Here is a 114,498-nt window from a genome sequence, read left to right as displayed (position 1 = left end):
ACCGAGGCGGTGACCCCCGTACCGCCGACGATCGAGCAGTGCACCGAGGCCAGCGCCCCGCTCTCCCAGGACAGCAGCGCGCCCGTCTGGAGGTCGACGCCCTCGTCGGACAGCACCGCCCGCGCCGCGACCTCGTCCGGCTCACCCAGCAGCAACTGGGCGAACGACACCGGATACACCCCGAGGTCCAGCAGTGCCCCGCCGCCCAGTGCCGGATTCCGCAGCCGGTGCGCCGGCGGGAAGGGACCCGCGAGACCGAAGTCGGCCTGCACCGTGCGCACCTCGCCGATCGCGCCGTCCGCCACCAGCGCCGTCAGCCGCCGGACCAGCGGATTGCAGTACATCCACATCGCCTCCATCAGGAAGCGGTCGTGCTCCTTCGCCAGCGCCACCAGTTCCTCGGCCTGGCGGAGGTTGAGCGTGAACGCCTTCTCGCACAGCACGTTCCGCCCGGCCGTCAGGCACAGCCCGGCCGCCGCCCGGTGCGCCGAGTGCGGGGTGGCGACGTACACCACGTCGATGTCCGGGTCCGCGGCCAGGGACTCCCAGTCGCCGTACGCCCGCGTGACCCCGAACCGCTCGGCGAACGCCCGGGCCGACTCCCGGCTGCGCGAGGCCACGGCCACGATCTCCGCGTCCGGCAGGTCCACCAGGTCCGCCGCGAACGAGGCCGCGATCCCGCCGGTCGCCAGGATCCCCCACCGCACGCTCTGCTCCGCCATCCCGCCCCGCCCTCGTTCATCTGTGCCACGGCAGTGTGTACGAGCTGCGAGCATAGAGGCCGATCCAGCAGGAGAGGGAGGGACACATGCCCGAGCACGCGGCGGCACCGACACCGGAAACGGAGCGCCAGTCCACCACCGCACCCGTACCGGCCGCCGCCACCCGCCGCACCGGTCTGCTCGTCACCTTCGTCCTCGGCGGCCTCACCGCCACACCCCCGCTGGCGATGGACATGTACCTCCCGGCCCTGCCCGCGGTCACCCGCTCCCTGCACGCCTCGGCCGCCACCGTCCAGCTCACCCTCACCGCGTGCCTGGCCGGCATGGCGCTCGGGCAGCTGGTCGTGGGCCCGATGAGCGACCGCTGGGGCCGCCGCCGTCCGCTGCTCACCGGCCTCGCCGTCTACCTCGTCGCCACCGCCCTGTGCGCCCTCGCGCCCACCGTCGAGGCGCTGGTCGCCTTCCGGCTCGCCCAGGGTCTCGCGGGCGCGGCCGGCATCGTCATCGCGCGGGCCGTCGTACGCGACCTCTACGACGGTGTGGCCATGGCCCGCTTCTTCTCCACCCTGATGCTGATCTCCGGGGCCGCGCCCATCGTGGCGCCCCTGATCGGCGGGCAGATCCTCCGGGTGACGGACTGGCGGGGCGTGTTCGTCGTCCTCACCGTGGTCGGAGCCGCGCTCGCCGCCCTCGTCTGGCTGCGGCTGCCCGAGACCCTGCCGCCCGCCACGGGGGTCCCCGCGCTCGAGCGGAGCCGGGAGCGGGGGAGGCCCGGCGGGGGAGTGCGGCAGGCGCTGCGCTCGATGCGCGGCCTGCTCGCCGACCTGCCCTTCACCGGCTACATGCTGGCCGGCGGCTTCGCCTTCGCCGCGCTGTTCGCCTACATATCCGCCTCCCCCTTCGTCGTCCAGGAGATCTACGGCGCCTCCCCGCAGACCTTCAGCCTGCTCTTCGGCGTCAACTCGGTCGGACTGATGATCGCCGGGCAGGTCAACGGCCGGATCCTGGTCGGCCGGGTCAGCCTGGACAAGGTGCTCGGCACCGGCCTCGCGATCATCGTGCTCGCCGCGACCGCCCTGCTGCTGATGACCGCGGGCACCTTCGGCGAGGTCGGCCTGGCGCCGATCGCCGCCGCCCTGTTCGTCCTCATGTCCGCGATGGGCATCACCCTGCCCAACGCCCAGACCCTCGCCCTGCTGCGCACCCGGCACGCCGCGGGCTCCGCCTCCGCCCTGCTCGGCGCCACCTCCTTCCTCGTCGGAGCGGTCGCCTCGCCGCTCGTCGGCGTCGCCGGGGAGCACACCGCCGTGCCCATGGCGATCGTCCAACTGGCGGGAGCACTGGTAGCGGCGGCCTGCTTCGTGGGAATGTGCCGTCCCTGGAACACCCGTGCGGGGTCGGAGGGAGAGGACAACTGAGCGCACCCAGACTGCGCGCCGGCACACCCGAACGCGCCGGGCTCGACCCCGGGCAACTCGGGCACCTGGCCGGCGAGGTGCTCGCCCTCACCACCGGAGCTCGCCCCTGGGCCGCCGGTGCCGTCCTCATGGCCGGACGCGGGCCCGTGATCGCCGTGGCCGAGGCCGCGGGCTGGGCGGTCCGCTACGCCTCCTACGACCCCGGGACCGGCACCGGCGTCGAACTGCCGCCCGCCGCCCGGGTCCCGATGACCGTCGACACCCCGTTCGACCTGGCCTCCCTCACCAAGCTCTTCACGTCCGTCGCCGCCGTGCAGCAGATCGAGCGCGGCACCCTCGGCATGGACGCCCGGATCGGCGCCTACCTGCCCGAGTTCACCGCGGCCGCCGCACACGGCGTCACCGTACGGCAGCTGCTCACCCACACCTCCGGGCTGCGCCCCGAACTCCCGCTGTACGACTGCCCGGACGCCACCGCCCGCCTCGCGATGCTCCGCGCGGAGGCCCCCACGTCCGAGCCCGGCCGCCACCTCTACTCGGACCTGAACATGATCCTGCTCCAGTTCGTCCTGGAGCGGATCACGGGCCGGCCCCTCGACGTCCTGATCGAGGACGGCATCACCCGCCCGCTCGGGATGACGGCGACCGCCTTCGGCCCCTGCCCCGGCGCGGCGGCCACCGAGGACCAACGGCGGCCCTGGGCCAAGGCCGACCGTGGAATGCTGCGCGGCGAGGTCCACGACGAGAACGCCTGGGCGCTCGGCGGGGTGGCGGGCCACGCCGGCCTCTTCTCCACCGCCCACGACCTGGCGGTCTTCTGCCGCGCCCTGCTCGCGGGCGGCGGGTACGGTCCCGCGCGCGTCCTCGGCCCCGACTTCGTGGAACTCCTGTTCACCCCGCCGGGCCTGGGCTTCGGCCTGGACCAGCCGTGGTTCATGGGCGAGCTGGCAGGCAGGGGAGCGGCGGGGCACACGGGGTTCACGGGGACCTCGCTGGTCCTCGACCCGGCGACGGACACGTTCCTGGTGCTGCTGGCGAACACCGTGCATCCCGTACGCAGGCCGCCGGACAGCCGGCCCAGGGCGGCTGTGGCCACGCGTCTGGCGAGAGCGGTGGTCTGAAGCGCACCTCCCGGCGGCCCGAGCCGGACCCCGTGGCGGTGCCTTTCCAGCCGACCGGGACGGGTGGCGGGTGGGCATGGGCCGGGGTCCGGGGGGCGGAACCCCCAGCAAGGCCGGCACCGGCACCGGGCGCCGTAGAATCGCCGGGTGAACGACCCCGTACGCCCGGCCGAGCAACTCCGCGCCACCCTTGCCGACCTGCTCGCGGGGCTACCGCCATCGCAAGCCGCCGGCGCCGTGGAACGGCTGATCGCCAACTACCGCGGGGCCACCCCGACCGACGCCCCGATCCTGCGCGACCGCGCCGACGTCGCCGCGTACGCCGCCTACCGCATGCCGGCCACCTTCGAGGCGGTCCGCTCGGCGCTGGAGGCGTTCGCGGACGCCGTGCCCGACTGGACGCCCGGCAGCCATGTCGACGTCGGCGGTGGCACCGGCGCCGCCACCTGGGCCGTCACCGCGACCTGGCCCGGCGAGCGCCGCGTCACCGTGCTGGACTGGGCCGAGCCCGCACTCGCCCTCGGCCGGGAGATCGCCCAAGCCAACCCCGCGCTGCGGGACGCCCGCTGGCAGCGGGCCCGGATCGGCACGGCGCTCACCCTCGACAGCGCCGACCTCGTCACGGTCTCGTACGTCCTCAACGAACTCGCCGAGGCCGACCGCGCCGCCCTCGTCGACGCGGCCGCGGCCGCCGCGCAGTCCGTCGTGATCGTGGAAGCCGGCACCCCCGCCGGCTACGCCCGGGTCATCGAGGCCCGCGACCGCCTCGTCCGCGCCGGGTTCCGCATCGCCGCGCCCTGCCCGCACAGCGCCGCCTGCCCCATCGTGCCCGGCACGGACTGGTGCCACTTCTCCGCCCGGGTCAGCCGCTCCTCCCTGCACCGCCAGGTCAAGGGCGGCTCCCTGGCGTACGAGGACGAGAAGTTCAGCTACGTCGCCGCCACCCGGCTGCCCGCCGCGCCCGCCCCCGCCCGGGTGGTCCGGCGACCGCAGATCCGCAAGGGCCAGGTGCTCCTCGACCTGTGCGAGGCCGACGAGCAACTGCGCCGCACCACGGTCACCAAGCGCCACGGCGACCTCTACAAGGCGGCTCGGGACGCCGACTGGGGCGACGCGTGGCCGCCGGAGGACCCGACCGCCCGGCCGGCCGGGGCTTGTTAACGTCACCCCATGGTCAAGAAGCCCGCCCCCGACGCCACCCGCCGCAGTGAGAAGTCCCGCAGAGCGATCTACGAGGCCGCCCTCGCACTGGTCGCCGAGGTCGGATACCCGAAGACCACGGTCGAGGGGATCGCCGCCCGTGCCGGGGTCGGCAAGCAGACGATCTACCGCTGGTGGGCGTCCAAGGCGGACGTGCTGATGGAGGCCTTCGTGGACCTCGGCGAGCAGGCGGCCCGGGCGGCGGGACAGGAGCCCTACGTCATCCCGGACACCGGCGATCTCGCCGCCGACCTCAGGGCGGTGCTGCGGCTCACCGTCGACCAGCTGTACGACCCCCGCTTCGAGGCACCCAGCCGCGCGCTGGCCGCCGAGGGCGTGGTCAACGAACAGCTCGGCCGCGAGTTCGTCACCAAGCTCCTCGAACCCCAGCTCCAGCTGTACGTCGACCGGCTGCGCTCCGCGCAGGACAGCGGCGCGGTGCGCCCCGACGTCGACCCGCGCATCGCGCTGGAGCTGTTCGTCTCACCGCTCGCCCAGCGCTGGCTGCAGCACACCGGGCCGATCTCGTACGCCTACACGGACGCCCTGGTCGACTACGCCCTGTACGGACTCACCCCCCGCTGAGGTGCTGTGAGGCGCGTCTCGTCCGGTTCCTCCGGATCGCCGCTCCGGCCCCCCGAAGCATTGGAAGATGGGACGATAGGGCATGCTGTCCGCACATCAGCGAGGCGACCACGAGTTTGAGGAGCTAGATGAGCGGGACGTTCGGCGGCCGGACCGGCCGGCAGGGCAGACTCTCCCAGTGGCTGCGCGGACGCCGTCCGAAGGAGACCGCCGCCGTCGGCGACGACGGCCGTGAGGCCCTGCTGCTCGCCGCCGCCGCGGCGGGACTGCCCCTGGCGCCCGCCGCGTACCCCGCCCCCGACTACCGCTGCTCCTGCGACCGCGTCGGCTGTCCCACCCCGGCCCGGCACCCGGTGTCGTTCGCCTGGCAGACGCAGTCCACGACGGACCGCGCGCAGATCGAGCGCTGGGCCCGGCACCAGCCGCAGGCCAACTTCATCACCGCCACCGGCATGGTGCACGACGTCCTCGACGTGCCCCTGGAAGCCGGCCGGGAGGCGCTGGACCGCCTCCTCGGCGACGGTGTGGAGGTCGGCCCGGTCGCCGAGAGCGACGACGGCCGCATGCTGTTCTTCACCCTCACCCGGGGCACCCCCGAGGACGAGGACGAGTGGTGGCCCTGCGCGCTTGACTGCCACCCCGAGACCATGGACGAGCACCCGGGGCTGCGCTGGCACTGCCGCGGCTCCTACGTCCTCGTACCGCCCGCGCGGCTGCCCGGCGACGACCAGCAGGTGCGCTGGGTCCGTGGCCCGGAGCACGCGCTGACCGACCCGCTGAGCCTGCTGGAAGCGCTCACGGACGCCTGCGCCCGCCACGCCGGCACCGAGGCCGACCACGCGGGCACCGCCTGGCCGCTGCGGCACTGAGCGCTCCGCGGGGGCGAGGCGGGCGCTCGCGGGGTGCCGCGGCAGACCGTCGGGCGGCTGCGGGTCCGTTGTGGCTGGTCGTGCCCACGCGGCGGAGCCGCATGATCGATACAGCCCCGCGCCCCTTTGGGGCGTTCTACTCGCCCTGTGCCGCCGTCAGGCCCTGCACCCGTCCCAGGACGGACACGGGGCCGCTGCCCGCCGGGTCGAGGGCGGCCTCGTTGGAGATGATCTCCAGGGTCAGCGACTGCTTGATCTCGCCCTTGGTCAGGGCCTGCACGTCCTTGTTCGGGGTCGGCACGGAGGTGCCCGCGGCGGCGGTCTGCTTCTCGTAGTGGTGCGTGGTGAAGAAGACCAGCGCCCCGCCGTCTGCCGTGCGCAGCGCGAGCGGCGCGTAGTCGCCGTGGGTCAGCGGCTCGTCGATGTACTGCCGGACCAGGCCGGGCTTCGTCGTCTGCTTCTTGCGGTCCGCGCGCAGGCCGCTGGTGTACCGGCCGTCCGCGAACACCGGGCCGGCGTTCTTCAGATAGGCCGCGTAGCCCTTGCTCAGATCGGCGGGCGGCACGGCCAGTTGCGTGGAGTCGGCGGGCACGGCCTCGGCCCAGCCGTCCTCGTCCTTCTTGAACTGCGGTACGTCACCGGCCGCGACCAGCGTCAGATAGGCCACCCGCCACGGATCGCCGAGGCCGTCGCGGGTGAACACCAGCAGCCAACGGGCGTTGCTGCTCCCCAGGTTGCCCTTGGCGTCCGCGACGAACCAGCGCGGCCAGCCCGCCTTCTTCGGGATCGTGAAACGGGCGTCCGTCAGCGTGAGCTGCACATGATGTGCGTTGCCCGACGGGCTGTTGGCGTGCCCGGCCTTCAGCCGGGCGCCGTCGATGTCGGCGAGGGCGCCGGTGACGTGGTCCTCGTCCAGGGAGCGGTCATAGGCCTTGTCGGCCCTGTTGTACGCGTCCGTGAACTGGGTGAGCGCCTTGGCGGCCTCGGCGCGGGTGGTGGCGGGAAGCATCTCGCGCTCCCCGTGCACCACCACACATCCGCTCGCCGTCAGTGACATGACGGACAGTGAGACCGCTATGAGCGCGTTCCGGTCACGCCTGCGGAGCCTTCGACGGCTGCGTTCCCTGGTCATGAGGTGCCTTCACCTTCCCCTTCCCGGAGGCGAACCCTACCGGGGCGAGGAAGATCGCGAGTGTCGGGACCAAGTACAGCAGCCACACCGTGACCTGGACCACGGTCGGGTCGGGCTGGAAGTTGAACACGCCCTTCAGCAGCGTGCCGTACCAGCTGTCCGGCTCGATCGTGTCGCTGATGTCGAAGGCCAGGTCCCGGATGCCCGGGATCCAGTTGGCCTCCTGCAGGTCGTGGAAGCCGTACGCGAGCACGCCCGCCGCGACCACGACCAGCATGCCGCCGGTCCAGGTGAAGAACTTCGCCAGGTTGATCTTCAGCGCGCCCCGGTAGAACAGCCAGCCGAGGACGACCGCCGTGGCGAGGCCCAGGGCCACGCCGATCAGCGGGCGCGGGGTGCCGTCGCTCGCCGCGTGCACCGAGGCCCACACGAACAGGGCGGTCTCCAGGCCCTCCCGGCCGACGGCCAGGAACGCGGTGGCGACCAGCGCGCCCGTGCCCATGGCGAGGGCCGCGTCCAGCTTGCCGTGCAGCTCGGACTTCAGGTGCCGGGCGGTGCGCCGCATCCAGAACACCATCCAGGTCACCAGGACGACGGCGACGACGGACAGCGAGCCGCCCAGCGCCTCCTGTGCCTCGAACGTCAGCTCCTGCGAGCCGAATTCGAGGGCGCAGCCGAAGCCCATCGCGATGGCGACCGCGATGCCGATGCCGATCCAGATCGGCTTCAGGGCGTCCCTGCGGTCCGTCTTGACCAGGTAGGCGATGAGGATGCAGACGACGAGCGACGCCTCCAGGCCCTCGCGCAGGCCGATCAGGTAGTTGGAGAACACCGGTTACGCCTCCTCGGAGAACAGCGTGCGGCCCCACCAGTCGTCCTTGTCCCGGACGCCGGGCGGGACGGCGAAGACGGCCGAACCCACGTGCTGGATGTACTCGTTGAGCGCGTCCTTGGCCGACAGCTGCCGCTGCAGCGGGATGAACCCCTTGCGCACGTCACGCTGGTAGGCCAGGAAGAACAGGCCCGCGTCGAGACGGCCGAGGCCGTCCGTGCCGTCGGTGAAGGAGTAGCCGCGGCGCAGGATCGTGATCCCGTTGTTGGCGTCGGGGTGCGCGAGGCGCACGTGCGCGTCGGGCTTCATCGCCTTCAGGAACGGCTTGTCGTGCTCCTTGGCCTTGCCTACCGGGGCGCCCTCGCCCTTGTCGCGGCCGAAGACGTCCTCCTGCTCCTGCAGCGAGGTCCGGTCCCAGGTCTCGATGTTCATCCGGATGCGCCGGGCGACCAGGTACGAGCCGCCGGTCATCCACTTCGTGCCGTCGCCCTCGCCGACCCACACGAACTTCTTCAGCCGGTCCGTCTCGGTGCCCGCGATGTTGCGGGTGCCGTCCTTGAACCCCATGAGGTTGCGGGGCGTCTGGGCGTCCGGAGTCGTCGAGGAGGTCTTGCCGAAGCCGAGCTGGGACCAGCGGATGGCGACCTTGCCGAAGCCGATGCGGGCCAGGTTGCGGATGGCGTGCACGGCGACCTGCGGGTCGTCCGCGCAGGCCTGGACGCACAGGTCGCCGTCGGTGCGGGTCCGATCGAGGTTGTCGCCCGGGAACTTGGGCAGGTCGACCAGCGCCTCGGGCCGCTTGCCGGACAGCCCGAACCTGTCGAAGAACGAGGGGCCGAAGCCGATGGTGAGCGTCAGCCGCGAGGGCTTCAGGCCCAGGGCCTCACCGGTGTCGTCCGGCGGCGCCTCGGCGAGTCCGCCGTACGCGCCCTCACCGACCGCCTTCCCGGCGGTCATCCGGCGCGCGGCCTCGGTCCAGTCCTTCAGCATCTGGACGAACTCGGCGCGGTCCTCGGTCTTCACGTCGAACGCGGCGAAGTGCAGCCGGTCCTGAACCGGCGTGGAGATGCCGGCCTGGTGGGCGCCGTGGAACTCCACGGCGGCGCCCACCTCGGCGCCGGCCGGTTCCACGTCGTTGCCCGCCCTGGCCGCCGCCACGGCGCCGCCGGCCGCGGCGGCACCGAGCGCGAGGCCGGCACCGCCCCAGCCGATCAGTGTCCGGCGCGAGGGGGAGGAGCCGCCCTGGCCGTCCTGGCTTTCCTGGCCGTCCTGGCTTTCCGGGGTCTCGGTCATGACGCGTCTCCCCTTACTTCACAACCGCGGCGGCGAGCTTGGACAGCGGCTCCGCGAGGGCGTTGACCGCGTCCGAGAGCTGCTTCTGCTCGCCCTTGCCGACCTTGTCGTACGAGGTGAAGTCGTACGAGTTCTTGTCCGAGCGGTACTTGTCGAGCAGCGTGTTCAGCGCCGCGAACTGCTTGTCCAGCTCGGTGGCCAGCGCGGCGTCGTTCTTCTGCGCGACCGGCTTCAGCAGCTCGTACGACTTCTGCGCGCCCTCGACGTTGCCCTTGAAGTCGACCAGGTCGGTGTGCGAGTAGCGCTCCTCCTCGCCGGTGACCTTGCCGGTGGCGACCTCGTCGAGCAGCTCCTTGGCGCCGTTGGCCATGGAGGTCGGGGTGATCTCGGCCTTGCCGACCCGGCCCTGCCAGTCCTTCAGGTCGGTCACCAGCTGGTCGGCCAGGGTCTTCTCCTCGGCACCGATCTTCTTGTCCGCCCAGAGGGCCTTCTCCAGACGGTGCCAGCCGGTCCACTTCTGACCGTCCTCCAGGCCGTCCTCGCGGACGTCGACCTTCGGGTCGATGTCACCGAAGGACTCGGCGACCGGCTCGGTGCGCTCCCAGCCGAGGCGCGAGGGGGCGTACGCCTTCTTGGCGGCCTCGATGTCGCCGTCCTTGACCGCCTTCACGAAGGTCTCGACGAGCGGCAGCGTGTCGTCGGCCTGCTGCTGGGCGTAGGCGCGGTAGTCGGCGACCGCCTTGTCCAGCTGCGGGTCGCGCTGGGCCGCCTTGCCGGAGCCGGTGACCGTGAGCTTCTGCCGGACGCCCTTGCCCTTCATGCCCGGCACGCAGGCGATCTCGTACGAGCCGGCCTTCACCTCGGCCGTCAGCGTGTACTTCGTACCCGGCCCGATGTTCTCCTTCTCGGAGACGATCCGGTCGTCCGGGAACAGGATCTCGACCTCGGTGGCCTTCGAGCCCTTGTTCTCGATCTTCAGCGTGACCTGCCCGGCCGGGACCGACTTGGCGGAGGTCTCGCACTTCGAGTCGGCGGCGGTCACCTGGATCGCGTCACCGTCCTTGGCGTCGCTCTTCGCCGTGCACGCCGAGAGGGCGGTCAGAGCGGCCACGGTGGCGGCGGCGGTGACGGTGAGTCGGACGGCTCGCATGCAGGCTCCAAGCGGGAACGGTGTGGTGAGGCTGCCCTAACTTACATGAGGCTTACCTCACCACTACCCGCCCGGGTCGTGATTCAGCTCTGGTGAAAATCTCACAGGCACGGCTTGATCTCGACGTCTCAAAAGAGATACCAAGGGGAGGTAAAGGGATGGTCAAGGGTGAGTTCGCTCGTGTCGCGATGTTTCAATTCCGGAGTGACTGATTACGACGTGCTCCGTGTGTTCTGTGCGCCGAACGGCGGCTACGGCAACGAGCTCGGTGTCGTCCGGGACGGGTCGGTGCTGTCCGAGCGGAGTGAGCGGCAGGAGCTGGCCGCGAAACTCGGCTTCAGCGAGACCGTGTTCGTGGACGACCCCGAGCGCGGGGTGATCGACATCTACACCCCCACCCTGCGTCTGCCCTTCGCGGGGCACCCGTGTGTAGGCACGGCCTGGCTGCTGGACGTGCCCGAACTGGTCACGCCCGCCGGGGTGGTGGGGGCCCGGCTGGACGGCGAGTTCAGCTGGATCGAGGCCCGGGCGGAGTGGGCGCCGCCGCGCACCCTGCGTCAGTACTCCACCGCCGCCGAGGTCGACGCCCTCGACGTGCCGCCGCCCGGTGAGTGGGTCTATGCCTGGGCGTGGGAGGACGAGGCGGCCGGCCGGATTCGCGCCCGCGGCTTCCCCGGGCGTGGTGACGGGATCGAGGAGGACGAGGCGACCGGTGCGGCGGCGCTGCTGCTCACCGACCGGCTCGGCCGGGCGCTGAACATCACGCAGGGCAAGGGGTCCCAGATCCTCGCGGCGCCTCAGCCGCACGGGTGGGTGGAGATCGGCGGGCGGGTCTTTCTGGAGCGTTAGGCGCTCAGCGGGAACTCCTCGCCCAGGGCCCGGAAGACGGCGGTGTTCAGCGCGAACGCCTGCCTGCACTCCGCCACGATGCGCTGCTTCTCCAGGTCGTCCGCCGTGACGCCGTCCAGCAGGCCCCGGTAGTCACGCTTGAAGGCCGCCGGGTTGGCGATCCCCTCGAACACGTAGAAGCGGACCCCGTCGCCCTTCCGGGCGAAGCCCCACGCCTTCTCCGCCCGGTCGCGGATGATCTGCCCGCCGGAGAGGTCGCCGAGGTAGCGGGTGTAGTGGTGGGCGACGTACCCGCCCGGCCAGCGCTCGGCGCACTCCCGCACCCGGTCCGCGTACGCCCGCGTCGCCGGGAGCGGGCTCAGTCCCGCTCGCCACCCGGACCCCCGCAGATGCGCCAGGTCCCGCTCCAGCGCGGCCAGCCGGAACAACTCGGGGCGTACGAACGGCCCCGCCACCGGATCCGCCGCCAGTCGCTCGGCCGTGCTCTCCAACGCCTCGTACACGAACCACAGTTGCTCGGTGTAGCGGGCGTACGCGGTCACGCCCAGCCGGCCGCCGAGCAGGTCGCTCATGAACGTCGACGTCTCCGCCTCCACGTGCTGCTCGTGGGACGCGGTGCGGATGAGGGACGAGAACGGCTCCATGGGCTCTCCTCGGTTTGCCGACCTGCTGTCGATAAGTTTACCGACAGGCTGTCGGTAAAACATCCGGGCAGAGAAAAGCCCGCCCCGGGGGCCGGGGCGGGCTGCGGGAGGGCGGCGGCGGTTACGGCAGGGTGAGGATCTCCGCACCCGTGTCCGTCACGACCAGCGTGTGCTCGAACTGGGCCGTCCGCTTGCGGTCCTTGGTCACGACCGTCCAGCCGTCGTCCCACATGTCGTACTCGTGCGTGCCCAGCGTCAGCATCGGCTCGATGGTGAAGGTCATGCCGGGCTGCATGACGGTCGTCGCGTGCGGGCTGTCGTAGTGCGGGATGATCAGGCCCGAGTGGAACGACGAGCTGATGCCGTGCCCGGTGAAGTCCCGTACCACCCCGTAGCCGAAGCGCTTGGCGTACGACTCGATGACCCGGCCGATGACGTTGATCTGCCGGCCCGGCCGGACCGCCTTGATCGCCCGGTTGAGTGACTCCCGGGTCCGCTCCACCAGCAGCCGCGACTCCTCGTCCACGTCACCCACGAGGTACGTGGCGTTGTTGTCGCCGTGCACCCCGCCGATGTACGCCGTCACGTCCAGGTTGACGATGTCGCCGTCGTTGAGGACCGTCGAGTCCGGGATGCCGTGGCAGATGACCTCGTTGACCGAGGTGCACAGCGACTTCGGGAAGCCGCGGTAACCGAGCGTGGACGGGTAGGCCCCGTGGTCGCACATGTACTCGTGGGCCACCTTGTCCAGCTGGTCGGTGGTGACACCCGGCGCGATGATCTTCGCGGCCTCCGCCATCGCCTGCGCGGCGACACGGCCGGCGACGCGCATCGCCTCCACGGTCTCGGGGGTCTGCACCTCCGGTCCGGTGTACGGCGTCGGCGCGGGCTTGCCGACATACTCGGGGCGGCGGATGTTTCCGGGTACCGAACGGGTGGGAGACAGCTCCCCTGGTACGAGCAGCGACTGGCCAGACATGCCAGCGAGTCTAACCAGCGGGCATGGGGGAACATGTCCGTGGCGAGAGGAGCTGTTCATGCCCCTGTTCAAGAAGCGCACCGTCGGCAAGCCGGGCGAGTGGTACTACTGCCTGGAGCACAAGAAGGTCGAAGAGGGCCCGGAGTGCCCGGGCAAGGACCGCTTCGGGCCGTACGCCTCCCGGGAGGAGGCCCAGCACGCGATGGACACGGCGGCCGAGCGCAACCTGCAGTGGGACACCGACCCCCGCTGGCACGACGCCTCGGCACGCGGTGACCAGGACGCCGGCCAGGACTGATCACACCTGCGTGGGTGCGGCGGCGGTGCGCTGCTCGCGCAGCCGCACCGCGTGCTCGTTGGTCCGGACGTCGTAGGTCATCAGCCCCGGCAGACACAGGGCCAGCAGCCCCATCGCGCCCACGCACAGCAGTCCGCCCGACCACACGGACGTGCGTACGCCCGCCCACGCGGCGACCCCGCCCGAGCGGACCTGGCCCAGCGTCGGGCCCACCGAGTACGACAGCAGTTCGATGCCGGCGAGGCGGCCGCGCAGCTCGTCGGGGATCGTCTGGTTCCACATCGCGGCCCGGAAGACCCCGCTGACCATGTCGCAGCCGCCGGCGACGGTCAGGAGCAGCAGCACCAGCCACACGTTGCCGACGACCCCCGCGGCCGCCACCGCCACACCCCACAGCGCGGCCGCCAGCACCACCATGCGTCCGTGCGCGTGCACCCGGGAGGTCCAGCCGCTGGTCAGGCCCACCACCATCGCGCCCAGCGGGACGCTCGCGTACATCAGGCCGAGCGCCCACTCGGCGTGCAGCTCGTCGGCGAGGAACGGCAGGACGGCGAGGGGCATGGCCAGGAACATCGCGGCGAGGTCGACGACGTAGGTGCCGAGGAGTTCCTTGCGGCTCCAGGCGTAGCGGGCACCCTCGGCGATGGCCCGCAGATCCGGCTTCGCGGCTTCGTAGGAGGCGGGGGAGGGGGCGATGCGGACGATGAAGAGCAGGGACACGGCGAACGTCAGCAGGTCGGCCGCGTAGGCCCAGCCGAGGCCCGCGTAGGCGACGACCACGCCCGCGATCGCCGGGCCGGCCACTCCGCCGACCGTCCAGCGCAGGGAGTTCAGGGAGGACGCCGCGGGCAGGTCGTCGTGGGCGACGATCCGGGGGAGCAGGGAGTCCAGGGCGGGGCGCTGCACCGAGACCAGGGCGGAGGAGAGGGCGGCCACCAGGTAGAGCGGCCAGACCGCGGGGCCGGGCAGCAGGGCGTTGACCAGCAGGGCGGCGCTGAGGAGGCCCTGGCCGGCCTCCGACCACACGATCAGCTGCCGCTTGTCGAGCGCGTCCGCGAGGGCGCCGCCGTAGAGGCCGAAGACGATGAGGGGGATCAGCTCCACTGCTCCGATCGCGCCCACGGCCGCTGCCGAGCCGGTGAGGTCCTTCAGCTGGACCGGCAGGGCGACGAAGGTCAGGAAGCTGCCGAAGTTGCTGATCAGACCGGATGCCCAGAGTCTGCGGAAGTCGGCGGAGGCCTTCCAGGGGGCGAGGTCGGGGAGGAGAGCTTGGGGCACGGGGGCATGCTCTGCTCCGCGGGGGTGCGGGGCAACTGCTTTTCGCAGGCACCGCCCGGGGCTCCGCCCCGGACCCCGTTTCCCGCCCACCCACCCACCCGCCCGACTCGGTTGGCTGAGAAGGTGCCCCATCGGGTTTCCCGCCCGCCCCACTCTCTCCGCCCGGCCACTCGTCTCCGTCGGCTGAAAGTCGTTCTGCCGAAGGCAGGTAGCCGACCGGGACGGGCGGGTGGGAAAGTCACCAAGGTGCAGCAGGCGGTGCCGTCAAAATCTCCGCCAGCCGTGACAGACGGTCCCGGAACCCCCGCCGAACCCTCGGAGAGCCCCCGTTCTCGCCGGCCGCAGCGCTCACCAGGTGCTGCACGCTGTCCAGGTCCAGCTCCGCCCCCTCCGGCACGGCCAGCGTGTCGTGGGCCATCGCGGACAGCTCGGGCCCGCCCGCGCCGAGCGCCAGCACCGTGACCCCGGCCCGCCGGGCCGCGTGCACCCGCTCCAGCAGCTCCGCCGGCTCCTCGGGGGCGACCACGAGCAGGGTCTCGCCGCGCCGCGCCTCCTCGATCCGGCCGGGTCCGACAGCGAGGTGCGCGGGATCGGAGGGGCGCGCGTGGTGTCGTACGAGGGTCGGAGCCAGCTCGGGAGTGCCGGACCAGGCCGCCTCGTCCACCAGATGCGCGGCCAGATGCCAGGGCTCGTACTCGGGCGTCCCCACCAGCAGCAGCCCGCCCCCGTGCGCCACCACGGAGCCGCGCAGCATGCCCGCGAACCGCCGGGTGGCCCCCAACCACTCGGTCCCGGCGAGTACTTCACGCAGCAGCGCGACCCGTACGGCGTCCATGCGACCGCATCCTGCCCCAACCGGTCACTCGTGACGCGGTGTTCACCCCGAATTCGCCCAACCTGGGGATGTTGACGGCCCGTCACCGCCCGTTTCCGTGTGAGGAGCCGCCCCATGACCGACGTGTCCGTCCCCTTCCGCGCCGGCCAGGAGGGCTACGCCGGCTTCCGCATCCCGGCCGTCGTGGCCACCAACAAGGGCACGCTGCTCGCCTTCTGTGAGGGGCGGGTCGACTCCGCCGCCGACCACGGGCACATCGACATCGTGCTGAAGCGGTCCACGGACGGCGGCCGTACCTGGGGCCCGCTGCGGATCGCCGCGAGCAACGGGAAGAACCTCGCCGGAAATCCCGCCCCGGTCGTCCTCGACACCGGACGCATCCTGCTGGCGCACGTACGCGCCGCGGCCGGTGCCACCGAGGCCGACATCCTGCGCGGCCGGATCAGCGACGCCGACGGCCGCCGGGTGTGGGTGCAGCACAGCGACGACGACGGCGTGACCTGGTCCAGGCCGAAGGAGATCACCGCGCAGGTGAAGAAGCCCGGCTGGCGCTGGTACGCCACCACCCCCGGCCACGCCATCCAGCTCCGCTCCGGCCGAGTGCTCGTCCCCGGCAACCACACCCTGCCGCCGACCGGCACCGACACCGGCGCCGAGGCCAGGTACAACAGCGGCCACTGCCTGCTCAGCGATGACCGCGGCGAGACATGGCACCTCGGCTACCTGGACGAGAACACCGACGGCTACATCAACGTGAACGAGACCACCGCCGCCGAACTCCCCGACGGCCGCGTCTACTTCAACACCCGCAACGACTCGCCCTCGCCCGGCAACCGGGCCGACGCCCACTCCGGGGACGGTGGCAGGACGCTGGTGAAGCCCTTCCGCCCGCAGGCCGGGCTCACCACCCCGGTCTGCGAGGCCTCCGTCCTGCAGCTCCGCGACCCCGACCTGCTGCTCTTCTCCGCCCCGGCCGACCCCGCCGCCCGCGCCCTGATGACCATTCGCGCCTCCGGCGACGGCGGCACGACCTGGCGCAAGGCCCTCTCCGTGGACGGCCTGCCCGCCGCCTACTCCGACCTGGTCCGCGTCGACCACGGCACGGTCGGACTCCTCTACGAGACAGGGGACTTCAGCGCCTACGAGACCATCACCTTCCGCCGGGTACCCGTGACGCGGCTCACCTGACCCGGTGCCGTCCGCCGCACCGAGAGCACGCACCGGACGCCGCCCCTTGACGGGCAGACGTTGCCTGCCGGGGCACTAGAGTCGGCCCATGACCTCTACCGACAGCGCACAGACTCCCGCGAAGGCCCCCGCCAAGGACCCCTGGGACCTGCCCGACGTCTCCGGGCTGGTCGTCGGCGTGCTCGGCGGCACCGGCCCGCAGGGCAAGGGCCTCGCCTACCGGCTCGCCCGGGCCGGCCAGAAGGTGATCATCGGCTCGCGCGCCACCGAGCGCGCCCAGGCCGCCGCCGAGGAGCTGGGGTACGGCGTCGAGGGCGCCGACAACGCCGAGACCGCGCGCCGCAGTGACATCGTGATCGTCGCCGTACCGTGGGACGGCCACGGCAAGACGCTGGAGTCCCTGCGCGAGGAGCTGGCCGGCAAGCTCGTCGTCGACTGCGTGAACCCGCTGGGCTTCGACAAGCAGGGCGCCTACGCGCTGAAGCCGGAGGAGGGCAGCGCGGCGCAGCAGGCCGCCGCCCTGCTGCCGGACTCCCGGGTCGCCGCCGCCTTCCACCACCTGTCGGCCGTGCTGCTCCAGGACCCGGACATCGAGGAGATCGACACCGACGTGATGGTGCTCGGCGAGGCGCGCGCCGACGTGGAGATCGTCCAGGCGCTGGCCGGACGCATCCCCGGCATGCGCGGCATCTTCGCCGGCCGGCTGCGGGGCGCGCACCAGGTCGAGTCGCTGGTCGCGAACCTGATCTCCGTCAACCGCCGGTACAAGGCACACGCCGGGCTCCGCGTCACGGACGTCTGAGGGCATGGGGGACACTGTTCGTCGTAGCAGTGTCCCCCGCAAGGAGCCGACCCCCATGCCCCGCATCGCTCTCTACACCCTCGCCGTGTGCCTCCTGGCCGTCGCCGCGGCGGTCGTCTCGTTCGTCCAGGGCAGCTGGCTGGGGATCGTCTGGGTGCTGCTGGCGGGTCTGTCGTCCAACATGACCTGGTACTACGTCAAGCGCGGCCGGGCCGCCGCGGCGCAGCAGAAGTCGGTCACGGGCTGATCGTGCAGATCTCCGGGGCGCCGCGCCAGAAGCGGTAGAGCTCATAGCCGCAGGCGCGGGAGAAGCCGTCGATGCCCAGCCCGCGCAGGATCGCGTCGATCGCGTCGAAGAACACGCTGTTGATCGACGGCACCCACAGTAGTGCGAACACGAACAGCAGCCCGAACGGCGCGAACGGCTCCACCTGCCGCTTCACCTGGTACGACAGCCACGGCTCGATCACCCCGTACCCGTCCAGGCCCGGCACCGGCAGGAAGTTCAGGATCGCCGCCGTCACCTGGAGCAGGGCGAGGAACGCCAGCGCGTACCGGAAGTCGCGGGGCACCCCGTCCAGCGTGTGCAGCCAGAAGGGCGCCGTGCACACCGCAGCGAACAGCACGTTGGTCAGTGGGCCCGCCGCCGAGATGAGGCTGTGCCGCCAGCGGCCCCGGATGCGGCTTCGTTCGATGAAGACCGCACCGCCCGGCAGGCCGATCCCGCCCATGATCACGAACAGCACCGGGAGCACGATGCTCAGCAGCGCGTGCGTGTACTTCAGCGGGTTCAGCGTCAGGTAGCCCTTCGCGCCGACCGTGATGTCCCCGCTGTGCAGGGCGGTGCGCGCGTGCGCGTACTCGTGCAGGCACAGGGAGACGATCCAGGCCGCCGTCACGAACAGGAACACCGCGATACCCGGCTGCTCGGCGAACCCGGTCCAGGTGGCCCAGCCGGTCACCGCCGTGACGGCCGCGATCCCGACGAACACGGGGCTGATCCGGCGCTCGCCGCGGCGGGTGGTGGCGGTCGTCATGAGCGGCTCCTGTGGGCAGGTACGGTCGGGAGGCCGACCGTACCGGCCGGGGACTCACCAGGAAAACGTCTCGCGGTGGCCGTCCGGTTCCTGGAGGGTGGGGGAATGGCAGTGATGAAGGTGTTCTACGAGGACTGGCAGATGGAGTGCTGCGGAAAGCCCTTCAGCGTGGGCCAGGAAGTCGGCTGGCGGCTGGTCGCCGTCGACGAGGCCGAGGACGAGGCCGGGAACGGCCACTGGCAGGGCGCCGAGGCATGGGTGGAGAACCACGGGGGTCCGGACCACGAGACCGTCGGCCGCGTGCGCGCCATCGACCTGGTCCACCAGTACTACGCCGCCCACCACGACCCGCGCGCCACCGAACCCGTCGCCCTGGCCGACGTGGAGCCCGGCACGGTGGTCTTCCGGTCGACCGGGCGCAGTCTGGAGCCGGTGCCCGGCGCACGGACCCTGGAGCCCGTCGACAGCTGCCCGAGGTGGTTCGGCGGCTTCGAGGAGGAGGAACAGCCTCCGCGCCGGGTTCCCTACCGCGTGCGCCGCGCCGTCGGCGTCCTCGTCACCCTGGAGATCCCGGACGACCCCGGAGGTCCCGGGCGGCACGCCGCCTGAACCCGGTGACCCGTACCGACCGTTCCGGAGACAATGAACCCCGTGCGCTACCGCCTCCTCGGCCCCACCCAGGCACTCCGCCCCGACGGCACGCCCGTCCCGGTCGGCGGGGCGCGCCTGCGTGCCCTGCTGAGCGTGCTCGCGCTGCGGGCCGGCCGGACCGTCCCGACCGACCTGCTGGTGGACGAGGTGTGGGGGGCCGAGCCGCCCGCCGACGCCACGGGCGCGCTGCAGGCGCTGGTCGGCCGGCTGCGCAGGGCCCTCGGCGCCGACGCGGTCGCCTCCGCCGAGGGCGGCTACCGGCTCTCCGCCGCCCCCGACGACATCGACCTGGGCCGGTTCGACCGGCTGACCGGCGAGGGCCTGGGCGCCCTGGCCGACGGTGACCCCGCCAAGGCCGCCGCCGTCCTGGACGACGCGCTCGCCCTGTGGCACGGCCCCGCCCTCGCCGACCTGCCCGGCCACACCGCCGACGCGGCCCGCTGGGAGACCCGCCGCCTGGACGCCCTGCGCGCCCGGCACACCGCCGCCCTCGCCCTCGGCCGGGCCGAGCAGTCCCTGCCCGAACTGGCCGCGCTGTGCGACAGCCATCCCCTGGACGAGCCGCTCCAGGCGCTGCGGCTGCGCGCCCTGCGCGACGCGGGCCGCCCGGCCCAGGCGCTGGCCGCCTACGAGGACGTACGACAGCTCCTCGTGGACCGGCTCGGCTCCGACCCCGGCCCGGAACTGCGCGCCCTGTACACCGAACTGCTCACCGAGACCGAGCCGGAACCGCAGCCCGCGCCGCCCGTCGCCCTCGGCAACCTGCCCGCCCGGCTCACCTCCTTCGTCGGCCGGGAGAACGACATCGCGGCCATCGGCGCCGACCTCGCGGCCGCCCGGCTGGTCACCCTGCTCGGGCCCGGCGGAGCGGGCAAGACCCGGCTGTCCCAGGAGGCCGCCGAGGCCGTACGGCACACCGCCCGGGACGGGGTGTGGCTGGCCGAGCTGGCACCCGTCGACGACCCGGACGCCGTACCGCAGGCCGTGCTGACCGCGATCGGCGCCCGCGAGACCGTGCTGCACGGCGCCGGCGTCGAGGCCATGCGCGCGATCACCGACGTGGACGACCCGGTCGACCGGCTCGTGGAGTACTGCGCCCGCCGCCGGATGGTGCTGATCCTCGACAACTGCGAGCACGTCGTCGAGGCGGCCGCCCGGCTGGCCGAGCGGCTGCTGGCCCGTTGCCCGCAGCTGACCGTGCTCGCCACCAGCCGCGAACCGCTCGGCGTGCCCGGGGAGTTGGTGCGGCCCGTGGAGCCGCTGCCCGAACCGGTCGCGCTGCGGCTGTTCGCCGAGCGAGGTGCGGCGGCCCGGTCCGGCTTCCGCCTGGAGGAGGACCCCGAGGCCTGCGCCGAGATCTGCCGGCGGCTCGACGGTCTGCCCCTCGCCATCGAGCTGGCGGCCGCCCGCCTGCGTATGCTGACCCCGCGCCAGATAGCCGGCCGGCTGGACGACCGCTTCCGGCTGCTCACCGGCGGCAGCCGCACCGTGCTGCCCCGCCAGCAGACCCTGCGCGCCGTCGTGGACTGGTCCTGGGACCTGCTCGACGCGGACGAGCGGGACGTCCTGTGCCGGCTGTCGCTCTTCGCGGGCGGCTGCGACCTCGCCGCCGCCGAGGGCGTGTGCGGCCCGGCCGCCCTGGACGCACTCGGCTCCCTGGTCGACAAGTCCCTGGTCGTGGCCTCCCCGTCGACGGACGGCGGGATGCGGTACCGGCTGCTGGAGACGGTCGCCGAGTACGCGTCCGAACGGCTGGACGAGACCGGCCGCCGGACCGAGGCCGAGCGCGCCCATCTGACGTACTACCGCGAACTCGCCCGCACCACCGACCCGTTGCTGCGCGGCCGCGAACAGCGCGCCGCCATCGCCAGGTTCCAGCTGGAGTACGAGAACCTGCGCACCGCCCTGCGGCACGCCGTCGCCCTCGGCGACGAGCAGGAGGCGCTCAGCCTGGTGCTGTCGCTGGTCTGGTACTGGCAGATGCGCGACCTGCGCATCGAGTGCCGCACCTGGTGCGAGGAGGCCATGGCCCTCGGCCCCGACCCGTTCGCCGAGCCGGTCCGCCCCGCCCTCCCGGTCTGGGAGCGCTGCACCGACACCCCGCCCCCGTTCACCGGCGAGCTCCTCGCCGAGGCCCGGCGCGGCGTCCACCTCGCCCATCTGGCCTGCATGGACACCGAGATCAACAGCTGGCAGACCCCCGAGGCCCAGGCCAAGCTGCGGGTCATGGCCCAGGTGTACGAGCCCGGCCTGCCGCAGACCTGCCGCGCCCCGGGCGCCATATGGTTCTACGCCGTCATCCTCACCGACGGCGCGGACCGGATGCGCACGATCTCCGACGCCACCATTCAGACCTGCCGGGACACCCCCGGCTTCGAGTGGGAGCTGGCCGGCGCCCTGCAACTGCGCGCCAACCTGCTGGCCAACCGCACCGCCTGGGCGGGCGACGCGACCCGCGACGCCGACGAGGCCCTGGAGATCTACGGCCGTCTCGGCGACCAGTGGGGCATCGCCGAGGCGCTGTCCGCGCGCGGCGAGGCCAACGAACGCAAGGGCGCCTACCGCGCGGCCGCCGCCGACTACGAGGCGGCCATCGTCCACGCCGAACGCCTCGGTGCCCGCGCCCAGATGGCCGTGCTCAGCGCCCGGCTCGGCAGCGTGCTCCTGGAGGGGGGCGACGCCGAACGCGGCGAGCGCATGCTGCGGGACGTCATCGCCAACCAGGAGGGCGCCGTCAACGAGGCGATGCCGGCCGCCCGCCTCTTCCTCGCCGCCTGGCTCGGCCTGACCGGGCGCACCGAGGAGGCGCGCGAGCAACTCCGGCTGCTGCGCGAGGAGTTCACGATCGCGCACTTCGTCGTCTTCGACGTCATGATCCTCAGCCAGGAGGCCTGGCTGGAGGCCCTCGACCGCCGCTCCGAGGAGTCACTGGACCGGGTCCGCACGGCACTGCGGCGCGCCGACGACCCGCTGTCCCGGGTGGTCACCCCGCATCTGGGCTCCATCTGCCTCACCATCGGGGCGATGGCCCTGGCGGGCCTGGACGGCGGCACCCGCGCCGCGGACGCCGCCCGCTGCCTGGCCGCCGCGGACGCCCTGCTGCCGGCCGAGCACGTCCTCTCCGGTCTGGAGCGCCGGACGTACGAGCTGACCGAGTCCCGGATCCGCGAGACGCTGGAGGGCCCCGCGTACGCGGCCGCGTACGCCGAGGGCGGTGGCCTCTCCCTCGCGGAGGCCACCGCCCTGCTGTGAGCCGCTGAGCGTCGGCTCTTCGTACGTCTGTTCCTGGTACGGCGGTTCTTCGTGCGTCAGCTCTTCGTGCGGAACTTGTGGATCGCGACCGGGGCCATCACCGCGGTGAGGCCGGCCGACCAGGCCAGGGTCACCCACAGACCGTGGGCGACCGGGCCGCCGACCATCAGGCCGCGCGCGGCGTCCGCCAGGGCGGACAGCGGGTTGTAGTCCGTGAAGTTCTGCAGCCAGCCCGGCATCGAGCGGGTCGGCGCGAAGATCGACGAGCCGAACTGCAGCGGCATCAGCACCAGGAAGCCCATGGCCTGCACGGACTGCGCGCTCTTCATCACCACGCCGAGGGTCAGGAACACCCACATCAGGGCCGAGCCGAACAGCGCGGACAGGCCCACCGAGGCGAGCAGGCCCGGCCAGTTGGTGATGTGGAAGCCCACCAGCACGCCGACGATCATCAGCACGACGGTGGCGAAGAGCATCCGCATCAGCTCCACCGCGATCTTGGCGAACAGCACGGAGCCGCGCCCGATCGGCAGCGACCGGAAGCGGTCCATGACACCCGAGTTGAAGTCCTGGTTGAAGCCGGTGCCCACGCCCTGGGCCATGTTCATGCCCATCATGGCCATCAGGCCGGGCACGACGTACTGCACGTACCGCTCCTGACCGCCGCCCAGGGACTGCCCGATGGAGCCGCCGAAGACGTACACGAACAGCAGGGTGAAGATGACCGGGAACAGGATGGCGTCGAACATCGACTCCGGGTCCTGCCGGATCCACAGCAGGTTGCGGCGGATGAGCGCGCCGGTGTGGCGCAGGTGGGCACGCAGCGGGATGGGCGTGTCGCCCTTCGCGGCGGCGGTCGGGGTCAGAGTGGCGGCGGTCATACGGCGACCTCCTCGCGGGTCTTGGTGGGCGCGGCGTCCTGCGGGGCACCGGCACGGTGGCCGGTGAGGGAGAGGAACACCTCGTCCAGGCTGGGCAGTTCGGTGGTGATGGAGGAGATCGTGATGCCGCGCGCGGTGACCGCGCCGACCACGGCGGTCAGCTGCTCGTCGCTGAGGATCGGCACCAGCAGCGTCCCGGACTCGGGGTCCACGGTGGTGGCCGCGAGCCCGGTGATGCCCAGCTCGTCCAGCATGGCGGCGAGGGGCCGCAGCTGCAGCGGGTCCAACGGCCGCACGCGCAGCGTGCGTCCGCCGACCCTGGCCTTCAGTTCCTCGATGCCGCCGTTCGCGATGACCTTCCCGCGGTCCACGACGGTCAGCTCGGAGGCGAGCTGCTCGGCCTCCTCCATGTACTGGGTGGTGAGCAGCACGGTGACGCCCTCACCGACCATCGCCTTGACCTCGTCCCACACCTCGTTGCGGGTGCGCGGGTCGAGCCCGGTGGTCGGTTCGTCGAGGTACAGGACGGCCGGCCGGCCGATCATGGAGGCGGCCAGGTCCAGCCGCCGCCGCATACCGCCGGAGTACGTGCTCACCGGGCGCCGGGCGGCCTCCGTCAGCGAGAACCGCTCCAGCAGTTCGTCGGCGCGGGCGCGGGCGTCCTTGCGGGAGAGGTCGAGCAGCCGCCCGATCATGTAGAGGTTCTCCCAGCCGGGCAGCTTCTCGTCGACCGAGGCGTACTGCCCGGTCAGGCCGATCACCCGGCGCAGCTGCCGGGGCTGCCGTACGACGTCGTAGCCGGCCACGGTGGCCTGCCCGGCGTCCGGCGTGATCAGGGTGGAGAGGATGCGTACGAGGGTGGTCTTCCCGGCGCCGTTCGGCCCGAGCACCCCCATCACGGTGCCCTCCCGCACATCCAGGTCGACCCCGTCCAGCGCCTTGGTCTCGCCATAGTGCTTGACCAGTCCCCGTACCGTCACGGCGTGGCTTGCGCCGACGGGGTTGTGTTCGATTCGCGTCATGCCCATGAAGGTGCCAGGCCCCACCGACAAACCACCGACAGGGCACCTACAGCCACCGACAACCTGCCGTCGACCACCGCAACCATCAATTGAGCAACCACGACGGCGAGCAACCACCTACGCGAGAGCGGCGCCGGCTTAGGCGCAAAAAAGGGACGGCCCGCCGACGGGGGAAGATCGGCGGGCCGTCCGGGGTGTTGCCGCAGTGGCTAGTGGACGGAGTGCTCCTCCAGCGGGAACGTTCCGCCGACGACGTCCTCGGCGAACGCCTTCGCCGCGTCGCCCATGACCTCACGCAGGTTCGCGTACTTCTTCACGAACTTCGGGACGCGGCCGGACGTCAGCCCGAGCATGTCGGTCCACACCAGTACCTGCGCGTCCGTCTCCGGTCCGGCGCCGATGCCCACGGTCGGGATGTGCAGCACCCGCGTCACCTCGGCCGCCAGCTCCGCCGGAACCAGCTCCAGCACCACCGCGAACGCGCCCGCGTCCTGCACGGCCTTCGCGTCGCGCAGCAGCTGCGCAGCCGCCTCCTCGCCCCGGCCCTGTACGCGGTAGCCCATCGCGTTGACGGACTGCGGGGTCAGCCCGATGTGCGCCATCACCGGGATTCCGGACTCGACGAGGAGCCGGATCTGCTCGTGCGAGCGCTCGCCGCCCTCCAGCTTGACCGCTCCGACGCCCGCCTCCTTCACCAGCCGGGTCGCCGAGCGCAGCGCCTGCACCGGGCCCTCCTGGTACGAGCCGAAGGGCAGGTCGCCCACGATCAGGGAGCGCTGGGTGCCGCGTACGACGGCCGCCGACAGCATGGTCATCTCGTCGAGGGTGACGGGCACGGTGGTCTCGTACCCGAGGTGACAGTTGCCCGCCGAGTCGCCGACCAGCATCACCGGGATCCCGGCCTCGTCGAAGACCGACGCGGTCATCGCGTCGTAGGCGGTGAGCATGGGCCACTTCTCGCCGCGTTCCTTGGCGAGGGCGATGTCGCGGACGGTGATGCGGCGGGTGCCCTTCCCCCCGTACAGCGTCTTGCTGCCGTCGGAAGGCTTGTTCTGGGCAGCCGAAAGCTGCGTCATGGCAACGGCTCCTTCAGTCATCTCGAGGCGCCCTGACGGCGTCCCCGGATCGTTTCCATGGTGGCACCTCGTGCCAGCGAGGGCCAGAGGAGCCCCCTGTGATCCCTTCGGCGGGTCACGGCCCCGACACCGCTGCGTAAGGCCTCGGTAAAGAAATAAGATACGAGACGGTTCCGTATCGGAATGATCGTAGGCTCGGAGACATGACAAGTTCCGTCCCTGCCCCCCGGATACCGGAAGCGGTACACCGGCGCCGATGGGCGATCCTCGGCGTGCTGATGCTGAGCCTGCTCATCGTGGTGCTCGACAATTCGATCCTGAACGTCGCGATCAAGACCATCTCCACTCCGGCGCCCACCGGCATCGGCGCCACCCAGAGCGAGATCGAGTGGGCGATCAACGCCTACACCCTGGTCTTCGCCGGCCTGCTGTTCACCGCCGGCCTCATCGGCGACCGCCTCGGCCGCAAGAAGGTCCTGCTCGGCGGCCTCGTCGTGTTCGGCGTCGGCTCGGCCCTGGCCGCCGAGTCGGGCTCCCCGAACCAGCTGATCGCCTACCGTGCCCTGATGGCCCTCGGTGCCGCCTTCGTGATGCCCGCCACCCTCGCCGTGCTCATGAACGTCTTCGAGCGCGAGGAGCAGCCCAAGGCGATCGGCATCTGGGCCGGCGGCGTCGGCCTCGCCATCGCCATCGGCCCGATCACCGGCGGCGCTCTCCTCGACCACTTCTGGTGGGGCTCGGTCTTCCTGATCAACGTGCCGATCGTGATCATCGCGCTCACCCTGATGGTGTGGCTCGTGCCCGACTCGCGCGATCCCCGGCCCGGCCGGCTCGACCCCGTCGGCGTGGTCCTGTCCGTCGTCGGCCTGGTCCTGCTGGTCTACGGCATCATCAAGGGCGGCGAGCTCGCCGACTTCACCGACGCCAAGGTACTGGCGACCATCATCGCCGGTCTCGCCGTCCTCACCGGCTTCGTGATCTTCGAGAAGCGCAGCGACCACCCGTCGCTGGACGTCACCTACTTCAAGAACAAGGTGTTCTCGTCCGCCATGGCCGCCATCGCGCTCGTCTTCTTCGCGCTGATGGGCGTGACGTTCTTCTCGGTCTTCTACATGCAGAGCGTCCGCGGCTACTCGCCGTTCCAGTCCGGTCTGATGATGCTGCCGCTGGCCGCCGCCCAGATGATCTTCGCGCCGCGGGCCCGGCTGCTGGTCGACCGGTTCGGCAACAAGGCCACGACCACCGCGGGCCTGGTGCTGATCGCGGCGACGCTGGCCGCGTTCTCCTCCTTCGAGGCCGACACGCCGATCTGGGTGCTGGAGGTCGTCTTCTTCCTCATGGGCACCGGCATGGCGCACATCATGACGCCGACCTCCGTCGTCATCATGCAGGCCCTGCCCCGCGAGAAGGCCGGCTCCGCCTCCGCGCTCAGCAACACCTTCCGCCAGGTCGGCGGCGCCCTCGGTATCGCCGTCCTCGGCTCGGTGCTCTCCACCTCGTACCGCAACGGCATCGAGGGCAAGCTCGGCCTGCTGCCGCCCGGCCTCCGGGACACGGCCGGCGAGTCCATCGAGGCCACGCTCGGCGTCGCCGAGAAGCTCGGCGCGCCGGGCAAGGCCCTCGTCACCCCCGCCAACGACGCCTTCCTGCACGCCATGCACATCACCGCCCTGTGCGGTACGGGCGTGGCGCTCATCGGCGCCCTGGTGACGGCCCTCTTCCTGCCCGGCAAGCCGTCGGCCGGTCAGGAGGACGAGAAGGAGCAGGAGTTGGTCGTAGCCGCTGACTGACCGAAACCGACGGGTCCACGGGGGAAGGAGGGTGTTGCGGGAGAATTCCCGCAGCACAGTGAAAGGACGGACGAGTGAGCCTTGCCGACAGCCGGCCGCGACCGGACGGGCCCGTGCGGGGCCGGCCGCGCAGTGAGGCCGTGGAACGCGCCATCCTGGAGGGCGTCGTGAAGCTCCTGGAGGACGGCGTGCCCCTTGCCGAGCTCTCCATCGAGCGCGTCGCGCGCACGGCCGGGGTCGGCAAGGCCACCATCTACCGCCGCTGGAGCGGAAAGGAAGAGCTGTTCGTCGACGTCGTGCGCGCCGCCGAACCCCCCGACCCCGTACTCCCCGGCACCTGTCTGCGCGACGACCTGATCGTGCTGCTGGAGTCCCTGCGCCAACGCGGCCTGGCCAGCCGCTCGTCGGCGATCCTGCACAACGTGTACGCCCAGATGAAGAGCAGCCCCAAGATCTGGGCGGCCTACCACGCCGGCGTCATAGCGCCCCGGCGCGCGCTCTCCCTGGAAGTGCTGCGCCGCGCGCGGCAGAGCGGCGAACTCCGGGCGGACGTCGACCTGGAGCTGGCCAACGACATGTTCATGGGCCCCATGCTCGTGCGCTCCGTCATGCGCCCGGACGACGACCTGCCGGAGGGGCTCGCGGAACAGATCGTCGACACGGTCCTGGAAGGCCTACGACCCGTCAGCTCGACAGGCTCGTAGCACGTATGTGCACGTTTCGTCACAGACCACGCCGGTCCCGGGGGTAACCGGAACCCCGGGCACCGACTCGTTCGTCCTCGTCTTCCGTACGGCCGCCATGGGACGGCGGGAACGGGGTCGATCATCCCCTAGGGTCGGATGAACACAGGGGAACGACGGTGTGCACGGCAGGCAGTGAGGCAGACGGTATGGCGCAGCAGGCGTACATGACGGAGACGGACAACGGCGGCTCGGGGCCCGAGCGACCGGGATCCCGGCTTCGGCGCCTGATGCACCGCCTCTTCGGCGGCTGGCGCGGCGATCCACGCATCTGGCGCCGGGGCATCGTCCTCGCCGTCCTCGCGCTGCTGCTCGCGCTGGTGATGCTGCTGCACTCGCACATCCCGAACCGGGTGGGCAACCTGGGCAGCCTCACGGAGACCTTCCTGCCCTGGCTGGGGCTGGCCATCCCGGTCCTGCTGGTCCTCGGTGTGCTCCGGAAGTCGGCGACCGCCCTGCTCGCGATCCTGCTCCCGGCGATCGTGTGGCTGAACCTCTTCGGCGGGCTGCTCGCCGACAGGACGGGCACCGGCGGCGATCTCATGGTGGCCACCCACAACGTGAACGCCGACAACCCCGACCCGGCCGCGACGGCCCAGGACGTCGCGGCCTCCGGGGCCGACCTGCTGGCGCTGGAGGAGCTGCCCGCGTCCGCCGTCCCGGTGTACGAGAAGGCGCTGGCGTCGACGTACAAGTACCACTCGGTCGTCGGCACGGTCGGCCTGTGGAGCAAGTACCCGATGACCGACGTCCGGGACGTGGACATCAAGCTCGGCTGGAAGCGCGCGATGCGCGCGACCGTCGCGACCCCCGAGGGTCCGCTCGCCGTCTACGTGGCGCATCTCCCCTCGGTGCGGGTGAAGGTCGAGGCCGGTTTCACCGCCCGGCAGCGGGACAAGAGCGCCGACGCGCTCGGCGAGGCCATCGCCCACGAGAGCCTGCAGCGGGTCGTGCTGCTCGGCGACCTGAACGGCACGATGAACGACCGCTCGCTCAACGCCGTCACCTCCCAGCTGCGCTCCACCCAGGGCGCGGCGGGCAGCGGCTTCGGGTTCAGCTGGCCGGCCTCGTTCCCGATGGCGCGCATCGACCAGATCATGGTCAGGGGCATCGAGCCGGAGAGCTCCTGGACGCTGCCGCGCACGAACAGTGACCACCTCCCGGTGGCTGCTCGTGTGAAGGTGGACACGTCCTCGTAACCGGCCGGAATACTGGGCCCGGGAGACTTTGTTCCGCAGTTGAACATAAACTGGTGACGGAACCCCGCTCTCCTACCTCGAAAGGCACAGGCCCTCAATGCCTCTGGCCCTGCTCGCTCTGGCCGTCGGCGCCTTCGGTATCGGTACCACCGAGTTCGTGATGATGGGCCTGCTGCCCGATGTCGCGGACGACCTGCACATCTCGATCCCCGCCGCCGGGCACCTGGTCTCGGCGTACGCGCTGGGCGTCGTCATCGGCGCCCCGCTGCTGGCCGCGCTCACCGCCCGGACGGCCCGCCGCACGGTGCTCATCGGCCTGATGGCCCTGTTCGTCGTGGGCAACGCGCTCTCGGCGTTCGCGCCCGGCTACGACTCCCTGCTCGCCGCCCGTTTCCTCAGCGGCCTGCCGCACGGCGCCTTCTTCGGGGTGGGCGCGGTCGTCGCCACGAACATGGTCGCGCCGGAGCGCAAGGCCCGCTCCGTGTCCCTGATGTTCCTCGGCCTGACCGTCGCCAACATCGCGGGCGTCCCCGTCGCCACGCTGATGGGGCAGCACCTGGGATGGCGGGCGACCTTCCTCGGCGTGAGCGCGATCGGCCTCGCGGCGATAGCTTCGCTGGCCCTCCTGATCCCGCGCGACCGCGTCGCCGCCCCCGCCACCGGCCTGCGCGGCGAACTGGCCGCCCTGCGGTCCCTGCCGGTCTGGCTGGCCCTCGGTACGACGGTGGCGGGCTTCGGCGCGCTCTTCTCGGCGTACAGCTACGTCACCCCGATGCTGACGGACTCCGCCGGGTTCGCCGAGAGCAGCGTGACGGTGCTGCTCGCCCTGTTCGGTGTGGGTGCGACGGCGGGCAACCTGCTGGGCGGACGCCTGGCCGACCAGTCGATGCGAGGCACGCTGTTCGGCGGGCTCGCCTCGATGGTGGCCGTACTGCTGCTCTTCCCTGTGCTGATGCGGGCGGAGTGGAGCGCCGCCCTCGCCGTGGCGCTGCTCGGCATGGCGGCGTTCGTCACCGGATCCCCGCTCCAGCTGATGGTCATGGAGAAGGCCGCCGCGGCTCCCTCCCTCGCCTCCTCCGCCAACCAGGCGGCGTTCAACCTGGCGAATGCCGGCGGCGCCTGGATCGGGGGGCTGGCGCTGGCGGCGGGGTTCGGGGTCACGTCGCCTGCGGTTGCCGGGGCGGCGCTGGCCGTGCTGGGGCTGGGTGTGGCGAGTGCGGCTCACCTGGTGGACCGGCGGCGGGAGGCTGCCTCGGGGGGCCGGGTCGTCGCGGCTCACGTGCCCGAGCAGTCGGGGGCGCTGCAGCACTGACTCATGGGGTCTCGGTCTCGTTCAGGAAGTTCGTGACCGTTGCCACGAAACGGGGCCCGTCGTCCAGCCACGGGAAATGGGCGGTCCCGGGCTGGATCACCAGCCGGCCGTGGGGAAAGAGCCCGGCCACCTCGGCCATCGCGCGGGGCGGGCCCGCCACGTCGGCCTCCCCGGCGAGCACCAGCACCGGCGACCGGAAGCGCGCCAGGGCCGCACGCGTGATGTCCGGGGTGAAGGCACCGGGTGCCGCGTAGGCGGCCGCAGCCTCGGCGTTGCGCTGCGCGTCCTGCGCGGCCTGGTGGGCGCGGGCGGCGTCGTCCCAGCGGCCGTACCAGAAGGGTGCGACGGCCCGCCAGGAGGCAGCCGTACCCTGCCCGGCGACGACCGCCTCCAGGGCCGCGGACGCCGCCGGGAACCACGGCTCGCCCCGGCGCAGCCGCGCGGCCCGCAGCCGGTCCCCTCCGTCGATCGTGACACCGACGGCCAGCACGCTCGGCGTGATCAGCGCGAGCCTGCCGACCCGTTCCGGGTGGCGGGTCGCGTACGACACGGCCAGATTCGCGCCGGCACAGTGCGCGAGCAGATCGATCCGGTCGAGGCCCAGGTGCCGGCGAAGGGCCTCCACGTCGTCGACGAGACGGTCGCAGCGGTAGCCGGCGGAGTCCTCCGGCCGTGCGGACCGCCCGGTGCCGCGCAGATCGAGCCGGATCAGCCGACGGCGGGCGGCGAGGCCGCCGAGGTCGCCGAGATAGGCGGAGTCCTGCATCGGCCCGCCGGGCAGGCAGATGAGGGCGGGGCCGTCGCCGGCCGCGTGGTGGGCGAGCTTCGTGCCGTCGTACGAGGTGAAGAAGTCCAAGTCCATGCCGGGCAGCCTGGGGGTGACGGCGGGCGCCCGACTATCGTTTAGCTCCAGCTACATGATGGGGATGACGGGGCGGCGGCACGGATGGCGGTATGGCGGTAGAGATCCGGTTCACCGCAGCCTCGGTGGCGAGGGTGAGGTTCGCTCTCTCGCCGCTGGGTGAGACGGTGCTGGCGCTGCGGATCCTGCTCGGTACGGGCGGCCACGCGGTGCACGAGCCGTGGGCGCGCGGGGCACGGCCGGTGCTGGCGGACGAGCGTGAACTGCCGCTGCTGCGGGCGCTGATCGCCGGGCCGCTGCCGTCGTTCCTGTTCCCGGTACCGCAGGAGCGGCTGCCGTCGATGGCGGCGGAGCTGGAGGTGCTGCGGGCCACGGAGGACGCCTTCTTCCGGCAGGAGTACGCGGCGGTCCTGGGCGTCCCGCAGGAGGAGGCTCCCGAGCCGGAGGCGGTACTGCCGCGGCTCGCCGCAGCGCTGCACCGCTGCCACGAACTGGTCGTTGCACCTCACTGGGGCCGGATGCGGGCCGTTCTGGAGGCGGACATCGGCAGGCGTGCGCTCACCCTGGTGGACGGCGGGATCCAGGCGCTCTTCACCGAGCTGCACCGGGACATCGCGTGGGACGGCGGCCAGTTGGTGGTGCACGGCCGGCGCACCCCGCACTCGGTCTGGACGGTGGACACGGGTGGGCACGGCCTGGTCCTGCTGCCCAGTGTCTTCAACTGGCCGCACGTGGGCGTCGACAAGTCACCGCTCACCGCCGCATCGATCCGCTACCCGGCCGTGGGCGTCGGCCTGCTCTGGGAACCACCCCCGCCGGCCCTGGCAGGACTGGTCCCGGTCCTCGGCCGCACCAGGACGGCCCTGCTCACGGCCCTGGCCGAACCCCTGACGACAGCGACCCTGGCCGACCGCCTGGGCGTCACCCCGAGCGCGGTGTCACAGCACCTGGGCGCACTGCGCGGGGCGGGGCTGGTGACGACGCAGCGCCGGGGGCGCACGGCGCTGCATCTGCGCACGGAACGGGCGACGCGCTTGCTGACGCCGCACGACTAGCCGACGGGTTTGTATCGCCAAGTTCGCGAGCGTTGGTCTTTGCTGTGGAGTTGACGGAGTGCGAACGGGGTGGTGGATGCGGTGCGTCACGTCTGCCTCGGCCGCCCGGCGGTCAGCCGCGCCGCACCAGCTGTCCCAGTCCCTCGGTGACGTGATGCTCGCCGTAGCCGAATCCCTGCCGAGTGCCTGGTGGTGGCTGCAACACCCTTGTCGCCAAGTCCTGGTGGACCGCGAAGGACTGCCGCACCACGCGGGTGCAGCGGTCCCGTAACGCGCCCAGGTTCTAGCCAGTGGCTAGTCGTTCTCGACCAGGTACTTGACGAAGTCCACGACGAATTCGCCGTATTGGAGAGCCGATCCGATGGCCTCCAGCCTCGTGTACCGGTCCGGGGACAGCGGGACATCCGTGGCGCAGCTGATCGCTCTCAGCAGCACCCGGAAGCCAGGTCCGGAGTGCACCAGCGCGCGCAGTCGACGAGCGCCGCCCGCACGTCAGGAGCCAGGAACCGGGTTGCCTCGATCTCGGCCACGACCGCGTCGAGGCAGGCCATGCCGTCCTCGGTGTCCGCATCGGTGAGCGGGCGTACGTCCGTTGCCGTGGACAGCCGGGCGTCGCACAGGTCGACGGCGGCCCGGATCCACTGCGCGCCATTCCCGAGCCGCTCCCAGTTCGCCATGTACTCCTTTCCGGCCTCCCACAGCACCTCGAGCGTCCCCGAGGGGAGGTTTCGGATGGCACGTCTGCACGAAGTAGCCGTCCTTGTGCCCCTTGGCTCGCACGAGTTTGATGAGGTACACGTTGGCGGCGTCCTTCACACTCCCATCCCGGAGCTGCCGGGCATCAGCGAGGCGGCGCACCCCCCTGCCTTCCGGAATGACGAGGTGAGATTCCGCATCGCGCGCTCACCGGGGCTTGGGCCGTGACAGCCGGTTCAGGGAGGCAGATAGAGGTGAGTGGCAGCGGGTCTTGTCGCGTAGGGCGCTCCACTCGGTACGGGTGAGGTCGACGTAGGGAGTCGCCTCCGGCCTGGGCCGGTGGGCGCTCCGGGACATCAAGGAGACCGGTGAGAGCACAGTCCATTGTCAACGGAGTTTGAACGGGGTGGGGGGTGGGGCGCGTCACGCCCACCCCCCTCTGAGATAGGGCGGATGAAGGGCTTCCGCTAACCGCCTTCGACCAGGTACCTCACATCGCTCACGACGAACTCACCGTAGTTGAATGCCGACCCGAGCCTGTTCAGCCTCGCGTACTGGTACTCGGACAGCGACACGTGTCCCGGGGACCGCGACGCACTCCGTTCGACCAGGGCCCTCAGGAGCAGCCGGAATGCGAGATCGGGGGTGCAGGAGCGGGAGCATGCGCCGAGCGCATCCGCCACCTCGGGAGCGAGGATGCTCCTGAACTCCTGCACCGAGGCCAGGATCTGGTCGGCCAGCTCTCTCCCCTCGTATGCGTCTGCGTCGGTGAGCGTCGTAGGGGCCGAGCGGTGGGAGAGCCACGTATCGCACACCGCGATCACGTCTCGCATCCACTCGGCGCCTTCAGCGACACGGCCGCGGCGGAAGAAGTACTCCCCTCCGTCGGCGCAGCCTTCCCACAGCACCTTGATCTGGTCCGAGCTGAGGTTGTCGAGGAGGAGCCGGGCGTCACGCCGCACCAGCAGCACCGACGCCGGCTCCAACTCCTCCACGAACTGATTCGCCACTGCCTCTGCTTCGGTGGAGGCGTCCAGTGTCCAGTCCTGGTGGAAGAAACTCATGATCCACGGGATGCCGAACGTGAACTCCGTAGACCGATGCATCGGGCGCCTCCTCCTCAGACCGGATAGCCGGTGTAGACGTAGTAGCCGAACCTGTGCCCCGGCGCACGCTTAAGGATGATCACGTACTGGTTGCCGGCCTGTGTGATCGTCCTGCCGTCCGGGTGGGCGACAAAGCCGAGGGGAGTCCTCGCCCCGAACGTCCCCCTCAGTGTCTTCTGCTGGGCGTTGCCGCGAAGCCACCTGGTGATTTCGCCCGCCTTGTTCGCCAAGGCGTAGTCGACGACCTGTTGAGCCGTTTGGAAGTCGACGAACACACTGTTCTTCTCGCCCTTCTGCACAGCGAGCCTGAGTGCTTCCGACTGCGTCGGGTTCACGTGATCATCGAGGATGTGAGCCTGCCCGGGGAACTTCTGCGCGTCGGCCACGAGATCGTCGCAATTGTGGACCAGGACCGGGGTGCCGCCCGCCACTGCGTAGAAGGTGTGCAGGCCCGACACGGTCAGGTCGTATACCGCCTGGGGTGCCGGGTGATCCCGCTCGCGCAGCCCGGCCACCGTGCGAGGGGTTCCGTCCGGAGTACGCAGGGCGTCTCCGGGGCGCAGGTCGGAGGCCAGCGTCCAGCCGCGGTCGGTGACGAAGAAGGCGTGTCCGGGCGTGCTGGTGAGGCGTCCGCCGTCCTCCAGGGTGACGTCGACTAGGTCGACGGCGGTGTGGTGGAAGGTGCGCGTGACCGGCTGGCCCTGAGTGCGTCCGGTCGCCGGGTCGGCGGCCAGCAGGCGGTCATTGGTGCGTACCTCCTGGATCGCCTTGCGGCTGCCGTCGGCCAGGACGACTTCGGTGGTGGCGGGGAAGCTGTTGACCCGGCATGCCGTCTGCAACTCCTCGTACACCTCGACGGACCGCTCCATTTCGGCCATCGTCTGGGCGTCGACGTCAAGCGCCTTCAGCGCCTTCAGGGCGTCGCGGACCCCTTCACCGGACCGCATGGCGATGTCGAGGGCACGGATCGCCTCGGTGATCTTTGTGATCGCACCGCCGATGGGCAGCCAGGTGGCGGCCCAGGCGCAGTCGCCGAAGCTTCCGCTGCCGTCACCGTTGAGCTTGTGGTAGCAGCCTGTGAAGTCGCCCTTGATCGACTTGGCGATTCCCTTCCACAGGTCCACGGTCACGTCCCACGCAGAGACCTTGATCTTCTTGGTCAGGTCCGGAACCGTCTGCGTCTTCAGGAAGACCGTGTCCTCGGCCGGACAGCCGGCCTCGGTGGCGGGCACATCCGGATTGGTGCACAGGTAGAAGCTGACCACCGCGTCGAAGTGCGCAATGAACACCAGCGTGTTGCAGTTGATGCCGTGGCACTCGTTGGGGAGGCGTTCCGGCTCGCCGTGCTGCTTGATGTCGTCGATGACGGAGAAGACCCCTCCGACACCGGTCGCCGCACCCGTCTGTACCTGCTTGTTGGCGTCCTCCCGCTCGGTGCGGTCGGCTGCATCCTGGGCTTCCTTGGCGTACTTGTCGGCGTCCTTGGCGGCCTGTTCGGCCTCGGTTGCGGCGGTGTCGGCGCGGTCGGCGGCGGCGCGGGCGTCCTTGGCGTCCTGTTCGGCCTGGGCCGCCGCGGAGCGGGCGGCTTCGGCGTCGAGTTCGGCGGCGTCTGCCGAGTCGCGGGCGTCCTTGGCGTAGCCCTCGGCGCGTCCGGCCGCCTTGTCGGCGGCTGCGGCGTCGTCGGCGGCCTGCTTGTCGTACTCGACGGTGCGGGCCAGGGACGCTGAGGCCGCCGCCGCGGCCTTGGCGGCGTCGGCGGCGTAGCCGAGGGCGTCCTTGGAGTAGGTGCGGGCGTCGGCGGCGTACTGGGCGGCGTTGGCCGCGTGCTGGTAGGCCTCCTTGGCGTCGCCCTTGGCCTGGTCGGCGAGGTTCTTGGCCGCTTCCGCCTCGGCTGCCGCGTTCTTGGCGTGCGCATCGGCGACCGCCTGCTGCTGCTCGGCGATCGTCTTCGACGCCTGCCCGGTCAGTACGACCAGGCCGGCGGCCGAGTCGGTGTCGACATACGGGGAGCCGAGCTGGATCGCGTCGTTGGCCGGGTTGGCGACCTGCTTGGCCGCTTCACCGGCGTCCACGGCCGCCTGGGCGGTGACGTGGGCGTAGCCGGCGGCCTTCGCGGCGGCCGCGAGGGCGTTGCCGGCCTCCTTGTCGGCCGCGTCCGCCTGGGTCTTGGCGTCCCTGGCGTGCTGTTCGGCCTCGTCGGCGAGCTTGACGGCCGTCTTGGCCTCGGCGGAGGCGTCCTGGGAGGCCTTGATGGCGTCGGCGACGGCGCTGGTCGCGGTCTTCACCGCGGCGTCGGCCTTGAGCTTGTCGGCCTGGGCGGCGTCCGCGTCGGATCGGGCCCGCTTGGCGGCGGCCTCGGCGCGGGTGGCGGCGGCGTCGGCGTCGGCGGCCGCCTGGGTGGCGGCGTCGGCCTCGGAGCGGGCCTTGGTCGCGGCGGCTTCGGCGTCGTCGGCGTGCTTGTCGGCGTCGTTTGCGGCGGCCCTGGCGGCGTCAGCGGCGTCCCCGGAGTCAAGCTTGTCGGCGTAGGCGTCCTTGGCGTCGGCCTTGGCGCGTGCGGCGTCGGCCTTCTGCTCGGCGTCCCACGCGTCGTCGCGCATGGACTTGGCGTGATCGCTCGCCTTGACCGCGTCGTCCCGCCGGTCCCCGGCGGTCTTCTCGGCGGCCTCGGCCCTGTCCTTGGCGTCCTTCGCCTTCGCCGCCTGGGACTCGGCGTTCCTGCGGTGCTCGGCGGCCTCGGCCCGGCTGGCGGCGGCGTTCTCCTTCTCCGCCTTGGCCGTCTTCTCCTCGGCCTCCGCCGCGAGCCGCTTGGCGTGCGCGTCGGCGGCGGCCGCCTTCGCGTCACCCTCGGCCTTCAGCGCGTCGGCGAGCTTGGCCTCCGCGGTCTCCTTGTCCTTCTTCGCGTTGTCCCGGTGGATCTTCGCCGCGTCGGCGGCAGCCTTCGCCTGCCACGCGGCCGCCTTGGCGGCCTCCTTGCGGAACTCGGCCTTCGACTGGGCGGCCTGGGCCAGGGCACGCTGCGTGATGGTCTGGGTGTCGCCGGCGGAGGCGCGGGTGGCGGCCTCGGCGGTCTCGGCGGCCTTCTCCATCGCCTGTAGTGCGGCGACCGAACCCCTGGTCACCTGGTCCTTCTGCTGGCCGACCAGCAGACCACGACCCCGCGGCGCGCCGTTGGTGTCCGCGATGCCGTAGGCGGCCTGGATGGCCGAGTCCGACGTCGTGGCGGCCTTCTGCGCCGTGGCGAGTTGTGCCTTGACCGCGGCGAGCTGCTTCTTCGCCTCCGACTGCGCACTCGTGACGTTCGCCTTGGCCTTGTCCACGTCGGCCTTCGACGGCGCGCTGCCGGTGTGGCCCTTGGGGACGACGCGGAGCTTCTGTGCGGTGGAGCCGTTGCACGTGTTCAGCTGGGCGTCTTTGCCGTTGTCGAACGCGGCCAGGTTCAGGCACTTGTCCGTGGCGATGTTGCGCAGCTCGTCCGCGGCGCGGACGTTGAACGTCCACTGCTGTGCCTTGCTGCTGCCGCAGTCCCGGATCTGGATCTTCGTGCCGTTGGCATTGGCGCCGTTCAGCACCTCCAGGCACTTCTGCGCGTTGACGTTCAGGAGGGTGTAGTGGCCGTCGTAGACCCCCCACAGCTGCCACTTCTGGGCGCTGCTGCCGTTGCAGGTGTAGATCTGGACCGGGGTGCCGTTGGCCTTCCCGGATCCCTGGACGTCGAGGCACTTGCCGGCAGCGCCCGGCACCTGGATCTCCAGCGGGGCGTCACCGATCCAGTTGATGCCGCCCTCGGTGTAGTGGTCCAGCCAGCGGGTGGAATAGTCCGCGATCCACGACTGGCCCAGGAGCTTGCCCAGGGCGAAGGTGCCGTCCTGCAACGCCTTCGTGGCGGTGACGTTGGCGGCGAGGATCTGCTGTCGCTGCGTGGCCTGCGAAGCGATCTCCTGCTGCCACTCGGCGGACGCCTGGGCCACTTCCTTGCCGAGAACCCGGTCCGGGTCGATCGGGTCGTGCCACGCGCACGCGGCGAAGCGGGCCTTCAGGTCCTCGACCGCGACGCGGAACTCCGGGGTGTCCGGCGCCGGAGCGGTGCGGGGGAAGCCGCCCGCGGACAGGAAGATGCGGGCGTCATCGGCGAACACCCTGGGAACGAACAACTGGTTGGGTTCGATCTTCCCGGAGTTCTTCTTCCACAGCGCCCACGCCTGCTGCTCCTCCGGTGTCCCCCCGGTGGTGTACAGCTGGTCACCGATCGCGACCGCGGCAGCCTTCGTGCTGTCGTCAGCAGTGGGAGAGGGTTCGTAGAAGGGCGAGAACAGGTCGATGCCCCGGCCCCACGTCTGGTAGATCCACGGAAGCAGCCCGATCTTGTCGTAGATCTTGTTCGCTCCCTGCGGCGCGCCGGGGTACGAATCCAGGCCACTGACGGCGTTGGTCCACGCCTGTCCTTGGTCTTCGACCTTCTTCTGCCATTGGCCGCTGTTGTCCTCATCGGCATCGAAGGCCTGGTGCAGGGGGGTCCTGACGTCGTGCAGGTCCCGGTTCAGCTTCTGATGGAGCTGGTCGGACGGCAGCCCGACGGCGCCCTGAGCCAGGGCGAACAGGTTCGGTCCGCCCTTGCGCAGGGCGTCGACAGCCACGCACTGGTCCCCGCGCAGCTGTTCCGCGGCCTTGGTGTCGTAGCCGTCATAGGAATCCCCTACGAGGCTTGCATCGTCGTGGTCCGAGAGGCCGGCGAGGTCGGGTCGCACAGCAAGGCCGACGACGACCGCAACTGCGGTCAGCAGAAGAATGATTCGGGCAAGTAGTCCTGAACGGCCTGGCGTTGGTATGAGCGATCTTCCTGGTCGGGAAGGCAACGGAGCATCACTTTCTTCAGAGTGTGTATGCGCCGGTTGATCGGCCGATGCTCCGCAGAGCAGTGAATTGCAAGAACTCTCACGAAGACTCAGAAGCGCAGATCCCTGGCCGGGCTCACGCACGCGGATGGCCGGTGCGACGGCATGGCGATGCAACCCCTCCCCGTGAGCGACGGCGTTCCCCCGGTCGCTGACTGGTGTGCGCGTACGGAGTGGTCAGGCTCCGCCGGTGCACGCCGACACTCTAGGCACACTTTCGTATGGCGGACTGATGGCGTGAACCTTTCGGCAGGTCAGCCTGCTGGAAGGGGGTGGCCACTCGCAGGCTGCCTGTGCTTTTCCTGTGAGGCTTCTGTGTGTTTGGGTGACTGGCGGGGTGCGATAGGTGATCACAGGCGACTGATTTTCGATCCCGATGTGTTCGCGCTGCCGAGCCTGGGGGTTGACCGCTGCCCAGGCTCGGCCAGCTCGCACCAGACCGTCTTGCGGTCCGCTCCCTGGTCCACGCCCCAGCGCCGGGAGAGCTGGTCGACCAGGGCCAGACCGCGGCCGGACTCGGCCGTGCCGGTAGCGGACACGAGGGCGGGCAAGGTGTGCGGGTCGGGGTCCGTGACCTCGATGCGGGTATGGCCGATGTCCGTGTCGGTGACGCGGATGGTCACTGGGTTGCCCTCCCCGAGGTGGTCGATGACGTTCGTCAGTAACTCCGTTGCACACAAGCGGACTTCGAAGTCGTGGGTGCGGAGGTGGTGGCGGAGTTCCGGTACGGCCCTCGGGGTGGCGAGCAGATCGAATTCGAAGGTCATTTCCCGGCTGCCGCCTTCCGGAGAGCGGTGGCCAGCGCCCGGGCCGTCGCGATGTTGCAGTTCCCGAGTGCGATGAGGCCGGCGGGTGGGGTGTACGTACCGGCAAAGCTCGGGAGGTCTACGCGCAAGGAGGGCAGTGTGATGCCGTGCAGGGCGAGGGCGGCGCGGAGTTCCTCCACGCAGAGGGTCACGTCGTAGGCCGTGGGGGAGTGGTCGGGCATGCGTGGCGCCTTCCTCTTCCTGTGCGTTGTGTGACGAACACCTCACAGGCTGTCGTCAGGATCGCTACGGTGAAAGGGGTTTCGCGTTCGCGACCGGGACAGCGGAAGGTGAACGATGGCAAGGCGCAAGGACATCGACGGCTCGATGAGCGTCCCGACCTTCTACGGCAAGGAGTTGAGGTGGAAGCGGGAGGCGGCGGGGATGTCGTTGGAGACGTTCCTTGAAGGCAGCTTCTACGGCAAGACGTACCTCAGTGACATCGAGCGCGGGGAGCGGAGGATGCCGATCGATCTGGCTCGGCATGCGGACCGGGTGCTCAACACCGACGGGTTCTTCGAGCGGCACTGTGAGGATGTGCGGAAGGCGCGGAGGGGGCCGCATGCCGCGTACTTCGAGAAGGTCCTGGAGGCGGAGAAGTACGCGGAGTCCATTGAGGAGTGGTGCCCCATCATCATCCCCGGGCTGCTTCAGACCGCTCCGTACGCTCGGACGCTCGTCCGGTCAGCTCACCCGGCGGCCTTTGACGACTGGGTCGAGGAGAAGGTGGCGGCCCGAATCGCCCGCGCCCGCCTCTTTGAGGAGGATCACTCCACCCCGGAGTACTGGGCGGTCCTGCACGAGTTGCTGATCGCGGATCCGATCCTTCCTCCGCTGGAGATGGCCGAACAGTTGGACCGAGTCGTGGAGTTGGCCGAGCGGCGCCGGATCACTCCGCAGATCGTTCCGCGGACGTCCGGCCCGTATCCCCTGATGGCTGCCTCCATCAAGGTCATGACCTTCCAGGACGCGCCGCCGCTGCTCTACATCGAGGCGTCCTACAGCGGTGACACCATCGACGATCCGGCCCTCGTGAAGCAGTACCGCAAGGCATACGATCGGCTCAGGGCTGTCGCGCTGTCACCAGACACGTCCCTCGACATGATCAAGGCAGCGGCAGAGGATTACCGAAATGGCAAGCAACCGGATCGACTTGACTGACGCGCTCTGGTTCAAGAGCAGCTATAGCAACGGGGACGGCGGGGATTGCGTCGAAGTGGCCGGCGACTTCCCCGGCGCCGCCCTCTGGCGCAAGTCGAGCTACAGCAACGGGGACGGCGGCAACTGCGTCGAAGTCGCCGACAACATCCCCGGACTCGTCCCCGTCCGTGACTCAAAGGCCCCCCACGGCCCCGCCCTCATCCTCACCGCCGTCGCCTGGGCCCCCTTCGTCGACGCGCTCAAGTCGGAGCCCGGCGTTCGCTGAACGCACGGGGGTCTGGGGGCGGAGCCCCCGGTGCCCCGGCTTCTCAGCCGACCGAGTCGGGCGGGTGGGTGGGCAGAAACGGCTACACCGGGCACCTAACATGCCGCCCATGGCGATGTTCGTGCACTTGACGTCGGCGGCGAACGCGCCGCGTATCCGGCGGTCCGGGATCCGTGCCGTCAGTGACGGACAGGGCGGTGCGCGCGGGGTGTTCTGCTTCCCGGTGCTGCCGTCGTACACGCTCACCCACCAATGGCTGCGCGAGCTGGGCCGTTTCGGCAGTCGGGGAGGGCTTGTCGCCGTGCATGTGCGGCTGGACGACGACCAGGAGGTGCTGGTCGGGCGGTACGGGGACCGGAGACGGGGCACCCAGGCCACCGTGGCCGCAGCCGAGGCGGTGCGGCGGATCGCGGTGCTGGAGGACCCGCGCGGGTGGGAGGTCTTCGTACCCCGGGCGATCGGGCCGCGCGAAGTGCACCGGATCCGTACCGCGCCGCAGGTGGCGGGGTGGCGGTACCTGCCCGACGCGCATGGTGTGCGCCCCTGCACCTGCTTCGGCTGCCGGGTGCGCGGCGGGTACGGGGCGCGGCGCCTGCGCGAGCGGTTGCCGCATCCGCTGGACGGCCCAGCGCCATCGGCGAGGGTGCTGCTCGCCAGGGTCGCGGCGGCCGGCGACCCGGGAGACCCCGCCGTGCTGCGGGAGGCTCTGCACTGGTTCGGCATGCGGCGCCGCGGCCCGCTCGCCCAACTTGCCCACCTGGCAGCCCACCCCGACCCCGGGGTGCGGGAGGCGCTGGTGTGGGCGGTCGCCGGCTGGTCCACGCCGGGCGTCGCCGAGCTGCTGCAAGGCCTCGCGGACGACCCCGACCCGGATGTCAGGGAGGTCGTGGAGGTAGTCAACGACGACGACTGACCCAGGTGCCTCCGTGGCCACACCCAACGAGACTGTGCAGTTCGTGAGCACCGGCGAGTTCCAGGAGGAACGGGACCGGCGAGGCGGTCGCCTCGCCGACTACGAACCCCAACGCGCAGATGCAGTCGCCGAGTTCGTCGATCGCGAGGCGGGCGGTGTCCTCACCTCCATACGCGATCCGGGAGAGCAGCGGCGGGATGTTCTGGGCGGGGAGCTGTCGCGCGTCGCGCAGTTCCCCCAGTGGATGCCAGAGATGCCTTTCAACGGACCTTGCAGGGCGAAGGGATTCGGATGACGAGCGGTCTGCAGGCAGCCGAGCAGGTGATCGACCTCGTGCGTGAGAACGAGGACCTCGCGCATCATGGCGATGGCTGCTCCGCAGAGGTGATCGCACGAGCAGAGGCTGAGATGGCCCTCGCCTTCCCGCCCTCGTACCGGCGTCTGATCGAGGAATTCGGCACGTGGGACATCCCGCCCGCCGAGTTTCCCGGCGTGTACCGGACTCCCGCCGGAGGAGAAGAGCTGCTGGGCTCATCCGCGTACACCCTGGAGGACCGCGCGCAGATGGGACTGCCGCACCACTTCTTGGTCGTCATGCACGACGACGTCCTGGGAGTCGTCGTCCTCGACACCTCTCGGCCGGACCAGAACGGCGAGTACCCGGTCTTCGCGTGGAACCCGGGCGTGCCGGACGGCGGGCTCATGGAGAAGGTCGCGGACAGTTTCGGGGAGTTCGCGCTCGATGAGTGTCGCCAGAAGCTGAGCTGAGTTCGGCTCCAGAGGACCGATACCGGGTAGGGGCCCAGTGGGTCCCCACCCTCACGCCTCCGGGATGTCGAACCGATCCAGGTCCCGCAGCCACGCCCCGGCCGAACTGTCCGACGGCGCACGCCAGTCACCCCGCGGGGAGAGCGAACCGCCGGCCGAGACCTTCGGCCCGTTCGGCATGGCCGAGCGCTTGAACTGTGCGAACCCGAAGAAGCGGCGGCAGAAGACCTCCAGCCAGCGTCGGATCTCCGGCAGGTCGTACGCCACCCGCTTGGCCTCCGGGAAGTTCGGCGGCCAGGCACCGCCCTCCGCGTCGTGCCAGGCGTGCCACGCCAGGAAGGCGATCTTCGACGGCCGGAAGCCGTACCGCAGGACGTGGAAGAGCGTGAAGTCGTGCAGCGCGTACGGGCCGATCTTCGACTCGGTCGACTGCATCTCCTCGCCCGGTACCAGCTCCGGACTGATCTCCGTGTCGAGGATCGCGGCGAGTGTCCTGCCGGTCTCCTCGCCGAACTGGCCGCTGCTGATGACCCAGCGGATCAGATGCTGGATCAGCGTCTTCGGCACGCCCGAGTTGACGTTGTAGTGGCTCATCTGGTCGCCCACGCCGTACGTGGACCAGCCGAGCGCCAGCTCCGAGAGGTCACCGGTGCCGAGCACGATGCCGCCGCGCTGGTTGGCCAGCCGGAAGAGATAGTCCGTGCGCAGACCCGCCTGCACGTTCTCGAAGGTGACGTCGTACACCGGCTCGCCGGAGGCGAACGGGTGGCCCATCTCCTGCAGCATCAGCCGTGCGGTCGGCGTGATGTCCAGCTCGGCCGCGGTGACGCCGAGCGAGTTCATCAGCTTGTGGGCGTTGTCCTTGGTGTGGTCGCTGGTGGCGAAGCCGGGCAGCGTCCAGGCCAGGATGTCGCTGCGCGGGCGGCCCGCGCGGTCCATCGCGCGGGCGGCGACGATCAGCGCGTGCGTGGAGTCCAGGCCGCCGGACACCCCGATGACCACCTTCGCGCCGCCGATCGACGCGAGTCGCTGCTGGAGGCCCTCGACCTGGATGTTGTACGCCTCGTAGCAGTCCTGGGCGAGGCGGTCGGGGTCGGCCGGCACGAACGGGAAGCGTTCCAGGCGACGGCGCAGACCCAGGTCGGTGAGCGGCGGGTCGAGTTCGAACCCTACCGTCCGGAAGTCACTCGTCCGCGCCCTGTGCGTACGGCGGTTGTCGTCGAACGTGCCCGTCCGCTGCCGTTCCTGCCGCAGCAGGTCGAGGTCCACGTCGGCCACCGCGTAGCTGTCGCCGAGCGGGAACCGCTCGGTCTCGGCCAGCAGCGTGCCGTTCTCGTAGATCATGGTCTGTCCGTCCCAGGACAGGTCGGTGGTCGACTCGCCGAGGCCGGCCGCCGCGTAGACGTACGCGGCGATGCAACGGGAGGACGCCGAGCGGCACAGCAGTTTGCGGTCCTCGGCCCGTCCGACCGTGATCGGACTGCCCGAGAGATTGACGAGGACGGTCGCGCCGGCGAGGGCCGCCTCCGCGCTGGGCGGCACCGGCACCCACATGTCCTCGCAGATCTCGGCATGGAGCACGAGACCGGGAACGTCCTCCGCCGCGAACAGCAGATCCACGCCGAACGGTACGGTCTCGCCGCCGAACCGGATCGATCCGCCGCGCTCGTCGGCGCCGTCGCCGATCTGCCGGCGCTCGTAGAACTCCCGGTAGTTCGGCGGGTACGACTTGGGGACCACGCCGAGGATCCGGCCGCGGTGGACGATCACCGCGCAGTTGTAGATCCGGTTGCGGTGGCGCAGCGGGGCACCGACGACCAGCACCGGCAGCAGGTCCGCCGACCCGGCCACCACTTCCTGGAGCGCCTCCTCGACCTGATCGAGCAGGGCGTCCTGCAGCAGCAGGTCCTCGATCGAGTAGCCGCACAGCACCATCTCCGGGAAGACGGCGACGGCGACCCCCTCGTCGGCGCACCGGCGTGCGTGGCGCAGGACCGCTTCGGCGTTGGCGTGCGGGTCCGCGATGACGGTGTGACCCGTACATGCGGCGACGCGTGCGAAGCCATGCTGATAGATCGACCAGAAGTTCAACGGAGGCACTGGCCCAGTGTAATCGTCAGAGCGACGCAATGGGGGGCGTGGGGTGTTGAATACCCCACGCCCCCCTGCGGCGCCTACCGCGTCAGCGGATCGGCGTCAGCGGATCGGCGTCTGCCGATCGGCGTCTGCCGATCAGTGACGGCGGTACGACTGGACGTAGCCGCCCGCGGGCGAGCCCACGCCGGTGACGTCGTCGTAGCCCTTCACCGCGGACAGCGAGCTGTCCTTGCCGAGGCTGCGGACCGAGGTCGCGAGGCCGCCGGAGGCGTCGAGGCCGTTCACGAAGTCGATACGGGCCACCGCCAGGCCGGAGCCGGTCGGGTCGTCCGTGACGTCGTGGAACACGCCCTTCTTGCCGTACTTGGCGTAGATGGACGGGTTGGCGAATCCGATCGCCTTGCCGCCGTGCGCCTCCTGGGCCAGGGCCTGGACCGCGGCGATCACCGGGGCGGCCAGCGAGGTGCCGCCGATGCGGTACTCGCTGTACTGCTGGGTGCCGTCCGGGAAGGTCTGGGTCTGGCCGACCAGGAAGCCGGTGTTCGGGTCGGCGATGGCCGCGATGTCCGGGACGACGCGGTTGCCGTCGGCGCTGTTGGCCTTGGCGAGCGAGTCCGGGACGACGCCCTTCTGGTAGTACGGCTGCGCCACCGTCTTGCTGGTGCCGCCGCCCGCGCCCGAGGTGTACGCGCCGGGGAAGTTCGTCCAGCTCTTGCCGTCGGCCGACAGCAGAGCCTTCTGGGTGCCCCAGCCGGTCTCCCACTGGTACGTGTCGCCCTTGCCGACGGCCAGCGAGGTACCGCCGACCGCGGTCACCCATGCCGAGTTGGCCGGGGTGTCGACCTGCTTCGTGCCGGTGTTGGCGACCTCGTCGCCGTTGTCACCGGAGGAGAAGTAGAAGCCGATGCCCTGGACCGCGCCCAGCTGGAAGACCTGGTCGTAGGCGGCCGCGAGGTCCGGCGTCTGGTTGGCCTCGATGTCGCCCCAGGAGTTGGAGACGATGTCGGCCAGGTGGTTGTCGACGACCTTGCTGAGCGAGTCGAGCAGGTCGTCGTCGAAGCAGGACGCGGCGCCCACGTAGGTGACGTCGGCGGCCGGCGCGACCGCGTGCACGGCCTCGACGTCGAGGGTCTCCTCGCCGTACCAGCCGGCCGCGCCGCACTCCTTGGTCTTCGTGTAGTTCTTCGGCAGCGACTGGTGCAGCTGGCCGGTCTTCCAGGCCGCGTCACCGTGCTTCAGCGCGTACTTGCCCGCGTCGTAGGCGATGGTCGGCGAGGCGTACGCGTCGGTGATCGCGATGCGCACGTCCTTGCCGGTGTAGTCGCCCGCGCCGTAGGCGGCACGCAGCTGCTTGCCGGTGTAGCCCTTGATCGCGTACGGGATCTTCTGGCCGTACGCGTCGGGCAGCGTGGTCGCGATGTTCGAGCCGAAGTACGAGGAGAACGGCCCGGAGTTCTTGAACACGGCGTCCGGAGGCGGCAGCTGCTCGTCGTGGGTCGACTTGTGCGGGGCGTTGTCCAGACCGGTGACGGTCAGGACGGCACCCTGCAGACCGGCCGGCGCCGAGGCGGTCTTCGCCGGGGCGCGGTAGGTCTTCGACCCCTTGGTGAAGTTGTGCAGCTGGGTGCCGAACGCCTTCTCGGCGGCGGCGACGTCACCGGAGACGGCGACGTAGTGCGAGGTGACCTCGGTGACCTGGAGCCCGGCGGCCTTCAGCCAGGACTTGACCGCGGCCACCTGGGCCTTGGTGGCCCCGAAGCGGGCCTGCGCCTTCTTGGCGCTCAGGTACTTGCCGTAGTGCGGCGAGCTGGGGTCGGACACGGCCTTGGCATAGGCGGCGAGTCCGGCCCGGTCCCGGCCGGCCAGGTACACGCGGGCCTTGACCTGCGCGTTGTCGGCGGTGGCACCCTTGTCCGCCTTGGCCGTGGCCCACGCGGGCTTGGTGCCCGCCAGTGCGTCACGGGCCGGGTTGTCCGCGGCGTGCGCCGCGGATATACCGAACGCCAGCGCTCCGGCGATCATGGGCAGTGTCGCTGCCATGCTCACGCCGGCGCGCACCTTGGCGCGGTTGGATCTCATAGAACCCCCTGCGATGCGGTTCGCATGCATGTAGTGGTCGGTACGTCGTGGATCCGCACACCGGCCCGCGGCGGCGTCGGCCCGCGAAGGGATCACACGATGGGGGCCACTCTTTCGATGAACCGTTCATGCCAGGGGAACGCAAAGGTCAAGAGAAGCTCAAGTAACCGTCATGCAGGGCGTTTTGAGGCTTTCGTCCGCGCGGTGGCTTATGAACGGGGTTTTGCGCCCCGTTCCTTGAGCATGCCGGCCATCAGCTCGATCTCCGACTGCTGCGCGTCGACCATGCCCTGCGCGAGCCGCTTCTCCACCCCGACGGTGCACTTGGCCACACACCCCTCGGCCATGTGGATACCGCCCTTGTGATGGTCCGTCATCAGCTGGAGATAGAGGATCTCCGCCTGCTTCCCGCTCAGCGACTGGAGCTTGTTCAGCTCGGTGTTGGTCGCCATGCCCGGCATCAGCGCGCCGTCCTTGCCGGCGGCCATGTCGCCCATGCCCATCCATGTCATCGGCGGATCGGCCGACACCTTCGGCAGCTCCCACAGATCCAGCCAGCCCAGCAGCATCCCGCGCTGGTTGGCCTGCGTCTGCGCGATGTCGTACGCGAGCCGCCGCACCTCCTCGTTCTTCGTGCGGTCGCGCACGATGTACGACATCTCGACGGCCTGCTGGTGATGGACGGCCATGTCCCGCGCGAATCCCGCGTCCGCGGACTCGGCCGTGGGCGTCCTCGGACCCGATCCGCCGTCCTCGGCGACCGCGTACGTGATCGCCCCGGCCGCGACGAGCGCCGCCGCCGCGGCGCCCGCCACCCAGCCGATGTGCTGCCGCCTCACTTCATGACCCCGCCGGTGCACGAAGCGCCCGGCTCGGGCGTCTGGGCGCCCTGCACGTAGGAGGCGAAGAACTTGTTCACCTCGGGGTCGCTCGCGCTCTTCACGGCCACCTGGTGGCCCCAGGCAGACAGGATCAGCGGGGCGGCCTGGTTCTCGTACGGGCTCATCAGCGAGTACGGCGTCTTCTTCACCTTGGCCGCGAGCGCGTCCACGTCGGCCTTCTGCGCCTTGCCGGTGTACGTCACCCAGACCGCGCCGTGCTCCAGCGCGTGCACGGCGTTCTCGTCCTGCACCGGCTTGGTGTAGACGTCGCCGTTGCAGTTGAGCCACACCGGGTTGTGGTTGCCGCCGACCGGCGGGTGCATCGGGTACGACACCTTGTTCGTCACGTGCGTCCGCGCCAGCTTCCCGGACCAGGTCTGCACGCCGTCCTTGCCGGTGGTGAAGTGCCCGGAGTCCCCGGAGCCCTTCGCGTCGCCGCCGGAGACCGTGTCGTTCTTGGCGGACTTGTCCGACTGCGAGTTCACGAGCACCACGCCACCGACGACGAGACCGCCGACGACCACCACGCTGGCGGCGATGGTGAGCGCCCGGTTGCGGCGCTCCCGGGCGCGCTCGGCGCGCCGCAACTCCTCGATGCGCGCCTTGCGTGCCGCGCTGCTGCTGTTCTTCGCGGAACCCATGAGGTGTCCTTCTTGGGGGAAAGGGACGTGGATGGTGGGGCTCGCTGATCGTAGTGCGCAAGGAGTGCCTGTCCGTAGGGAGGGCATCACAACCGGATAATTTGAATCGCGGATGCGCATTACCTACCCTCGCGGTATGCGGTTGCTGCGCTCCACCGACCTGGCCCTGCGAGTCCTCATGCGGCTCGCTGTCGCCGGCGACACCACCCCCACGACCCGCCAGGTCGCGGCGGACATGGACGTGCCGTACACCCATGCCGCGAAGGTCGTGGCGGAACTCCAGCACCTGGGCCTGGTCGACGCCCGCCGCGGCAGGGGCGGCGGCCTCGCCCTCACCGAACGGGGCCGTACGGCGTCCGTGGGTACGGTCGTGCGTACTTTCGAGGGGGACGGCGACGTCGTCGACTGCGAGGGCGGCACGACCCCCTGCCCCCTGAACTCCGCCTGCCGCCTGCGCGGCGCCCTGCGCCGGGCCCAGGAGGCGTTCTTCGCGACGCTCGACCCGGTGACGGTGGGGGACATGGTGGCGGAACCGACGGGGCCCCTGTTGTTGGGCATCTCCAGGGGGCCGCGGGGCGGCTGAGGGGCCGCCGTTTGGCCGGAAGGGCCGTTGATCGCCGGCTCGGGCCTCGTGAAGGCTGGGACCTCCGTACGGATCGACCACGGGGGTACGAATGAAGATCCTGATCTCCGGCGCGAGTGTCGCCGGACCCGCCCTGGCCTGGTTCCTGCACCGCGACGGGCACGAGGTGACCGTCGTCGAGAGGGCCCCGGCCCTGCGCGACAGCGGTTACGCCGTCGACTTCCGGGGACCGGCCTTCGAGGTGCTGGAGGAGCTGGGCATCCTGGAGGAGGTCCGCGCGCACGCCACCGGCATGACGGGCACCGACCTCCTGGACGCCGACGGCGCCCACGCCGGCGCGTTGCCGCCCGAGATCTTCGCCGGTGAGCTGGAGGTCCCCAAGCGCGAGGTGACCCGCATCCTCCACGAGCACACGGCCCGGACGGTGCGATACGTCTTCGACGACTCGATCGACCGCATCGAACAGGACGCGACCGGTGTCCGGGTCGGCTTCGAGCGGTCCGCCCCGGACACGTACGACCTGGTGGTCGGCGCCGACGGCATCTACTCCGTGGTGCGCCGCCTCGTCTTCGCCCCGCACTCCGAGGCGATCCGCCACCTCGGGCTCTCGGGCGCCGGCTTCAGCACGGCGAACCACCTCGGCCTGGACCACCGGGGAGCGCTGTGGCAGACCCCGGGCCGTGCGGTCTACGTGTTCAGTGCGGCGGACCGGGACCGGATGTCCGTCAGCCTGTCCTTCGCCAGCGACTCCCCGGCACTGGACCTGCTGGACCGCGCGGAACAGGAGCGCATCACCCGGGACCGGATGGCCGGCGCGGGCTGGCTGCTGCCCCGCCTGCTGGAGGACATGTCCGCCGCCACCGACTTCTACTTCTCCTCGGCCTGCCAGGTGCACCTGGACCGCTGGTCCGAGGGCCGCGTGGTCCTGGTGGGTGATGCGGGCCACTGCGCCGCCCCGACCTCCGGCATGGGCACCTCCCAGGCCCTGATCGGCGCCCACACCCTCGCCCGCCACCTCGCCGCCTCCGGTGACCACACCAAGGCCTTCGCGTCCTACGAGCAGGAACTGCGCCCGTACGTGACCGAGAACCAGGAGATCGGCCGGGAGGGGGCGCGGCGCTTCGGGGCCTGAGCACCCTGTGGGCCACCGTCACGCACGGACTGCGCGGCGGTGGCCCGGGCCGGCCCCTCAGCCCTGGGCGAGCCAGAGGTCCGGCCCGAACACCTCGTAGTGGATGTCCGCCGGGGCCACGCCCCGCTCGATCAGCTGGGTGCGCACCGCGCGCATGAAGGGCAGCGGGCCGCACAGGTACGCGCACGTGCCGGGGTGCACGGTGACGCCGGTGAGGTCGACCAGGCCGCTGCGGGTGCCGGGCTCGGCGTCACGCTCGTAGAAGAAGTGCGTGGACGCGTCCGGGAGCTTGGCGGCGTAGGCCTCGTGGTCGGCACGCAGGGCGTGGTCGGCGGGGGAGCGGTCGCCGTGCACGACGGTGACCGGGGCCCCGTGGCCGTCGGCCGCCAGTGCGGCGAGCATCGAGGTCATCGGGGTGACGCCGATGCCCGCCGAGGCGAGCAGGAGCGGCCGGCCGGCGCTGTCCCCGAGCACGAGGTCGCCGTACGGCTCGGAGAGGTCGAGGACGTCACCCTCGCGCACGTGCGCGTGAAGGTGGTCCGAGACCTCGCCGTCGGGCGACGCGGCGTCGCCCCGGACACGCTTGACACTGAACTGGCGGAGCGTCTCACCGGGCGCGCCGGAGAGGCTGTACTGCCGTATCTGCCGGGCTCCGTCGGCCAGTTCGACCTGGACGGAGACGTACTGGCCGGCGCGGAAGTCACGCACCGGGCCGCCGTCGGCGGGCCGCAGCCGGAAGGTGACGACGTCCGCCGTCTCCGCGACGCGCTCGACGACCTCCCACGGCCGCCGCCGCGTGCTGCCGCTCTCCTCGTACAGCCGCTTCTCGATGGCGATGAGCGCGTTCGCCATCAGCCAGTACACCTCGTCCCAGGCGGCGGCGACCTCGGCCGTGACGGCCTCGCCCAGGACCTCGGCGATGGCGGCGAAGAGGTGTTCGTGGACCACCGCGTACTGCTCGGGGGCCACGCCCAGCGAGGCGTGCTTGTGGGCGATCCGGCCCAGCAGGGCGTCCGGCCGCCGGTCCGGGTGCTCCAGCAGGTGGGTGGCGAAGGCCGCGATGGAGCCGGCGAGGGCCTGCTTCTGGGTGCCGGCGGCCTGGTTGCCGCGGTTGAAGAGGTCGCGCAGCAGTTCGGGGTGGGCGGCGAAGAGCCGGGTGTAGAAGCGCTCGGTGATCTCGCCGATGGCCGCGCCGACGGCGGGAAGGCTGGCGCGGACGGTGACTGCGGACTGCTCGGACAGCATCGTGACTCCTCACGGCTCGACGGATCGGCTCGACGGATCGGCTCTGCTGGTCAGCACGCTATGAAAACTTGCATCTGAGATGCAAATTAAATGGGCGTGGTGTCGCTCACGGGGGAAGCGGACCGGCCATTACGGATGTCGGCGAGAGAAGGCAAGATGGGCGGCAGAGCAGTACACCTGCCGTACGACAGGCGTTCAGGCCCGGGACGCCGGGGCGATCAAGGTCCGCAACGCGCTTGAAACGGTGTTGTGGTGGGATGTTCCCAGGCGGCCTGACCAGCAAGGATGGGGAAGCGGAAGATGGACAAGCAGCAGGAGTTCGTGCTCCGGACCTTGGAGGAGCGCGACATCCGGTTCGTACGCCTGTGGTTCACGGACGTGCTGGGCTTCCTGAAGTCCGTCGCCGTGGCCCCGGCCGAACTGGAGCAGGCCTTCGACGAGGGCATCGGCTTCGACGGCTCCGCCATCGAGGGCTTCGCCCGGGTCTACGAGTCCGACATGATCGCCAAGCCGGACCCCTCCACGTTCCAGGTCCTGCCGTGGCGTGCGGAGACCCCCGGCACGGCCCGCATGTTCTGCGACATCCTCATGCCGGACGGCTCCCCGTCCTTCGCGGACCCGCGCTACGTGCTCAAGCGCGCCCTGGCCCGCACCTCCGACCTGGGCTTCACCTTCTACACCCACCCCGAGATCGAGTTCTTCCTGCTGAAGGACCGCCCGCTGGACGGCACCCGCCCCATCCCGGCCGACAACTCGGGCTACTTCGACCACACCCCGACCAACGTCGGCATGGACTTCCGCCGCCAGGCGATCACCATGCTGGAGTCGATGGGCATCTCGGTCGAGTTCTCCCACCACGAGGGCGCCCCCGGCCAGCAGGAGATCGACCTGCGCTACGCCGACGCGCTCTCCACGGCCGACAACATCATGACGTTCCGCCTGGTCATGAAGCAGGTGGCCCTGGAGCAGGGGGTCCACGCGACCTTCATGCCGAAGCCCTTCTCCGAGCACCCCGGCAGCGGCATGCACACGCACCTCTCCCTCTTCGAGGGCGACCGGAACGCGTTCTACGAGTCCGGCTCGGAGTACCAGCTCTCCAAGGTCGGCCGCTCCTTCATCGCGGGCCTGCTCAAGCACGCGGCGGAGATCTCCGCGGTCACCAACCAGTGGGTGAACTCCTACAAGCGCATCTGGGGCGGCTCCGAGCGCACGGCCGGCGCCGGCGGCGAGGCCCCCTCCTACATCTGCTGGGGCCACAACAACCGCTCGGCCCTGGTCCGCGTCCCGATGTACAAGCCCGGCAAGACCGGCTCCGCGCGCGTGGAGGTCCGCTCCCTGGACTCCGGCGCCAACCCGTACCTGGCCTACGCTCTGCTGCTGGCCGCCGGCCTCAAGGGCATCGAGGAGGGCTACGAACTCCCGCCGGGCGCCGAGGACGACGTCTGGGCCCTCTCGGACGCCGAGCGCCGCGCCATGGGCATCGAACCCCTCCCGCAGAACCTCGGCGAGGCCCTGACCCTGATGGAGCGCAGCGACCTGGTCGCCGAGACCCTCGGCGAGCACGTCTTCGACTTCTTCCTGCGCAACAAGAAGTCGGAGTGGGAGGAGTACCGCTCCGAGGTGACGGCGTTCGAGCTGCGGAAGAACCTGCCGGTGCTGTAGGGGCAGGTCGGAGCCGGTTTCCCGGCGAAACGATCCCGTGGGGCCGACGGTCGTGGACCGTCGGCCCCATCGCGTCTCACTGCCCCTGGGGCCGCAAGCGGGCTACGGCCCTGTGGTGAGATCTGGGGACCGGCAGAGCCACGGCCGGAACCATGCCTCCGGCGGGGGATCGGCCGGCACCGGGAGGGGAGCTGGGGTGGGCGGTGGGTTGTGAGGCGGTTCGGCCTGGCTAGACGGCCCTGAAGCACCATTCCGGGTCGCGGTATTCGGAGCTGGGCAGGATGGCGACGCGCGGCGGGAAGATGCGAAGGAGGCTGTAGGTCAGAACCAGCCCGTCGTTCGAGGCGCCCGGGGCGAGCAGGTAGGTGTCCGGATCGCCGTCCGGGCCCTGGGCTGTGCGCCAGGGGTACGGCTGCTTGCTTCCCCTGATCATCATGGTGGGCTGGTTGGGATCACCTTCGCTGCCCAGGTAGTAGCCGGTGGCGACGTTGCGCAGGGTGTAGGTGCCCGATTCGGGCTTCACCTCCCACAGCTGCTGCGCGTTCCCGTCCGGCGGCAGCACTACGATGTCCTCCCCCTTGCCCATGTGGGTGAGGTGCCCGCCAGGGCCCAGGATGGTGAAGGTTCCGGCGGAGATGAGCTGGTCGTTGGCCATACTCCAGGTGCTCCTTTCCGTGATGCTTCGGTGACTCTCTGCGGTCACTCGGGATGCCGACTGGCTCCACGGCATGATTACCGCGTGTGACGATGTTGCTTCGCGGAGTCACCCACTCGGGCTCATGTGTCACAGCCCTTGGCGTGGCCACGTGCGCCGGCTGACTTGAGTACGCGCATCAGATCCACCCGAGTGGCAGGCTCGGTCCACGCGGGATGCCATGGAAGATGTGGCGCGGACACCGGACTCTTCACGGCTCCGCCGGACCGCGCAGCGGCGAACGGCGCGGCGGCCTCATCAGCGCCGTATCCGTCGACTGTGCGCCCCGAGCCCCCCAAGCGCCGACCGGGCTCGTTGGGGCGGACTGGTGCTCGCCAGTCTGCCTGGGCTGGCCGCTCTGCTCGCGCTGCTGTTTACCTGGATGCAAGTGACACAGACCAACAAAGAACTCGGGATCAGCGAGCAGGGCCAGATCACCAACCGATTCAACGCCGCGATCAACAACCTGGGTTCGGCGTCCCTGGATCTACGACTCGGCGGAATCTACGCGCTGGAGCGGATCATGCAGGACTCGGCTCGCGACCAGCCCACCATAATCTCGGTTCTGTCTGCGTATCTGCGGCAACACGCCTCCACTCCAGCCGAGGGCGCCAAGAGGGCACCCGCCGAGTCGGGCGACACCGCAACTCCCCGAGCTGACGTCCAGGCGGTGATGACTGCGCTGGGCCACCGCCGCGCCGATCGCGACCAAGGCGCAATCGTCGACCTTGACCACACTGCTCTGCGTGGAGTCCAGCTGACAAGCGAATCAAGCGCGATCCCATTGCGCAGGGCGAATCTGTCGAAAGCAGATCTCAGCGACTCCACGCTCTCGAACGTGGATCTCCGAAACGCATCACTGGTCGAGGTGAATCTCTCAGGGGCGGAACTGACGGCGTCTCGGCTCGACAACGCATACCTGACGCACGCAAACCTCTCGAACGCTGATCTGTCTGACTCACGCTTGACCGATGCCGACTTGTCCGGAGCAAATCTCACCAGCACGTCCTTCTGCCGTGAGGTGTTTTTTCAACCCGCGCAAGGAAGCCGAAGAGCCCCGGCAGCACGCCTGGGCCGATCCCGACCGGCGGGCGGCGCCGAGAGGGACGGTAAGGCCGCCGACCAGGACTGTGCCGATCTGACCGGCGCGGACTTGACCGGCGCGAACCTGACCGACGCAAGCCTCTTCGGCATGAACCTCACGGAGACGATCTTCTGCCTTGAGGAAGACTCGACTTCTCCCTTCAGCAGCGACTGCGCAACCATGGCCGGCGCCGTACTGCGCCGGTCGAACCTCAGGGGCGCCCACCTGCCAGGGGCGAACCTCAGAGGCGCCGACTTGACCGCCGCCGACTTGGCCGGAGCGGATCTCAGTCATGCAGACTTCACGAAGGCCGACCTCACACAGGCGAACCTCACCGGGGCCAAGGTCACCGGGACGGAGTTCGCGGGAGCCAAGCTGACGGGAGTGCGTGGGCTACCACAATCGCGCTGACACGTTCCGGGTCGCACTGGCCGTGACCTGCTGCGTCACCCAGTGCCCAAGCGGCCCCCGAAGCCGGCCGCCACCCCGTTCAGGTGGCTCCGGACCGGGCTGTGGCGCAGGGTGGATGTGTTCCGCCGTTGCCCACCACGAACCCTCGAAGTACGGGAGGGACACGTGCTCACCGTTCCCGCCTACGCCGCGACGTCCGCGACCGAACCGCTCACCCCCACGACCGTCGAGCGACGGGACCTGGGGCCGCACGACGTCCTGATGGAGATCAAGTACGTCGGTATCTGCCACTCGGACATCCACAACGCCCGCAGCGAGTGGGGCCCGGCGTCCTATCCGATGGTCCCCGGCCACGAGATAGCCGGTGTCGTCGCCGAGGTCGGCTCCGAGGTCACCGGGTACGCTCCCGGCGACCGTGCCGGCGTCGGCTGCATGGTCAACTCCTGCCGGGTGTGCGAACTCTGTCTGAGGGGTGAGGAGCAGTACTGCCTGAACGGCAACACCCTCACGTACGGATCCGTCGACGAGGACGGCACCCTCACACAGGGCGGCTACTCCACGCACGTCGTCGTCAACGACGACTTCGTGCTCCGTCTCCCCGAGACGCTCACCCTCGACGAGGCCGCTCCACTGCTGTGCGCGGGCATCACCACGTACTCCCCGCTGCGGCGCTGGGGCGCGGGACCCGGCAAGAAGGCCGCGGTCGTCGGGCTCGGCGGACTCGGCCACCTGGCGGTCAAGATCGGCCATGCCCTGGGCGCGGAGGTCACCGTCCTGTCCCAGTCGCTGAAGAAGATGGACGACGGCCTGCGCCTCGGCGCACGCGAGTACTTCGCCACCAGCGACCCGGCCACCTTCGAGCAGCTCGCCGGCGCCTTCGACCTCATCGTCAACACGGTCAGCGCGCGAATCGACCTGGACGCCCACCTCGGGCTGCTGAAGCCGGGCGGAGCCTTCATCAACCTCGGCGCTCCCCCCGAAGCGCTCTCGCTCAACGCGTTCTCCCTCGTCATGCACGGCCACATCTGCGCCGGTTCCCTCATCGGCGGCATCCGCGAGACCCAGGAGATGCTCGACTTCTGCGGCGCACACGGCGTCGGCGCCGAGGTCGAGATCATCCCGGCCGCGAAGATCAACGAAGCCTTCGAGCGGATGCTCGCCTCGGACGTGCGCTACCGCTTCGTCATCGACACCTCGACGCTCGCCTGACCGACGCCCGCGCGGGAGTTCCTGGTGCCCCGTCGGACGACGGCCTCGATGTCCCCGGCCTCCCGGGCCATCTGCCCCCCGCTGTGACCCGCCCGCCGATGCGCTCAGTGCGGATACGCGGGCGACACCGCCGCCTCGCTGATCCGCCGCGGCTGCCCCGAACCGTCCGCCGGGACCTGGTACAGGTCCGCGCCGTAGTCCCCGGGCAGGGCGTAGACGATCGTGCGGGTGTCCTTCCAGACCACCTGGTCGTCCACGCTCCGCGGCTCGGCGAGCGGAGTCTCGCGCATCGTGTGCAGGTCGAGGACGTACAGGCGCCAAGGGGCGTCCTTGGACAGGCCCTTGACCCGTTTCTTGTACGCGACGCGGGTTCCGTCGGGGGAGAGGGACGGGCACTCGACGTTCGCGTGCAGGGTGGTGACCGTGCGCGTGCGCAGGTCGCCCCGCACCAGATAGGTGCTGCCCCTGGTCGCCAGCGTCGCGTAGAACGTGCGGTCGTCGGCGGCGAACGTCACGCCCCAGAAGTTGGTGTCCGCCGCACGGTACGAGTGCCCGTCCTTGACGATCCGGAAGGCCTCCAGGGACGGGATCAGCTCGCCCGTGCGGGCGTCCACGATCGCCGTGCGCGTGGAGAAGTTCGTACCGGCGTACGAGTCACCGCCGACGAACGCCGTCCAGGCCGCGAAGTGCCCGGTGGGGGAGACCCGGGCGCGGGACGGGATGCCCGGGACGTCGTAGTGGTCCCGGGCACGGAGACGGTCGTCCAGGATCAGGGCGCGGTAGGTGTCCGAGACCGGGCCGTGCACCGCCTGCAGGCACACGCCGGTGCCCGAGGCGGCGTAGAAACGCAGGCACTTGACGCCCGAGGCGGTGCGCGGCCCGGCCGGGTCCGAGGCCGGGACCGTCGTCAGCTCGTCCCGGTGCGGTCCCCACGCCATGTTGCGGAACACCATGCGGCCGTGCCCGGTCAGGGACACCGTGCCCGGCGTGACCTTCGGGCCGCCCGCCTGCGTCTGGTCGCGGCGGTCCGCGCGCGCCGACGCGTGCAGGACGGACGCCACCCCCACCGCCGCCAGCGCGACGACGGCCGAGAGCAGGATCAGGATGCGGGTGCGTACGGTCATGCGGTGACGGTGCCTTCCGGGCGCAGGGTGAGGGAGAACGCGGCACAGCCGGCCAGGGCCACCACCGCACCCGCCAGCGCGGCCCGGTCGCCCCACACCGTCCAGGCGGCGCCGAACAGCAGCGAGCAGGCGAACCGGGCCAGCGCCTGCCCGGTCTGCACGACGGCCAGGCCGGACGAGCGCAGTGCCTCCGGCACGCCCTGCGAGGCCGCCGCCATCAGCACCCCGTCCGTTGCCGCGTAGAAGCCGCCGTGCAGGGCCAGGACGAGGTACGGCAGGGCAGCGCCGTGCCAGGAGGTGAGCAGCAGCGCGTACGCGACGAGCAGGGCTCCGTGACCGGCCAGGAAGACGGCCCACCGGCCCACCCGGTCGGCGAGCCGGCCGAGCGGGACGGCCAGCAGCAGGAACGCGGCCGCCGTGCCGAGCGGCAGCAGCGCGAACCAGCGGTCGGGGACGCCCAGCCGGCGCTGCAGCAGCAGATAGACGAAGGAGTCGCTGACCGTGGCCAGCCCCAGCAGCAGGGCACAGACGGTGATCCGGCGCAGGTCCCGTCGGCCGAGCAGCCCCACCGCGGCACGCAGGGTGGGCCGCGCGTCGTCCTCGCCGGCCTCGGTCTTCCGGCGGCCACCCGGTACGAACAGCACCAGCACCAGTACCCCGAACACGGCCACGCAGAAGCTGACCGTGAACACCGCGTCGTAGCCGTCGACCGTGGCCCGCAGGATCAGGAACGCCACCAGCGGCCCGAGCAGGGCGCCCGCGGTGTCCATGGCCCGGTGCACACCGAAGGCGCGGCCCCGGGTCTCCGGCGTGCTGGAGAGTGAGATCAGCGCGTCACGCGGGGCCGTACGCAGTCCCTTGCCGGTGCGGTCGGCGGCCAGGATCAGCCCGATGGGGGTGAGCGAGTGCGCGACCAGCAACAACGGCTTGCACAGCGCCGAGACGCCGTAGCCGAAGCCGGCCACCCACTTGTGCCGCCCGCCCCCGCGGTCGGCGAGATGCCCGCCCGCGAGCCGCACGAGTGCCGAGAAGCCGTTGTAGATCCCGTCGAGCAGCCCGAAGCCCAGGGGACTGAGACCCAGCCCCGTCACCAGGTAGAGCGGGAGCACCGCGGTGACCATCTCGGACGACACGTCGGTGACGAGACTGACGGTGCCGAGGGCGAGGACCGTGGGGGCGACCACGGCGCGGTGCCGCCCGGCGGAAGGCCGGACGGCACCGTCCGCGGACGCCGGCGCACCGGGAGTGTTGGCGCGGCTGTCCGCTACGTACACGTCAGGACGTCCAGATACCGGTGATGTCCTGGGCGGAGGCCGCGTTGCCCGCGTGGGTCGTCAGGCCCTGGGTGTCCTCCAGGGTGCGCAGCATGTCGTAGTGGTTGTAGGTGGTGGACGAGGAGGACCCCGCCGCCACCGGCTGGCCGTACAGCACCGTCGGGATCCGGTTGCCGCTGAGCCGGTTGTCCTCGTCGAAGGTGACGACGAGCAGACTGTTGTGGGTCTTGGCCCAAGTGGCGTACGCACCGAGGTTGTTCTTCAGCCAGGTGTCACCGGTCGACACCGAGCAGTCGTGCATGTCGCTGCACAGGTTGGGGACCACGAACGACATCTGAGGCAGCGTCGAGTAGTCGGACGGGAACTGCGTGAAGGTCTTGGCGCTCGACGTCGGCACGTTGCTGAAGCCGAACCAGGGGTTGTGCTTGCGCGCGTACTTGCCGCTGCTGCACGTGGTCGAACCCTGGCTGGGCAGCGTCTCGTTGTAGCTGGCCCAGCTGCGGCCGGCGGCGATCTGCTCGGAGGCCAGGTTCGCCGCCGAGGAGAAGCCCGGGGTGTAACAGCTGTCGTCCGTGATTCCCTGCGTGGAGCCGGAGAACAGGGCGAAGTAGTTCGGCTGGCTCGGGTGGGTGATGGCGTAGGACTGGGTCAGGCCGGCGCCGCCGGACTTGAGCGAGTTGATGTACGGGGCGCTGGAGGAGCCGATCACCTGGCTGTAGGCGTGGTTCTCGAAGACCACGACGACCACGTGGTCCGGGCTGGGGACGGCGCCCGCGGCGTGCGCGGTCTCACCACCGAGCCCGGTCCACACGCCGAACGCGGCCGCGGTGAAGGCCGCAGCGGACGCCACGACGGTGCGGGCACGGCGGTACACGGAACTGCCGGACACATCAACCTCCGGGTAGGGGGGCGGGGTTGGCGGTGCGGACAGAGCATGCACACGCCAATATTCCCCAGCCCCACCTCACTCAACCCGGGGAATGAAGACCACGTGAACTACTGCTCCCGGTGGGCCGGTCCAGCGAGCCCCTGACACGGCGGCACGGTGATCCGCCGCGCGCACTCCTGGATGGCGGCCACCCGTCCGGCCGTACCACGGGCCCCACGTGCCGCACCCGCGCACGGCGGGAAGGGGACGCGCCGGGTGGTGTCCGCCCGCAGCGGCCGGCGAGAACTCGGTCACGACTCACCCCACAGCCCGCCGGACCGAGGACGGACACCGCCCGGCGCGGCCGCCACCCACCCACCACAGCGGGCGAGACCCAAGCCACGGAGCCCCCGAACGGGCCGCCGCAGGCGCCGAGCCAAGCCGCAACGCGCCCGCGCAGGCCGCCGCAGGCGAAGAGCGCAACCCACCGGGGGGCCCGCCGCGGGCGCAAGGTGTCGGTATGAGGGGGCCGCGCGGCCCGCCGCGGGCACGGGGTGCAACCCACCACGCACGCGAATGGACCGCCGCAGGCACAGAGCCAAGCCGCAACGCCCCCGCGCAGGCGGCGGCAGGCGAAGAGCGCAACCCACCAGGCAACGGCCCGGCCCGCCGCAGGCGTAACGCACCCGCGCCAGGGCAACGGCCCGGCCCGCCGCAGGCGTAACGCACCCGCGCCAGGGCAACGGCCCGGCCCGCCGCACGCGAACCGCACCCGCGCCAGGGCAACGGCCCGGCCCGCCGCACGCGAACCGCACCCGCGCCAGGGCACCGCCCAGCCCGCCGCACGCGAAACCCACCCGCGCCACAGCACCGCCCAGCCCGCAGCAGGCGCAGCGCACCGGCACCACAGCACCCCCCAGCCCGCGGCAGGCGCAACGCACCCCGCGCCACGGCACCGCCCGGCCCGCCGCACGCGAAACCCACCCGCACCACAGCACCCCCCGGTCCGCCGCAGGCGCAACGCACCCGCACAACACACCGCCCAGCCCGCCGCACGCGAAACCCACCCGCGCCACAGCACCCCCCAGCCCGCCGCAGGCGCAACGCACCCCGCGCCACGGCACCGCCCGGCCCGCCGCACGCGAACCGCACCCGCGCCACAGCACCCCCCGGTCCGCCGCAGGCGCAACGCACCCGCACAACACACCGTCCAGCCCGCCGCACGCGAAACCCACCCGCGCCACAGCCCCCCCCCAGCCCGCCGCACGCGAACCGCACCCGCACCACAGCACCCCCCAGCCCGCCGCAGGCGCAACGCACCCCGCACAACAGCACCGCCCAAGCGCCGCAGGCGCCCTCTGCGGTTAGGCTCTGGCCAGGACGACCGAGATCCAGGGGAGGCCACGGATGACGCCGGGGCGCAGGAGCAGTACCTTCACGCGACTGCTGCGGCACGGCTTCACGGATCCATCCGCCGCCGAGCGTCTCCTGGACAGCGGTGAGCTGGCCCCCCTCCGTGACGACCCCGTCCTCCTGGAGGCCCTGGGCGCCACCGCCGACCCCGACCTCGCCCTGCACGGCCTGGTCCGGCTTCTGGAGTCCCAGGCCGCCCCCGCCGCCCGCCGCGAACTGCTGGACACCCTGATAGCGGCCAAGCCCCTCCGAGACCGCCTCCTGGGTGTACTCGGTGCCTCCGCCGCCCTGGCCGACCACCTCGCCCGCCACCCGAGCGACTGGCAGGCGCTGGTCACCTACGAGCCCCGGGACCTGCACCCCGGCGTGGAGGAGTTCGAGCGAGGCCTGGCGGAGGCCGTCGACCCCATCTCGCTGCGGGTGGCCTACCGCCGGTGCCTGCTGTCGATAGCGGCACGTGACGTGTGCGGAACGACGGACGTCCACGAGACCGCCGCCGAACTGGCCGACCTTGCCACAGCCACTCTCCGTGCGGCCTTGGCCCTGGCTGTGGCGGGCGCCCCCGGGGACGCCGCGGTCTGCCGTCTCGCGGTGATCGCGATGGGCAAGTGCGGCGGCCACGAGCTGAACTACGTCTCGGACGTGGACGTGATCTTCGTGGCCGAGGCGGCCGAAGGCGCGGACGAGGGCAAGGCTCTCAAGTCCGCGACCAAGCTGGCCTCGCACATGATGCGGATCTGCTCCGAGACGACCGTCGAGGGCTCGATCTGGCCGGTGGACGCCAACCTCCGCCCCGAGGGCCGCAACGGCCCGCTCGTCCGCACCCTCAGCAGCCACCTCGCCTACTACCAACGCTGGGCCAAGACCTGGGAGTTCCAGGCCCTGCTCAAGGCCCGCCCGGTGGCCGGGGACGCCACCCTCGGCCAGGCGTACGTCGACGCGCTCGAACCCCTCGTCTGGAAGGCGGCCGAGCGCGAGAACTTCGTGGCCGACGTGCAGAAGATGCGCCGCAGGGTGGTGGAGAACATCCCCGCCGCCGAGGTCGAGCGCGAGCTGAAACTGGGCCCGGGCGGCCTGCGAGACGTCGAGTTCGCCGTCCAGCTCCTCCAGCTGGTGCACGGCCGCACCGACCCCTCCCTGCGCAGCGGCACCACCCTCGACGCGCTCCAGGCACTCGCGGCCGGCGGCTACGTGGGCCGTGAGGACGCCGCCCGCCTCGACGCGGCCTACCGCTTCCTGCGCTCCATGGAGCACCGCATCCAGCTCTACCGGCTGCGCCGCACCCACCTCGTCCCCGAGGCGGAGGCCGACCTGCGCCGCCTCGGCCGCTCCCTGGGCCTGCGCACCGACCCGGTGGCCGAGCTGCAGCGCGAGTGGAAGCGGCACACCGGTGTCGTACGCCGTCTGCACGAGAAGCTGTTCTACCGACCGCTGCTCGACGCGGTGGCGCAACTGGCCCCCGGCGAGGCCAGGCTGAGCGCGGAGGCGGCCCGCGAGCGCCTGGTCGCCCTGGGCTACGCCGACCCGGCGGCGGCCCTGCGCCACCTGGAGGCCCTGGCCTCCGGCGTGACCCGCAAGGCGGCCATCCAGCGCACCCTGCTGCCCGTGCTCCTCGGCTGGTTCGCGGACTCCGCCGACCCGGACGCGGGCCTGCTCAACTTCCGCAAGGTCTCCGACGCCCTCGGCAAGACCCCCTGGTACCTCAGGCTGCTCAGGGACGAGGGCGCGGCCGCCGAGAACCTGGCCCGCGTCCTGTCGGCGGGCCGCCTCGCCCCGGACCTGCTGATGCGCGCCCCGGAGGCGGTGGCGCTGCTGGGCGACGGCGACGGCGGCGGTCTGGAGCCGCGCGAGCGCGCCCCGCTGGAGCAGGAGATCCTCGCCGCCGTGCGCCGCGCCGGCAACGCCGAGCAGGGCGTCACCGCGGCCCGCGGGGTCCGCCGGCGCGAGCTGTTCCGTACTGCGGCCGGAGACATCGTGTCCTCGTACGGCACCGAGACCAACCCCGCCGAGGCGGACCAGGGTGCCCTGGTGGACCGGGTCGGCGCCGCCGTCTCCGACCTGACCGCGGCCACCCTCGCGGGCACCCTGCGCGCGGTGGTCCGCGACGGCTGGGGCGACACCCTGCCGACCCGGTTCGCGATCATCGGGATGGGCCGTTTCGGCGGTCACGAGCTGGGCTACGGCTCCGACGCCGACGTGCTGTTCGTGCACGAGCCGCAGGACGGTGTGGACGAGCGGGAGGCCGCGCAGGCCGCGAACAAGGTCGTCGCCGAGATGCGCCGCCTGCTGCAGCTGCCCAGCGCCGACCCGCCGCTGCTCATCGACGCGGACCTGCGCCCCGAGGGCAAGTCCGGGCCGCTGGTGCGCACCCTGAACTCGTACGAGGCGTACTACCGGCGCTGGTCCCTGGTCTGGGAGTCGCAGGCGCTGCTGCGGGCCGAGCCGGTCGCCGGGGACGAGGACCTGGGGCGCCGCTTCACCGAGCTGATCGACCCGCTGCGCTACCCGGAGCGTGGCCTGGGCGACGACGCGGTGCGTGAGATCCGCCGGCTGAAGGCACGGATGGAGGCCGAGCGGCTGCCGCGCGGCGCCGACCCCAGGCTGCACACCAAGCTCGGTCCCGGCGGCCTGTCCGACGTCGAGTGGACGGTCCAGCTGATCCAGATGCGCCACGGCTGGCACGAGCCCGGCCTGCGCACCACCCGTACCCGTGAGGCCCTGGCCCACGCCCACGCGGCCGGGCTGATCGCCGCCGAGGACGCGGCCGTGCTGGACGAGGCGTGGGTGCTGGCCACCCGGGTGCGCAACGCGGTCATGCTGGTCCGCGGCCGGGCCGGGGACACCTTCCCGACCGAACCCCGCGAGCTGGCCGCGGTCGGCCGCGCCCTGGGCTACGGCGCCGGGCACGCCGGGGACATGCTGGACGCCTACCGCCGTACGACCCGGAAGGCACGCACGGTCGTGCAGGACCTGTTCTACGCGGACGGGGGCTGAGCCTTCCACGCGGACGGTCGCCGGGCCGGTTCGGCCTGCTACGCGGACGGTTGCCGGGCCGGCTCGGCGGTGCGGGCCGGGGCCGGCATCAGCCTCGGCAGGGCGTACGGCTGGCTGCCGTACCAGAGCCGGGCCGCCGTGAAACCGAAGGCCAGGCAGAGGACGCCGCCCACCGCGTCCAGCCAGAAGTGGTTGGCCGTGGCAACGATCACCAGCAGTGTGGTCGCGGGGTAGAGCAGCCCGAGGACCCGTACCCACGGCACGGAGGCCAGTGCGAAGACGGTCAGCCCGCACCACAGCGACCAGCCGATGTGCATGGACGGCATCGCCGCGTACTGGTTCGACATGTGTTTCAGATCGCCCGAGGCCATCGAGCCCCAGGTGTGGTGCACCATCACCGTGTCCACGAAGCGGCCGCCGTTCATCAGCCGGGGCGGGGCCAGCGGGAACAGGTAGTACCCGACGAGCGCCACACCCGTGGTCGCGAACAGGGCCAGCCGGGTCGCCGCGTAGCGGCCGGGATGCCAGTGGTACAGCCACACCAGAACACCCAGCGTGACCACGAAGTGCAGGGTGGCGTAGTAGTAGTTCATGCCGATGATCAGCCAATGCACCGCGTTCGCGGCGTGGTTGACCGACTCCTCGACGGCGACGCCCAGCCGGTGCTCCAGACGCCAGACCCAGTCGGCGTTGCGCAGCGCCTGGGCCTTCTGCTCCGGGACCGCGTTGCGGATCAGGGAGTACGTCCAGTAACTCACCGCGATGAGCAGGATCTCGAACCACAGCCGGGGCCTGCGCGGGTGGCGCAGCCGGTCCCTCAGACCCTGTCTGCCCTCGCCCGTGACGGCCTGCGGAACGGCCACCTTCTCGCGACCTTCCGAATCTGTCACGGTCGAGTCACTCATAGCCACAGAGTCTGCCAGAAAAGGCTTCCTCGCCAGATCATCCCAAGGTCGGGTCCACCCCGCACGTTCTACGACATACGGAGGACATTCGGTGCCGATGCGGTCGAACCCCGCACCACCAGCTCCGGCATGAACACGAACTCGCTGTGCGGCGCGGGCGTCCCGCCGATCTCCTCCAGCAGCGTGCGTACCGCTGCCTGGCCCATCGCCGGTACCGGCTTGCGGACCGTGGTCAGCGGCGGGTCGGTGAAGGCGATCAGCGGGGAGTCGTCGAAGCCCACCACGGACACGTCCCGCGGCACCTCCAGGCCCAGCTGCCGGGCGGCCCGTATGGCACCGAGCGCCATCATGTCGCTCGCGCACACCACCGCCGTGCAGTCGCGCTCGATCAGCGCGGTCGCGGCCGCCTGGCCGCCCTCCAGCGTGTACAGCGAGTGCTGGATCAGCTCGGTCTCCACCGTCTGGGCGTTCAGCCCCAGCTGCTCCTGCATCGCCCGTACGAAGCCCTCGATCTTACGCTGCACCGGCACGAACCGCTTCGGGCCGAGCGCGAGACCGATCCGGGTGTGGCCCAGCGACGCCAGGTGCGTCACCGCCAGCGTCATCGCGGCCCGGTCGTCGGGGGAGATGAACGGCGCCTGCACCTGCGGCGAGAACCCGTCCACCAGGACGAACGGCACGCCCTGCGCCCGCAGCCGCTCGTAGCGCTGCATGTCGGCGGTGGTGTCGGCGTGCAGCCCGGAGACGTAGATGATCCCCGCCACCCCGCGGTCCACCAGCATCTCGGTCAGCTCGTCCTCCGTCGACCCGCCCGGGGTCTGGGTGGCGAGCACCGGGGTGTAGCCCTGCCGGGTGAGTGCCTGGCCGATGACCTGGGCCAGGGCAGGGAATATCGGGTTCTCCAGCTCCGGTGTGATCAGGCCCACCAGGCCCTCGCTGCGCTGCCGCAGGCGTACCGGGCGCTCGTAGCCGAGCACGTCCAGCGCGGCGAGCACCGACTGGCGGGTGGTGGCGGCGACGCCCGGCTTCCCGTTGAGGACCCGGCTGACGGTCGCTTCGCTCACCCCCGCCTGCGCAGCGATGTCCGCAAGCCGTGTGGTCACGGCACTGGACTGTACCGGCCGCACCGCGCCTTGCACACCGACGGGACGCCGCGCGCGGGCGGTCGCACGGCCTGCCGTGGATTGCTGCGTCATCGCACTCCCTCGAAACAGTGGCGGCAAGAGCTTGCAGAGTCTTGCACAAGTGTCCCTCTGCCCGCTCAACGGCTTCAATAAGCGGTTACACGGGTGTCGAGGGGAGGTCACGGGCCGGTAACCATCGTGGTGTCTTGCACATTTTTTCTGCAAGGTCTTTCGCAGGTCTTACATCGCTGTTACGTTCCAGTCGCCCGGCGGCCGCAACGGCGCAGTCGGCAAGACCGCGGGGACGGCGGACGGGCCCTCCCTGCATCACACGGGCTTTAACCCTCAAGGAGAACTCATGCGGCGTGGCATAGCGGCCTCCGCGCTGGTGGCGTCCCTCGCCCTGGCGGCGACGGCGTGCGGCGGGAGCGACAGCGACAGCAAGTCGGACGGCCCGGTCACCATCACCTGGTGGGACACCTCCAACGCCACCAATGAGGCGCCGACGTACAAGGCCGTGATCAAGCAGTTCGAGGCCGCCAACAAGAACATCAAGGTCAAGTACGTCAACGTCCCCTTCGACCAGGCGCAGAACAAGTTCGACACCGCCGCCGGTTCCAAGGGCGCCCCGGACGTGCTGCGCTCCGAGGTCGGCTGGACCCCGGCCTTCGCGAAGAAGAGCTACTTCCTGCCGCTGGACGGCACCGACGCCCTCACCGACCAGGCCAAGTTCCAGCCGAACCTGATCAAGCAGGCCCAGTACGAGGGCAAGACCTACGGCGTGCCGTTCGTCACCGACACCCTCGCCCTGGTCTACAACAAGGCCCTGTTCAAGAAGGCCGGCATCACCGAGGCCCCCAAGACCTGGGACGAGCTGAAGTCCGACGCCGCCAAGATCAAGGCCAAGACGAAGGTCGACGGCTACTGGGGCTCCACCCAGGCCTACTACGCGCAGTCCTTCCTCTACGGCGAGGGCACCGACACCGTCGACGCCGCCGCCAAGAAGATCACGGTGAACTCCGACGCCGCCAAGAAGGCGTACGGCACCTGGCTGGGCCTCTTCTCCGGCAAGGGCCTGCACAAGGCCGACACCACCGCCGACGCGTACGCCCACATCCAGGACGCGTTCGTCAACGGCAAGGTCGCCGCGATCATCCAGGGCCCCTGGGAGATCACGAACTTCTACAAGGGCTCGGCCTTCTCGGACAAGTCCAACCTGGGCATCGCCACCGTCCCGGCCGGTTCCTCCGGCAAGGCGGGCGCCCCGACCGGCGGCCACAACCTCTCGGTCTACGCCGGCTCCGACAAGGCCCACCAGGCCGCGGCGCTGAAGTTCGTGCAGTTCATGACCTCGGCGAAGTCCCAGGAGACCATCGCCCTGAAGAACTCCACGCTGCCGACCCGCTCGGACGCCTACACCGCCCAGGTCAAGGCCGACCCCGGCATCGCCGGCTACCAGGGCGTCCTCGCCGCCGCCCAGCCGCGCCCGGCGCTGCCCGAGTACAGCTCCCTGTGGGGGCCGCTGGACACCGAGCTGCCCAAGATCGCCGGTGGCAAGGAGTCGCTGGACAAGGGCCTGAGCAACGCCGAGCTGGCCATGACCAAGCTGGTGCCGGACTTCAGCAAGTAAGCCCGCCTGGCCGCCGGATCTTCCCCACGCTCGAATGAACTCGCGCGGGGGGACCCCCACCCATCGGGGGAAGGATCCGGCGGCCATCGGCCTATGCCCCAGCCCAACCCCTGAACCATCAGAAGGTGTCGAACCATGACAGTCGCCATCGACCGCGCGACCGGCAAGCGCCGCGGTGACCGCGCGCCTCGGCCTGGGCTGGGGCAGCGCATCAAGAACGGTTACCAGAAACACTGGTACGCCTACGCGATGATCGCCCCGGTGGTCATCGTGCTCGGTGTCATCGTGGGCTACCCCCTGGTGCGGGGCCTCTACCTGACCCTCACCGACGCCAACAGCCTGAACTCCGCGCGCACGATCGGCGTCAACCACATCGCCGCCACCTACAAGTTCATCGGCCTGGACAACTACAAGGACATCCTGTTCGGCCCGACCGCGTACGACCGCTTCTGGTCGCACTTCCTGTGGACCGTCTTCTGGACGGCGGCCTGTGTGTTCCTGCACTACACGATCGGCCTCGGCCTCGCGCTCATGCTCAACCAGAAGCTGCGCGGCCGCACCTTCTACCGGCTGATGCTGGTCCTGCCCTGGGCCGTGCCGACCTTCGTCACCGTCTTCTCCTGGCGGATCATGCTCGCCGACTCCGGCGTGCTCAACCAGCTCCTCGGCGCCCTCCACCTGCCCCAGCCGCAGTGGCTCGAGGACACCTTCTGGCAGCGGTTCGCCGCGATCATGGTCAACACCTGGTGCGGTGTGCCGTTCATGATGCTCTCGCTGCTCGGCGGCCTGCAGTCCATCGACTCCACGCTCTACGAGGCCGCGGAGATGGACGGCGCCAGCGCCTGGCAGCAGTTCCGGCACGTCACCCTGCCCGGCCTGCGCTCGGTCAGCTCCACCGTGGTGCTGCTCGGCATCATCTGGACCTTCAACCAGTTCGCGATCATCTTCCTGCTGTTCGGCCCCACCGGCGCGCCCGACGCCCAGATCCTCGTGACCTGGGCCTACTTCCTGGGCTTCGGACAGCAGCCGCGCGACTTCGCCCAGTCCGCCGCGTACGGCGTACTGCTGCTGTCGATCCTGACCGTCTTCACCTCCTTCTACTTCCGCTGGCTGAAGCGCAATGACCAGCTCGCCGTCTGACGCCGCAGGAGCCGCCGCCATGAGCACCACGACCCTCGAAAAGACCCGGACGGAGCCGACGCCTGCCCCGCAGCCCCCGCGCCGGACCCGCCGGCGCGGCGAGCGCAGCCCGCTCGGCGCAGCCCTCCTGCACGGCGGCCTCGTCGTCGCGAGCCTCATCGCACTTGCCCCGGTGGCCTGGCTGTTCTTCCTGTCCCTCGGCCCGGACAAGGACGACTACCTGCACCCCGGCAGGATCGCCGGCAAACTCTCCTTCTCCAACTACAGCTTCGTGCTGGAGCACACCGCCTTCTTCGACTGGTTCAAGTCGACGATGATCGTGGCCGGCGGCACCACCCTGATCGGTGTCTTCGTCGCCGCGACCACCGGATACGCGGTCTCCCGCATGCGCTTCCCCGGCTACAAGTCGCTGATGTGGGTGCTGCTGCTCACCCAGGCCTTCCCGATCGCCATCCTGATCGTGCCGATGTACGAGATCTTCAGCGAACTCGGGCTCATCGACACCTACTGGTCGCTGATCGTCATCAACTGCACCACCGCCGTGCCCTACAGCGCGTGGCTGCTCAAGGGGTACTTCGACACCATCCCCTTCGAGATCGACGAGGCCGGACGCGTGGACGGGCTCAGCCCCTTCGGCACCTTCTTCCGGCTGATCCTGCCGCTGGCCCGCCCCGGGCTGGCCGTCGCCGCCTTCTACAACTTCATCACCGCCGTCGGTGAGGTGGCCTTCGCGACCACCTTCATGCTCGACGACTCGAAGTACACCTTCGCCGTCGGTCTGCAGACCTTCGTCAGCGAGCACGACGCGCAGTGGAACTACATGGCCGCCACCGCGGTGCTGATCGCGATACCCGTGTCGGTGTTCTTCTACCTCGTGCAGAAGAACCTCGTCACCGGTCTCACCGCAGGCGGCACCAAGGGCTGAGGCCCGTTCCGCACCGGACTCCCGCGCGCCTGTCCGCGCGGGTAGGCGGCCGCGGTGTCCATCCGACCCCGCTGACACCGCGGCCGCCTCGCACGCCCCCTGGCCCCTGTCGCCGTACCCACTACATGACCCGAACTCCCTTAAGCATCAAGGACGCCATGAGCCAGCAGCACTCCGCAGCCCCGGCCGACGACTCCGCCGTCGCCACCGTCGCCAAGCACCGCGACTGGTGGCGGGACGCGGTGATCTACCAGGTCTATCCGCGCAGCTTCGCCGACAGCAACGGCGACGGCATGGGCGACCTGGAAGGCGTACGCTCCCGACTCCCGTACCTGCGCGACCTCGGCGTCGACGCCGTGTGGCTCAGCCCCTTCTACGCCTCCCCGCAGGCCGACGCCGGCTACGACGTCGCCGACTACCGCGCCGTCGACCCCATGTTCGGCAACCTGCTCGACGCCGACGCGCTGATCCGCGACGCCCACGAGCTGGGTCTGCGGGTGATCGTCGACCTGGTCCCGAACCACTCCTCGGACCAGCACGAGTGGTTCAAGCGCGCCCTCGCGGACGGCCCCGGCTCGCCCCTGCGCGAGCGCTACCACTTCCGCCCCGGCAAGGGCGAGAACGGCGAACTCCCGCCGAACGACTGGGAGTCGATCTTCGGCGGCCCCGCCTGGACCCGGGTCGAGGACGGCGAGTGGTACCTCCACCTCTTCGCGCCCGAGCAGCCCGACTTCAACTGGGAGCACCCGGCGGTCGGCGACGAGTTCCGCTCCATCCTGCGCTTCTGGCTGGACATGGGCGTGGACGGCTTCCGCATCGACGTCGCCCACGGACTGGTGAAGGCCGACGGCCTCCCGGACCTGGGTTCCCACGACCAGCTCAAGCTGCTGGGCAACGATGTCATGCCGTTCTTCGACCAGGACGGCGTGCACGCCATCTACCGCCAGTGGCGCGTGGTCCTCGACGAGTACGCCGGTGAGCGCATCTTCGTGGCCGAGGCGTGGACCCCGACCGTCGAGCGCACCGCCAACTACGTCCGCCCGGACGAGCTGCACCAGGCCTTCAACTTCCAGTACCTGGGCACGGAGTGGGACGCGAAGGAACTGCGGACGGTCATCGACCGCACCCTGGAGGCGATGCGCCCGGTCGGCGCCCCCGCCACCTGGGTCCTGTCCAACCACGACGTCACCCGCCACGCGACGCGCTTCGCCAACCCCCCGGGTCTCGGCACCCAGATCCGCACGGCGGGCGACCGCGAGCTGGGCCTTCGCAGGGCCCGTGCGGCGACCCTCCTCATGCTGGCCCTGCCCGGCTCGGCATACGTGTACCAGGGCGAGGAACTGGGCCTCCCGGACGTCGTGGACCTGCCCGACGAGGTGCGCCAGGACCCGGCGTTCTTCCGCGGCGCCGGCCAGGACGGCTTCCGCGACGGCTGCCGGGTGCCGATCCCGTGGACCCGCGAGGGCTCCTCGTACGGCTTCGGCAGCGGCGGCAGCTGGCTGCCCCAGCCGTCGGCCTGGGCGGAGCTGAGTGTCGAGGCGCAGTCGGGCGTCCCCGGTTCGACGCTGGAGCTGTACCGCTCGGCGCTGGGCATCCGCCGGTCGCAGCCCGACCTGGGCGCGGGCGAGGCGGTGGAGTGGCTGCGCGCGCCGGAGGGTGTGCTGGCCTTCCGCCGGGGCGAGTTCGTGTGTGTCGCGAACACCACCGGCGAGTCCGTGACGACCCCGTCCCACGGCCGTGTCCTGCTCGCCAGCGGTGAGGTGACCGAGGCCGACGGCGAGGCGAAGGTGCCCGCCGACACGACCGTGTGGTGGACGACGGCGTGATAACCGCTCGGTAACTTCTTCCGTCAACTTCTTACGGCCCGCTGCCCTTTTGGGTGGCGGGCCTTTAACATCTGGCCACCGCAAGGTTTCTGAAAGATTTCGGCAAGGCCTTCAACGGAGAAGGAACCCCCACATGGCCAGCAGCAGAATCGTTTCGGGTGCCCTCGCCCTCACCGCGGCGGCGGCCGTCCTCGCCCCAGGGACCGCCGCTTACGCCTCCCCGCCCGGCACCAAGGACGTCACCGCGGTCCTCTTCGAGTGGAAGTACTCCTCGGTCGCCCGCGAGTGCACCAACACCCTCGGCCCCGCCGGCTACGGCTACGTCCAGGTCTCCCCGCCCGCCGAGCACATACAGGGCTCGCAGTGGTGGACGTCGTACCAGCCGGTGTCGTACAAGATCGCGGGCCGCCTCGGCGACCGCACCGCCTTCCAGAGCATGGTGAACACGTGCCACGCGGCCGGCGTGAAGGTCGTGGTCGACACGGTCGTCAACCACATGGCGGCGGGCTCGGGCACCGGCACGGGCGGCTCGTCGTATACGAAGTACAACTACCCCGGTCTGTACTCCTCCTACGACCTCGACGACTGCACCGCCCAGGTCACCAACTACCAGGACCGCTGGAACGTCCAGCACTGCGAACTGGTCGGCCTGGCCGACCTGGACACGGGCGAGGAGTACGTCCGCAAGACGATCGCCGGCTATATGAACGACCTGCTCACGCTGGGGGTCGACGGCTTCCGGATCGACGCCGCCAAGCACATCCCGGCCGACGACCTGGCCAACATCAAGAGCCGTCTGGCCAACCCCTCCGTCTACTGGAAGCAGGAGGTCATCTACGGCGCGAACGAGGCCGTCCAGCCCTCCGAGTACACCGGCAACGGAGACGTCCAGGAGTTCCGCTACGCCTACGACCTCAAGCGTGTCTTCAACAACGAGAAGCTCGCCTATCTGACCAACTACGGCGAGGGCTGGGGCTACCTGAGCAGCTCGGTGGCCGGCGTCTTCGTCGACAACCACGACACGGAACGCAACGGCTCCACCCTCAACTACAAGGACGGCGCCAACTACACCCTGGCCAACGTCTTCATGCTGGCCTACCCCTACGGAGCCCCGGACATCAACTCCGGTTACGAGTGGTCCGATGTGGACGCGGGGCCGCCCAACGGCGGTACGGTGAACGCCTGCTGGCAGGACGGCTGGAAGTGCCAGCACGCCTGGCCGGAGATCATCCGCATGGTCGCCTTCCGCAACGCGACCCGAGGCCAGGCCGTCTCCGACTGGTGGGACAACGGCAACAACGCGATCGCCTTCGGCCGGGGCGGCAAGGGCTATGTGGCGATCAACCACGAGTCCTCGTCCCTGACCCGCACGTACCAGACCTCGCTGCCCGCGGGCACCTACTGCAACGTCCAGAACAACACGACGGTGGCGGTGAACTCCGCGGGGCAGTTCACCGCCACCTTGGGCTCGAACACGGCGCTCGCGATCTACGCCGGCAAGTCGAGCTGCTGAGCCCGGGGCACTACTTCCAGGTGTCGCGGGTGGTGCAGCCGGACGAACTGCCCGTCGTGTACGAGCGGTTCGTCCCGGACTCCCGGGTCACGTTCCCGGAGCCGAAGCCGCTCACGGACGACGACTTGGTCTGCCGGTCGGAGACGGCCGCCGTGTCGACGGCGTGGTGCCAGGCCACCATGCCGACGACCGCCGTGTCGCGGTCCGAGTTCAACAACCCGTGAGAGTGCGGCTGTTGGGAAGGAGGCATCAAGGTTGACGCTGAAACTTCTTGCTATGAATTTCAAGGGTCTTGCTGTAAACCTTTCGACGGCGGTACGGTCGCGCGGGGTCGGACCCAAGAGAGCCGCAATCGCAAGGAGTTCCCGCCTGTGATACCGAGATGGCCGGCGCCCCCGACGCGCCGAACCGCCCACGTCAGACGGGTCGCGGCCGTAGCTGTCGCCGCGCTCGCCGCCGCCCTCGTGACGCCGCTCGCGGCCCACGCGGACACCCCGCCCCCGCCCCCTTCGGACGCCAGGCTCGCGGCCCAGCCCGCCCGGCACGACGACACCCGCGAGCAGTTCTACTTCGTCATGCCGGACCGTTTCGCCAACGGTGACAGGTCCAACGACCGGGGCGGGCTGACCGGTTCACGCCTCAGCACCGGCTACGACCCCACCGACAAGGGCTTCTACCAGGGCGGCGACCTCAAGGGCCTGACCAAGCGGCTCGACTACATCAAGAACCTCGGCACCACGGCCATCTGGATGGCGCCGATCTTCAAGAACCGCCCGGTCCAGGGCACGGGCAGCAACGCCTCCGCCGGCTACCACGGCTACTGGATCACCGACTTCACCCAGGTCGACCCGCACTTCGGGACGAACAAGGACCTCCAGACCCTCATCTCCAAGGCGCACGCCAAGGGTATGAAGGTCTTCTTCGACGTCATCACCAACCACACCGCCGACGTCGTGGACTACAAGGAGAAGTCGTACGACTACCTCTCCAAGGGTGCCTTCCCGTACCTGACCGAGGACGGCCGGCCCTTCGACGACGCCGACTACGCCGACGGCAGCAGGAGATTCCCGGCCGTCGACGCGGACTCCTTCCCGCGCACGCCGAAGGTGACCAGCAGGAGCAAGGTTCCGGCCTGGCTCAACGACCCGACGATGTACCACAACCGGGGCGACTCGACGTACGCGGGCGAGTCCACCACCTACGGCGACTTCTCCGGCCTGGACGACCTGTGGACCGAGCGTCCCGAGGTCGTCCACGGCATGGAGAAGATCTACGAGCGCTGGGTGAAGGACTTCGGCGTCGACGGCTTCCGGATCGACACCGTCAAGCACGTGGACATGGACTTCTGGACCCAGTGGGCCACCGCGCTCGACAAGTACGCGGCCGCGCACGGGCGGAAGAACTTCTTCATGTTCGGCGAGGTGTACTCGGCGGACACGTCCATCACCTCCCCGTACGTCACCCAGGGCCGCCTGGACGCCACCCTGGACTTCCCCTTCCAGGACGCGGCCCGCTCCTACGCCTCCCAGGGCGGCAGCGCACAGCGGCTGGCGAGCGTCTTCGGTGACGACTACAAGTACACGACCGACAAGGCCAACGCGTACGAGCAGGTCACGTTCCTCGGCAACCACGACATGGGCCGCATCGGGTACTTCCTGAAGCAGGACAACCCGAAGGCCGGTGACGCCGAGATCCTGCGCAAGGACAGGCTCGCCAACGAGCTGATGTTCCTCAGCCGCGGCAACCCGGTCGTCTACTACGGCGACGAGCAGGGCTTCACCGGCTCCGGCGGTGACAAGGACGCCCGCCAGACGATGTTCGCCTCCAAGGTCGCCGACTACCTGGACGACGACGAGATCGGCACCGACCGCACCCACGCGAGCGACGCGTACGACACCAAGGCACCGCTCTACAAGGAGATCGCCGCCCTCTCGAAGCTCCGGAAGAACAACCCGGCGCTGACGGACGGTGTCCAGACGGAGCGGTACGCGGCCGACGGGGCCGGCGTCTACGCCTTCACCCGTACGGACGCGAAGACCGGCGCCGAGTACGTCGTCGCCTTCAACAACGCCGACAGCGAGAAGTCCGCGACCTTCGCCACCGGGTCGGCGGACATGGCGTACCAGGGTGTCTACGGCACCTCCGGCACGGTGAAGTCCGATGCCGACCGCAAGCTCGCGGTCACCGTCCCGGCGGGTTCCGCCGTGGTCCTCAAGGCCACCGGCAGCCTCGCCGCGCCCGCCGCCAAGCCGGCCGTGACGCTGAAGGCCCCGGCCGCCGGAGCCACCGGCACGGTCGACGTCACCGCGGACGTCGACGGCGGTCAGCTCGACCGCGTGGTCTTCGCCGCCCAGGTCGGCAACGGCGCGTGGAAGACGCTCGGCTCCGCCGACCACGCCCCCTACAAGGTCACCCAGGCCATCGGCAAGGACGTACCCGCCGGGACCGCCCTGCGCTACAAGGCGGTCGTGATCGACTCGGCCGGGCGCACCGCGAGCACCCTGGCGAGCAGCACCACCGGCACCCCGGCGGCCCCCGAGGTCCCCACGGCCTCCTCCCGGGACTACGCGATCGTCCACTACAAGCGCACCGACGGCGACTACGACAACTGGGGCCTGTACGCCTGGGGCGACCTCGCCGACGGCGAGTCGACCAGCTGGCCGAACAGCCACCCCTTCACCGGCCGCGACGCCTACGGTGCCTTCGCCTACGTCAAGCTGAAGCCGGGCGCCTCGAACGTCGGCTTCCTGGTCATCGACAAGGACGGCAACAAGGACGTCTCCGCCGACCGGACCATCGACGTCACCAAGACGGGTGAGGTCTGGGTCGAGCAGGGCAAGACGGACGTCCTCACGCAGCGGCCCGACTACCCCGCGCAGGACAAGACCAAGGCGGTCATCCACTACCACCGCGCCGACGGGAACTACGACGGCTGGGGCCTGCACGACTGGACGGGTGCCGCGAACCCCACCGACTGGTCGAACCCGCTGAAGCCGGTGAAGACTGATGCCTATGGCGCGGTCTTCGAGGTGCCACTCACCGAGGGTGCCACCAGCCTCAGCTACATCATCCACAAGGGCGACGACAAGGATCTCCCCGCCGACCAGTCGCTGGACCTCAAGTCCAACGGCTACGAGGTGTGGCTGTTGAACGGCCAGGAGAAGTACCTGCTGCCGCAGCCCGCGGGCAGCGCGGCCGCCCTCGACCTGACCACGTCCAAGGCGGTCTGGATCGACCGGGACACGGTCGCCTGGAACGGCGTCGACGGCGCCGTCTCCACCCAGCTGCTCTACTCCCACGACGGCTCCATCGCCGTCAAGGACGGGGCGCTGACCAGCGACGACGAGCGGTGGCTGCGGCTGACGAAGACCACCCTCACCGACGCCCAGAAGGCGAAGTTCCCGCACCTGAAGGACTACACCGCCTGGTCCGTCGACCCGCGTGACCGCGACCGGGTCCGCTCGGCGCTCGGCGGACAGCTCGTGGCCTCGCAGCGCGCGGCGAACGGTGCCGTGCTGGCCGCGACCGGGGTGCAGATCGCCGGCGTGCTGGACGACCTGTACTCCGGCGCGACGAAGAGCAGCCTCGGCCCGGTCTTCCACGACGGGCGGCCGACCCTGTCTGTGTGGGCTCCGACGGCACAGTCGGTCCACCTGGACCTGGCCGGCACGGCCGTGAAGATGCACCGCAACGCCACCACCGGCGTCTGGTCCGTCACCGGCCCCGCGTCCTGGAAGGGCAAGCCCTACCGGTACGTCGTGAAGGTCTGGGCGCCCAGCGTCCGCAAGGTGGTCACCAACAAGGTCACCGACCCGTACTCGGTCGCGCTCACCGCGAACTCCGAGCGCAGCCTGGTCGTCGACCTGAACGACAGGTCCCTCGCCCCGAGCGGCTGGACGGGTCTGCACAAGCCCAGGGCCGTACCGCTGAAGGACGCGCAGATCCAGGAGCTGCACATCCGGGACTTCTCGGTCGCCGACAAGACCGTCCCGGCGAAGGACCAAGGCACCTACCTGGCCTTCACCGACAAGAACAGCGACGGCTCCAGGCACCTGCGGCAGCTGGCGAAGTCGGGCACCTCGTACGTGCACCTGCTGCCCGCCTTCGACATCGCCACCATCCCCGAGAAGAAGGCCGACCAGGCGACCACCGACTGCGACCTGGCCTCCTACCCGGCCGACTCCGACAAGCAGCAGGAGTGCGTGGCGAAGATCGCCGCGAAGGACGCCTTCAACTGGGGCTACGACCCGTACCACTACACGGTCCCCGAGGGCTCGTACGCCACGGACCCGGACGGCACCGCCCGTACGGTCCAGTTCCGCAGGATGGTCAAGGCGCTCAACGACGACGGCCTGCGGGTCGTGATGGACGTCGTCTACAACCACACGGCGGCCAGCGGCCAGGCGGACACCTCCGTCCTGGACAAGGTCGTGCCCGGCTACTACCAGCGGCTCCTCGCCGACGGCAGCGTGGCCAACAGCACCTGCTGCGCCAACACCGCGCCCGAGAACGCGATGATGGGCAAGCTGGTCGTGGACTCGATCGTCACCTGGGCCAAGGAGTACAAGGTCGACGGGTTCCGTTTCGACCTCATGGGCCACCACCCGAAGGCCAACATCCTGGCGGTGCGCAAGGCCCTCGACGCGCTGACCCTCGAGAAGGACGGCGTCGACGGCAAGAAGATCATCCTGTACGGCGAGGGCTGGAACTTCGGAGAGGTCGCGAACGACGCCCGGTTCGTGCAGGCCACGCAGCAGAACATGGCCGGCACCGGGATCGCCACCTTCTCCGACCGCGCCCGTGACGCCGTGCGCGGTGGCGGCCCCTTCGACTCGGACCCCGGCGTCCAGGGATTCGCGTCCGGGCTCTACACCGACCCCAACGGATCCACGGCGAACGGCACCTCGGCCGAGCAGAAGGCCCGGCTGCTGCACTACCAGGACCTGATCAAGGTCGGTCTGACCGGCAACCTGAAGTCCTTCGCCTTCACCGACACCGACGGCAAGCAGGTCAAGGGCTCCGAGGTCGACTACAACGGCTCGCCCGCCGGATACGCGGACGCACCCGGCGACGCCCTCGCCTACGTGGACGCGCACGACAACGAGTCGCTGTTCGACGCCCTCACCTACAAGCTGCCCAAGGACACCCCGGCGTCCGACCGGGCCCGGATGCAGGTGCTGGCGATGGCCACGGCCGCCCTCTCGCAGGGGCCGTCCCTCTCCCAGGCGGGCACCGACCTGCTGCGCTCGAAGTCGCTGGACCGCAACTCCTTCGACAGCGGCGACTGGTTCAACGCCATCCACTGGAACTGCGCGGACGGCAACGGCTTCGGACGAGGGCTGCCGATGGCGGCCGACAACCAGTCCAAGTGGACCTACGCCAAGCCGCTGCTCGGCGCGGTGAAGGTGGGCTGCCCGCAGATCACGGGTGCCTCGGCCGCCTACCAGGACCTGCTGAGGATCCGTACGACGGAGAAGGCGTTCTCCCTCGGCACGGCCGCGCAGGTGCAGGACCGGCTGTCCTTCCCGCTGTCCGGCAAGGACGAGACGCCGGGTGTGATCACCATGCGGCTCGGTGACCTGGTCGTGGTCTTCAACGCCACCCCGCAGCAGCAGGACCAGCGGATCGGCACCCTCGCCGGGACGGCCTACCGGCTGCACCCGGTGCAGGCGGCCGGCACGGACGCGGTGGTGAAGAACTCCTCCTACGCGGCCGACTCGGGCACGTTCACCGTACCCGCGCGGACGGTGGCGGTCTTCACCCGGGCGGCGAAGTAGGGTCGGCCCCGTCGCCCCAGAACAGGAGAGCTCATGCCGCAGATCACCGTCGACTACTCGAACACGATGGAGGCCGCCTTCGACCGCGCCGGTTTCGCACGGGCGCTGCACGAGGCGACCGTGGAGATCGCGGCGGCCAAGCCGGAGGCCTGCAAGACGCAGTTCCGGCCGGGCGCACTCACGGCGTACGGGTACGAGGACCCGGCGGAGCACGGGCACGCCATCGTGCACGTGACCATCGGGCTCCTCGCCGGCCGCAGCGACGAGACGAAGGCGAGGCTCACGGAGACCGTGCTGGAGCTGCTCCGGGGGCATGTGGCGGACAAGCGCTTCGCCCTGCACGCCTCCGCCGAGATCCGCGACCTGGATCCGTCGTACCGGAAGTTCGACCGGTAGCGGTCCGCGCTCCTCAGGGCGCCAGGAACAGCAGCCGGCCGACGAGCTCCGCGAAGGGCCCGTCGGCCGGCTCGTCCTCGGCCATGGTGCGCAGCAGGGCGGCCATGTCCGTGTCGTAGGCGGCGCTCACCGCCGTCAGGGCGGCGAAGTCGTGCACGAGCTGCAGCTCCAGCTCGGCGCGCGGGATGCGGCGGCCGTCCAGCCAGATCAGCGCCGTCGACTCGGCGAGCGAGATCCAGGAGCGGACGACCAGTTCCATGCGCGGGGATGCCTCGGTGACGCCCAGATGCGCCAGGATCTGCTCGTAGGCGGCCTGCCGTACGGAGTCGATGAGGGCGTTGGTCGTCGAGGAGCCGACGGCCGGGCCGCCGCGCATCAGAGCCGAGAAGCCGGGCCCGTGCTCGTCCACGAAGTCGAAGAAGCGGCGCATCACGCGCAGCAGCCGGGCGCCGAGCGAACCCTCGTGCGGCTCCGCGAAGCGGGCCGACAGATCCTCCGAGGCGCGCTTCAACGCGGCCTCGTACAGGCTGAGTTTGCCGGGAAAGTAGTGATAGACGAGCGGGCGCGAGATGCCCGCCGCCGACGCTATCTCGTCGATCGAGACCTCGTCGGGCGAACGGCGGCTGAACAGGTCGAGTGCGACACCGATCAGCTGCTGCCGCCGCTCCTCTACGCCCATCCTGCGGCGAACCCCGGTACTCATGCGGACACCTTACCGATCGAATCCGGCCTGGAACGGGCCGGACCAGCGCCGGTGTTCACACGAGTCCGTCACATGTCCAGCACAAGTCGCTCACTTATGGCCCGTGACACACAGATGAGCATCGAGTCGGTACGCTCCGCATCCGTCAGCAGCTCGTCCCGGTGGTCCACCTCGCCCTCGACCACCCGCTGTTGGCAGGTCCCGCAGAAGCCCTGCTCGCAGGAGTAGGCGGTGTCGGGCAGTGCGCGGCGCACGGCGGCCAGCACGGTGGAGCCCGCGGGGACCGGCAACGTCCGTCCGGTGCGCCGCAGCTCCACCTCGAACGCGTGGTTGCCGTCGGCCGACGTGCGCGGCGCGAACCGCTCCAGGTGCAGCGTGGCACCCTCGGGCAGCCGTGCCTCCACCGCCTCCATCAGGCCCTCCGGGCCACAGCAGTAGACGGCGGTCCCCTCCGGAACACCCGCGAACAGCGCCTCCAGGTCCGGCCGTCCGTCCTCGTCCTCGGCGACCAGCGTCAGCCGGTCCCCGGCGAGCCCCCGCACCTCCTCCAGGAACGGCATCGAGGCCCGCGTCCGCCCGCCGTACAGCAGCCGCCAGTCCGTGCCGTCCGGCAGGGCCCGCAGCATGGGCAGGACCGGTGTGATGCCGATGCCGCCGGCGACGAAGACGTACGAGGGGGCCTCGACCAGCGGGAAACGGTTCCTCGGCCCGCGCACCTCCAGCTCCATGCCCTCGGTGAGCTGCTCGTGCACCTCGCGCGAGCCACCCCGGCCGCCCTCGACCAGCCGGGTGGCCACCGTGTAGGAGGACCCGTCCTCCGGGTCCCCGCACAGCGAGTACTGCCGTACGAGCCCCGACGGCAGCACCAGGTCGAGATGTGCGCCGGGCTCCCAGCGCGGCAATCCGCCGCCTTCCAGGCGCAGTTGCACGACCCCGTCGGCGACCGTCTCGTGCCCGGTGAGCAGCAGCCGCAGCGCCCGCGAGCGGGGGCGGCCGGAGACAGGCGGGTCCAGCGCGGGCAGCGGCCACAGCGGCGAGACCCGGACGCGGCGGCGCAGGGCCCGCCGGGTCAGCAGGGCGGCGCCCGCGACGAGCGCGACGGTGCGCAGCTTCGGCATCACGACCCTGTCTTTTCGGCCGCGAGCGCGGCGGGGGAGGAGGCCAGGTAGGCCACCGCCTGGGCGGTGGAGCCTTCCTGGGAGGGGTGGTAGGCGTGGCTCAGGTAGCGCGGGATGGACCTGAGCATGGCACCGGTCGTGGGCAGGGTGCCCCGGCGGCCGCTCCGGTGGAACTCCTTGAAGGAGGCCTTGCCGTCCACCAGGGTGGGGTCGTTCTCCATGAAGAAGCGGGTCCCGCGCTGCCACAGGAACACCAGCGCGCTGAAGGCCGTCGCCCAGGTGCGCACCCGGCGCCGGTAGCTGCCGTCGACATGCATGAACAGGTCGAAGGCGACGGAGCGGTGCTCGACCTCCTCGGCACCGTGCCAGCGCAGCAGGTCCAGCATGGTCGGGTCGGCGCCGCGCCGGTCCAGTTCGGCGGCGTTGAGCACCCAGTCGCCGAGGAAGGCGGTGTAGTGCTCGATGGCCGCGATCAGCGCGACCCGCTCCAGCAGCCACCAGCGGCGCGCCCTGCCCGGCGATGGGGGTACCACCCACGCGTTGAGCAGTGGGGGAGTGCGGTCGCCGAGCAGCTTCTCGAAGAACCAGTCGACCTGCGCGGTGTACGGCGTCGGGTCGAGCCCCTGCTCCCTCAGATGCGGCAGGACCTCGTCATGGGCCTGGGAGTGCATCGCCTCCTGCCCGATGAAACCGACGACGTCCTCGCGGAGCCGGTCGTCCCGGATGAGCGGCAGCACCTGCTTGTACACATGCACGAACCACCGCTCGCCGGCGGGCAGCAGCAGGTGCAGCACGTTGATTGTGTGCGTGGTGAACGGGTCGCCGGGCACCCAGTGCAGCGGTGTGTCCTCCCAGGAGAAGGACACGTTGCGGGCCTTGAGCGGTATGCGCTCGGACTCCACCGGCCGGGCCTGCGTGTTAGACATGGCGTCAATGTACTGACGGGTAGGTCATCTGAGAACCCCCGTGCGGCACCTTGTTGACGCGAGTGTCAGCTAGCGCAGTCCGCCGACCTGCCGGCCGTCCTTCAGGGTTCCCTTCAGCTGTGCCTGCGCCCCCTGTTCGGCCCGGGCCACCAGCAGCGGTCCCGGACCGGACGCGGTGACCCCGCCCGTCGCCCGGATCGACGCGGTGTCCTGGCTGCCCGCGGCCAGCAGGTACCAGTTCCCGGCACGGGACTTCCACAGCACCCCGGCCAGCACATGCGGGTCGCGCGGACCGCAGGACCGTGGGTCCGTGCCCTTGGCCACGACAGCGCCGACCGGCCCGCCCGGGGTCCGGAACTGGGCCATTGCGGCCGTACCGTCGCCGCGCCAGGTCTCGGCCCTGGTGCACACCCACTCGGCCGCCCCGCTCCCGTCGGGCAACGGCTGGCTCGCGAACGCCCAGGCGTTGACGCTGCGCACCCCCGCGGATCGCTCCGCGGAGAGCGAGCAGGCGAACGGCGCCCAGGCGCGCAGGCCCTCCGCGCCGGACGCCTCACCCGTGGCGCCCGGACGTCCGGCGGTGAGGTGGACCGGGACCAGCTCACCGAGGTCCGTGGCGAGCCGAGTGCCGGAGGCGTCGGTCAGCTGGAGCACGTGCCACGAGGTGCAGCTGCCGGGCTGCAGGGCGGAGCTGGCCATCGGTGTGGTGACGCCGTCGCTGACGGTGAGGGGTGCCGCGGCCGCGGCCGGCTTCGTCAGGTCCCGCTCGGCGGCCTTCTTCACCCAAGGGGCGATCAGATAACGGACGTTGCCGTCGGAGCGGCCGAGCACCAGCACGCTCGCCTCGGCGCCGGTCGCGCCGTCGACGCGGGCGAAGTCGAGGGCGGCGCCCGCGGTGCCGTCCGTGGGCTCGGCGTAGCGGACGATGCGCAGGCCGTCGTAGAGGACCGCCACGCGCGCGTTGTCCACCTCGCCCGCGTACAGCAGCTGGGGCGGGCCGGCCGGGGCGCCGGTCTGGGTGCCGGGGGTGGCGGAGACGCGGACCGTCTCTCCGGGCCGGGCCCAGACGGCGAGGGCGCGGCGCAGCAGGGCCTCGTCGCCGGTGAGGGGGCCGCGCGCGGGCCACACGGAGAAGTCGTCGCGGGCCGCCGACTCCCACGCGGTCGGGGCGACGCGGGTGAGCTTGCCGGGGTCCAGGGCGGCCTCGGCCGCCGGGTTCTCCGCGTAGACGGGTGCGGCGGCGCCGTCGGGACCCCAGCCGCCGCCCGGCATGGCCACCAGCGCCCCGCACACCGCGAGCGCGGCCGCCGCGGCGAGCGCGGCCTTGGTGTGCTGGCGGCGGCGCATCAGGTCGGTGGGGCGGGCCTGCAGACAGCAGGGGTCGAACTCGGGGGAGGCGAGCAGGGCGTCCTGCGCGGGTACCCCGTTGGCCTCCGCCAGTGCGGACTCGGGACGGTCGACCCCGGCGGACTTGAGGATCCTGCGGATGTCCGCGTCGGGCAGCTTCTCCAGGCCGCGCAGCCCGTAGGCGGCACGGGCCGGGCCGGACAGGGTGGACAGCCGCTGGTCCAGGGCCAGCTCGTCGGCGCCGCCGGAGCGCGGGAACAGGCGCAGTCCCCACACCTGGGGGAGCAGCGGCGGCAGCTGGGAGAGCCGCGGCAGGCCCTTGCGGGGGCGGGCCGCCTCCAGCGCCGCACGCAGGACCCGCAGCCGCAGGAACGCGTACCCGGGGTCGCCCTCCCGGCCCGTGGACTGGGCCGGGATCACGGACGTCTGCTTGCGGCCCCGGGGCAGGGCGCGCTGGACCAGTGCGTGGGCCGTCAGTACCCGGCGGCTGCGGCCGAGGGCCGGCGGCAGCACCAGGTGGGCGAGCCGGACCAGCCGTGGGTAGTGCTCGACGAGCGCTGCCTCGGCCTGTTCGACGTCGACGACCGGGCCGGTGGCCCCGGCGGAGGAGGGTGCGTGACGCTGGGCTACATCCTGTGACTGCACGTCCGGGAGAACGAGTGAGCCGTTGATTGGTCACCGCCAAGCGGGTGACTCACTCCTCCGGTTCGACCAGCAGCCGCGCGTAGTTGGCCATCGACCGCTGGTAGCGGGGCAGATGAGGGGCGAGGGCGCCGAGCACGAGGGAGAGGCCCTCGCGGTCGCGGCCCAGGCTGGACAGGCACAGGGCGAGGCAGCCCCGTACCGCGTCGTCCAACTCGTCGGAGGGCGCGTCCAGTTCGGGGGTGAGGAGCTTGACGCCCTCCTCGGCCTGCCCGATGTTCCGCAGGGAGGACGACAACTGGATCTTGGCCCGGCGCCCCTTGTAACCGCTCAGCCCGCCTGCCAGTGCCTCCCGGTACAGCGGCGCCGCCTTGTCCGAGTGCCCGGTGGAGTCCCAGGCGCAGGCCTGCTCGAACGGGGCCAGCGGACTGCCCTCGGGCAGCTCGGCGACGAGCTCGCCGATCAGGGCGCGGAACTCGGCCGCCCGCTCCTCGGGGTACTCGTCGAAGGTCGCCCAGGCGGCGGTCACGCGGTCTTCCCAGTCTTGGTTCACCGGGTCACCCTCGCACACCTGTGCACACCTCGGTAGCGGATTTGAGCGCACCGCGACCCGCAGCCGTATCCGAAGGGGCTGGGGCATGCTTGGCCCACCAGGACCGGAGGAACGGATGAGGTTGACGCGACTGATGATCGGCGCCGCTGCGGCACTGACCCTGGCGGGCTGCGGGTCGGGCGGCGGCACGAAGGCGGTGCCGCCCACCGCCACGGGCAGTCTGGAGAGCCTGGCCGCCGAGGTGAAGTGCAAGCCGAACATGCAGACCGACGCCGACGAGATCCGCCAGGCCATCTGCAAGAACACCGACGGGCAGTTCATCCTCGCCACCTTCGCCACCGACCGCGGCCAGCGCGAGTGGATCAACGACGCGAAGGACTACGGCGGTTTCTACCTCGTCGGCCGCAAGTGGGTCGCCGTCGGCGACGACGGGGTCGTCAAGGCGCTGCGCGGCACGCTCGGCGGTGACCTCGAGGTGGGCACGGACCACCACGCGCACAGCGGCTGACCTGTCCGGGGCACGAGGAAGACGCGGCACAGGACAAGACGGAGCACAAGAAAAGCGGGCGGTGGGAGATTCCCACCGCCCGCTTTCCCAGGGGGGTGTCACCACGTGGTCGCTACGCGCATCGCTGACCGTTGTTGATGCAGTTCGCGATCTTGTTCGCCAGGCCGCCGGTCGTGACGCTGATGAAGTCGTCGTGGTCGGTGGCCGGCTTGTGGAGCTGCTCCGGGAAGCCGTCCACCGCGTAGGCGTTCTTCACCTGACCGTTCTGAATGGTCGGCGGGGTGATGTTGTACACCAGGCGCATCGTCAGCTGCGGGATCGCCTTGAAGCCGTTCCCGCAGACACCGCTCGCCGGGTCGGCGAAGGCCACGTGCGTGCGGTGGTTGGCGCTGTCGATGTTCTGGCCGTCCCAGCAGCTCTGGAAGGCGAACGTACGCACCACCTTGCTGCCCTGCGGGCAGATCGGGTACTGCGACGTCAGCTGCACCTTGTTCTCGAAGCCGGTGCAGCTCCAGTGCGCGTTGGCGTTGGCCAGACCGTTGGTGGTGGTCTTGGCGTCACCGGTGATGATGCGCAGGAACTGCGGCATCGCGACGACCTTGCTGGCCGGGCTGCCGACGTACTTGATCTGCGCCGAGACCGGCGTCAGGATCTTGCCGACGTTGCCTTCCTTGCCACCGCCGTCCTTGTTCTGGTCGAAGTCCTGCGTGCCGTCCTGCACGCGGACCACCGGCCAGTAGTACGACGACAGGTCGTTCCGGTTCTGGCAGCTGGTGCCGCCCTGCAGGAACGTCTGGTTGCTGGAGAACGCGTTGACCTTCTGGTTGCCGACGTAGTCGTGCAGGTGGTGCGCGCCGTTGGCCACGCCGGGCGCCACGATCACGTTGTCGGTGTTGTGGTTCTTGTTCGCGTTCACACCGCAGCGGGTGGTGAAGGTGCCGGTCGAGGCGTTGTTGCCGCGCACCGGCTTGCCCTGGACGTTCGCGGCGACCTTCGTGATGTCCACGAAGTCGGCCGCGACCGGGCCGTTGCCGGCCTGTCCGCCGATGTTCTGCTGCTGCCCGCCGGCCTGCTGCTGACCACCGTTCTGCTGCTGGCCACCGTTCTGCTGCTGCTGGCCACCGGTGTTCTGCTGCTGTCCGCCGTTCTGCTGCTGACCACCGGCGGTGGTCTGGTTGGCGGTCTGCGTCGTACAGGCGGCGAGCTGCTTGAGCGAGTTGTCGAAGGAACCGCCGACCCGCTGGATGTCGATCCTGATCCGGTCGATCGTCGCTGCCCGCTTCTCCTTGAGGGGCCCGACGATCGCGTTCTGCACGAAGCTCGGATCGTTCGTCTGCGACTGCCGGGTGGAGGCGAGCCTGGAGTAGGCCTCGGTGATCTGCTTGTCGAGGTTCGCCAGCTCCATCGCCACGCCCTGGCGGGCCTGGTTCGGCACGTTCGTCAGCTTCTGGCCGACGTCCGGGCAGGAGATCGTAGCGACCTGCGCCGTCGCGGCCTTGGTCTGGTTGCCTCCCCACGACTGGTTGTTCGACTCGTGCGCCGAGGCGTAGAAGTTCGCCCAGATCAGCCCGCCCCCACCGAGCGCTAGGGCCGCCGATGCGGCTATGGCCTTGGTGGCCAGCGGCGTACGGCGTTTTCGTGTGTTGCGTCCCATGGAACTCCTCTGACTTCCTTGCGGGGCAGCATCGGGGCGCCCGACAGGAGTGAAGCGGCGTCCATCCATACGGACGCCGCCTCAGAGGTGTTCAGCCGTCTCACAAATTAGTCAGAGGATTACCCCGCAGCAGGGGTTCAAATGCCCCCTGAGCAGCGGAAGTTGAATTTTCGCTCAACGGTCGCGGTCGAGGTGGGCGAGCACGGCCAGAACGCGCCGATTGTCGTCGTCCGACACCTCGAGGCCCAGTTTGCCGAAGATGTTGGAGGTGTGTTTGGCGATGGCCCGTTCCGTCACCACCAGTTGGGCCGCGATGGCCGCGTTGGACCGGCCCTGCGCCATCAGCTCCAGCACCTCCCGCTCCCGCGGGGTGAGGTTGCCGAGCGGCCGGTCGTCGGCCGCCCGCCGCGACAGCAGCTGCTGGATCACCTGCGGGTCCATCGCCGTGCCGCCCGCGGCCACCCGCCGTACGGCGTCCACGAACTGGTCGGCGTCGAAGACCCGGTCCTTGAGCAGATAGCCCACTCCGCCGGTGCCGTCGGCGAGCAGCTCCCGCGCGTACAGCTGCTCCACGTGCTGGGAGAGGACCAGCACCGGCAGCCCGGGCCGCTCCCGCCTCGCCTGCAGCGCGCACTGCAGCCCTTCGTCGGTGTGCGTGGGCGGCAGCCGTACGTCGACCACGGCGACGTCCGGCTGCGACTCGGCCAGCGCCCGGGTGAGTTCGGGCCCGGACTCGACGGCCGCCGCGATCTCGAAGCCGTAGGCCTCCAGCAGCCGGACCAGTCCGTCGCGCAGCAGGAAGAGGTCTTCGGCTAGGACAACACGCACGGGATCTCCATGGTCACCAGGGTGGGACCGCCCGCGGGGCTGCTGACGGCCAGGACGCCGTCGAATGTACCGAGCCGCCGCTCCACGCCGGCGAGCCCGGAGCCCGCCCCGATCGCGGCACCGCCCCTGCCGTTGTCGGTGACCGTGATCCGCAGCGTGGTGCCGGCGTGGTGCAGGTCCACCCAGAGCCGGTCGGCACCGGAGTGCTTGACGGCGTTGGTGAGCACCTCGCTGACCGCGAAGTAGGCGGCCGACTCGACGGGCGCGTCCGCGCGGCCGGACAGCTCCACGCTCACCTCGCTCGGCAGGGGCAGCCGCAGCGCCAACGCCCGCACGGCGTCCCCGAGTCCGCGCTCGGCCAGCACCGGCGGATGGATGCCGCGGACCAGGTCGCGCAGTTCCTCCAGGGCCTCCACCGAGTTCCGGCGGGCCTGGGAGAGGAGCTGCCTGGCCTGCGCCGGGTCCCTGTCCAGCAGCATCTCGATCGTGCCGAGGTCCATGCCCATCGCGACCAGCCGGGCCTGCGCCCCGTCGTGCAGGTCCCGTTCGATGCGGCGCAGCTCGGCGGCCGAGGTGTCCACGGCGTCGCGCCGGGTCTCGGTCAACACACGTACCCGCTCGGCGAGTTCCTTCTGGCCTGCGCCGAGGACGGCCCGGGTGAGCCGGAAGTGGACCGTCAGCAGGCGCGGGGTGAGGCGGTAGGCGGCGACCAGCAGGACCGCGCCGGTGGCGGCGGCGCCGAACGCGGACGGCTGGCCGGTGACCGGCACGAAGCCGTACCAGTACGTCCCGTCCTTCGCGACCACCCGCCACAGCCCGGCCGCCACCGCGAATCCCTCGAAGGGGTAGAAGAGCAGGACGGCCGGCAGCAGCGCCGTCACGAAACCGGCCGTCATGTCCACCGGCAGCCACAGCACGTCCCGCCGGACCTGCGGGTCGCGCAGCAGGGCGAGGGTCCGCGTCCACGGGTTGGCGCCCGCGGGGACCGGCCGGTAGGCCGACGGTATCCGTATCCCGCACCACTCGGCCGCGAGTTCCCGGCGCTTGTCCGCGAGGGCCCGCACCGCGGCCAGGACCGGCGGAGTCGTGACGATGCCGACGCCGAGCGGGACGAACGCGACGGAGACGAGGGCCAGGACCAGGAACAGCACCGAGAGGGGCAGCACGGCCACGGCCAGCGCGAGTCCCTGCACGGCGGCCAGCAGTACCTCTCGGGTCCGCGCCCGGGCACGGCCACTCTTCGGTTCGGTGTTCATGCCGTAAGTCTCGCCGACCCGTGGGCCCCGGTCAGTGGGCCGAAGACCCATGTCAGGGGGTGGTGCCGGCTACACCCCCGCCCGCTGCCAGCACCTTCGCCTCCACCTCCGGGGCCAGGCCGTTGCCCGTCCGGTCCGGGCGCTGCGGCGCGGTGCCGCCGATCTCCGTGAGCCAGCGCCAGGTGTCCGCGACGGTCTCGCCGGCCGGCCGGCACACCAGTCCCGTGGCCAGCGCGCGGGACACGTCCGCGCGGTGCACCGCGTCGTACATCTCGCCGCCGGGCGGCACCCACACCGGCAGATCGGTCCACGGCTCGATCCCGGCGTCCAGGATCACCTCCGGGTCGGTCCAGCGCAGTTCGGCGTCCGCGCCGGTGACGTCGACGCACGCCCGCAGCAGCTCACCCATCGTGGTGTGGCCGGGCGGGCTCACCAGGTTGCAGGGCCCGCTCAGTTTCTGATCCACCGCGCCCAGGAGCCAGTCGGCGAGGTCGCGCACGTCGATGTACTGCACCGGCAGCTCGCGCGGGCCGGGTGCCAGGACCGGGCCGCCGCGGGCGATCCGGGTCAGCCACCAGGGGAGTCTGCCGACGTTCTCGTACGGGCCGAGGATCAGCCCGGCCCGCACCAGCAGCGAGCCGTCCGCGCCGAAGGCCTCCACGGCGGCCAGTTCACCGCCCCGTTTGTCGCGTGCGTAGTCGGTCGCCTCCGCGTCGGCGGCGGCTCCTTCCACCAGCGCGGTGTCCTCGCCGGCTCCCGCGGGCCAGGGCCAGGAGTACACCGACCGGCTGGAGACGTACACGTACCGTCCGGCGCGGCCCCGCAGCAGCCGTGCCGCCTCGTGCACGGCACGCGGCGCGGCCGACCAGGTGTCGACCACGGCGTCCCAGGTGCCGTCGTCCGCGGCGAGGGCGGCCAGGCCGCCGGCGGTGGTGCGGTCGCCGTGCAGCGACCGCACCCCCTCGGGAGGCCGGTGCCGCCCCCGGTGGAAGACGGTCACCTCCCAGCCGCGCCCGAGCGCGGCCTCCACGACGGCCCGCCCCACGAACTCCGTACCGCCCAGCACGAGAAGTCTCATGCCGGGGAGCGTGCCCGGTACGGGCCCGGGAGGGAAGGGCTGTCTGCCGTCGGCAGACAGGCCGGGTCAACGCCCGGTCGGCGGGGTGTACTTGTAGCCGACCCGGCGCACGGTCTGGATCGTCTGGCGGTGCTGGGCGCCCAGCTTGCGGCGCAGCCGGGCGACGTGGACGTCGACGGTGCGGCCGTCGCCGACGTGGCCGTACCCCCACACGGTGGTGACCAGCTGGTCGCGGGTGTGCACCCGGTGCGGGTGCGCCACCAGGTGTGCGAGCAGCTCGAACTCCAGGTAGGTGAGGTCGAGTTCGAGTCCGTCGACGCTCGCGGTGCGCTGCACGGAGTCGATTTGTACCAGCGGGTCGCCGTCCGCCTGCGCGACCGCCTCCGGCTGGTCCGGCACCGCGACCGGCAGGAACGGGGGCCGCTGGTCGGCCGGGACCAGCACCAGGTAGCCGACCATCGGCGGCTGGCCGGGCAGGGCGGGCAGGCTGTGCTGCGGCGCGGGCAGCCAGGTGGCGCCCGGCGGCAGGAACTCCGCCACGTTTACGACCTCGTCCCGGTCGACGGCCCGCAGCCGGTGCCGGGTGCCGCTCTGGGCCTGGGGGGTGAGGGTGGCGGTGGAGAGAGAACGAGTGGTCGCCATGAGAGGTCAGCTCTTTCGCGCGAGAAGTTCGTCGGGCAGGACGACGGCCGCGATTCGTGGTCGGGCGCGCCGGGGGACGTACGTCGTTCCGCGCTGGCCGAAGGCCGGGGTGTACGGCTTTAGAGGGCCCGCGCGTTCGTCGCGCGGCAACACACCCGGTCGAAGTCGTGGTGCTGACGGGAAGGCCAGAACGGCTCAAGGTCATGGCGACCTGTCGCGATGTGCTTCTGGAAGCTGGCCATGTGCTCATTGAAGCAGACGAGTGCGCCGGACAGGAGCCTCCTCTCACTGCTTGGACGCTTCCTTGGCATGAAGTTGACGTTGCGTACCTGACCTGCCGATTTGCCGTCTCACTCTTTGGACAGGGGGGTACGCGAAAGGGGCGCCCGCCGGTCGGCGGGCGCCCCTTTCGGAGTCGGGGATCAGACCTGGCCGGCCTTCTCCAGGGCGGAGCAGCAGGTGTCCACCAGGAGACGGGTCACCACGTACGGGTCGACGTTGGCGTTCGGGCGGCGGTCCTCGATGTAGCCCTTGCGGTCCTTCTCGACCTGCCACGGGATGCGGACCGAGGCACCGCGGTTAGAGACGCCGTAGGAGTACTCGTTCCACGGGGCGGTCTCGTGCAGACCCGTCAGGCGGTCGTCGATGCCGGCGCCGTAGTTCTTGACGTGGTCGAGCGGCTTGGAGCCCTCACCGAGCGACTCGCAGGCGGTGATGATCGCGTCGTAGCCCTCGCGCATCGCCTTGGTGGAGAAGTTGGTGTGCGCGCCCGCGCCGTTCCAGTCGCCCTTGACCGGCTTGGGGTCGAGGGTGGCGGAGATGCCGAAGTCCTCGGCGGTGCGGTAGAGCAGCCAACGGGCCACCCACAGCTGGTCGGAGACCTCCAGCGGGGCCAGCGGACCGACCTGGAACTCCCACTGGCCGGGCATGACCTCGGCGTTGATGCCGGACAGGCCCAGGCCCGCCTTCAGGCAGTTGTCCAGGTGGGCCTCGACGATCTCGCGGCCGAAGATCTCGTCGGCGCCGACACCGCAGTAGTAGCCGCCCTGGGGGGCCGGGAAGCCGCCCTCGGGGAAGCCCAGCGGGCGGGCGCCGTCGAAGAAGGTGTACTCCTGCTCTATGCCGAAGATGGGCTCCTGCGCGGCGAACCTCTCCGCGACCTCGGCCAGCGCGGCACGCGTGTTGGAGGAGTGCGGGGTCATGTCGATGTCGAGGACCTCGCACAGGACGAGGATGTCGTCGCCGCCGCGGATCGGGTCCGGGCAGGTGAAGACCGGCTTGAGCACACGGTCCGAGGAGTGCCCCTCGGCCTGGTTGGTCGAGGAACCGTCGAAGCCCCAGATCGGCAGCGCGTCGAGACCGGCGGGGGAACCCGTGATGATCTTCGTCTTGGAACGCAGCTTGGCCGTCGGCTCGGTGCCGTCGATCCAGATGTACTCAGCCTTGAAGGTCACGGGGCCACATCCTTCGGGGGTGGGTGCGGGTGCACTCGCGGGTGCCTGCGGCGCTGCGGCACTGGGGCGCCGCGTCGATCTGCCGCGCAGCCTGTCAACAGGCGATTTCCCGGTCGTTGCTCTTGTGTGAACCCCGTGTTACCTGGTGGTTCTGTGTCCCGGGTCACGTTGTGAGGGCCGGACCCGCGGGGTATGGGCGCTCACTCGCGCCCCTCGGCCGCGGCCTCCCGGACTCCCTCCAGGAAGCCCCGGATCGCCGCCAGTTGCCGGTCGTCGTACCCACGCAGGAGCTCCAGCGACCGCTCGATCAGCGGCCCGAAGAACGCCTGGCCCAGCTCGATCGCGCGCTCCTCCACCTCCACCACGACCCGTCGCCGGTCCCGCTCCCCGCGCACCCGCCGGACCTGCCCGGCCCGCTCCAGCCGGTCCACGAGCGCGGTGGTCCCCGCCGAGTTGAGCCCCAGCTCGGCCCCGAGCCGCCCGGCGGTCACCTCCTGGCCCGCGCGCCGCGCGTCCATGAGGGCGATCAGGGCGCGGACGTCGGTGGGGTGCATACCGTTCTGGTTCGCGAACCGGGCGCTGTGCAGGCCGAGTTCGACGGCGACGGCCCGCAGCAGATGGACGGTCTCCATCCCGGGCGCCGCGTCGGGGCGGGGCGGGGTCGGCATACGGATCCTCCGGCGTATCATCTCGCTCAACGAGTATCTTGCTCAGCGAGATAATAGGGGGTTCCTCCGTGCCGAGGACGAACGTGTACGACGCCGACGCCTTCCGGGTTGCGTACGACAAGGTGCTGGCGAAATGGCCGGCGGACCGCGAGGCGCTCACCGTCGCCACGCCCTTCGGTGACACCCGGGTCAACGTCTGCGGCCCGCGCGAGGCGCCGCCGCTGCTCCTGCTGCCGGGTGGCGGCACCGCGACCTCCGCTTCCTGGTACGCCCAGGCCGCCGACCTGGCCCGCGTCCGGCGCCTCTACGCCCCGGACCTGATCGGCGCCCCCGGCCTGAGCATCCCGGCCACCGACCGCCACCCCCGTACGGTCGCCGACCTGGCTTCCTGGCTGGACGCCCTGCTGGACGGCCTCGGCGTGACGTCGGCCGATGTGGGCGCGCACTCGTACGGTGCCTGGATCGCGCTGCATCACGCCCTGCGCGCACCCGCTCGGGTACGCCGCCTGTTCCTCCTCGATCCGACCCTGTGCTTCGCCGGATACAAGACGGCGTACCTGCTCCACGCCCTGCCCATGCTGCTGCGGCCCACGCCCCGCCGGGTCCGCGCGTTCCTGGAGTGGGAGACCGGGGGAGCGTCCCTCGACCCCGAGTGGCTGGCCCTCCAGGAGGCGGCCGCGGGCTTCCCGTCCGCGAAGCCGGTGACCGGACCCCGCCCGGCACCGGACGCGCTGCGCGCCCTGGAGGTGCCGGTCCTGCTGCTCGTGGCAGCGAACAGCAGGACCCTCCCCCACTCTCGGCTTCGCTCGAGCGGGGGGACCCCCATCCCCACCACGGTGACGGGCCGGGCCGCGGCGATGCTGCCGCACGTGGAGACCGTCGTACTGCCCGGTGTCTCCCACCACGCGCTGCCGCAGGCGGCCTCGCCCGGCCTGGCCCGTCACCTCACCGATTTCCTGTCCGGTGGCTGAACCTCACCCCACCTTCTCGATCACCGCGCGGCGGATGAGGAACTTGCCCGGCTCCCGGACCTGTTCGAAGGCCGCGTTGTTCAGCAGCACACAGCTGCCGGAGACCGAGGTGACCTTCACCGTCGTGGACTTGTTGTTGTCCAGGTTGGTGACCTTCAGTGTGGTGCCCGCCGGGAACTGGTTGCTGGACGCCGCCGGGGCACCGCCCTCGCCGGAGAGCGTGACGGTGGAGCCGTTGCACACCTGTTGACCGGAGGCCGCGGCAGCGCCGCCGCCGTTGTTCCCCGCGTTGCCGGCCTGCTGGTTGCCCTGCTTGCCCGCGTTGCCCTGCTGGCCCGCGTTGCCCTGCTGGCCCGCGTTGCCCTGCTGACCGGCGTTGCCCTGAGCCGCCTGAGAGCCCTGAGCCGACTCCCCGACGGTGCATCCGGCAGCCTTCTGCTGGACCTCGATCTGCTTGATGACCGCTTCGCGGTTGGCGATCCGGGCCGCCGACTGCGCGTCCGGCTTCGCCTTCTGGTCCGCGATGAACTTGTCGTTGTTGCCGTGGGCCGTGGCCAGCCCCTGGCACACGGTCGAGTCCCCGGCGGACAGCGTCTTGGCGTTCTGCGGGCTCTGTGCGGCGTTCGAGGTGGTCGCCAGCGCGAAGGCTCCGCCGCCCGCCACCGCCGCGGCGCTGACGAGCAGCGCGATCTTCTTCTTCGTGCCGAGAGTTCTCCTGCGCGACATCCGCGCCTCCTGAAGAGGTAGGGGAGCGTACGCCGCTATGTACGAGATCCCGAACGGGGTTACTCAGCGGTTGCGGGACTTTGCCGAAGTAACCTGCATCACAGGGGAGTTGAGCGTCGCTCAGCTCTTCTTTCGGGAGAGTGCCTCCTGCACGGCCTCCTCGGTGCGGGCGACCAGGGCGGTTCCGTCGTCCGCCGTGATGATCGGGCGCTGGATGAGCCCCGGGTGCTCGGCGAGGGCCGTGATCCACCGGTCCCGAGAGGCGTCGTCGCGCGCCCAGTCCTTGAGCCCCAGCTCCTCGGCCGCGGCTTCCTGGGTGCGGGTGATGTCCCACGGTTCGAGCCCGAGCCGGTCGAGCACGGCCCTGATCTCGTCCTCGCGGGGCACGTCCTCCAGATAACGGCGGACGGTGTAGTCGGCCCCCTCGGCGTCGAGAAGGCCGAGCGCGCTGCGGCACTTGGAGCAGGCCGGATTGATCCAGATTTCCATGCGGCCCACGGTACGTGAACCCCGTTGCCCGCCTGCGGTCACGATCGGCTCTGTTCGAATTTCTGCCGTCTCGCACGCACCTCCCGAACCTACGGTGACGCGGTGACAATTTCCTTGCTGACCTGGACCTTTGGCTGACGTTCGGACTCCCTGATTGTCAGTGCCCGGCAGTAAACTGGAGGCAGTGTTCGAGGGAATCGCCGGAGCCTTCCGGTGCTGCCCTGACCGCGACAGGAGGATGCCCGTGCCCGCTGCCGCCCTGAAGACCAAGCCGTCGCCGACCCAGTCCACCGCCAAGCGTTCCGTCCAGCTCGACTCGCCCTACGTGCCGATGCAGAAGCGTGCCCTGCCGGCCGGGCGGCCGCGCGAGTGGTACGTCACGCACAACCGGCGCCTGAAGGCCATGCGCCTGGCCATAGCCCTGCTCGACCTGGGGATCTACCTGCCCGACCAGGCGCGCAACGAGACGATCCGCAGCACGGCGGAGAAGATCGGCGTGCACCCGCCGTCGGACACGACGTGCCACATGGTGCGGGCGTTCATGCGGTACTCGCGCTGAGCCGAGGTGCCGGGTGCCCCGCGCGCGACCGCGCGGGGCACCCGGCACCTCACGCCGACAACTCCCGCTCCAGAGGTGTCCGGAAGCGCGGAGTCACCTTCGTCGCCCCCAGCCACCCCCGCAGCCGCTCCGCCTCCGCCGCGACCGCCGCCTCGGCCTCCCGGCGTACGCCCGGCTCGGTGATGCTCCAGACGATCTCCCCGTCCGCCCGCTGGGCCCAGCCGCCCACCACCCTGCCGTCCCACCACACCGTCGGACCCACGTTGCCGCTGCGGTCGAAGAGACGGGGGCGCAGCTCCGGGGCGAGGTACCAGTCGCGCTGCTGCCAGGCCATGGCGGTCGGGTCCAGCCCCGGGAGCAGGGCCGCCCAGGATTCCCCGGGGGCCGCGACCGGCTCCGTGTCGCCGTCGGCGACGTAACCCGTGCCCCCGTCCAGGGAGACCTCCTGGGCGCCGATCTCGGACAGGGCGCGCCGGACCTCGGTGACCCGCCAGCCCGTCCACCACTTCAGGTCCGCCTCCGTCGCCGGACCGCACGCCCGCAGCCAGCGCTCCAGCAGGTCCGCCTGGGACCGCGCCGCGTCCAGCTCGGGGTGCTCGGGCGCCGGCGCCCAGCGGAACTGGCCGGACGTCCAGGAGCCGAGCGGGCGGCCGCGGACCACCTTGCCCTCGACGCCGAGCACCCGCAGCAGGCGGGAGGAGACCGTGTGGACGCCCTCGTAGCTCTTCCCGGCCGCGTACACGAACTGCTCGCGCAGACGCGGCTCGTCCGCCGTCAGCTCCGCCGCCGTCGCCTGGCCGCGCCGGCCCAGCGCGGCCAGCGCGGACGCCTCGACCTCCGCCAGCCAGTCCGCGTCCGGGGCGCCCGCCTTGGCCATGTCCTTGAGCAGGGAGGCCCGTTCGCGGGCGGCCACCGTCAGGCCCGTCGACGCGTGGACGACGGCCGTCAGCCCGGTCGGGAACACGAACACCGTGTGCCGCATGCCGTGCATCCGGACCAGCGTGCGGTCCTCGTACAGCGCCCGCTCCGTCTGCGGCACCGCCTTCGCCGGGTCGGCGAGCCGTGCCGCCACCGCCAGGTACACCGTCGCCGGGTCCGTGCCGTGCAGGGCCACCAGCGATTCGGCGACCTCCTCGGGCCGCGCCGCCCGCGCCGGGCCCGCCAGACGGTGCCGCAGGGCGAGCCGGGCCCGCCGCTCCGCCACGTCGATGTGCCGCCGTCCGTCACCCATGCCGACCTCCCCGTCGGTCCACCGTGCCTTGCCCGCATCGTCGCCCACGCCACTGACAGTCGGCACCGTCACCCGATCGGCGTGCCCGGCATGCGCACGCCCACCCCCACGCCCTTCACTGCGAACAGGAGGTGACGGGAAGGGTGAGGCCCCCGCAGAGAGAGGCTGCCGTATGAGCATCCCCGACGAGCACTTCCGGCGCGGTACCCCCGAGGAGCGGGCCCGGCGCGGCAAAGCGGCCCGGAAGCACGCCCCCCGCTCCGCACACGCCCTCTGGCTCCCGCCCGCCGGCCGGAGCGATCCCGTCGCCGTACTGGAGCGGCAGGGCCGGGACCGGCTGCCGGAGCTGCTGCCGATCCGGTACGGGCGGATGGCCGGCTCGCCGCTGGCCTTCCTGCGCGGCGCCGCCGCGGTGATGACCGCCGACCTCGCCGCCCAGCCGCACACCGGACTCACCGTGCAGCTGTGCGGCGACGCCCACCTGCTCAACTTCGGGCTCTACGCCTCCCCGGAACGCCGCCTGCTCTTCGACCTCAACGACTTCGACGAGACCCACCCCGGGCCCTTCGAGTGGGACGTCAAACGGCTCGCGGCCAGTGTGGCCGTGGCCGCCCGGGAGAACGGCCACACCAGGGCCGGGGAACGGGCCGCGGCCCGGGCGGCCGCCGCCGGGTACCGCACGGCCATACGCCGCATGGCCGGACTCGGGGAGCTGGCCGTCTGGTACGAGCAGGTCGACGCCGAGAGCCTGCTGCCGCTCGTCCGCTCCGCCCGCCGCCGGCGCCGCCTGGAGTCCACCCTCACCCGGGCCCGCCGCCGCACCAGCCTCCAGGCGCTGGGCAGCCTGACCGAGGTGGTGGACGGGCAGCGCCGGATCGTCCACGACCCGCCGCTCCTGGAACCCGCGGGCGCGCCGGACATGGCCTCCCTGCGCAAGATCTTCTGCGACTACCGCTCCACCCTCGCCGAGGAGCGCCGCCATCTCCTCGACCGCTACCGCTTCGTCGACGCCGCCCGCAAGGTCGTCGGCGTCGGCAGCGTCGGCACGCGCTGCTTCATCGTGCTGCTCGCCGGGCGCGACGCCGACGACCCGCTGTTCCTGCAGATCAAGGAGGCACGGTCCTCGGTGCTCGAGGAACACCTGCCGAGCGGGCCGTACGTCCATCCCGGGCACCGGGTGGTCGCCGGGCAGCGGCTGCTGCAGTCCGCCACCGACATCTTCCTCGGCTGGATGAGCGGGCCGCAGGGCCGCTCCTTCTACTGGCGCCAGCTGCGCGACATGAAGGGCTCCGCCGAGGTCGCCGGCCTGGACCCGGCCGGCCTGCTCGCCTACGCCCGGCTGTGCGGCACCACCCTGGCCCGCGCCCACGCCCGTTCCGGCGACCGCATCGCCATCGCCGCCTACCTCGGCGGTGCCGACACCTTCGACCACGCCGTCGCCGACTTCGCCGTGTCCTACGCCGACCGGACCACCGCCGACCACGCCACCCTCGGCGCGGCCATCGCGGCGGGGGTGGTGCAGGCCGAGCCGGGGGTGTGACGGCCGCTCAGCCGTACCGCTCCAGCAGCCCGCGCACATACGCCTCCAGCCGCCCGGCCAGCACCTCCGGCGTCAGATCCGTGCGCCCCAGCTCCCGCCAGGGACCGGCCAGCTTCTGCGCGTCGGGGGAGTAGGCCAGCGCGTCGAGCAGCCGCCAGTACAGGTGGTCGGGCCCGTCCGCGAGCCGGGCGCCGCCCAGCTCCTCGTACCGGTCCCGGAAGGCGAGGCCGTACGCCGGGCCGTGCAGCAGGGCCAGGGCCGTCGAGCAGTGGGCGACGTCCAGGTCGGCGGGACCCCACGAGGTCTCCACCCAGTCGACGACCCCGCTGATGCACAGTCCCTCCCCGGCGCCCGTGAAGAGCACGTTCCCGGGGTGGAAGTCCCGGTGCAGGAAGCGGCCCTCGTACGGCGGCGGGTCGCGGCGGATCACGTCCACCGCTCGCTCCCACATCGGTCCGTCCGGTGTACGCGCCCGCTCGGGCGAGGTCCACGCCTGGTACGAGCGCGGCCGCTCACGCGGTACGACCGTGTGGATCCGGACCAGCTGGGCGGCGAGCAGGTCCAGGCGCCGGTGCAGGGACTCCGGGTCCTCCTCGTCCACCCGTACCAGACCCGGCAGCCGGGTCATCAGCAGCGAGGGATGGTCGCAGTGTTCGCCGGTCGCGTCCACGGCGACCAGCGCCGGGGCCGGGATGCCCTCCTGTCCCGCCAACAGGCTGAGCACACCCGCCTCCCGGGACAGCAGGCCCGGGGCGTGCCGCCGGAAGAAGGGCTTCACGAACGTGCGCAGCACCAGCTCCTCACCGTCGTCGAGGGTGAGCCCGCGTATCTGCGAGGACCAACCCCCCTGGAGCGGGCGGGAGCCGGCGACCGTACGGCCCTGCGGAAGCCGCCCGGCCACCCACCGCCGCGTCGCCGCCCAGCCCTGTTCCTCGAGCCCGCACAGCAGGGCGGCGACGAACTCCCGCCGGTCCTCGGCGTGGTCTCGGAACCACAGCCCCAACCGGTGCTCGGCGTCCGGGAGTTCGAAGCGGGTGTACTGGGAGCGCGCCGCCAGCGCGTCCTGGACGGCCTCCGTCACCTCCGGCGGGATCACCGCGTCCGTGCCCGGTACCGCGAGCACCGCCCGGCCCTCGTACGCCCGCAGGGCCGTGAGCGCGGGAGAGTTCCGCCAGCTGCCGGGCGTACGGATGATCTCGCTGAATCTCCCCTCGCTGTTCCCGAAGGGCACGTCATGGGCCTCCGGCGCGTACACCGCGGGCGCGGACAGGCCCACGGCGGCCACGCGCGGACCGTAGTGCCGTACGAGATCCGCGACCGTCTGCCCGCTCATGCTGAACCCGACCAGGACCAGCGGGTCGTCCCCCGGAGCGTGCGCGTCGAGCACCGCGACCGCCTGCTCGAACCGCCGGCGCAGGCTCGACTCGCCCAGCGCGCCGCTGCTTTCGCCGTGCCCGGAGAAGTCGAAGGCCAGAGCGCGGCAGCCGTGCGCTGCGGCCTCGGCGAGCAGCGGCCGCAGCCGCTCCTTGCTGCCGTTGCCCGCGCCGTGCAGGAGGACGACGGTGGCCCGTCCGGAGCCGCCGCCGTACAGACCGCTGAGGCGTTCGCCGTCGTACTCGTGAGTGAAGGAGATCGGCTCGCTCATGACACCCATTCACTCACGGAAATCGGGATGCACTCCGAGTGACGGCGTCCCTACGCTGGATTCACGCCGATCACACATCCACGCGAACGGAGGACCGCCATGGGCACCATCGTCCTGTCCGGGACCGCCGTCCTGGTGATCCTCGGATTCGGGAACCACACCTGGTGGCTCGCCGCCGTCGCCGTGCTCCTCCTCCACCTGCGGTACGGACGGGGCCGGACCGCGTCCACCGGAGGGGGACAGCCGGGCGGCCCCGCCACTTATCAGGCCTACCGCGAGCGCCGGGACCGTCAGGCCAGGTGGGAGCGCCGCTACCGGCGCGAGCGGCCCTTCGAGGCCCGGCGTCAGGAGCGCGAGAAGAGCAGGTGAGCAGCCGAGCTCCCGGTCACAGGCCGGGGGCTCCCCACACCGGGAACCAGCGGCTCAGGTCCTGCTCGGTCCTGAGGTCGTTCGCGAGCACGGCCTTCACCTGCAACTCCAGCGCGCTGTCCCGGCGTTCGGCGGCGCCGGGCAGGGGCGCGAAGGGGTAGAAGGTGCCGCGCTTGTAGAGGTAGACGAGGGCCAGACGCCGTTCCCGCTCGTCCTGGAACGCGGCGAGGGAGCACAGCAGCTGCGGCCCGAAGCCGTTCACCTCCAGCGAGCTGTTCACCGCGTGCAGGTCGTTGACCAGCTGGGGCAGCTGGTCGGGGGTCCGCCGGGAGACCAGCCAGGAATAGCCGTAGCCGTCCTGGACGAGTTCCACCGGGGGGCCTCCTCCACGCTCCGCGTCCGCGTCGAGCAGCGCCTGGACCTCCCGGCGGGTCTGTTCGAAAGCCGCGCCCTCGACCGTGGCGAAGCACACCGCGCCCTCGCCGGTCGGCGTGAACCCGGCCGCGGCCTCGAGCGTCACGGCCGCCGACGGCAGCGCGAACAGCTGGTCGAGGTCGGGCGCGACGGGCTTCGTGCGCCCGAGCAGGATGTCCAGCAGCCCCAAGGTTCAGCCCGCCTTCCGCAGCCGTCTCAAGTTTTCAGCCCGCCTTTCCGGGAGCGGTCGCCTCACCCAGCTCCGCGGAGATCCGCCCGAGCTGCTCCAGCCGCTGCTCCAGGGTCGGGTGGGTGGAGAAGAACCGCTCGATGCCGGGCTCCTTGCCCGTCGCCGGGGTGAAGTAGAAGGCGTTGAAGGCCTGTGCCGTGCGCAGGTCCTTGGTCGGGATCCGGGCGATGTCCCCGGTGACCTTGGTGAGCGCCGACGCCAGCGCCGAGGGCCGGCCGGTCAGCAGAGCGGCCGCGCGGTCCGCCGCCAGTTCCCGGTACCGGGACAGGGCCCGGATCAGCAGGAAGCTGATCGCGTACACGGCCGCCGAGACCCCCATCACGGCCGCGAACACGACGGCGGTGTTCTGGTCCCTGCGGCCACCGAAGAGCTGCGAGTAGAAGGCGAACCGGACGATCAGCCCCGCGATCACCCCGAGGAAGGACGCGATCGTGATCACGGCGACGTCCTTGTGCGCCACGTGCGACAGCTCGTGCGCGAGCACACCCTCAAGCTCCGCGGGCTCCAGCCGCCGCAGCAGCCCGGTGGTCACACAGACCACGGCGTGGTCGGGATTGCGCCCGGTCGCGAACGCGTTCGGCATGTCCATGTTGGAGACGGCGACCACCGGCTTCGGCATGTCCGCGATCGCGCAGAGCCGGTCGACCACCGCGTGCAGCTCGGGGTACTCCTCGCGTTCCACGACCTGCCCGTGCATGGCGAACATCGCGATCCGGTCGGAGAACCAGAACTGCGCCACGAACATCGCCCCGACCAGGACCACGACCAGCAGCCAGGACTTCAGCAACACGATCAACGCGGCGACGAAGGCCACGTACAGCAGCCCGAGCAGGAACATCGTGACCGTCATTCGCACGGTCAGACGCCGATCGCTCCGGAAGCGGCTCTGCATCTTGCATCACCCCGCAGTCAGGCACTCGTCCCGATGTCCAGTGTGCACCTGCGGAATGCCATGAGGAGGTCGCGAGCACACCTAGGGGCAGCAAAGGCTTCCTGCGCGTGCGGGCACCTCAGCCCAGGTGGGCGCGGGCCCGGCCGAGCAGCTCCGCGACCTCGGCGTCCGCTCCCCACGGCCGGGTCCGCCGCACGGCCAGTTCGGCCCGTGTGCGCAGCCGCTCGTCCGTGTCACCGAGCAGCGCCACGGCCGCCCGCAGCCGTGCGACGCCTCCGTGCGCGTCCAGCAACCGGTACGCCGACACCCGTACCCAGCGCGGCCGCCCCGCCGCCAGCCGCTCCGCCAGCCACGGCTCGGGCAGCAGTCCGGCCGAGGGGAGCAGGGCGAGGGTGGCCTCGCCGACGACCCCGGGCGCCGGATCGTCCAGCAGCCGCCGCATCCGCGGCAGGTCCGTCACGTCCAGCGCGCGCAGCCCGGCCACCGCCCTGGCCCGCACGCCGGGCACCGGGTGGTCCAGCAGCGGCCACAGCAGGGCGGCGTCCGCGTGGGTCCCGCACTCCGCCAGCCCGATCGCGGCACCCGGCGGCAGCGCGGGGTCACCGGGGTCGGCGCACCGGTCCCGGTACCAGGGCAGCGGATCCGTCCCGTTCTGCCGTACGACATACCGGGCGCAGGCCCGCACCAGCGCGGACCGGTCCGCCAGGAACCCGACGGCCGGCCCGGGCCGCTCCAGGCGCCGCAGCGCGGTCACCCCGGCGGACCGGGCCCGCGGACTGCGGGCGCCGAGCAGCGCCCCCAGCACCTCCTCCGCGTCCGCTTCCCCCACGGCCGCCAGGGCGGCATCGGCGCACAGGTTCTGGACGACGGCGTCGTCGTCCCGGGCGGCCGCGCGGGCCAGCTCGGCGGGGGAGAGCAGCCCCTCCTCGACGGAGAGGCGGTACGCGAAGCGGCGTACCGGGCGGTCGGGGGAGGCGAGGAGGGGCGCCAGCCGCTCGCCGGGCGCCTGCCGCAGCACCTCGCCCAGCAGGCCGAGGGCGAAGTCGCCCCGGTGGCGGTCGGCGAGGCGCCGGACCAGCGGGGCGAGCCGTGCGGCCGCCTCCGCGTCCAGCGCCTCGGCGAACCGCTCCCTGGCCCGATCCCGCACCGGCTGAGCCCAGTCGGTACACCGCACGGCCACCAGCGGCAGCAGCGCGGGAAACCCGGCGACCCGGCCCAGCGCCCGGTGCCGGATCCGGCCGTCCCGGTGACACAGGGCGAGTGCGAGCTGCCCCTCGGTGAGCGGGCCGCCGGCGCGCAGGGCGGCCGTCAGCGAACGCCCGCCGGCCGTCTCCTCCCAGGCGGGTGCGACGTACGGCGGGAAGTACCACTCCTCCGCCCGCACCTGCTCGTCCAGCCCCAGCCAGGCGCTCGGGTCGCTCGTGTCGATCACGTCCCGCAGCACCGCGCCCTCGGCCAGCCGTCGCGCGGCCCGGGCCCCCTCGCGCATCCCCTGAACTCCCGTTGTCTCTAGTACGGAGAACGCATCTGCGCGTACCCGAGCAGCACTATCACCGCGGCCACGCAGCCCAGCACCACGACCGTCGACACCCACGACGACCGCCGCGGCCCCACCGGGTCCGGGTCGGCGCGGAACGGCGCCGGGTCCGGAGGGTTCTCCTTCCAGCGGGCGGCGAGCATCCGGGCCCGTGCGGAGGGCTCCTTGTGCTCGGCGGAGTTCGCCCATCTGTGATCGAAATCGCGCTCCCAGCCGTCCTGTTCGGACATCCCCGTTCAACCTCTCTCGTCGGACAGAACCAGGAGGATGATCCCCCGAGAGTAGGAAGCATGGGAAGCGGCAAAGGTTGCCCGGGATGCTGGGTGGTCGCCGAACGGCTAGCATTTCGGGTGAGAGCCGCACCGCAGGGTGTCCGACGTCGTCTGCCCTGCTTCTCCCACTCGTCGTGCGGCACCCCCTACCCGCGCGGGACTCCTCACTCCCTGGTCGCGGCCATCCGTCTCGTGCCCGGAAAGCCGCACGAGGGGTGGAAGGAAGGTGGATCCATGAATGCACATCGTGCGCGGCGCATAGCCGCAGTGTCCGCCGTCGGCGTCCTGATGCTCGGCGGAGCAGCGATCAGCACGGCAGGTACCGCGTCGGCAGCAACCTCGACCCACGTGTCCACCAACCGTGGCTGCTTCAACAACGGCTGGCGGGGCAACTGCTTCGGCAACAACGGCTTCTTCGGCTTCAACAACGGCTTCGGCTTCAACAACGGGTTCAACACTCCCGTCGTGGTGGTCGTGGTGGGCTGAGGCCACAGCCGGAAGGACACGGGTCGTGAACAACGGCCAAGGGCCGCCACCGGGAGCGTCGTTCCCGGTGGCGGCCGTGTCGTGAACGGCCGGTGCCGCAGCCGCGTGCGAGCTGCTGCTGGCCGACCAGGTTCGGGTGCTGGGTGAGGACCACCCCCACACCCTGATCACCGGCAACGAGCTCGCCCACTGGCGGGGGAAGGCGGGAGAGACACCCCGCGCCTGACGGCCGACGGCATCCGGCGCCGTGCCCGACGAGCGCCAGGACGACGCGGCCTGAGCCGGGCCCTGGCACCCTGGGGCCGAAAAGGCCGTCGGCCGGCTCTCCCGTGCTGGGAGAGCCGGCCGACGGCCCACGGACGGCTCAGGGGAGCGAATGACCGCTCCGACCTGGGGCTATATCACACGTCGAAGTACAGCTCGAACTCGTGCGGGTGCGGACGCAGCTGCAGCGGCGCGATCTCGGTGGTGCGCTTGAGGTCGATCCACGTCTCGATCAGGTCCGGCGTGAACACGTCGCCCTGGAGGAGGAACTCGTGGTCGGCCTCGAGCGAGTCGAGGACGGCCGGCAGCGAGGTCGGGACCTGGGCCACGTTCGCGTGCTCCTCGGGAGCCAGCTCGTAGAGGTCCTTGTCGATCGGCTCGGCCGGCTCGATCTTGTTCTTGATGCCGTCGAGGCCCGCGAGGAGCAGCGCCGAGAAGGCGAGGTACGGGTTGCCGGAGGAGTCGGGCGCGCGGAACTCGACGCGCTTGGCCTTCGGGTTGGAGCCCGTGATCGGGATGCGCATCGCGGCGGAGCGGTTGCGCTGCGAGTACACCAGGTTGATCGGCGCCTCGAAGCCCGGGACCAGACGGTGGTAGGAGTTCACCGTCGGGTTGGTGAAGGCCAGCAGCGACGGGGCGTGCTTGAGGATGCCGCCGATGTAGTAGCGGGCGGTGTCCGACAGGCCCGCGTAACCGGCCTCGTCGTAGAACAGCGGGTCGCCGTTGGTCCACAGCGACTGGTGCACGTGCATGCCCGAGCCGTTGTCACCGAAGATCGGCTTCGGCATGAAGGTCGCGGTCTTGCCGTTGCGCCAGGCCACGTTCTTCACGATGTACTTGAAGAGCTGGAGGTCGTCGGCCGCGGCGAGCAGCGTGTTGAACTTGTAGTTGATCTCGGCCTGGCCGGCGGTGCCGACCTCGTGGTGCTGGCGCTCGACCTTCAGGCCCTGCCTGTCCAGCTCCAGGGAGATCTCGGCGCGCAGGTCGGCGAAGTGGTCGACCGGCGGGACCGGGAAGTAGCCGCCCTTGTAGCGGACCTTGTAGCCACGGTTGTTCTCCACGGCGCCGGTGTTCCAGGCACCCGCCTCGGAGTCGATGTGGTAGAAGGACTCGTTCGCGCTGGTGGCGAAGCGGACGGAGTCGAAGACGTAGAACTCGGCCTCGGGACCGAAGTACGCGGTGTCCGCGATACCGGTCGACGCGAGGTAGGCCTCGGCCTTCTTGGCCACGTTGCGCGGGTCACGGGAGTACTGCTCGCCCGTGATCGGGTCGTGGATGAAGAAGTTGACGTTGAGGGTCTTGTCGCGGCGGAACGGGTCCACACGGGCCGTGGAGAGGTCGGCGCGCAGAGCCATGTCGGACTCGTGGATGGCCTGGAAACCACGGATCGACGATCCGTCGAAGGCCAGCTCCTCGTCCGGGTCGAACGCCTCGACGGGCACGGTGAAGTGCTGCATGACGCCCGGCAGGTCGCAGAAACGGACGTCGACGAACTTGACGTCCTCGTCCGCGATGAACTTCTTGGCCTCGTCGGCGTTCTGGAACATCCAGCTCCTCCTACTCCCGACCGTCCCGCCGGGGTGGTAGATCGTTCGTGCGGCCAGTGCGGTGGCACACGCTGCATCCGACCCTAGGGACGGGTGATTTCTCGGGCGTGACCCGTTTGTTTCGCAGAAGTTAACCGGCCACTGTTCCACCGTAGCGCCGACACACCCCTGTGCGCCCGGCCCGATTCCGGGCGCGTACCGTGGACGGGTGGACAACAGGCAAGCAATGGGGTCGTGGCTCTCCGGGCCGCGCGCGGCCATGGAAGAAGCCGGCGCCGACTTCGGGTACCGGGGCGAGCAGCTCGGCCTCCCGCAGGACGGACCGAACTCGATCGCACGGCCCGGCAGGCGGCTCGGTGCCCTGGCCGTGGACTGGGGGCTGTGCGTGTTGATCGCATACGGCCTGATCACGCATGGCAACAGCCCCGCCACCAGCAACTGGGCCCTGCTCATCTTCTTCGTGATGAGCGCCCTCACGGTCGGCACGATCGGCTTCACCCCGGGCAAGCGTCTCTTCGGCATCCGGGTCGTGGCCCTGCAGACCGGCACGGTCAACCCGCCGCGCGCCCTGCTGCGGACGGTCCTGCTGTGCCTGGCGATCCCCGCCCTGATCTGGGACCGGGACGGCCGCGGCCTGCACGACCGGGTCGCGAAGACCGTGGAAGTCCGGAGCTGAACCTCGTACGACGAAGCCGGACCTCGTACGACGAAGGGGGCGCCCGACCAGTGGTCGGGCGCCCCCTTTCTCGTACGAGGAGGACTAGCGGGCCTTCGGCCCGCCCTTCGGCATCCGCATGCCCTTCGGCATCGGACCCTTCGGCAGCGGCATGTTGCTCATCAGGTCGCCCATGGCGCGCAGCCGGTCGTTGGTCGTGGTCACCTGGGGGCCGGTCAGTACGCGCGGGTACTTCAGCATGGTCGTGCGCAGCTTCTTCAGCTCGATCTGGCCCTCGCCGTTGCCCACGATCACGTCGTGCACCGGCACGTCCGCCACGATGCGGTTCATCTTCTTCTTCTCGGCGGCCAGCAGGCTCTTCACCCGGTTCGGGTTGCCCTCGGCGACCAGCACGATGCCGGCCTTGCCGACCGCGCGGTGCACCACGTCCTGGCTGCGGTTCATCGCCACCGCCGGAGTCGTCGTCCAGCCCCGGCCGATGTTGTCCAGCACGGCCGCTGCGGCGCCCGGCTGGCCCTCCATCTGCCCGAACGCGGCACGCTCGGCGCGGCGGCCGAAAACGATCGCCGTCGCCAGGAAGGCCAGCAGCAGGCCCAGGATGCCGAGATAGACCGGGTAGCCGGTCACGAAGCCGATCGCGAGGAAGACACCGAGGGTGCCGATACCGACGGCCGCCAGCACAAGACCGATCTTCTTGTCGGCCTTACGGGTCATCTTGTACGTAAGGGCGATCTGCTTCAGTCGCCCTGCGTTCGCGGCGTCCGCCGCGGTTTCCTTCCTCGCCATGCCACGAAGTCTACGTGCCCCCGGGAGTGCCCACGACGGCAGTGCCCGGCGAGGAGAGGTTTCAGGAGCGGGTACGGGCCTGTTCGAGCACGCGCTGCGCCTCGACCCGGTCCTTGGCGCGGCGGCGGTCCTCCAGCACGGAGGTCCAGGCGTTGCGGCGGGCGGTGCGCTGGCCGCCGCTCATGAGCAGGGACTCCACGGCGCGCAGCGCGTCGGTGAAGGACGGAATGGCGGTGGCGCGGACGGGCGCGGCCTGCATGATCGAGGTCCCCCCTCGGTCGGGTGTACGTCGCGTGATACCAGAGTCACTGATTGGTGTTACCAGGGCGTGACCGGCCGGTCAAACGCCAATGAAGCCTTGATACGGAGCGCCGAAACGCTGACGCGGCCCTGACGGTCGTCCTCATCAGCGAGGACGGTCAGGACCGCGTCGACTCGGCCATTACTGGCCAGTAACAGCTTGTGCGTGAATTCACACAGCCTGGGCCGCGATGGAGCCGCCGCCCGGCTGCGGAGCAGCGGACCGGCGCTGTTCCATCGCCATCTGGTACAGGCGCCCGGCGCGGTACGAGGACCGGACCAGCGGGCCGGACATCACACCGGCGAAGCCGATCTGCTCGGCCTCCTCCTTCAGCTCCACGAACTCCTGCGGCTTCACCCAGCGCTCCACCGGGTGGTGGCGCACCGAGGGGCGCAGGTACTGGGTGATGGTGATCAGCTCGCAGCCCGCCTCGTGCAGCTGCCTGAGCGCCTCGCTGACCTCCTCGCGGGTCTCGCCCATGCCGAGGATCAGGTTGGACTTGGTGACCAGGCCGAAGTCGCGGGCCTCGGTGATGACCTTCAGCGAGCGCTCGTAGCGGAAGCCCGGGCGGATCCGCTTGAAGATCCGCGGCACGGTCTCGACGTTGTGCGCGAAGACCTCGGGACGGGAGGAGAAGACCTCGGCGAGCTGCTCGGGGACCGCGTTGAAGTCGGGGGCCAGCAGCTCGACCTTGGTCCGGCCGGCCTCGCGCCCGGCGGTCTGCTGGTGGATCTGGCGCACGGTCTCCGCGTACAGCCAGGCGCCGCCGTCCTCCAGGTCGTCGCGGGCGACGCCGGTGATGGTGGCGTAGTTCAGGTCCATGGTGACCACGGACTCGCCGACCCGGCGCGGCTCGTCACGGTCGAGGGCCTCGGGCTTGCCGGTGTCGATCTGGCAGAAGTCACAGCGCCGGGTGCACTGGTCGCCGCCGATGAGGAAGGTCGCCTCGCGGTCCTCCCAGCACTCGTAGATGTTCGGGCAGCCGGCTTCCTGGCAGACGGTGTGCAGACCCTCGCTCTTCACGAGCTTCTGCATCGCCGTGTACTCGGGGCCCATTTTCGCCCGAGTCTTGATCCACTCGGGCTTGCGCTCGATGGGGGTCTGGCTGTTGCGGACCTCCAGGCGCAGCATCTTGCGTCCGTCGGGTGCGACTGCGGACACGACCGGCTCCCTGCTGATTGCTTAGACGAAATCTTCGATTCTTCGGCGCACACCAGGGTACGCCCGTGTTAACTGAGCCCTACGGGTGAGGCCAACCTCACAGCCATGGGGCGCATTCCCCGATCAGGCGGATGCCTTCTCGATCTCCCGCGGCTTCGGCTCCGCGTTCTCAAGAATGTCCCGAAGATGGCGCTCCACCACCGGCAGGACCTCCTCGACGGTGATGGCGCGGCCCAGCTCGCCGGCCAGGGAGGCCACCCCCGCGTCACGGATGCCGCACGGGATGATCCGGTCGAACCAGCGGTTGTCCGGGTTCACGTTGAAGGAGAAGCCGTGCATCGTGACGCCCTTGGCGACGCGGATGCCGATCGCGGCGATCTTGCGGTCCTCGCGGCGCTGGCCGGCGTTGGAGGGGGCGTACTCCGGGCCGTTCAGGCGGGGGTCGAACTCCTCGTCCTGGAGCCGCGGGTCGAAGTCGAGGGCGAGCCCGCCGAGGGCCGGCCGCTGCTCGACCGGGTCGCCGAGCACCCACACGCCGCTGCGGCCCTCGACCCGGGTGCTCTCCACGCCGAACTCGGTGCAGGTGCGGATGAGTGCCTCCTCGAGGCGGCGCACGTGGGCGACCACGTCCACCGGGCGGGGCAGCTTCTGGATCGGGTAGCCCACCAGCTGACCGGGGCCGTGCCAGGTGATCTTGCCGCCGCGGTCCACGTCGATGACGGGGGTGCCGTCCAGCGGGCGCTCGCCGTCCTCGGTCCGGCGGCCCGCCGTGTACACCGGGGGGTGCTCCAGGAGCAGCACGGTGTCGGGGATCTCGTCGGCGAACCGGGCCGCGTGCACCCGGCGCTGCTCGTCCCACGCCTCCTGGTACTCGACGGCGTCCGCGCCGAACCCCATGTGGACGAACCGCAACTCACTCACGGCAAGCGCCTCCCTCAGCAATGGGTGTGTCAGGCACATAACGCGCCCACGCCACTGTACGTCCGCCCGGGGCACGTCAGCCCTGGGGGCAATCCTCACACGATCGGATGAATGAGCGGCGAAGTATGTGATCGTCTACTCACTCTCCGCTACATTCGCGCCGTTCACGAGGCCATAAGGGCTGCTCACAGGCAATCCCGGCACTTCAGGCGCCGGAAGGCAGGAGACCGCACCGCAGATGACGGACCGACCCGCGCAGCGCACCCCCAACCGCCAGCTCGCCGCGCTCATCGCAGAAGCGGGGTTTTCCAACGCGGGTCTGGCTCGTCGCGTCGACCAGCTCGGTCTGGAGCACGGGCTGGACCTCAGATACGACAAGACCTCGGTCACCCGCTGGCTCCGTGGGCAGCAGCCCCGGGGCACCACGCCCGCCCTGATCGCCGAGGTGTTCACCCGCCGGCTCGGACGCCGGCTCACGGCCCAGGACCTCGGCCTGGACGCCTGTGCGCCGGTGTACGCCGGGCTCGAGTTCGCGGCCACCCCCGAAGAGGCCGTCGACATCGTCAGCGGTCTGTGGCGCAAGGACTCGGGCAGTCACGCCGAGCTGCGCAAGATCGCCTTCACCCCGGCGGGGCTGGTCGTGCCCAGCCGGGACTGGCTGATCGGCAAGGCCGACGACCGGGTGGCCCGGGAGTCGGCCCCCCGGGTGCCCGCGCAGGCCCGGCCCGCCGTCCGGGACCGGCCGGAAGCCGTACCCGCTCCGCCCCGGCCCCGCGGACACGCCGCCCGCGCTCCCGGCCACAAGGTCACCGGCGGTGACATCGCCGCGCTGCGCTCGGTCGGCGAGCTGTTCCGCACCCTCGACGACGCCTACGGCGGCGGCCACGCGCGGCAGGCCCTGGTGCGCTACCTGGAGCACGAGTGCGAGCCCATGCTGCGCGGCGTCTACGACGAGCAGACCGGCCGCCGCCTGTTCGCCGCGGCCGCCGACCTCACCCGGCTCGCCGGCTGGACCTCGTACGACATCGCCGCGCACGGACTCGCCCAGCGCTACTTCGTGCAGGCCCTGCGCCTCTCCCAGGCGGCCGGTGACCGGTCCTACGGCTCCTACGTACTGGTCACCATGAGCCGTCAGGCCGTCTACCTCGGGCACGGCAGGGAGGCCGTACAGCTGGCACGGGTGGCCCAGCAGGGGGTCGGCACCGGCGCACCACCGGTCGTGCAGGCGCTGCTGCACGCCTCCGAGGCCCGCGCGCACGGGGTGCTCGGGGAGGTGCGGGCGTGCACCGGGTCGCTGGTGCGGGCCGAGCGCGCCCTGGAGGCGGCCCGGCCCGGGGACGAGGTGCCGTACTGGGCCCGGTTCTTCGACGAGGCGCAGCTCGCCGACGAGTTCGGGCACTGCCACCGCGACCTGCAGCAGTTCCGGGCCGCCGCCCAGCACGCGGAGCGCTCCCTCCAGCTGCGCGCGCCCTCGTACGCCCGCAGCCGACTGTTCTGCCGGGTCGTCCTCGCCACCGCCCGGCTCGGCCTCGGCGAACTCGACCAGGCCTGCGCACTGGCCGCCGAGGCCGCCGGCCAGGCGGCGGAGATGCGGAGCGCTCGCGCGATCGAGTACGTGAAGGACTTCGAACGCAGACTGGAGCCGTACAAGGACGCGGCGCCGGTGAGGGGGTACCGGGAGAGGGTCGCCGCGCTGGGCTGACGGACTAGGCCGCTCGAGGCAGCGTGGGTGCCGGATCCGCCCTGTGCATCGGTCCCGCCGCTCCCAGGTCCGCCAGGATCGCCGCCGCGGCCCGGTGGGCCGAGTGCAGGGCGCCCTGGACGGTGCTGGTGTCGCGGTGGTCGCCGCAGACGTACAGGCCGGCCAGCAGGCGTACCGGGCGGCGCAGGTCGTGCGGGGGGCGCATCGCCGGTACCGCCTGCGGGGTGTGGTGCACGGCGAGCGTCTCCCAGCGGCGTGTCGAGGTCCCGTAGAGCCGCGAGAGGTGGATGCGGACGGCGGTGTCGACGTCGTCGGGCGGGGTGCCCAGCACGGTCGACGAGATCAGCACCCGGCCGGCCGGCGCGCGGCTCGGGTCGACGTTGCTGAGCACCGCCGTGTGTGCGACCGGTCCGCCGCGGTCGGCGTCCAGCAGCAGCGACGTGCCCGTCGCGAGGACCGCGGCCGGTTCGTCCGTGGTGTGGTGAACGACCGTCACCGGATGGAAGTCCGGTACCCGCAGGCCCGGCAGCAGCTCGGCCGCGGCCCGCGCGTCGGTCGCCAGCAGCACCGCACGGCAGCGGATCTCACCGTGCTCGGCCGTGGTCACCGAGGTCGTGGACACGGAGGTGACCCGCACCCCGGTGCGCACGGTGCCGGGCGCCAGCGTGCCGGCCAGCAGCTCCGGCAGCGCCTCCGCACCGCCCTCCGGCACGCACAGCCGGCCGCTCGCGAAGGAGTGCAGCGCCAGGTCGGCGCACCGGCTGGAGGTGGTCAGCTCCGGGTCGCACAGCAGCGCGGCGAGCAGCGGGCGCAGGAAGCCGTCGACGGTCCGGGCGGGCATCCCGCGGGCCGCGAGGGCCTGCGCGGCGGGCAGCTCGGGCCGGGACAGCAGGCGTTCGACGGGAGTGGCGGCGATCCGGCCCAGGGCGGCGCCGAGGCGGGCCTGGTCGACCGCGCCGCCCACCGGCGCACCGGCACGGCCCGGTGCGGCCGCCGGGCCCCTGGGGGCGCTTGCCAGGGCGCGCACCACATGGAGTGCGCCCCTTGCGCTCCCTCCGGTCGCCGGTGCGCCCGTGCGATGGGTCTGTCCGTCGCGGTGCAGCAGTACGCCCGGCGCGAAGCGGCGCAGGGTGAGCGAGCCGAGTCCCGGGGTGCGGCGGAGCTCGGGATAGGACGTGGACAGCAGCTGTCCGATGCGGTCGAGCCGGAAGCCGTCGACCTTCTCGGTCGACATGCGGCCGCCCGCATAAGGGGCGGCTTCCAGGACTACGGTTGTTACTCCTGCGCTGGTGAGCCGATGAGCCGCCGAGAGTCCGGCGATTCCGGCTCCCACGATGACGACGTCCACCTGGTACGCGGGCTCAAGCACGAGGCCCCTCCTGTGGTTGCGCGGCCGGTGGAGACGTCATGCCCCCAACAGGCTCCGGGGATACCCGAGTTCGGGTCGAGGTTAGGGCCGTGATCGGTCAGGAACAGTCGCGCATCAACAGAGCACGGTCGCACGACGGTCGCATACGGTCACAAGAGGTCACAGGAGATCCCAGAGCTTCCTGACGTCATGTCAGCCGGCGTGCGCGGCGTCCTCTCAGGCCGCGCGGATCGCGTCGTCGATCCCCGGGAACGCAAAGGTGAACCCCGACTCCAGCAGCCGCTTCGGCACCACCCGCAGGCTGCCCAGCACCTCCCCGGCCATCTCGCCGAGCGCCGTCCGCAGGACCGGCGCCGGGACGGCGAACAGCGTCGGCCGGTGCAGCACCCGCCCCATCGCCTCGGTGATCTCACGGTTCGTCAGCGGCTGGGGCGCGGTGAGGTTGAACGGCCCGGACAGGGTGTCCTGGTCGATGAGATACCGGATCGCGGCGACCTCGTCGTGCAGCGCGATGTACGACCAGTACTGCCGTCCGTCGCCCATCCGCCCCCCGAGCCCGGCCTTGAACAGCGGGAACAGCCGGCCCCAGGCCCCGCCGCCGCGCGCCACCACCAGCCCCGTGCGCACGAAGACCGTCCGCACGCCCGCCTCCTGCACGGGCGCAGCCGCCTCCTCCCACTCCACGCACAGCGATGGCAGGAACCCGTCGCCGGGCGGCGCGTCCTCGTCCACGGCCCGGTCGCCCGTGTCGCCGTAGAAGCCGATCGCGCTGCCGTTCACGAAGACCCGCGGCGGTGTGTCCAGCGAGGCCACAGCCTCCGCCAGCGCCGCCGTGCCGAGCACCCGGCTGTCCCGGACCAGCCGCTTGTACTCCGGTGTCCAGCGCCGGTCGCCGATCCCCGCCCCCGCGAGGTTGACCACCACGTCGCAGCCGACCAGACCGGCCGCGTCCACCTGCTGCCGCTCGGGGTCCCAGCGGACCTCGCTGCCGTCCCGGGGCGCACGGCGGACCAGACGCACCACCTCGTGCCCGTCCGCGGTCAGGGACCGCACCAGGGCGCTGCCGATGAGACCGGACGCACCGGCCACCGCGATTCGCGAAGGTTCCATGCGCCCCATCCTTCCCCCCTCGCCCCCGAGAAGACCGTCACGCGGCGACGACGCGCTACGACGTGACCAGCTGGCCCGTGTCCACCGGCGCGGTCGCCGAGGCCGCGCGTCCGGCGTCGCCCGCCACCTCGGCCGCGGTCAGCACGTACCCCGTCTCGGCGTCCGAGGTGGAGCGGGCGAAGACCACACCGAACACCCGCCCGCCGGTGGTCAGCAGCGGGCCGCCGGAGTTGCCCGGCCGGACCGTCGAGCGGATCGAGTAGATCTCCCGGGTGACCGTGTGATTGCTGTAGATGTTCTGGCCGGTCGCCCGCACCCGGTTCGCCACCGTCGCCGCCTGCAGGTTCAGGTTCCCGTCCTGCGGATAGCCCGCGACCACCGCCGAGTCGCCGCGTGCGGCACTCCGGTCGAACCGCAGCACCGGGGCACGCAGATCGGGCACGTACAGCACCGCCACGTCCCGGTCGGGGTCGAAGAGCACCACCCGGGCCTCGTACGACCGCCCGACCCCGCCCACCCGCACGCTCGGGTGGTCGATGCCCGCCACCACGTGGGCGTTCGTCATCACGTGCCGCGGCGCGTACACGAAGCCGC

Annotated in this window: 103 protein-coding genes (2 of these 103 only partly in view); 43 read left to right on the top strand and 60 right to left on the bottom strand. The window is 71.1% G+C overall.

The genetic code is table 11. The annotated features are described in order from the left end of the window. Positions 1-722, bottom strand: the 5' portion of a protein-coding gene (locus FB157_RS02915; RefSeq protein ID WP_186581308.1) for a Gfo/Idh/MocA family protein. It extends 307 nt beyond the left edge of the window; only the first 722 of its 1,029 coding nucleotides appear in the window; the start codon lies at positions 720-722; its stop codon lies beyond the left edge, outside the window. A gap of 86 nt (positions 723-808) precedes the next feature. Here FB157_RS02915 and FB157_RS02910 point away from each other — a divergent pair, with 86 nt between their 5' ends. The 5 genes from FB157_RS02910 to FB157_RS02890 all read left to right on the top strand — a co-directional run bounded on the left by FB157_RS02910 (position 809) and on the right by FB157_RS02890 (position 5,915). Next, positions 809-2,140 carry a multidrug effflux MFS transporter gene (locus FB157_RS02910; RefSeq protein ID WP_145875558.1) on the top strand — a complete coding sequence of 444 codons (1,332 nt, stop codon included), beginning with the start codon at positions 809-811 and terminating at the stop codon, positions 2,138-2,140. Further along, the gene (locus tag FB157_RS02905; protein ID WP_186581307.1) at positions 2,092-3,261 is read left to right on the top strand and encodes a serine hydrolase; all 1,170 of its coding nucleotides are present in this window, start codon (positions 2,092-2,094) and stop codon (positions 3,259-3,261) included. Before FB157_RS02910 ends, FB157_RS02905 begins: the two co-directional genes overlap by 49 nt. A 147-nt stretch (positions 3,262-3,408) precedes the next feature. Then, complete coding sequence (locus FB157_RS02900) at positions 3,409-4,422, top strand: small ribosomal subunit Rsm22 family protein (protein WP_145875556.1); 1,014 nt, start codon at positions 3,409-3,411, stop codon at positions 4,420-4,422. A 9-nt stretch (positions 4,423-4,431) separates the two neighbouring features. Beyond that, the gene (locus FB157_RS02895) at positions 4,432-5,046 is read left to right on the top strand and encodes a TetR/AcrR family transcriptional regulator (RefSeq protein WP_145875555.1); all 615 of its coding nucleotides are present in this window, start codon (positions 4,432-4,434) and stop codon (positions 5,044-5,046) included. Positions 5,047-5,174: 128 nt separating this feature from the next. Then, the gene (locus tag FB157_RS02890) at positions 5,175-5,915 is read left to right on the top strand and encodes a bifunctional DNA primase/polymerase (RefSeq protein ID WP_145875553.1); all 741 of its coding nucleotides are present in this window, start codon (positions 5,175-5,177) and stop codon (positions 5,913-5,915) included. 136 nt (positions 5,916-6,051) lie between these two features. On the opposite strand, the gene FB157_RS02885 is transcribed toward FB157_RS02890, so the two are convergent. Genes FB157_RS02885 through efeO form a run of 4 tightly spaced genes read right to left on the bottom strand, consistent with a single transcriptional unit; the run spans position 6,052 to position 10,322 of the window. Then, positions 6,052-7,047, bottom strand: a complete 996-nt coding sequence (locus tag FB157_RS02885; protein ID WP_145875552.1) for a hypothetical protein — start codon at positions 7,045-7,047, stop codon at positions 6,052-6,054. Further along, entirely contained in the window at positions 7,007-7,879 is an 873-nt protein-coding gene (gene efeU / locus FB157_RS02880) for an iron uptake transporter permease EfeU (protein WP_145875550.1), read from the bottom strand. Before efeU ends, FB157_RS02885 begins: the two co-directional genes overlap by 41 nt. A 3-nt stretch (positions 7,880-7,882) precedes the next feature. Then, positions 7,883-9,172, bottom strand: a complete 1,290-nt coding sequence (efeB, locus tag FB157_RS02875; protein ID WP_145875548.1) for an iron uptake transporter deferrochelatase/peroxidase subunit — start codon at positions 9,170-9,172, stop codon at positions 7,883-7,885. Between the two features lie 13 nt (positions 9,173-9,185). After that, on the bottom strand, positions 9,186-10,322 hold the full coding sequence (gene efeO, locus FB157_RS02870) for an iron uptake system protein EfeO (RefSeq protein ID WP_145875546.1): 1,137 nt from the start codon (positions 10,320-10,322) through the stop codon (positions 9,186-9,188). A 204-nt stretch (positions 10,323-10,526) separates the two neighbouring features. On the opposite strand from efeO, the gene FB157_RS02865 reads away from it, so the two are divergent. After that, complete coding sequence (locus FB157_RS02865) at positions 10,527-11,171, top strand: PhzF family phenazine biosynthesis protein (RefSeq protein WP_145875544.1); 645 nt, start codon at positions 10,527-10,529, stop codon at positions 11,169-11,171. On the opposite strand, the gene FB157_RS02860 is transcribed toward FB157_RS02865, so the two are convergent. Together FB157_RS02860 and map are read right to left on the bottom strand one after the other, a co-directional pair. After that, a complete protein-coding gene (locus FB157_RS02860; RefSeq protein WP_145875542.1) occupies positions 11,168-11,815 on the bottom strand; it encodes a heme oxygenase (biliverdin-producing) in 648 nt (215 codons plus the stop codon). The two genes, FB157_RS02865 and FB157_RS02860, sit on opposite strands and share 4 nt — an antisense overlap. A 121-nt stretch (positions 11,816-11,936) precedes the next feature. Continuing rightward, positions 11,937-12,794, bottom strand: coding sequence for a type I methionyl aminopeptidase (map, locus tag FB157_RS02855; RefSeq protein WP_145875540.1), 858 nt, complete (start codon positions 12,792-12,794; stop codon positions 11,937-11,939). 58 nt (positions 12,795-12,852) lie between these two features. Here map and FB157_RS02850 point away from each other — a divergent pair, with 58 nt between their 5' ends. Beyond that, positions 12,853-13,092, top strand: a complete 240-nt coding sequence (locus FB157_RS02850) for a hypothetical protein (RefSeq protein WP_145875538.1) — start codon at positions 12,853-12,855, stop codon at positions 13,090-13,092. Here the strand turns inward: FB157_RS02850 and FB157_RS02845 are convergent, their stop codons facing one another. Beyond that, on the bottom strand, positions 13,093-14,370 hold the full coding sequence (locus tag FB157_RS02845; RefSeq protein WP_145875536.1) for an MFS transporter: 1,278 nt from the start codon (positions 14,368-14,370) through the stop codon (positions 13,093-13,095). A gap of 238 nt (positions 14,371-14,608) precedes the next feature. Further along, positions 14,609-15,205, bottom strand: a complete 597-nt coding sequence (locus FB157_RS02840; RefSeq protein WP_145875534.1) for a hypothetical protein — start codon at positions 15,203-15,205, stop codon at positions 14,609-14,611. A 114-nt stretch (positions 15,206-15,319) separates the two neighbouring features. Here FB157_RS02840 and FB157_RS02835 point away from each other — a divergent pair, with 114 nt between their 5' ends. The 3 genes from FB157_RS02835 (at position 15,320) to FB157_RS02825 (ending at position 17,442) form a co-directional block, all read left to right on the top strand. Next, on the top strand, positions 15,320-16,393 hold the full coding sequence (locus tag FB157_RS02835; protein WP_145875533.1) for an exo-alpha-sialidase: 1,074 nt from the start codon (positions 15,320-15,322) through the stop codon (positions 16,391-16,393). A gap of 88 nt (positions 16,394-16,481) precedes the next feature. Next, positions 16,482-17,195, top strand: coding sequence for an NADPH-dependent F420 reductase (gene npdG / locus FB157_RS02830; RefSeq protein ID WP_145875531.1), 714 nt, complete (start codon positions 16,482-16,484; stop codon positions 17,193-17,195). Between the two features lie 4 nt (positions 17,196-17,199). Continuing rightward, complete coding sequence (locus tag FB157_RS02825; RefSeq protein WP_186581305.1) at positions 17,200-17,442, top strand: hypothetical protein; 243 nt, start codon at positions 17,200-17,202, stop codon at positions 17,440-17,442. Here the strand turns inward: FB157_RS02825 and FB157_RS02820 are convergent. Further along, a complete protein-coding gene (locus FB157_RS02820; RefSeq protein WP_145875528.1) occupies positions 17,432-18,232 on the bottom strand; it encodes a site-2 protease family protein in 801 nt (266 codons plus the stop codon). The genes FB157_RS02825 and FB157_RS02820 overlap by 11 nt on opposite strands. Positions 18,233-18,337: 105 nt before the next feature. Between FB157_RS02820 and FB157_RS02815 the strand changes: the two genes are divergently transcribed. Next, positions 18,338-18,841 (top strand): DUF6578 domain-containing protein, encoded by a 504-nt coding sequence (locus FB157_RS02815; protein ID WP_261386129.1) that lies wholly within the window; start codon positions 18,338-18,340, stop codon positions 18,839-18,841. A gap of 33 nt (positions 18,842-18,874) precedes the next feature. Further along, positions 18,875-22,135, top strand: a complete 3,261-nt coding sequence (locus FB157_RS02810) for a BTAD domain-containing putative transcriptional regulator (protein ID WP_145875526.1) — start codon at positions 18,875-18,877, stop codon at positions 22,133-22,135. 56 nt (positions 22,136-22,191) lie between these two features. Here the strand turns inward: FB157_RS02810 and FB157_RS02805 are convergent, their stop codons facing one another. From FB157_RS02805 to panB, 3 genes are all read right to left on the bottom strand, one after another. Further along, the gene (locus FB157_RS02805; protein ID WP_145875525.1) at positions 22,192-23,016 is read right to left on the bottom strand and encodes an ABC transporter permease; all 825 of its coding nucleotides are present in this window, start codon (positions 23,014-23,016) and stop codon (positions 22,192-22,194) included. After that, on the bottom strand, positions 23,013-24,038 hold the full coding sequence (locus FB157_RS02800; RefSeq protein ID WP_186581304.1) for an ATP-binding cassette domain-containing protein: 1,026 nt from the start codon (positions 24,036-24,038) through the stop codon (positions 23,013-23,015). Before FB157_RS02800 ends, FB157_RS02805 begins: the two co-directional genes overlap by 4 nt. 209 nt (positions 24,039-24,247) lie before the next feature. Then, complete coding sequence (gene panB, locus FB157_RS02795; RefSeq protein ID WP_145875521.1) at positions 24,248-25,114, bottom strand: 3-methyl-2-oxobutanoate hydroxymethyltransferase; 867 nt, start codon at positions 25,112-25,114, stop codon at positions 24,248-24,250. Between the two features lie 203 nt (positions 25,115-25,317). On the opposite strand from panB, the gene FB157_RS02790 reads away from it, so the two are divergent. From FB157_RS02790 to FB157_RS02775, 4 genes are all read left to right on the top strand, one after another. Then, complete coding sequence (locus FB157_RS02790; protein ID WP_145875520.1) at positions 25,318-26,904, top strand: MFS transporter; 1,587 nt, start codon at positions 25,318-25,320, stop codon at positions 26,902-26,904. Between the two features lie 74 nt (positions 26,905-26,978). Continuing rightward, positions 26,979-27,608 carry a TetR/AcrR family transcriptional regulator gene (locus tag FB157_RS02785; RefSeq protein WP_186581303.1) on the top strand — a complete coding sequence of 210 codons (630 nt, stop codon included), beginning with the start codon at positions 26,979-26,981 and terminating at the stop codon, positions 27,606-27,608. A 269-nt stretch (positions 27,609-27,877) separates the two neighbouring features. Next, on the top strand, positions 27,878-28,846 hold the full coding sequence (locus FB157_RS02780) for an endonuclease/exonuclease/phosphatase family protein (RefSeq protein ID WP_391336351.1): 969 nt from the start codon (positions 27,878-27,880) through the stop codon (positions 28,844-28,846). Between the two features lie 97 nt (positions 28,847-28,943). Beyond that, the gene (locus FB157_RS02775) at positions 28,944-30,158 is read left to right on the top strand and encodes an MFS transporter (RefSeq protein WP_145875515.1); all 1,215 of its coding nucleotides are present in this window, start codon (positions 28,944-28,946) and stop codon (positions 30,156-30,158) included. A 1-nt stretch (position 30,159) separates the two neighbouring features. Here FB157_RS02775 and FB157_RS02770 read toward each other — a convergent pair whose 3' ends face one another. Beyond that, positions 30,160-31,020, bottom strand: a complete 861-nt coding sequence (locus FB157_RS02770; RefSeq protein ID WP_398946042.1) for an alpha/beta fold hydrolase — start codon at positions 31,018-31,020, stop codon at positions 30,160-30,162. A 92-nt stretch (positions 31,021-31,112) separates the two neighbouring features. On the opposite strand from FB157_RS02770, the gene FB157_RS02765 reads away from it, so the two are divergent. Then, a complete protein-coding gene (locus FB157_RS02765; protein ID WP_145875513.1) occupies positions 31,113-32,075 on the top strand; it encodes a DUF5937 family protein in 963 nt (320 codons plus the stop codon). 294 nt (positions 32,076-32,369) lie between these two features. Here FB157_RS02765 and FB157_RS47085 read toward each other — a convergent pair whose 3' ends face one another. The 6 genes from FB157_RS47085 to FB157_RS02735 all read right to left on the bottom strand — a co-directional run bounded on the left by FB157_RS47085 (position 32,370) and on the right by FB157_RS02735 (position 39,757). Then, a complete protein-coding gene (locus tag FB157_RS47085) occupies positions 32,370-32,510 on the bottom strand; it encodes a hypothetical protein (RefSeq protein ID WP_186581302.1) in 141 nt (46 codons plus the stop codon). Beyond that, complete coding sequence (locus FB157_RS47080; RefSeq protein ID WP_186581301.1) at positions 32,501-32,752, bottom strand: hypothetical protein; 252 nt, start codon at positions 32,750-32,752, stop codon at positions 32,501-32,503. The genes FB157_RS47085 and FB157_RS47080 overlap by 10 nt, the downstream gene beginning before the upstream one ends. Before the next feature lie 486 nt (positions 32,753-33,238). Then, complete coding sequence (locus FB157_RS02750; protein ID WP_145875511.1) at positions 33,239-33,877, bottom strand: hypothetical protein; 639 nt, start codon at positions 33,875-33,877, stop codon at positions 33,239-33,241. A gap of 14 nt (positions 33,878-33,891) precedes the next feature. Then, positions 33,892-38,622 carry a ricin-type beta-trefoil lectin domain protein gene (locus FB157_RS02745; protein ID WP_261386128.1) on the bottom strand — a complete coding sequence of 1,577 codons (4,731 nt, stop codon included), beginning with the start codon at positions 38,620-38,622 and terminating at the stop codon, positions 33,892-33,894. 497 nt (positions 38,623-39,119) lie between these two features. Beyond that, positions 39,120-39,536, bottom strand: coding sequence for an ATP-binding protein (locus FB157_RS02740; RefSeq protein WP_145875509.1), 417 nt, complete (start codon positions 39,534-39,536; stop codon positions 39,120-39,122). Next, positions 39,533-39,757, bottom strand: a complete 225-nt coding sequence (locus tag FB157_RS02735; protein WP_145875507.1) for a hypothetical protein — start codon at positions 39,755-39,757, stop codon at positions 39,533-39,535. Before FB157_RS02735 ends, FB157_RS02740 begins: the two co-directional genes overlap by 4 nt. 115 nt (positions 39,758-39,872) lie before the next feature. On the opposite strand from FB157_RS02735, the gene FB157_RS02730 reads away from it, so the two are divergent. The 5 genes from FB157_RS02730 (at position 39,873) to FB157_RS02710 (ending at position 42,682) form a co-directional block, all read left to right on the top strand. Continuing rightward, positions 39,873-40,736: a helix-turn-helix transcriptional regulator gene (locus tag FB157_RS02730; RefSeq protein WP_186581300.1), complete on the top strand. Its 864-nt coding sequence runs from the start codon at positions 39,873-39,875 to the stop codon at positions 40,734-40,736. Further along, on the top strand, positions 40,708-41,001 hold the full coding sequence (locus FB157_RS02725) for a DUF397 domain-containing protein (protein ID WP_145875504.1): 294 nt from the start codon (positions 40,708-40,710) through the stop codon (positions 40,999-41,001). Before FB157_RS02730 ends, FB157_RS02725 begins: the two co-directional genes overlap by 29 nt. A 109-nt stretch (positions 41,002-41,110) precedes the next feature. Then, a complete protein-coding gene (locus FB157_RS02720) occupies positions 41,111-41,914 on the top strand; it encodes a HEAT repeat domain-containing protein (RefSeq protein ID WP_186581299.1) in 804 nt (267 codons plus the stop codon). A 13-nt stretch (positions 41,915-41,927) separates the two neighbouring features. Continuing rightward, positions 41,928-42,209 (top strand): hypothetical protein, encoded by a 282-nt coding sequence (locus FB157_RS47075; RefSeq protein ID WP_186581298.1) that lies wholly within the window; start codon positions 41,928-41,930, stop codon positions 42,207-42,209. Continuing rightward, entirely contained in the window at positions 42,206-42,682 is a 477-nt protein-coding gene (locus FB157_RS02710) for an SMI1/KNR4 family protein (RefSeq protein WP_145875502.1), read from the top strand. The genes FB157_RS47075 and FB157_RS02710 overlap by 4 nt, the downstream gene beginning before the upstream one ends. Positions 42,683-42,733: 51 nt before the next feature. On the opposite strand, the gene FB157_RS02705 is transcribed toward FB157_RS02710, so the two are convergent. From FB157_RS02705 to FB157_RS02690, 4 genes are all read right to left on the bottom strand, one after another. Beyond that, positions 42,734-44,782, bottom strand: a complete 2,049-nt coding sequence (locus FB157_RS02705) for an NAD(+) synthase (protein WP_186581297.1) — start codon at positions 44,780-44,782, stop codon at positions 42,734-42,736. 132 nt (positions 44,783-44,914) lie between these two features. Continuing rightward, on the bottom strand, positions 44,915-46,858 hold the full coding sequence (locus FB157_RS02700) for a protease pro-enzyme activation domain-containing protein (RefSeq protein ID WP_145875501.1): 1,944 nt from the start codon (positions 46,856-46,858) through the stop codon (positions 44,915-44,917). 209 nt (positions 46,859-47,067) lie between these two features. Then, complete coding sequence (locus FB157_RS02695) at positions 47,068-47,697, bottom strand: DUF305 domain-containing protein (RefSeq protein WP_145875499.1); 630 nt, start codon at positions 47,695-47,697, stop codon at positions 47,068-47,070. Continuing rightward, positions 47,694-48,380, bottom strand: a complete 687-nt coding sequence (locus tag FB157_RS02690) for a DUF3105 domain-containing protein (RefSeq protein ID WP_145875496.1) — start codon at positions 48,378-48,380, stop codon at positions 47,694-47,696. The genes FB157_RS02695 and FB157_RS02690 overlap by 4 nt, the downstream gene beginning before the upstream one ends. Positions 48,381-48,516: 136 nt before the next feature. Here FB157_RS02690 and FB157_RS02685 point away from each other — a divergent pair, with 136 nt between their 5' ends. Next, a complete protein-coding gene (locus tag FB157_RS02685; protein ID WP_145875495.1) occupies positions 48,517-48,963 on the top strand; it encodes an Rrf2 family transcriptional regulator in 447 nt (148 codons plus the stop codon). 91 nt (positions 48,964-49,054) lie between these two features. Continuing rightward, positions 49,055-50,095: an FAD-dependent monooxygenase gene (locus FB157_RS02680; RefSeq protein WP_145875493.1), complete on the top strand. Its 1,041-nt coding sequence runs from the start codon at positions 49,055-49,057 to the stop codon at positions 50,093-50,095. Between the two features lie 57 nt (positions 50,096-50,152). On the opposite strand, the gene FB157_RS02675 is transcribed toward FB157_RS02680, so the two are convergent. Continuing rightward, positions 50,153-51,340, bottom strand: coding sequence for a globin domain-containing protein (locus FB157_RS02675; protein ID WP_145875491.1), 1,188 nt, complete (start codon positions 51,338-51,340; stop codon positions 50,153-50,155). A gap of 300 nt (positions 51,341-51,640) precedes the next feature. On the opposite strand from FB157_RS02675, the gene FB157_RS02665 reads away from it, so the two are divergent. Further along, positions 51,641-53,002 carry a glutamine synthetase family protein gene (locus FB157_RS02665; RefSeq protein ID WP_145875487.1) on the top strand — a complete coding sequence of 454 codons (1,362 nt, stop codon included), beginning with the start codon at positions 51,641-51,643 and terminating at the stop codon, positions 53,000-53,002. Positions 53,003-53,231: 229 nt separating this feature from the next. Here the strand turns inward: FB157_RS02665 and FB157_RS02660 are convergent, their stop codons facing one another. Continuing rightward, complete coding sequence (locus FB157_RS02660; RefSeq protein WP_145875485.1) at positions 53,232-53,657, bottom strand: RICIN domain-containing protein; 426 nt, start codon at positions 53,655-53,657, stop codon at positions 53,232-53,234. 367 nt (positions 53,658-54,024) lie between these two features. Here FB157_RS02660 and FB157_RS02655 point away from each other — a divergent pair, with 367 nt between their 5' ends. Both FB157_RS02655 and FB157_RS02650 read left to right on the top strand, forming a co-directional pair. Continuing rightward, positions 54,025-55,191, top strand: a complete 1,167-nt coding sequence (locus tag FB157_RS02655) for a pentapeptide repeat-containing protein (protein ID WP_186581296.1) — start codon at positions 54,025-54,027, stop codon at positions 55,189-55,191. 165 nt (positions 55,192-55,356) lie between these two features. Next, positions 55,357-56,400, top strand: a complete 1,044-nt coding sequence (locus FB157_RS02650; protein ID WP_145875482.1) for an NAD(P)-dependent alcohol dehydrogenase — start codon at positions 55,357-55,359, stop codon at positions 56,398-56,400. A gap of 104 nt (positions 56,401-56,504) precedes the next feature. On the opposite strand, the gene FB157_RS02645 is transcribed toward FB157_RS02650, so the two are convergent. From FB157_RS02645 to FB157_RS02635, 3 genes are read right to left on the bottom strand one after another with little or no spacing between them, the layout of a single operon-like run. Continuing rightward, positions 56,505-57,524, bottom strand: coding sequence for a TolB-like translocation protein (locus tag FB157_RS02645; RefSeq protein ID WP_145875480.1), 1,020 nt, complete (start codon positions 57,522-57,524; stop codon positions 56,505-56,507). Next, entirely contained in the window at positions 57,521-58,798 is a 1,278-nt protein-coding gene (locus FB157_RS02640) for an MFS transporter (protein ID WP_145875478.1), read from the bottom strand. Before FB157_RS02640 ends, FB157_RS02645 begins: the two co-directional genes overlap by 4 nt. 1 nt (position 58,799) lies before the next feature. After that, entirely contained in the window at positions 58,800-59,687 is an 888-nt protein-coding gene (locus tag FB157_RS02635; RefSeq protein ID WP_145875477.1) for an alkaline phosphatase family protein, read from the bottom strand. Between the two features lie 1,386 nt (positions 59,688-61,073). Between FB157_RS02635 and FB157_RS02630 the strand changes: the two genes are divergently transcribed. Beyond that, positions 61,074-64,073 (top strand): bifunctional [glutamine synthetase] adenylyltransferase/[glutamine synthetase]-adenylyl-L-tyrosine phosphorylase, encoded by a 3,000-nt coding sequence (locus tag FB157_RS02630; RefSeq protein ID WP_145875475.1) that lies wholly within the window; start codon positions 61,074-61,076, stop codon positions 64,071-64,073. Positions 64,074-64,111: 38 nt separating this feature from the next. On the opposite strand, the gene FB157_RS02625 is transcribed toward FB157_RS02630, so the two are convergent. Continuing rightward, positions 64,112-64,978 carry a phosphatase PAP2 family protein gene (locus FB157_RS02625; protein ID WP_186581295.1) on the bottom strand — a complete coding sequence of 289 codons (867 nt, stop codon included), beginning with the start codon at positions 64,976-64,978 and terminating at the stop codon, positions 64,112-64,114. A 68-nt stretch (positions 64,979-65,046) separates the two neighbouring features. Further along, positions 65,047-66,081: a LacI family DNA-binding transcriptional regulator gene (locus FB157_RS02620; RefSeq protein ID WP_145875473.1), complete on the bottom strand. Its 1,035-nt coding sequence runs from the start codon at positions 66,079-66,081 to the stop codon at positions 65,047-65,049. A gap of 379 nt (positions 66,082-66,460) precedes the next feature. On the opposite strand from FB157_RS02620, the gene FB157_RS02615 reads away from it, so the two are divergent. From FB157_RS02615 to FB157_RS02595, 5 genes are all read left to right on the top strand, one after another. Then, the gene (locus FB157_RS02615) at positions 66,461-67,732 is read left to right on the top strand and encodes an extracellular solute-binding protein (protein ID WP_145875471.1); all 1,272 of its coding nucleotides are present in this window, start codon (positions 66,461-66,463) and stop codon (positions 67,730-67,732) included. Between the two features lie 135 nt (positions 67,733-67,867). Next, entirely contained in the window at positions 67,868-68,872 is a 1,005-nt protein-coding gene (locus FB157_RS02610; RefSeq protein WP_145875469.1) for a carbohydrate ABC transporter permease, read from the top strand. A 19-nt stretch (positions 68,873-68,891) separates the two neighbouring features. Next, complete coding sequence (locus FB157_RS02605) at positions 68,892-69,797, top strand: sugar ABC transporter permease (protein WP_145875467.1); 906 nt, start codon at positions 68,892-68,894, stop codon at positions 69,795-69,797. Between the two features lie 158 nt (positions 69,798-69,955). Next, positions 69,956-71,623 carry a glycoside hydrolase family 13 protein gene (locus FB157_RS02600; RefSeq protein WP_145875466.1) on the top strand — a complete coding sequence of 556 codons (1,668 nt, stop codon included), beginning with the start codon at positions 69,956-69,958 and terminating at the stop codon, positions 71,621-71,623. 133 nt (positions 71,624-71,756) lie between these two features. Continuing rightward, positions 71,757-73,136, top strand: coding sequence for an alpha-amylase family protein (locus tag FB157_RS02595; protein WP_145875464.1), 1,380 nt, complete (start codon positions 71,757-71,759; stop codon positions 73,134-73,136). Between the two features lie 10 nt (positions 73,137-73,146). Here the strand turns inward: FB157_RS02595 and FB157_RS02590 are convergent, their stop codons facing one another. Then, positions 73,147-73,353 carry a hypothetical protein gene (locus FB157_RS02590; protein ID WP_145875462.1) on the bottom strand — a complete coding sequence of 69 codons (207 nt, stop codon included), beginning with the start codon at positions 73,351-73,353 and terminating at the stop codon, positions 73,147-73,149. 154 nt (positions 73,354-73,507) lie between these two features. Between FB157_RS02590 and pulA the strand changes: the two genes are divergently transcribed. Next, complete coding sequence (gene pulA, locus FB157_RS02585) at positions 73,508-78,913, top strand: pullulanase-type alpha-1,6-glucosidase (protein WP_145875460.1); 5,406 nt, start codon at positions 73,508-73,510, stop codon at positions 78,911-78,913. A 33-nt stretch (positions 78,914-78,946) separates the two neighbouring features. Then, positions 78,947-79,309, top strand: a complete 363-nt coding sequence (locus tag FB157_RS02580; RefSeq protein WP_145875458.1) for a 5-carboxymethyl-2-hydroxymuconate Delta-isomerase — start codon at positions 78,947-78,949, stop codon at positions 79,307-79,309. 13 nt (positions 79,310-79,322) lie between these two features. Here FB157_RS02580 and FB157_RS02575 read toward each other — a convergent pair whose 3' ends face one another. From FB157_RS02575 to FB157_RS02555, 5 genes are all read right to left on the bottom strand, one after another. Next, on the bottom strand, positions 79,323-80,012 hold the full coding sequence (locus FB157_RS02575; protein ID WP_145875457.1) for a TetR/AcrR family transcriptional regulator: 690 nt from the start codon (positions 80,010-80,012) through the stop codon (positions 79,323-79,325). A 68-nt stretch (positions 80,013-80,080) separates the two neighbouring features. After that, positions 80,081-81,130, bottom strand: coding sequence for a PDR/VanB family oxidoreductase (locus tag FB157_RS02570; RefSeq protein WP_145875455.1), 1,050 nt, complete (start codon positions 81,128-81,130; stop codon positions 80,081-80,083). After that, positions 81,130-82,056 (bottom strand): metal-dependent hydrolase, encoded by a 927-nt coding sequence (locus FB157_RS02565; protein WP_145875453.1) that lies wholly within the window; start codon positions 82,054-82,056, stop codon positions 81,130-81,132. Before FB157_RS02565 ends, FB157_RS02570 begins: the two co-directional genes overlap by 1 nt. Positions 82,057-82,125: 69 nt before the next feature. Beyond that, a complete protein-coding gene (locus tag FB157_RS02560) occupies positions 82,126-84,048 on the bottom strand; it encodes a hypothetical protein (protein WP_145875452.1) in 1,923 nt (640 codons plus the stop codon). A 49-nt stretch (positions 84,049-84,097) separates the two neighbouring features. Next, positions 84,098-84,616 (bottom strand): tetratricopeptide repeat protein, encoded by a 519-nt coding sequence (locus tag FB157_RS02555; protein WP_145875450.1) that lies wholly within the window; start codon positions 84,614-84,616, stop codon positions 84,098-84,100. A gap of 97 nt (positions 84,617-84,713) precedes the next feature. On the opposite strand from FB157_RS02555, the gene FB157_RS02550 reads away from it, so the two are divergent. Further along, the gene (locus FB157_RS02550; RefSeq protein WP_186581294.1) at positions 84,714-85,106 is read left to right on the top strand and encodes a hypothetical protein; all 393 of its coding nucleotides are present in this window, start codon (positions 84,714-84,716) and stop codon (positions 85,104-85,106) included. A gap of 112 nt (positions 85,107-85,218) precedes the next feature. Here FB157_RS02550 and FB157_RS02545 read toward each other — a convergent pair whose 3' ends face one another. From FB157_RS02545 to FB157_RS02515, 7 genes are all read right to left on the bottom strand, one after another. After that, positions 85,219-86,760 (bottom strand): DUF1996 domain-containing protein, encoded by a 1,542-nt coding sequence (locus tag FB157_RS02545; protein ID WP_145875448.1) that lies wholly within the window; start codon positions 86,758-86,760, stop codon positions 85,219-85,221. A gap of 174 nt (positions 86,761-86,934) precedes the next feature. After that, a complete protein-coding gene (locus tag FB157_RS02540; protein ID WP_145875446.1) occupies positions 86,935-87,588 on the bottom strand; it encodes a response regulator transcription factor in 654 nt (217 codons plus the stop codon). Further along, entirely contained in the window at positions 87,573-88,844 is a 1,272-nt protein-coding gene (locus tag FB157_RS02535; protein WP_145875444.1) for a sensor domain-containing protein, read from the bottom strand. The genes FB157_RS02540 and FB157_RS02535 overlap by 16 nt, the downstream gene beginning before the upstream one ends. Before the next feature lie 52 nt (positions 88,845-88,896). Continuing rightward, complete coding sequence (locus FB157_RS02530) at positions 88,897-89,922, bottom strand: NAD-dependent epimerase/dehydratase family protein (protein WP_186581293.1); 1,026 nt, start codon at positions 89,920-89,922, stop codon at positions 88,897-88,899. A gap of 66 nt (positions 89,923-89,988) precedes the next feature. Beyond that, a complete protein-coding gene (locus FB157_RS02525; RefSeq protein WP_145875442.1) occupies positions 89,989-90,564 on the bottom strand; it encodes a winged helix-turn-helix domain-containing protein in 576 nt (191 codons plus the stop codon). A 422-nt stretch (positions 90,565-90,986) separates the two neighbouring features. Then, positions 90,987-92,018, bottom strand: coding sequence for a glutamine synthetase (gene glnII / locus FB157_RS02520; RefSeq protein ID WP_145875440.1), 1,032 nt, complete (start codon positions 92,016-92,018; stop codon positions 90,987-90,989). Between the two features lie 200 nt (positions 92,019-92,218). Further along, positions 92,219-92,686 carry a MarR family transcriptional regulator gene (locus FB157_RS02515; RefSeq protein WP_186581292.1) on the bottom strand — a complete coding sequence of 156 codons (468 nt, stop codon included), beginning with the start codon at positions 92,684-92,686 and terminating at the stop codon, positions 92,219-92,221. Between the two features lie 68 nt (positions 92,687-92,754). Here FB157_RS02515 and FB157_RS02510 point away from each other — a divergent pair, with 68 nt between their 5' ends. Then, positions 92,755-93,657 (top strand): alpha/beta fold hydrolase, encoded by a 903-nt coding sequence (locus tag FB157_RS02510; protein WP_186581291.1) that lies wholly within the window; start codon positions 92,755-92,757, stop codon positions 93,655-93,657. 3 nt (positions 93,658-93,660) lie between these two features. Here FB157_RS02510 and FB157_RS02505 read toward each other — a convergent pair whose 3' ends face one another. Then, positions 93,661-94,383 carry a hypothetical protein gene (locus FB157_RS02505; RefSeq protein ID WP_145875439.1) on the bottom strand — a complete coding sequence of 241 codons (723 nt, stop codon included), beginning with the start codon at positions 94,381-94,383 and terminating at the stop codon, positions 93,661-93,663. Positions 94,384-94,503: 120 nt separating this feature from the next. Beyond that, a complete protein-coding gene (locus tag FB157_RS02500; protein WP_145875437.1) occupies positions 94,504-94,872 on the bottom strand; it encodes an arsenate reductase family protein in 369 nt (122 codons plus the stop codon). A 244-nt stretch (positions 94,873-95,116) separates the two neighbouring features. On the opposite strand from FB157_RS02500, the gene FB157_RS02495 reads away from it, so the two are divergent. After that, entirely contained in the window at positions 95,117-95,431 is a 315-nt protein-coding gene (locus FB157_RS02495) for a hypothetical protein (RefSeq protein ID WP_145875435.1), read from the top strand. 49 nt (positions 95,432-95,480) lie between these two features. Here FB157_RS02495 and FB157_RS02490 read toward each other — a convergent pair whose 3' ends face one another. Beyond that, on the bottom strand, positions 95,481-96,662 hold the full coding sequence (locus FB157_RS02490) for a winged helix DNA-binding domain-containing protein (RefSeq protein ID WP_145875726.1): 1,182 nt from the start codon (positions 96,660-96,662) through the stop codon (positions 95,481-95,483). A 172-nt stretch (positions 96,663-96,834) separates the two neighbouring features. On the opposite strand from FB157_RS02490, the gene FB157_RS02485 reads away from it, so the two are divergent. Continuing rightward, complete coding sequence (locus FB157_RS02485) at positions 96,835-98,202, top strand: DUF2252 domain-containing protein (protein ID WP_145875433.1); 1,368 nt, start codon at positions 96,835-96,837, stop codon at positions 98,200-98,202. A gap of 7 nt (positions 98,203-98,209) precedes the next feature. On the opposite strand, the gene FB157_RS02480 is transcribed toward FB157_RS02485, so the two are convergent. Beyond that, the gene (locus FB157_RS02480) at positions 98,210-99,847 is read right to left on the bottom strand and encodes an alpha/beta fold hydrolase (protein ID WP_398946029.1); all 1,638 of its coding nucleotides are present in this window, start codon (positions 99,845-99,847) and stop codon (positions 98,210-98,212) included. Between the two features lie 99 nt (positions 99,848-99,946). On the opposite strand from FB157_RS02480, the gene FB157_RS02475 reads away from it, so the two are divergent. Then, positions 99,947-100,216, top strand: a complete 270-nt coding sequence (locus FB157_RS02475) for a hypothetical protein (protein ID WP_145875430.1) — start codon at positions 99,947-99,949, stop codon at positions 100,214-100,216. A gap of 16 nt (positions 100,217-100,232) precedes the next feature. Here the strand turns inward: FB157_RS02475 and FB157_RS02470 are convergent, their stop codons facing one another. The 4 genes from FB157_RS02470 to FB157_RS02455 form a co-directional block, all read right to left on the bottom strand. Then, a complete protein-coding gene (locus tag FB157_RS02470) occupies positions 100,233-100,820 on the bottom strand; it encodes a PspA-associated protein PspAB (RefSeq protein ID WP_145875428.1) in 588 nt (195 codons plus the stop codon). A 34-nt stretch (positions 100,821-100,854) separates the two neighbouring features. Next, positions 100,855-101,772: a zinc metalloprotease HtpX gene (gene htpX, locus FB157_RS02465; protein WP_145875427.1), complete on the bottom strand. Its 918-nt coding sequence runs from the start codon at positions 101,770-101,772 to the stop codon at positions 100,855-100,857. Positions 101,773-101,890: 118 nt separating this feature from the next. Then, complete coding sequence (locus FB157_RS02460) at positions 101,891-103,261, bottom strand: hypothetical protein (protein ID WP_145875425.1); 1,371 nt, start codon at positions 103,259-103,261, stop codon at positions 101,891-101,893. A 20-nt stretch (positions 103,262-103,281) separates the two neighbouring features. After that, positions 103,282-103,539 carry a hypothetical protein gene (locus FB157_RS02455; protein WP_145875423.1) on the bottom strand — a complete coding sequence of 86 codons (258 nt, stop codon included), beginning with the start codon at positions 103,537-103,539 and terminating at the stop codon, positions 103,282-103,284. A gap of 276 nt (positions 103,540-103,815) precedes the next feature. Between FB157_RS02455 and FB157_RS02450 the strand changes: the two genes are divergently transcribed. Then, entirely contained in the window at positions 103,816-104,067 is a 252-nt protein-coding gene (locus FB157_RS02450; RefSeq protein ID WP_145875421.1) for a hypothetical protein, read from the top strand. A gap of 401 nt (positions 104,068-104,468) precedes the next feature. Here FB157_RS02450 and glnA read toward each other — a convergent pair whose 3' ends face one another. Continuing rightward, complete coding sequence (glnA, locus tag FB157_RS02445) at positions 104,469-105,878, bottom strand: type I glutamate--ammonia ligase (RefSeq protein ID WP_145875419.1); 1,410 nt, start codon at positions 105,876-105,878, stop codon at positions 104,469-104,471. Positions 105,879-106,086: 208 nt separating this feature from the next. Here glnA and FB157_RS02440 point away from each other — a divergent pair, with 208 nt between their 5' ends. Further along, on the top strand, positions 106,087-106,554 hold the full coding sequence (locus FB157_RS02440; RefSeq protein ID WP_145875418.1) for an RDD family protein: 468 nt from the start codon (positions 106,087-106,089) through the stop codon (positions 106,552-106,554). Positions 106,555-106,638: 84 nt separating this feature from the next. Here FB157_RS02440 and FB157_RS02435 read toward each other — a convergent pair whose 3' ends face one another. From FB157_RS02435 to lipB, 4 genes are all read right to left on the bottom strand, one after another. Then, positions 106,639-107,340, bottom strand: coding sequence for a DUF4191 domain-containing protein (locus FB157_RS02435; protein WP_145875416.1), 702 nt, complete (start codon positions 107,338-107,340; stop codon positions 106,639-106,641). A 61-nt stretch (positions 107,341-107,401) separates the two neighbouring features. Continuing rightward, complete coding sequence (locus FB157_RS02430) at positions 107,402-107,599, bottom strand: hypothetical protein (protein WP_145875414.1); 198 nt, start codon at positions 107,597-107,599, stop codon at positions 107,402-107,404. A 213-nt stretch (positions 107,600-107,812) separates the two neighbouring features. After that, on the bottom strand, positions 107,813-108,802 hold the full coding sequence (gene lipA, locus FB157_RS02425) for a lipoyl synthase (protein ID WP_145875413.1): 990 nt from the start codon (positions 108,800-108,802) through the stop codon (positions 107,813-107,815). 123 nt (positions 108,803-108,925) lie between these two features. After that, on the bottom strand, positions 108,926-109,723 hold the full coding sequence (gene lipB, locus FB157_RS02420) for a lipoyl(octanoyl) transferase LipB (RefSeq protein ID WP_145875411.1): 798 nt from the start codon (positions 109,721-109,723) through the stop codon (positions 108,926-108,928). A gap of 238 nt (positions 109,724-109,961) precedes the next feature. On the opposite strand from lipB, the gene FB157_RS02415 reads away from it, so the two are divergent. Next, a complete protein-coding gene (locus tag FB157_RS02415) occupies positions 109,962-111,425 on the top strand; it encodes a regulator (protein WP_145875409.1) in 1,464 nt (487 codons plus the stop codon). 4 nt (positions 111,426-111,429) lie between these two features. Here the strand turns inward: FB157_RS02415 and FB157_RS02410 are convergent, their stop codons facing one another. The 3 genes from FB157_RS02410 to FB157_RS02400 all read right to left on the bottom strand — a co-directional run. Then, a complete protein-coding gene (locus FB157_RS02410; RefSeq protein WP_145875407.1) occupies positions 111,430-112,794 on the bottom strand; it encodes an NAD(P)/FAD-dependent oxidoreductase in 1,365 nt (454 codons plus the stop codon). A gap of 216 nt (positions 112,795-113,010) precedes the next feature. Then, a complete protein-coding gene (locus FB157_RS02405; RefSeq protein WP_145875405.1) occupies positions 113,011-113,904 on the bottom strand; it encodes a TIGR01777 family oxidoreductase in 894 nt (297 codons plus the stop codon). A 55-nt stretch (positions 113,905-113,959) separates the two neighbouring features. Beyond that, positions 113,960-114,498: the 3' portion of a MarP family serine protease gene (locus FB157_RS02400; RefSeq protein WP_145875404.1), read on the bottom strand. It continues 655 nt past the right edge of the window; the window shows 539 of its 1,194 coding nt (coding positions 656-1,194); its start codon lies off the right edge, out of view — the gene reads right to left on this strand; it ends in the stop codon at positions 113,960-113,962.

The organism is Streptomyces sp. BK340, from assembly GCF_007827595.1.
Taxonomy (GTDB): domain Bacteria; phylum Actinomycetota; class Actinomycetes; order Streptomycetales; family Streptomycetaceae; genus Streptomyces.
Note: the sequence above shows the minus strand (reverse complement) of the source record. Positions and strands in the feature narration are given on the sequence as shown.

Coding starts and splice junctions, on each gene's coding strand:
- FB157_RS02790 (WP_145875520.1), top strand. CDS start 25,318: ATGACAAGTTCCGTCCCTGCCCCCCGGATACCGGAAGCGGTACACCGG.
- FB157_RS02775 (WP_145875515.1), top strand. CDS start 28,944: ATGCCTCTGGCCCTGCTCGCTCTGGCCGTCGGCGCCTTCGGTATCGGT.
- FB157_RS02490 (WP_145875726.1), bottom strand. CDS start 96,662: ATGGGTGACGGACGGCGGCACATCGACGTGGCGGAGCGGCGGGCCCGG.
- FB157_RS02545 (WP_145875448.1), bottom strand. CDS start 86,760: ATGGGACGCAACACACGAAAACGCCGTACGCCGCTGGCCACCAAGGCC.
- FB157_RS02765 (WP_145875513.1), top strand. CDS start 31,113: ATGGCGGTAGAGATCCGGTTCACCGCAGCCTCGGTGGCGAGGGTGAGG.
- FB157_RS02810 (WP_145875526.1), top strand. CDS start 18,875: ATGAACCCCGTGCGCTACCGCCTCCTCGGCCCCACCCAGGCACTCCGC.
- FB157_RS02820 (WP_145875528.1), bottom strand. CDS start 18,232: ATGACGACCGCCACCACCCGCCGCGGCGAGCGCCGGATCAGCCCCGTG.
- FB157_RS02850 (WP_145875538.1), top strand. CDS start 12,853: ATGCCCCTGTTCAAGAAGCGCACCGTCGGCAAGCCGGGCGAGTGGTAC.
- FB157_RS02475 (WP_145875430.1), top strand. CDS start 99,947: ATGGGCACCATCGTCCTGTCCGGGACCGCCGTCCTGGTGATCCTCGGA.
- FB157_RS02720 (WP_186581299.1), top strand. CDS start 41,111: ATGGCGATGTTCGTGCACTTGACGTCGGCGGCGAACGCGCCGCGTATC.
- FB157_RS02615 (WP_145875471.1), top strand. CDS start 66,461: ATGCGGCGTGGCATAGCGGCCTCCGCGCTGGTGGCGTCCCTCGCCCTG.
- FB157_RS02690 (WP_145875496.1), bottom strand. CDS start 48,380: ATGGGTTCCGCGAAGAACAGCAGCAGCGCGGCACGCAAGGCGCGCATC.
- FB157_RS02625 (WP_186581295.1), bottom strand. CDS start 64,978: ATGAGTGACTCGACCGTGACAGATTCGGAAGGTCGCGAGAAGGTGGCC.
- panB (WP_145875521.1), bottom strand. CDS start 25,114: ATGACGCAGCTTTCGGCTGCCCAGAACAAGCCTTCCGACGGCAGCAAG.
- FB157_RS02730 (WP_186581300.1), top strand. CDS start 39,873: ATGGCAAGGCGCAAGGACATCGACGGCTCGATGAGCGTCCCGACCTTC.
- FB157_RS02430 (WP_145875414.1), bottom strand. CDS start 107,599: ATGCAGGCCGCGCCCGTCCGCGCCACCGCCATTCCGTCCTTCACCGAC.
- FB157_RS47080 (WP_186581301.1), bottom strand. CDS start 32,752: ATGGCGAACTGGGAGCGGCTCGGGAATGGCGCGCAGTGGATCCGGGCC.
- FB157_RS02645 (WP_145875480.1), bottom strand. CDS start 57,524: ATGACCGTACGCACCCGCATCCTGATCCTGCTCTCGGCCGTCGTCGCG.
- FB157_RS02515 (WP_186581292.1), bottom strand. CDS start 92,686: ATGCCGACCCCGCCCCGCCCCGACGCGGCGCCCGGGATGGAGACCGTC.
- FB157_RS02685 (WP_145875495.1), top strand. CDS start 48,517: ATGCGGTTGCTGCGCTCCACCGACCTGGCCCTGCGAGTCCTCATGCGG.
- FB157_RS02605 (WP_145875467.1), top strand. CDS start 68,892: ATGAGCACCACGACCCTCGAAAAGACCCGGACGGAGCCGACGCCTGCC.
- FB157_RS02580 (WP_145875458.1), top strand. CDS start 78,947: ATGCCGCAGATCACCGTCGACTACTCGAACACGATGGAGGCCGCCTTC.
- FB157_RS02405 (WP_145875405.1), bottom strand. CDS start 113,904: ATGGAACCTTCGCGAATCGCGGTGGCCGGTGCGTCCGGTCTCATCGGC.
- FB157_RS02825 (WP_186581305.1), top strand. CDS start 17,200: ATGGGGGACACTGTTCGTCGTAGCAGTGTCCCCCGCAAGGAGCCGACC.
- FB157_RS02800 (WP_186581304.1), bottom strand. CDS start 24,038: ATGACGCGAATCGAACACAACCCCGTCGGCGCAAGCCACGCCGTGACG.
- FB157_RS02500 (WP_145875437.1), bottom strand. CDS start 94,872: ATGGAAATCTGGATCAATCCGGCCTGCTCCAAGTGCCGCAGCGCGCTC.
- FB157_RS02665 (WP_145875487.1), top strand. CDS start 51,641: ATGGACAAGCAGCAGGAGTTCGTGCTCCGGACCTTGGAGGAGCGCGAC.
- map (WP_145875540.1), bottom strand. CDS start 12,794: ATGTCTGGCCAGTCGCTGCTCGTACCAGGGGAGCTGTCTCCCACCCGT.
- FB157_RS02780 (WP_391336351.1), top strand. CDS start 27,878: ATGCACCGCCTCTTCGGCGGCTGGCGCGGCGATCCACGCATCTGGCGC.
- FB157_RS02710 (WP_145875502.1), top strand. CDS start 42,206: ATGACGAGCGGTCTGCAGGCAGCCGAGCAGGTGATCGACCTCGTGCGT.
- FB157_RS02815 (WP_261386129.1), top strand. CDS start 18,338: ATGGCAGTGATGAAGGTGTTCTACGAGGACTGGCAGATGGAGTGCTGC.
- FB157_RS02450 (WP_145875421.1), top strand. CDS start 103,816: ATGAATGCACATCGTGCGCGGCGCATAGCCGCAGTGTCCGCCGTCGGC.
- FB157_RS02835 (WP_145875533.1), top strand. CDS start 15,320: ATGACCGACGTGTCCGTCCCCTTCCGCGCCGGCCAGGAGGGCTACGCC.
- FB157_RS02550 (WP_186581294.1), top strand. CDS start 84,714: ATGAGGTTGACGCGACTGATGATCGGCGCCGCTGCGGCACTGACCCTG.
- efeO (WP_145875546.1), bottom strand. CDS start 10,322: ATGCGAGCCGTCCGACTCACCGTCACCGCCGCCGCCACCGTGGCCGCT.
- FB157_RS02575 (WP_145875457.1), bottom strand. CDS start 80,012: ATGAGTACCGGGGTTCGCCGCAGGATGGGCGTAGAGGAGCGGCGGCAG.
- FB157_RS02805 (WP_145875525.1), bottom strand. CDS start 23,016: ATGACCGCCGCCACTCTGACCCCGACCGCCGCCGCGAAGGGCGACACG.
- FB157_RS02770 (WP_398946042.1), bottom strand. CDS start 31,020: ATGGACTTGGACTTCTTCACCTCGTACGACGGCACGAAGCTCGCCCAC.
- FB157_RS02885 (WP_145875552.1), bottom strand. CDS start 7,047: ATGACCAGGGAACGCAGCCGTCGAAGGCTCCGCAGGCGTGACCGGAAC.
- FB157_RS02660 (WP_145875485.1), bottom strand. CDS start 53,657: ATGGCCAACGACCAGCTCATCTCCGCCGGAACCTTCACCATCCTGGGC.
- FB157_RS02505 (WP_145875439.1), bottom strand. CDS start 94,383: ATGTCGCGCAGGAGAACTCTCGGCACGAAGAAGAAGATCGCGCTGCTC.
- FB157_RS02535 (WP_145875444.1), bottom strand. CDS start 88,844: ATGAACACCGAACCGAAGAGTGGCCGTGCCCGGGCGCGGACCCGAGAG.
- FB157_RS02460 (WP_145875425.1), bottom strand. CDS start 103,261: ATGCGCGAGGGGGCCCGGGCCGCGCGACGGCTGGCCGAGGGCGCGGTG.
- FB157_RS02415 (WP_145875409.1), top strand. CDS start 109,962: ATGACGGACCGACCCGCGCAGCGCACCCCCAACCGCCAGCTCGCCGCG.
- FB157_RS02740 (WP_145875509.1), bottom strand. CDS start 39,536: ATGACCTTCGAATTCGATCTGCTCGCCACCCCGAGGGCCGTACCGGAA.
- FB157_RS02565 (WP_145875453.1), bottom strand. CDS start 82,056: ATGTCTAACACGCAGGCCCGGCCGGTGGAGTCCGAGCGCATACCGCTC.
- FB157_RS02725 (WP_145875504.1), top strand. CDS start 40,708: ATGGCAAGCAACCGGATCGACTTGACTGACGCGCTCTGGTTCAAGAGC.
- FB157_RS02840 (WP_145875534.1), bottom strand. CDS start 15,205: ATGGACGCCGTACGGGTCGCGCTGCTGCGTGAAGTACTCGCCGGGACC.
- FB157_RS02485 (WP_145875433.1), top strand. CDS start 96,835: ATGAGCATCCCCGACGAGCACTTCCGGCGCGGTACCCCCGAGGAGCGG.
- FB157_RS02630 (WP_145875475.1), top strand. CDS start 61,074: ATGACGCCGGGGCGCAGGAGCAGTACCTTCACGCGACTGCTGCGGCAC.
- FB157_RS02860 (WP_145875542.1), bottom strand. CDS start 11,815: ATGGAGCCGTTCTCGTCCCTCATCCGCACCGCGTCCCACGAGCAGCAC.
- FB157_RS02480 (WP_398946029.1), bottom strand. CDS start 99,847: ATGAGCGAGCCGATCTCCTTCACTCACGAGTACGACGGCGAACGCCTC.
- FB157_RS02680 (WP_145875493.1), top strand. CDS start 49,055: ATGAAGATCCTGATCTCCGGCGCGAGTGTCGCCGGACCCGCCCTGGCC.
- FB157_RS02455 (WP_145875423.1), bottom strand. CDS start 103,539: ATGTCCGAACAGGACGGCTGGGAGCGCGATTTCGATCACAGATGGGCG.
- efeB (WP_145875548.1), bottom strand. CDS start 9,172: ATGACCGAGACCCCGGAAAGCCAGGACGGCCAGGAAAGCCAGGACGGC.
- FB157_RS02600 (WP_145875466.1), top strand. CDS start 69,956: ATGAGCCAGCAGCACTCCGCAGCCCCGGCCGACGACTCCGCCGTCGCC.
- FB157_RS02910 (WP_145875558.1), top strand. CDS start 809: ATGCCCGAGCACGCGGCGGCACCGACACCGGAAACGGAGCGCCAGTCC.
- FB157_RS02735 (WP_145875507.1), bottom strand. CDS start 39,757: ATGCCCGACCACTCCCCCACGGCCTACGACGTGACCCTCTGCGTGGAG.
- FB157_RS02890 (WP_145875553.1), top strand. CDS start 5,175: ATGAGCGGGACGTTCGGCGGCCGGACCGGCCGGCAGGGCAGACTCTCC.
- npdG (WP_145875531.1), top strand. CDS start 16,482: ATGACCTCTACCGACAGCGCACAGACTCCCGCGAAGGCCCCCGCCAAG.
- glnA (WP_145875419.1), bottom strand. CDS start 105,878: ATGTTCCAGAACGCCGACGAGGCCAAGAAGTTCATCGCGGACGAGGAC.
- FB157_RS02570 (WP_145875455.1), bottom strand. CDS start 81,130: ATGCCGAAGCTGCGCACCGTCGCGCTCGTCGCGGGCGCCGCCCTGCTG.
- FB157_RS02895 (WP_145875555.1), top strand. CDS start 4,432: ATGGTCAAGAAGCCCGCCCCCGACGCCACCCGCCGCAGTGAGAAGTCC.
- FB157_RS02435 (WP_145875416.1), bottom strand. CDS start 107,340: ATGGCGAGGAAGGAAACCGCGGCGGACGCCGCGAACGCAGGGCGACTG.
- htpX (WP_145875427.1), bottom strand. CDS start 101,772: ATGCAGAGCCGCTTCCGGAGCGATCGGCGTCTGACCGTGCGAATGACG.
- FB157_RS02700 (WP_145875501.1), bottom strand. CDS start 46,858: ATGAGATCCAACCGCGCCAAGGTGCGCGCCGGCGTGAGCATGGCAGCG.
- FB157_RS02525 (WP_145875442.1), bottom strand. CDS start 90,564: ATGGCGACCACTCGTTCTCTCTCCACCGCCACCCTCACCCCCCAGGCC.
- FB157_RS02610 (WP_145875469.1), top strand. CDS start 67,868: ATGACAGTCGCCATCGACCGCGCGACCGGCAAGCGCCGCGGTGACCGC.
- FB157_RS02595 (WP_145875464.1), top strand. CDS start 71,757: ATGGCCAGCAGCAGAATCGTTTCGGGTGCCCTCGCCCTCACCGCGGCG.
- FB157_RS02675 (WP_145875491.1), bottom strand. CDS start 51,340: ATGCTGTCCGAGCAGTCCGCAGTCACCGTCCGCGCCAGCCTTCCCGCC.
- FB157_RS02750 (WP_145875511.1), bottom strand. CDS start 33,877: ATGCATCGGTCTACGGAGTTCACGTTCGGCATCCCGTGGATCATGAGT.
- FB157_RS02530 (WP_186581293.1), bottom strand. CDS start 89,922: ATGAGACTTCTCGTGCTGGGCGGTACGGAGTTCGTGGGGCGGGCCGTC.